The following is a 97,482-nucleotide window of genomic DNA, read 5'->3' as shown; positions in this document are numbered from 1 at the left end:
GGCATCCCACCGGAACCGGACCACCCAATGATCTACACCAAGGTCATCGGCCGCCGACCGGCGCGAGTACCCCACTCGTCATTCACACCAGACCCGCGACCTGCGATTTCACGATGCACACCGCTCAATGGCGCGTAGAGGGTGAGCAACAGGTGCCCGGAATCAGGCCTCGGGTCACTGTGAGACCGAGCCCGCCCAGCCGCCGGATGTCTACGCCTGGTCAACCAACGAATCCTGCCATCGTCAGCTGAACCTGTTGTTGGCGAGGGTTCCCGGGCCGGCTGGCAGGACGGCAGCGCGCAGGCGTCTCGATGTACTGCCGGCGGACCCGGACGTACCGCCACGACAAAGCCGCCAGCTGGTGTGAGCCCGTGGCGTCACCCCCGGGGGTGCCCCGCACGGCCTCCGGTCTCGGCATGTGCCATTGGGTCGTGAATCGAACGCCATGGCTGCCCGGCTTTCCGCCGCCGCGTTTCCACCTGGGTGCGCGTCAGCGGTTTTCGACCAGCGGCTCGCCCCTCGCCCAGAAGCAGCGGGCGCTGACAACGGGACCGAACCACCGTGGGCATCGGTACGTAAGTTCACATGGCAAGGCAGAAATGAACCAAGGCGGAGGGCCACATGACATGCCGATCGCGGCACTGATCGACGTCGCACAGTACCCGCTGGATTTGCTGGGAATCCTCGCCTTCTCCCTGTCGGGCGCCATCCTCGCTGTGCGCAAGGACTTCGACATCTTCGGCACAAGCCTGTTGGCCGCGGCGTCGGGCCTGGGGGGCGGGCTGTTCCGCGACCTCGTCCTGGGCGTGCCTCCCATCGCCTTCACCGATCTGGGATTCTGGCTCACCCCCCTGGTCACTGCGGTGGCGGTGTTCTTCTGGAAGGGCGTGCAGCGCAACGAAAAGGCGTGCGCCATTTCGGATGCAGCCGCGTTGGGGCTGTTCAGTGTCACCGGCACCATGAAGGCGCTCTCTCACGGCTTCGACGTCGCGTCATCCGCAACTCTGGGCATCGGTACGGCGGTCGGCGGCGGAATTCTGGCCGGCCCTGGCCAGCAGCCCGGGGTGACGGTACGTCACCCCGGTGACGAGCAGGCCGAGTCGGGTCGTCGAGGTGTGGGCCGCGAGATGGCCGAGGGTGGTGTAGCCCTCCAGCATGGGATCCGTCGCGGTGAGGCCGTACGCCTCCATCTGGAAGTAGTGGTCCATGACGGAGAGCCGGCTGATGCCGGCCTCCTCCGCGGCCGCGCCCGCCGCGGCCAGCTCGGGTCCGAGGGCGGTCGGGCCGTCGGGGTGGTCGAAGCGGGTGATGTGTACGCCCAGTCGCATGAGTGCTCCGGTTCAGTCGGCGTGGTAGCGGAGTCCGTCGAGGAGCAGATCGAGCATGCGGCCCGCGCGGTCGCGCAACCCCTTGTCGGTGGTGATCAGCAGGATGCCGCCGAGGCTGAAGCCGACGTCGAGAGGGTCGACGTCGGAGCGCAGGACACCCGCCTGGGCCCCGGCCTTCAGCAGCGTGCTGATGGCCGTGCTGATCCGGTCCAGGCTCTCGGCGAACGGGTCCGAGTCACCGGAGGCGATGACGGCCTTCAACGCGTCCGCCATGCCCTGCTTGGTGGCCAGATAGTCGATGAACCGGTCCATCCACACCCGCATCGCCTGGTCGGGCGGGTACTGAGCCAGCAGTTCCTCGGCGCTGTCGCAGACCCGCGCGACCTCGTTGCGGTAGGCGGCCTCGATCAGTGCCTCCCGGGTGGGGAAGTGCCGGTACAGCGTGCCGATGCCCACACCGGCCTCTTTGGCGATGGCCTCGAGCGACGCGTCCGTGCCCCGCTCGGAGAAGGCGCGTACGGCGACGTCGAGCAGGCGTTGCCGGTTGCGCCGCGCGTCGGCACGCAGTCCGCGTGTGTTGCCGGTCACAGCATTCCTTCCTCCTGGACAATCGGAGGCTCCTCCGCTTAATGTTCAAGCAAAGCGGAGGAGCCTCCGATTTTTGATCGTAGCAAACCGGGAGCACGTGCCGACATGACCACGAACACACGCATCACCACCCCCTTCCACGCCGGATCCACCGCCGCCGAGGTGATCGCGGGCGTGGATCTCACCGGCCGCCGGGCCGTCGTCACCGGAGCCACCTCCGGCATCGGCGTGGAGACCGCCCGGGCGCTCGCGGGGGCCGGATCGGAGGTCGTCCTCGCCGTGCGGAACGCGGCCGCCGGCCGGCGTACCGCGGAGGACATCAAGGCCACCACCGGCTCCGAAGGCGTGACGGTCGCCTCCCTGGATCTGACCGATCGGGCGTCCATGGAGGCGTTCGTGACCGCGTGGGAAGGGCCGCTGCACATCCTCGTCAACAACGCGGGCGTGATGGCGACTCCAGAGACCCGGACGCCACAGGGCTGGGAGCTGCAGTTCGCCACCAATCACCTGGGGCACTTCGCCCTCGCCACCGGGCTGCACGGCGCTCTCGCGGCGGCCGGCGGTGCGCGCGTGGTGTCGGTGAGCTCCAGCGGACACCTCTTCTCACCCGTCGTCTTCGACGACCTCCACTTCACCGAGCGGCCGTACGACCCGTGGCTCGCCTACGGGCAGTCCAAGACGGCCAACGTGCTGTTCGCGGTCGAGGCCGGCCGACGCTGGTCCGACGACGGGATCGCGGTCAACGCGCTGATGCCCGGCGGGATCCGGACCAACCTGATGCGTCATATCGGGGACGCCGAGATGGCGCAGTTCGGGGCCCACCTCCAGGCCCTGATCGGCGAGGGAACGCAGCCGCCCGAGCTGTCCCTCAAGACGGTGGAGCAGGGGGCCGCGACCTCGGTGCTGCTGGCCGCGTCGACCGTGGTCGACGGCGTCACCGGCCGGTACTTCGAGGACTGCGACGAGGCCGAACCGCACCGGCCCGGCACCAACACCGGGGTCGCCGCGCACGCCGTGGACCCGGAGGCGGCCGCGCTCCTGTGGCAGGTCTCCGAGTTGCTCCTGGCCTGACCTCCCATTCCATCAACTCCCTTTTCCCACTGGAAGGTTCTCGTGTCCCAGACCTGGTTCGTCACCGGCTCGTCCCGCGGCTTCGGCCGCTGCGGGGCCGATCAAGAAGGTAAGGGGGAAGCGGGGACCTGACACGAATGCGGTCAGCTCACTGGATCGACTCGGTCGCCGGTCCAGCCCCGGTGACGGTCCCACCGGCCTCTGCGGCCGGGGAAGGCGCACTGCTCGTACGAAGTCCGAGGACGGCACAAGGCTGAGCAGTGACAGTGCCGCTATGTAGCCGGCGATCGGCGGCCTCGGCCTCGTCGGCATGACGGAACGCGTCACCGCCCTGGGCGGCACCCTGCACGCCGGGCCCCGGGTCGGCCACGGCTGGGAGGTCCGCGCGGTCGTAGTCGCGTGCCAGCGGCTCGCTGCCCACGGCCTGGCCCGGTCCAGGGCTCAGCCCGGATGCTGTGGCTCCTCGCTGAGGCCGCCGGGTTCGGCCGCCGTACGGGGGTGGTCCGGGGTTCGCTCCGGGATGGTCGTGGTGTCGGGGTGGGGGACGGTCGCGGGGGTGTCGGGAGGTCCGGGCTGCCGGAGCTTCTTGCGGAGGCTGAGGAGGGGTACGGCGACCGCGAAGACGACGACGAAGGCGAGCAGCGTGGCGGAGACGGGGCGGCCCAGGAAGCCGGTCACGTCGCCGTCGAACATCCGCATCGAGCGCCGGAAGTCTGTCTCCAGCAGGTTGCCGAGCACGAAGGCGAGGACGAGCGGGCCGGGCGGCAAACCGACCTTCTTCATCAGGTAGCCGACGACGCCGAGCACGACCACGGCGAGCATGTCGAACATGCTGGACCGGATCGTGTAGACGCCGATCATGGTGATGAGCACGGTCAGCGGCGCCAGGATGCTGGCCCGGACGCGCAGCACGCGGACGAACAGCCCGATCAGCGGCATGCTGAGGATGATCAGGAACAGGTTCCCGATGTACATGGAGTCGATGACGCCCCAGAACACCTCGGGATGTTCGTCGATCATCTGCGGGCCCGGGGTCACGCCCGCCAGCAGCAGGGCGCCGAACATGACGGCCATGGTCGCGTTGGCCGGGATGCCGAGAGTGAGCAGTGGGATGAACGAGGAGGTGGCGGCGGTGTTGTTGGCCGCCTCCGGGCCCGCGACCCCCTCGATCGCGCCCTTGCCGAACCGCTCGGGTGTCCTGGAGGAGCGCTTCTCGACCGTGTACGCGACCATCGAGGCCATCGTGGCGCCGCCGCCGGGAAGGATGCCGAGGAAGAAGCCCACCACTGTCCCCCGGGCGATCGCCCACCTCGACTGCAGGAACTCCGCCCGGCTGGGCCGGGCCCGGCCGACGCGGGGCTTCGGCGCGGCGCCTTGGCGAAGGCCTTCGAGGCTGTGCAGGATCTCGCCGATGCCGAACAGGCCCATGGCGAGGATGACGAAGTCGAGCCCGTCGGCGAGTTGGTCGCTGCCGAACGTGTAGCGAGCGCTGCCCAGGAGCGGGTCGCGGCCCACAGTGGCGAGCAGCAACCCGATGCTGCCCGCAAGGAGGCTGCGGCGCAGGGACCCGGTACTCAGGGTGGAGATCATCAGGATGCCGAGCAGCGCGAGCGCGGCGTACTCCGGCGGGCCGAAGGCCAGAGCCCAGCCCGCCACCAACGGGGCCGCCACGGTCAGTCCGACGATGCCTACGGTGCCGCCGATGAAGGAGCCGATCGCGGCGATGCCGAGCGCGGATCCGGCCCGGCCCGTGCGGGCCATCTCGTAGCCGTCGATGGCGGTCACCACCGTCGAGGCCTCTCCGGGCAGGCGGAGCAGCACCGAGGTGACCGTGCCGCCGTACTGGGCGCCGTAGAAGATGCCGGCGAGCAGGATGATCGCCGAGGCCGGTTCGAGGGTGTACGTGACCGGCAGCAGGATGGCGATGGTGGCGGCCGGGCCGAGGCCGGGCAGCACGCCGACCAGCATGCCGAGGGTCACCCCGATCAGGCAGTACAGCAGGTTCTGCGGCTCGAAGACCACTCCGAAGCCGTCCAGAGCGGGAGCGAGGAAGTCCATCGGGTTCTCACAGGTGTTGAGGGATCAGAACGCGACGAGATGAGGCAGAGAGACGCCCAGCGCGACGATGAAGAGCAGATACGACGCCGCACACGCGGCCAGCGCCACGGCCAGGCTGAGCCGCCAGCTGTCCCTGCCGAAGCCGCGCATCCACAGCACCAGCAGAAGCACCGTCATGACCTCGAAGCCCACCCGCTCGATGAGCAGGGTGTACGCGACCAGCGACAGGGCACCCAGGACCGCCACGGCGGTTTGCCTGCCGAACGGCTCCTGCTCGGTGTCCGCGCCCGGATTGAGGAGCAGCGAGGCGGACAGCGTCACCATGGCGAGGCTCACGATCAGGGGCCACAGCCCGGGGCCGGGATCGGCGGGCGAACCCAGCCCCATCGATACGGCCGCCAGGGCGGCGAGGGCGCCGATGCCGAGCGGCACCAGCGCCCCCAGCCGTGCCTGGGTCCTCATGCCTCAGCCCTCGCTCTTCAGGTCCAGACCGAACTCGTCGATGAGCTCGCCGTAGCGCTTCTTGGCGGTTTCGACCTGCTGGACGACAGCGTCCGGCGAGGCCTCCCAGCGGCCGATGTAGTTGTTCTCCAGGAACTTGCCGTACTCCGGGTCCTTGAAGGCCTTCTTCAGCGCCTCTCGCAGCTCGGAGACGACGTTGTCCGGCAGTCCTGCCGGGCCGGCGACCCAGCGGCGCTGGTCCACGACGACGTCGTGGCCGGACTCGACAGCGGTGGGCACGTCGGGCAGGAAGTCGATGCGCTCCTTGGCGAAAACCGCCAGTGGACGCAGCTTTTCGGACTTGAGATGGGGAGCGGCCTCGGCCACGTGGACGGCGCCGACGTCCACCTGGCTTCCGAGCAGCGCGGTCACAGTGGGCGCGCCGCCGTCGAACGGGATGCCGCCGGCTTTGACGCCGGCGTCGCCGAAGAGGAGCGCCTGGGCCAGCTCGCTTCCGGTGCCGGCGCCTGTGGTGCCGTACTTGACCGACTTCTTCGCGAGCAGGTCGTCGAGGGTCTCGGTGTCCGACTTCGCCGGGACGACGAGGACGTAGTCCTCCACGGTCAGCCCGGAGATGACGTGCATGTCGGACATCTTGATGGGGTCATCGTCGACGACGGTGTGCGGACCGATCGACATGAGCGACTGGAAGAGCATGACCAGGCTGTAGCCGTCGGGCTCGCGGCCGAGGACCTCCTTGCCGCCCACGGCGCCGTTGGCGCCGGGCTTGTTCTCCACCACAACGGACTGTCCCAGGGGGTCCTCCATCGCCTTGGCTGCGGCGCGCGATATCAGGTCGGTGCTCCCGCCCGGGTCGTTAGGCGCGGTCCACTCCACGGTCTTGGTCGGATAGTTCTCGGCGGCTTCTCCGCTTCCCCCGCCGCCCTGGACCCCTCCGCAAGAGGTCAGGGTGAGAAGCGCAGCGGCGCAGACAGCCGCGCCGGCGAGGTGCCGGCCCTGGCGCAGTCGGGCCTGGAACATCATTGTTCTCCTTCATGGGTGGGGTTCTGGCCAGCCGGGGTCACCACCGCGGGAGCGGTGGCTGCGCCCAGTCGGGGTGCTCGCGCCGCATGGCCGCGACGTCGTCGCGGTCGTGGCACTGCGGCGTCCGGTTGAACCGTTCGTGCAGGCGGGCTGGTCGTGCAGGCGGGCTGGCACCAGGGCGTGGACGGCGGCGATTTCCTCGTCGGGGTGGTCGCGGCTGCCGTAGGTCTCACCGATGCCGACGCCGCTGCCGGACGTCTCTGTCTCGACGATGCTGCCGGGTGTGTACGGCTGATACGCACCAAGGAAGTTGAACAGCGGCGGGTCACTGATGAGGACGGGGGTGACGGTCACCTTGACGATGCGAGGCGCGCTGCTGAGCACGACGGTCCCTCACTTCCTCACCTGTCCGTTGCGAGCGCCAGGCCGGTGTGCAGGAGGGCCTCGAGCTGCCCCAGGTGGTCAGGGGCCGGTTCCGTCAGGGGCGCGCGGACCGGGCCGACCGGGGCTCCGCGGAGCCGGGCCGCCGCCTTGACCAGGGACACCGCATAGCCCGTGCCCTGGTCGCGCAGTTCGACGAGGGGCAGGTAGAACTCCCTCAGCAGGTGTTCCATTCTTGGGTGGTCTCCGGCCCGGTGCGCCGCGTAGAAGGCACCCGCGATCTCGGGTGCGAAGGAGTGGACCGCCGAGGAGTAGGCGGGGATGCCGATGCTCGCGTACGCCCGTACCTGCATCTCGGCGGTGGCCACGCCGTTGAAGAACAGCCAGTCGCCGGGCGCCACCAGCCGCAGCCGCTGCATCTGGTCGAGGTCGCCGTGCCCGTCCTTGAGGCCGACGACGCCGTCCACCGTGGCCAGTTCCCTGGCCGCGGCTGTGCTCAGCTTGACCTGCCCGCGCTGGTAGACGATCAGGGGAAGGGGCGAGCCGCTCGCCACCGCGCGGACATGGTCCACGTATCCGCACTGCGGGGCGGAGATCAGGTAGTGCGGCATGAGCAGCCCGGCGTCCGCGCCGGCCCCCTCCGCGAGCCGGGCGAACTGCAGCCCGAGCGACCAGCCGTACCCGACGCCGGCCACCACCGGGACCTGTCCCGCCACGACCTCGACGGCGGTGCGTACGACGGCGTGGTACTCCTCTGCGGACAGTGAGAAGAACTCACCGGTTCCGCAGGCGACGAAGACGGCACCCGGGCCGGCGGCTAGCTGCGCGGCCAGGTGGGTGCGGAAGCCGTCGAGGTCGAGGCCGCCTTCGGCGTCGAAGGATGTCAGCGGGAAGGACAGGACACCCTGCGCCATCCCTTTGCGCAGCCGATCCGCCGTCTCGCGGTCACGCTCGATATCCCGAGTCGTCTCCATGCGCACCTGTCTTCATATGTAGACAGCCGTCTCGTGATGGAGAGCATGGCTACATGGCTGATAACCGTCAAGCATCGGTGCAAGAATTCTTCGAGTGCGTTCGGAAGGGGTGGCGATGAGTGAGCCTGAGGCGGTCAGCGGCGTACGGGGTGTGAAGTCGGCAGCCCGTACGGTCGACTTGCTTGAGCTCCTGGCCGCGCGGCAGAACCGGCCCGCCCGGCTGCGAGAACTCAGCGAGGCCCTCGGCGCCCCGCGCAGCAGCGTCTACGCTCTGCTGCGGACCCTGACGGAACGCGGCTGGGTCCGCACCGATCCCTCCGGCACGCTCTACAGCGTCGGCATCCGCGCCCTCCTCGCGGGGACGACCTACCTGGACGCGGACCCTTATCTGCGCATCGTCCAGCCGCTGATCAACGATCTGAGCGCCAAGCTCGACGAGACCATCCACTACGGGCGACTGGACCGCACGGACATCGTCTATCTGGCGACGCACGAATCCAGCCAGTACCTCCGCCCCTTCAGCCGGGTCGGCCGCCGGCTCCCGGCCTTCAGCACGGCGCTGGGCAAGGCGCTGCTCGCCGAGCGGCTGGACACCGACCTGGCCGACCATGTTCCCGACACGCTGAAGCCCCTCACACCGAACACCCACGCCGACCACGACGCTCTGATCAAGGACCTGCGGGCCACCGCCGAGCGCGGATACGCCATCGACAACGAGGAGAACTTCGTCGGCGTCGTCTGCTACGGATTCTCACTCCGGTTCACCACGCCCCCGATCGACGCGATCAGCTGCTCGATCCCCATCGACCGGCTCAACCCCGCGAGAACCGAGGAACTCATCGAGGCCATGCGGCTCACCCGGCTGTCGATCGAGCGGATGGCGCCGATCGAGCACACGATGCCGTAGGGCGTTCGCCCGACGCGACAGCCACGAGTCGCCCCCATCGACATCGCCGTCACCCCCAGCTCGAAACGTGGCCGCTTCGATCCATCCGGACCGCCTCTGACCAGCAGGATCGCCCCTCTGGATGACCATCGGGAGGGTGATCATTCGAGAGCGGCGCGGCGCCTGACGTCATGGTGGAGTCGCTCCAGCGGCACGGGGCGTTCCGCCGGGCCGCCCTGCGCAACAACCAGGTGCGCGACCCGCGTCCCCTGCTCGCCCTGTTCGTCAACGGCGAGCCCCTGACCCGCGACCACGGCTACCCGGCGCGGATCATCGTCCCCGCGGCGCCCGGCGTGCTCAACACCAAGTGGGTGGCACGGATGACGTTTGGAGAACTGTGATGCGCCGGCTTGTGGTGCGCCCGCGTGTGGGCAGCCCGTTTCAACTCCTGCTTCTCGCCTGTTCGTTCGCGCTGGCAGGGTAGCGGCCGCCCGATTGATGCCCAGCCTCTGATGGTTGCTGTCCGCGAAGACCGCCATCGTGCGGTCGGCGACGCCAGCAGCTCCACAGCGTGCTGGTGCGCGAGGCAGTGGGTGAAGTCGTCGTGGCGTACAAGGCGCGGATCACATGCGATCCCGGGGCTTCTTCCAGCGCCGAGCTGAGGATGCCGAAGCGGCGCAGCTCCTCGTGCGGGCGGGGGTCAGTTCGGGCACGGTTCAGTTCTTACGTGTCCATGACGCGCGACGTGAACAGCTGCCAAGCGCCGACCACTCAGATGAGGCTGCGGCATCCGGGCTGCGAGTGATACGCGTCGCCACCGGGCCAGGAACCACGTTGTCAGATCGGGAGTTCTCATGCGAGCAGATCACAGGCGCGGCCGGAGTCGCCGCAACGCCATCTTGGCGGTCACGGCGCTGCTGGCAGGGGGCGGTGGCCTCGTAGCCGTGAACTACGCCGCCAACGCGTCCGACGTCACCGCCACCGCTCCTACGACGCGGTCAGCCCAGACGATCAGCTGTCCGGATGTGAAGGGCAAGCTGCCGGCCGTCCCCCAGCAGGCACAGGCCGAGGTGGACCGGAACCTGCAGTTGCTGGACCGCCAGAGCGCGGAGGCCAACCAGCGCCTGGTCGACACCCGTGGGCAAGGGGGTCCCAACTTTGCACAGAACGCGATCCTCGGCCCTCTGACAGACAAAAGGAAGGCGACCATCGACCGGATCGCCATCGCCATCGGGCGGTCGGCCGCCAGGCCCACAGGACTGGACGCTCTCGCCGCCTGCAACCTCGGCCTCGATACACCCGGGACCCAGACATCCGGGGCCGGGGCCGCGAGCCAGAGCCCCGGCGGCGCCCAGGGCGAGGGAGGCGACTCCGGACAGCAAGGAGACGGCTCCGGTGCCGCAGGCCAGAGCAACGACGGGCCCACCGCGGCCGACTTCGTGGACATCACCAAGGTGGCCGCGAACGTGCGCAAGGTCAGCAGGCAGGCCGACGCCTCGACCGGAGCCTTCACCTCCCGATGCGGAGCCAACAAGGAGGGACAGCACAACTCGGATAACGACATCGTGGCTCCCGGTGTCAGCAACGGCGCCCACCACGTCCACGACTACGTGGGCAACCGGAAGGTGGACTTCACCTCGACCAACGAGTCCCTGAGCGCCCAGGGCACCTCCTGCACCAACGGCGACCAGTCCGCGTACTACTGGCCCGTCCTGCGGGACATCACCCGTCAGGGGCCCGACGCCAACGCCCTCGGCGGCGGCGCGGAGGGCAACAAGGGAGCCATCCTGGTGCCCAACACCGTCACGATCACCTACAAGGGCAGCCCCACCGGCAAGGTCATGGCGATGCCACGCTTCCTGCGGATCATCACCGGTGACGCCAAGGCGTTCACCAACGGGACCAAGAACGCCAACGCGCACTGGAGCTGCACCGGCTTCGAGAACAAGGTCCAGCTCACCGACAAGTACCCGATCTGCCCCACCGGCAGCAAGGTGGTGCGCAGCTTCGCCTTCCAGAGCTGCTGGGACGGCAGGAACATCGACAGCACCGACCACCGCAGCCACGTCGCCTTCGCCGACGCAGGCGGCAACTGCGCCAGCGGCTTCAAGGCCATCCCGCAGCTGACGATGAGGCTCACCTACAGGACCCCTGCGGCACCGAACTTCGCCGTCGACGGCTTCCAGGGACAGCAGCACAACGCCATCACCGACCACAACGACTTCATCAACGTGATGACCGACCGGCTCATGAAGCAGGCAGTCTCCTGCATCAACTCAGGGCGCCGCTGCGGCTGACCCGACCGACCGGGCGGCCACTCCCCCGGCCCCAGGGCCTCAAGCTTGGCCGGAGACGCCATCCGTCCACATGGCTCATGAAGGTCCTCTGCTCCGGCCTCGCCGCAAGATCGGCGAGGCCGGTGTCGCGTCGGAGGGGAATCACCCCGGCGGACGGTCTCCAGCGTTCCACGTCACCACGCAAGATCTTACGAAGCCCTTACACAACCGTCTCACGTGACGTAACGCGCCTACGATCACAGCGTGTTGACCATCCGAAACATCACCCTCGTCACTGTCGCGCCCCTTGTGCTGGCTGCGGCGGGCGCCGCGCACCCGCATGGTCTGTCCAAGGCGACGGCCACGGACTGGACACAGTTGCACATCGCGCTGCTGCCGGTCTTCCCACTGCTTACGCTCGGCCTCCTCGTCCCTCTGTGGCACCGCCCCCGACCAGATCTCGCGGGCTTCGCCACGGTGGTGGCCTGGGCGAGTGCGTTCACGTACGCGGCCTTCTATACCGGTCTCGACGCGGTGGCCGGTATCGCGGCGGGAACCGCGGTCGAGCACGCTGCCGGGACAGCGGACATAGGGCCGATCAAGTACCCGCTCTACGACACGGGTGAGTCGCTCGGGGAGGTCGGTGCCTACGCCCTCATCGTCGCTGTCGTGGCCACGGCGGTCGCGCTCTTCCCGAACCACGGCGTGCGCGTTGTTCCCGGCACGGTGGTTCTCCTGGTGGCCGGCTGGTCCTTCACTGACAGCCACATCTTCTGGCCCCGCGGCGTATGGACCATGCTCGGTTTCGCACTGGGCTTCGCTCTGCTCGCCGCCGGGACCAGAAGGAGCGAATCCGTTCCGCGCCACGCCTGAGCGGGACGGGACTTCCTTTCCCGCCCAGCCGCCTCTTCCTGCTGAGTTGCCCGGCAGGTCCGCTCGGGTACGGTCGCTACCGCCTCCGAGCGAAAGAGAAGCTCATATGAGGTTCCTCGGCGAGGGTGCCGGCCTTCCCGGCCGCCCCGCCCGATCGGGGTGCGCGGCTTGCGTGAATCGTTCGATCAAAACGTGCCAACGGCCGACGCAGCCCACCGGGCGGGTCCGGCGTTCGGAGACGGACCCGCGAGGAGTTGTATGTGATCCCGTGTTTTGTGGGGTGTGACCATGGCGCGGCGGAAGCCGTGGGAGGTCAGTGACGAGTTGTGGGCGGTGATCGAGCCGCTGTTGCCGAAGCATGAACGGCGCTTTCGGCATCCGGGGCGCAAGCGGATCGATGACCGCAAGACGCTGCAGGGGGTGCTGTTCGTCCTGTACACCGGCATCCAGTGGGAGTACCTGCCGCAGGAGTTGGGGTTCGGTTCCGGTCCTACCTGCTGGCGGCGGCTGGCCGAGTGGCAGGAGGCCGGGGTGTGGGAGGAGCTTCAGCGGGTGCTGCTGGACCGGTTGCGGGCGGCGGACCGCCTGGACTTCTCCCGCGCCACCGTGGATGCCTCGCATGTGCAGGCCAAGCGGGGGCGAAGCAGCCCAAAAGTGGGTCCGAGTCCGGTTGACCGTGCGCGGCCGGGCTCGAAGCATCACGTGCTGACCGAGGCGCACGGCATTCCGTTGCGGGTGTCATTGACGGGTGGACACCGTAACGATGTCACTCAGCTCCTGCCGCTGGTCGACGGCCTGCCGCCGGTGCGGGGCAAGCGCGGACGGCCTCGACGCAAGCCTGCGGTGTTGTATGCCGACCGCGGCTACGACCACGACGTCTACCGTCGACGGCTGCGCGAGCGCGGCATCGTTCCGAAGATCGCCCGCCGTGGTCAGCCCCATGGTTCGGGCCTGGGCAAGGTCAGGTGGGTCGCCGAGTCCGCCATCGCCTGGCTCCACGGCCCCCGTCGGCTACGGACCCGCTGGGAAACCCGAGACGACATGCACGACGCCCCACCAACGGCGGCAACAACGGGAACGGACGACAGTGGCCGTAGGGTGGCTGCCTACGGTTTCCATCCCGGGCCTCAACGGCGGCTTCGTCGTGCTGGAGACGGCGGAACACCGCCAGTTCGGTCTGACGGCGAACGGGTGGACGGGGTCGTCGGGCTCAACACCGTCAAGGCGCTCCACAAGAAGATGGGTCGGGTGTCGGACGGCATCTGGGGGATACCACGCACCATCTGCAACAGACGCTGAAGGCCGGCACGTTCTCAGTACGGCGGGGCCTCGGCCGGTGTCCGGCCGGGGCCCTGTTGCCTTAGGTCGGACAGGGCCGACTGGAACGCGGCGAAGGCCTCATTCGTCGGGTTCAGGGCCTCGCCGACCACACGGCGCAGTTGCTCGGCCAGGACGGTGTCCGGCAGATCGTCCAGGAGTTCCATGGGCAGCTCCGCGACATCCACCAGAACCGAGACGAACTCGGAACCGCTCGCGTCCTTCTGCACGTACGGTGCCCTTCTCTGCCGTGCGTGCCCGTGCACGCGTGATCCCCGGGTGCCGCCCGGTCATCGGCGGCGGGCCGAGCCTATAGGATTCCGCGGCCCCGGGACGGCCGAGTTTGCCGGACGATGTCTGAGCCCCGAACGGCATGGGTATGAAGGCGCCGCGTACGTATTCCAGGCGTGGGGACGTCCCGGCGGGTGCACGTCGACGGCGGCCGGATACGGGGTGGTGGGGGTGCTCTTGGAGCAGGAGTTCTATTTCTTTCTCAGCTATGCCCGGCGGGACGACCGTCAAGACGCCTTTGTGGAACAGTTCTACGCGGATCTGCTGGCCGAACTCCAGGGCAAGGGGGCAGCCTGCGAGGGCCAGCTGTCCTTTCGCGACTCGGCGCGGATCCGACTCGGCGCGGACTGGGAGAAGGCGATCGGCGACGCGGTCGGGAGCTGCCGTTCCCTGGTGGCACTGTGTTCGCCGGGCTATGTGAACAGCGCCTACTGCGGCAAGGAATGGGCGGTCTTCCAGGACCGACTGCGGCGGTACCGCATCGAGACCGACGCCGACGCGCCCGCGCTGATACCGGTGCGGTGGCTTCCGATACGCGGCGCGCTGCCCCCTGAGATGAGCCGGTACCAGTACACCGAGCGGGGGATGGACCCGAAGATGCGGGAGGAGTACGCGGAGCGGGGACTGATGCACATCATGCGCACCGACCCGGCAGGTCCGACCTATCGGGCGGTGGTGTCGACGGTCGCCGACGCGGTGCGGCGGGCAGCCGAGCGCTACGGGCTGCCCACGGTCAGACCCGATCTGAAGACCGTACGCAGCGCCTTCCAGGGATACGAGGTGGGCGAACCCCTCGATCGCACCACGGGGCGCGTCCGGGTGTTCGTCGCGGCCGGGACCGCCGCCGCGCCGCCCGCGGGCCGCCGGGACCACCAGTACTACGGGCGTTCCCCCTACGACTGGACGCCGTACCATCCGCCCGTCCACCCGACCGCGGCGCTGCGCGCCCAGCAGGTGATCGGCGACTCGCGGTGCATCACACACTTCGACGAGGTCGGCCACGACCTCGTCAGCAAGCTCGACGAAGGGGTACGCAACCGCGAGACCAGCGTGCTTCTGGTCGACGCGTGGGCGGCGCGCGGGGAGCCGTACCGGGCCGCACTCGCCGCCTTCGACAGGCAGAACCACCCGGTCACGGGTGTGCTCGTGCCGTGCCACGACACGGACGAGGAATCTCACGCCGACACTCTGTGGCACGACCTCAGCCAGGTCTTCCAGCGCAACTGGATGCGCCGCAACGACGCCTGGGACCCGCTCTTCAGGGTCCAGGTCGACGAGCGGCACTTCGACGACCAGTTGGCGGTGATGGTCGTCGTGGCACAGAACCGGCTGGCGGAGACGGCCGAACCCGTTCTGTTGCCCGCGGGGCCGGCCGCGCCGCCGTTGCCGAGTCTGGGCGTACCGGCGCAGCCTCCGACGGGCCGCGACGGACCGGCCGACCCGCCCGGCAGTCCCCCCAGCGAAAGATCGGACGATGACGGCTGAGACCGGGATACAACACGAGGGCAAGATCGTCACCTTCTACTCGTACAAGGGTGGAACGGGACGGACCATGGCGCTGGTCAACGTCGGCTGGATCCTGGCCAGCAAGGGGCTGCGGGTGCTGCTGGTCGACTGGGACCTCGAAGCTCCGGGAATGCACCGCTACCTCCGGCCGCTCCTCGTCGTCGACTCCGAACTGCGGTCCACGGACGGCCTGATCAACATGGTGCAGGCCTACGTCGGGCGGGTCATGGGCTCGGGCCGTCCGGAGCAGCCGCCCGGCGAGCCGGGCGCGGCGCCCGCCGTGATGGGCGAGGAGGAGTTGCGTGCCTGTGCCGACCTGGGTCCCTACACCACCGGTCTCAGGCTGAGCCTGCCGCCCGGAGGACGGCTCGACTTCCTTCCGGCCGGACGCCAGTCCGCCGCCTACTCGGCCGCCGTCACCAGCTTCAACTGGCACGCCTTCTACGAGCGTCTGGGCGGCGGTTCCTTCCTCCAGGTGCTGCGCCGGCGGATGGTGGAGGCGTACGACTACGTGCTCATCGACAGCCGCACCGGGGTCAGCGACATCTCCGGGATCTGCACCATCCTGCTGCCCGACATCGTGGTGGACGGCTTCGTTCTGAACCACCAGAGCATCGAGGGCGGTATCGCGGCCGCGAACTCGGTGGCCGCCTCCGCACCGCGCCCGATCCGTGTCCTGCCGGTGCCCATGCGGGTCGAGGACGCCGAGCAGGAACTGCTGGACCAGGGGCGCGACTCCGCACGCGCCGGCTTCGCGCCGTTCCTGTCCTGGCTGGGAGAGGAACACCACGCCCGGTACTGGGGCGAGGTGGAGATCCCTTACAAGCCGTACTACGCCTACGCGGAGATACCGGCGACCGTGAAGGACCGGTTACTCCAGAAGGGCTCGCTGCTGACCGCGTTCGAACGGCTCACAGCGTGGATCACCGACGAAGAGGTGCGGGCCCTGGAACCGCAACCGGCAGAGGAACGCAAGCAGTTGGTGGCGGAGTACCTCCGCGATCCGCGTGCCGTGCCGCCCCGGCTGTACATCAGTTACGCGCCGATCGACCGCATGTGGGCCGAATGGGCCTCCGCACATCTGGAGACGGCCGGCTACCAGGTGTCCCTGCACAGCGCCGCCGAACCCGTGACCGGTGCGCCGCCGGAGGCGACGTCCGTACTGGAGCGGCGTGGACGACTGCTCGCCCTGCTGTCCCCCGAGTACATGGTGCAGCCACGGGCCCTGAACATCGTGACCCGACTGGGCGGCGTCGAGGCGGGTGGCGGGCCGGCCCTGCTGCTGGTGCGCGTGCGGGAGACGGAGGCCGCCTCGGACGGGCCCTTCGGCGACTGGTTCAGCCTCGACCTCACCCGCAGATCGCCCGACGAGGCCGCCTTACACCTGTTGCAGTCCGTCGGTTCACCTTCGGGTCGGCGGCCGGCGGCCGGTGATACTCCGGCCCTGGGCACGGCTACGCCCCCCTACCCCGGCGACTCGCCGGCCGTGCAGCGCGTCCCGTCGCGCAACGTCTCCTTCACCGGCCGGGGGGCACTCCTGGACCGGCTCCGCGACGGTTTCACCACGGGGCCCACCGCCAGGCCCCAGGTGCTCTACGGGCTGGGCGGGATGGGCAAGACGCAGGTCGCCCAGGAGTACGCGCACCGCTTCAAGTCCGCCTACGACGCGGTCTGGTGGGTGACCGCGGCGCAGCCCGGCCTGATCCGTTCGGCACTCGCCGAGCTGGCCCCCGACCTGGGCCTGGAGCGGGGCCAGGACGTGTCCGGTACGGCCGACGCGGTGCTGCGGGCGCTGCGGCGCGGAGAGCCGTACGGCCGCTGGCTGCTGGTCTACGACAATGCCGGGCGCCCGGAGGAGCTGGCGGAGCTCATTCCCGCCGGGCCGCCCGGCGGGCATGTGCTGCTGACGTCACGTGACCGGGCCTGGGTGAACAACGCGGGCCTGGTCGAGGTAGAGGTGTTCCAGCGCCACGAGAGCGTGGATCTGTTGCGCCGGCTCAACCCCGGCCTGGCGGAGGGTGACGCCGAGAAGGTCGCCGAGGAACTGGGCGACCTGCCGCTGGCCGTGGGCCAGGCCGCCGTCTGGCTGAGCGAGAGCAGCATGCCGGTGGCGACCTACCTCAGCCTGCTCGGCGAGCGGCTCACCGAGGTCCTGCGCGACACACGGCTGCCCGACCGGGACTATCCGCAGTCGGCCGTGGCAACCTGGCGCCTCGCGCTGGACGAACTGCGCCAGGTGAACCTGGCGGCGGCCGAGATGCTGGAGATCTGCTCCTTCTTCGGCGCCGATCCCATCCCCCTGCGCCTGCTGTACAGCAGGGCCGTCACCCAGGCGCTGACGCTCCAGGAGGGCGAGCCGCGCGACGAGATGGCCATCGCACAGGTGGTGCGTGCCATCAACAGGTTCGGGCTGGCCAAGAGCGACCAGGGCAGCGAGACACTCACCGTCCACCGGCTGGTGCAGGCGGTCATTCGCGACCAGGTGCCCCAACCGCGCAAGGCGAGGCTGCGCGGCGTGGTGCACGCGGCCCTGGCCGACGCCAAGCCGGGTGACCCGGACGAGACGTCCGGCTGGAACCGCTACGACCAACTGCTGCCGCACCTGGCGCCGTCCCGTGCCGTCAGGAACCCCGATGCCCAGGTGCGGGCGTGGATCACCGATTCGGTCCGCTACCTGTGGAAGCGGAGTCTGCACGGCGCCGCGCACGATCTGGCCCAGGACACGCTGGAGCGCTGGGAGGCCCTGGGTATCGGCCACGCGGACGACGCCCAGGACGCCCAGACGCTCATCCTGCGCATCCAGTTCGGCAACGTCCTGCGCTCCCTGGGCCGGCTGCGGGAGGCGTACGAGTCCGATCTCGACACGTACGAGCGGCTGCGTCGCAGCAAGGGGGACGAGTACGCCCACACGCTGGCCGCGGCCGGCAACGTGGCCGCCGACCTGCGTGAGCTGGGCCGTTACCTGGAGGCGCGGGAGCTGGACCGGCAGACGCTGCGGGCGGCGCAGCGCACGCTGGGCGACGACCACAAGCGCACCCTGATGTATCTCAACAACCTGGCCCTGTCCGAGTATCTGGCAGGGGACCGCCGCGCGGCCCTGAAACTGCACCGCCGCGCCTGGCAGCAGCAGAGCGGAACCCACGGTGCGAACAGTCTCAACGCGCTGTCCTCGGCCAGCAACTACGCCCGTGACCTGCGGGAGACCGGGCGGCTGCGGGAAGCCCTGGAGTTGCTGGAGAGCACGGTGCCGCGCTACCAGGAGACGCTCGGCGAGAGCCACATCGAAACCCTGCGCGTGCGCAAGAACCTGGCGGTGGCACTGCGCAGGAACGGAGAGTACGAGCGGGCCAGGGAGATCGACGAGGACATTCGCAGCCGATACGTGGCGGACCAGGGCCCGGACCACCAGGACACCCTTGCCGCCGCCTCCAACCTGGCCAGTGACCTGGCGGCGCTCGGCGAACCGGCTCAGGCCCTGGAACTCGCCGAGCGCGTGATGAACCGCTACCGCGACTACCTGGGCGAGATGCATCCGGTCACGCTGGCCTGCGCCAACAACGTGTCGGTCTATCTGCGTCTCGTGGGCCGCACGGACGAGGCCCACGAGCTGGTGGACCGGGCGCTGGAGGGGCTCCGCGAGGTCCTGGGGGAGACTCATCTCTACACGCTCGCCTGCACGATCAACCACGCCAACGACCTCGTCGTGGCCGGCGGCCTGGAACGCGCCGTGGCGCAGGAGCGGTTCGTGCTCGATCAGCTGACCGAGGTGCTGGGCCCGAAGCACTACGACACCATCGGCGTCACCTCCAACCTCTCGCTCAGCCTCCGTGCCGCGGGCCGGACCGAGGAGGCCAACCGGCTGGTCGAGGAGGCGCTGCAGAACGCCGTGAGAACCCTCGGGGAGGGCCATCCCACCACCAAGGCGGTGCGGTCGGGGCAGCGGCTCGACTCCGACATCGAGCCGCCGACCACCTGACCGCCCGGCCCCGTCCGCCGTTCCCCTCAGGGCATTTGGCGGACAGCGGCGGGTTGTACGATGCCGCTTCACCACCGTCGCACCCGAGCGATCGAGGCCCATGCACGCCAGCCGGTCCACGCCTTACGAGCCGTGCGGTCCGCGAGAGCGGCCGCCTCACGCGACGCTGCCCTTCCGCCAGTTTCTGCTGAAGATCCACAGTCGCTGTGATCTGGCCTGCGCCTACTGCTACATGTACGAGGCCGCCGACCAGAGCTGGCGCGAGCGACCGCGCCGTATGGAGCTGGAGACCGTCCGTCGCACGGCCCGGCTGATCGCCGAACACGCCCGGCGGCACGAGCTGGCGACGGTGCACGTCGTGCTGCACGGCGGTGAACCACTCCTGGTCGGCGCGGAGCATCTGGACGCCACGCTGCGTGTGCTCGCCGACTGCCTGGCACCGGTCGCCGAACTGCGTGTGACCTTGCAGACCAACGGGGTACGGCTGGCCGAGGACCCGGCCCTGCTGCCCGTGCTCGACCGGTACGGGGTCCGGCTCGGCATCAGTCTGGACGGGCCGGCAGCCGTCCACGACCGCCATCGGCGGCGGCCGGACGGGCGCGGCAGTCACGCCGCTGTCGCGCGTTCGCTGCGGCTGCTCACGAAAGGACCGTACCGGCGGCTGTTCGCGGGGCTGTTGTGCGTGGTGGACACGGACGCCGATCCCGTGGACACGTACGAAGCCCTGCTCGCGTTCGCCCCGCCCCGGCTCGATCTGCTGCTGCCGCACGGTACCTGGGGCACTCCGCCACCCGGCCTGGAGGACCGCACCTCTCCCCCGGCCGCGCCACCGGTCCTGGCCGCGCCGGCCCGGTCCGTCCCGTACGGCGGCTGGCTGCGCGCCGTCTTCGACCGCTGGTACGACGCTCCCCGCCGGGAGACCGGCATCCGGCTCTTCGAGGAGATCATGGCGCTCCTGCTGGGTGGCACCTCACGCAGCGAGGCCGTCGGGCTGACCCCGGTCGACCTGGTCGTCGTCGAGACCGACGGGGCGATCGACCAGGCGGACTCGCTCAAGGTCTCCTATCCGGGAGCCCCGGCGACCGGGCTCGACGTGTTCCACAACACCTTCGCCGACGCCGCCGCACACCCTGCCTTCCAGGCCCGTCAGCGAGGGCTGGCCGGGCTCGGTCCGGTGTGCCGTTCCTGCCCGCGCGCCCGCGTCTGCGGAGGGGGTCTGTACGCCCACCGGTACGACCCCTCGGCCGGTCCCGTCTTCTCGGCACCGTCGGTCTACTGCGCCGATCTCGCGCTGCTCGTGGACCACATCGCCGGTCGGCTGCGGCGGGACGTCGCCGAACTGGTCGCGGCACGGCGGGAAACGGTCCGGTGAACGGCGGGGCGAGAGCGGGCACGGGACATGAACAAGTGCCCGGCGCCGGACGGTACTTCATCCCACCTCACACCGTCGCCGCGCTGGCGCGCGCCCGCGGCGGCGCCCAGGCCGTGACGCTGCTGCGCTCCGGTCAGCTCAGCAAACGGAAGCTGCTGGTGCGGGCGCTGCACCAGGCGGCGGTGCGCCGGGACCCGGCCGGTGCCGGGCTCGACGCCGTGTACCCCCGGCTGCTCGACCTCAGTCACCGGGACCCCGAGGCCTGGCGGGCCGTCATGCTCCACCCCTACCTGGACGAGGGGCTGGCACGGGCCCTGGTGGTGCTGGAGCGCGGCGAGGAGATCGAGGCGGAGTGGCTCGCCTGGTGGGAGCGGCTCGTGGCCGGTTCGCCCGGAGAGGACTGGCCGGTGGTGCGGGCGGAGTGCGACGGGCAGGTCCTGCAGCTGCGGCTCGCCGACAGCGGGCCCTTCCGGGACGCTCATGGGCACACCCTCGACGGGCCCCTCACCGGGGAGCGGACCCGCCACTGGGAGAAGGCCCTGTCCGCCGCCTGGGAGGTGCTCGTGCAGCGGCACCCCTGGCATGTCCGTGCGATGGCGGCCTGCCTGACCACGCTGGTGCCGCTGCGGCCCGGATCCGACGGGGCCGCGGTCAGCTCGGCCGCCCGGCGAGGCTACGGCGCCGTCGCAGCCTCGCTCCAGGACGACCCCTCCCTCCTGGCGCTGACCCTCGTGCACGAGTTCCTGCACGTCCAACTCGGCGCCCTGCTGGACCTGTTGCCTCTGCACGGCCCGCCGACCGGCGTGCGCCACCACGCCCCCTGGCGTCCGGACCCACGGCCGGCCGGGGCGCTGTTGCAGGGGGCGTACGCGCATCTCGGCGTGACCGACTTCTGGCGAGCCGAACTCACCGTCGGCGGGAAGCGCGCCCGGCGCGAATACACCACCTGGCGTGGGCACACCGACGACGCCGCGGGAACACTGCTGGCCAGCGGGGAACTGCTGCCCGCGGGTGTGCGGTTCGTGACGGAGATGCGGGACGCCGTGCGCCGCCCGCCGGTCGCGTCCGGCGGCTCCGGGACACCGCGAACCAAGGGCGCTCTCGCCGCCGAGCTGCGCGCCCTCGGGCTGCGAGCGGGGGACACAGTTCTGGTGCATGCCTCCCTGCGCGCGCTGGGGCCGGTGACGGGCGGCGCGGAGACGGTCGTGGACGCGCTGCGGGACGTGCTCGGCCCGGCCGGCACGCTGGTGGCGTACACCCAGACACCGGACAACTCCGATCCGGCCCGCTGGCACCTCACCCGCGGGTACGCCGTGCCGGAGGAACACTGGGCCGGGCTGCGGGCCCGGCTGCCCGCGTTCAACCCGTCATGTACTCCCAGTTTCGGCGTGGGGGTCCTGCCGGAGACGGTGCGGATCCGGCCCGGTGCGCTGCGCAGCGCCCATCCGCAGAGCTCCTTCACGGCTCTGGGGCCCCGGGCCCGGTATGTCACCGAGGAACACGCGCCCGACTGTCACCTGGGACAGCGGTCGCCGCTGGCCCGGCTGGAGCGGCTCGGTGCGCGGGTGCTGCTGCTGGGCGTGGGGTACGACGTGTGCACGGCTTTCCATCTCGCGGAGTACCGGGTTCCCGGGCGGCCGCGGCTGCCGTACGCGTGCGTGGTCGCCGACGGGCAGGGCCGGCGGGCCTGGTACCACTACAGCGACATCCTCCTCGACGCCTCGCCGTTCGCCGAACTGGGCCGGGCCTACGAGGCCACCGGGGCGGTGGCCCAGGGACGCGTCGGCGATGCGGAGTGCCGCCTGCTCGACCTGGCCCCGGCCGTGGCCCACGCGACCGAGCGACTCAGTGCCCACGCCTGACGCCCGGGCGTGGGGCCACGGTCGTCCTCCTGCCGAGGTCCGTGCCGGGCGCGCTGGTTCAGCAGCCGGCCGCCCAGATGTGGGAGTGCGCGTGGACGGTGGGACCGGCCGAGCCCTCGCCGACCGCCTGGCGCGCATGACCGGCGGCAGCCCCGGGCCGGCCGCTCCACGTTCGCCTCAGGCGCCCGCGGTTTGCCCGCCTACAGCGGGGAGTTCCCTCCGCCATACCGGCGGGCCCGCGAGGCCCACCCGCCCGGTGCCGACTCAACCCTGCCGGTGGGAGGCGGCCACCGCCAGGACCAGGGCGGCGCTGGGCGCGCACCGCAAGCGGCCGCGAAGAGCCTCCCGGGCGGCGTCGGCCAGCGGCACATGGTGTACCCGCAGGTCCACTTCGGCCGGTTCAGGGGCCGCCGGCCCGGAGGTCAGGTGCTCGGCGCGCCACAGGTGGACCCGCGCGGAGGTCGTGCCGGGCAGCGGAAAGAGGTCTCCCTGGCTGGTCCAGGCGCCGCCCAGGTAACCGGTCTCCTCGGTCAGCTCACGGCGCGCGGCCGCCTGCGGACTTTCGTCGTCCGGATCGACTGCGCCGCCGGGCAGTTGCCACAGGGGTCCCACGAGGTAGTGGTACTGCTCGACCACGAGAAGATGGCCGTCGACCAGCGCCGCGACGCGCACCTGATCCGGCATTTCGACCCAGTCGTAAGGGCCTTGCCCACCGTCGGGGCGTGTCACTGCATCACGCCGCACTCCAAACCGGGAGGTGGAGAGCAAGCGCTCCTCGCTATGGCATGTCCACGGCCCTCGCTGCTCCATGGCCGTACCGTACGGCACGCCGTCCTGGCCCTACCCGCCTACTCACGGGCGTGGGGCAGCAGAGGAGTGCCGTCGGCGCCGGGCCGGGTTGCTGCTGCACCGAGCATGGCCTCCGCGTCCCGGACACCGGCCAGACGGGCGAACGCCAGCACGTACTGCTGGGAGTGGTCCTGTACCTCTCGCAGATCCGCACGGCATTCGGAGACTTGAGGCCACTCCGACTCGGATCGGCCGGGGTGGGCGTCCTCGAAGTCACGCAGACGGGGGTGCCATTTCGAGAGGAAAGGACGAAGTTCCGCGTTGAGGAAGTTCACCGCCAGTGCCTCCACGGTGAGACCGGCCCTCACGTGCGTCGAGGGACGGCTGGCCTTCAACGTCTCGCGAGTGGTCGCGAACAGCCCGTACAGCGACGTCATGGATTCCCTGAGCAGCCCCTCGTCATCCTGGAGCCGCCGAACGGACACTCGTGTCACCGACTCGATGAAAAGCTGCCACGCAACCTGTCGCGCGTCATTGTTCACGACGAAGGTCAGTTCGCTCAACTGCGGCACGCTTACGCGGACTTCAGTCAAACGTGCCGAGCGACGGTAGACGTCGAGACCGACGGCCACGAGCGCCCCGGCGAGCCCTCCGGTCACGGCGAACAGATAGGTGCCTCCCGTACGGCTGATCGCGTACACACAGATGCCGACCGCCGCACCAGAAAGCATCGAAAGGGCAATGCGCCATAACTGCCCAGCAGTCATACTCGTCCCGTTCCTCCCCCTAGCTGCCTTCCGTCCGTATCGGCCCTGGCCGTACGCATCCCGGAGTGCATGTGAGCATTGCAGCACACCAACCACTCACAGCCGAGCGGCATCTGGCGCCATCGCACCCTGCATGGTCGCGCACGTTCCGCAGCACCGACACTGCCCGGGCGCCCGCCGCGCCGCCCACGAAGCGCCATTGCGCTCCACTCCCTCACGAAGCGACGCGGGTGTGGACGGCGAGCCCCCTCGGAGTCCCACAGTCGGCACCACCGTTGCCCGCCAGTGGCGCCGAGCAGGCCCTTCCCGTCTGCTGACGCAGGTGGCTGGTGTATCGCGCCCCGGGCGAGGGACGACAACCCGGGCTCCCGGGCCCGCCATAGAGTCCCGGGTCCGAACCGCCAGGTCCGACAGCCCCCTCGGCGACGGCAGGCCCGCACATGCGGTCGGCCGAGCGCACCCAGCGAGAGCCCACACTCGGCAGGACCCTGCCTGAAGGTCAGGCCACGATTGCCACGGCGGGGGTGTCGGTCGGAGAGAATGCCTGAACGACGGCGTCGACGCCTTCCGGACCGGCAGGGGCCGGGTATGCGCCCTTCGCCCACCTCACCGGCCCAACGCCGCCCTGTACCGCCGTGTCGCGAATGGCGGAAACTTCACTGTCCGTTACCGCTTGCGCGGGCTTCTCGGGCCTCCGTTGTTCGGCAAGCCAGCCAGGACGGCGGCTGTTGACCATCACATCCTTCCGCGACCACAGATACGCAGTCCCTCGCGAAGCATCCCCTGGGCAGGGGGCAGCCGCATGTGGAACCGATCAGCACAGTCCCGTCGCTCGTCGCGCGACGTGGCGGTCGGTGATCGCGCAGGTGTCGGCTCCGGGCGTGCCGAGGTGCACTCCGGCCCGCCCGGAGTCCCCGCCGGTCGGCGGTTGTCCCGCGCGTCAGACGACCATCCACTGCTGGTTCGCGCCGGCGGTGCAGGTCGACCGGTCCAGTGCCGCGCCGTTGGCGGTGGACGCCCCGGCGACCTGGAGGCACCTGCCGCTGCCCACGTTGGTGAAGGTGACGTAGCCGCCGATCACCGCTTTCCTCGTCCACAGCTGGTGCGAGGCCCCGGTGCACGTCGACTGGACGGCCACCGCTCCGTCGGCCGTGGACGCGCCAGAAATCTGCCGGCATTTGCCCGCAGGCGCCGCACCACCCCGCGGCCTCCACCGAGGAAAGCCATCACCTCAGCCCGGCGCCTGCCGACGGAGTGGTTGGACGGGCTGCATCGCGACCCCGATGAGAGGGCTCACCGACGCACACCCCGCGTCGAGGCGACTACCCGTACGCCCGGTGGACCACCACCGTCAGATCACGAGCCGCTGCACGTCCGTCAGGCCGCGCTCTCCGGTGCGGTGTTCCGCCGGCAGGATGTAGGTGCGCAGGCCGCAGGCGGCCGCGCCGCCGTCGCGGACGGGGTTGTCGCCGACCATGAGGGTGGCGCGGGGGTCGGCGCCGAGGTCGGCGCAGGCTTTGAGGAACAGTTGCGGGTCGGGCTTTTCGCGGCCCTGCTCGTAGGAGATGACGCAGGTGTCGATCAAGGCGTCCAGCCCGTGGTGGGCGAGGTGGGTGCGCAGGTCCCAGGCGAAGTCGCTGACGATGCCGACGCGCAGTCCGCGCTCGCGCAGGGCGCGCAGGACCGGTTCGGTGTCGGGGTAGGGGAACCAGGCGTCCGGGGCGGTGAGTTCCCGGTAGGCCGGCTCCTGCGCGTCGCGCAGGAAGTCCACCTGCTGCCACCAGCCCCACATCGCGCGGCGGTGCTGCTCGGAGGAGAGGTCCCGGCCTTCCTGGAGGGCCACGACGGGGGGCAGCCGGAAGGCGGCGCGCAACTGGTCGGAGATCTCGGCCACCGCGCCGGGCTTGTCCAGCACGGCGAGGCGGCCGCTGGCGGCGCCGACCCGTCGCAGCCACGTCTCCAGGTCGATCATCTGGAAGATGGTGTTGCTGAAGTCGAAGAGGACGGCCTGAACCGGGGGCACGGGCGCGGCCATGTCGGCGTCGCTGGGGCGGTAGGCGCTCGGTGTTTCGAACAGGGTGTGTATCACGGGGAGGGCTCTTCGGGTTCGACCGTCCCGGCCTCGACAGTCTCGACGTTGGCTCCGAGGGCGCGTATGGCCTCGAGTTCCGTGTCGGGGGTGGCGGAGTCGGTGATGACGGTGTGGTAGTCGGCCGCGGTGCCGTAGGCGTACGTGGCGGTTTTGCCGAACTTCGAGTGGTCCGCCAGGAGCAGCGCCTGTTCGGCGGAGGCGAGCATGGCCAGCTTGACCTCGACGTAGTCGTTCAGCGGGTGGAACAGCCGGCCTTCCAGGACGGCGGTGGCGGACATCAGGGCGAGGTCGGCTCGGATCCGGGACAGGGCGCGGGTGACGGTGGGACCGGTGCAGGAGTTGAAGTCGCCGCGGTAGTGGCCGCCGAGCAGGGTGACGCTCACGCCGGACGCGGAGCCGAGGCGTTGCGCGAGGCCGACGGAGTTGGTCACCACGTGGAGCTGGTCAACCCGGAGCAGTGCGGGAACCAGGGGGAACAGGGTGGTCGAGTCGTCCATGAGTACCGTGCTGCCCGGCCTGATCCGGTCGGCGGCGGCCGCGCACAGCGCGTTCTTGGCCGCGAGGGCGCTGTTCTCACGGAAGCGGGTGGCCGTCTCCATGGTGAGGGCGGGGAAGGCGACGGCCCGGCCGCGCTCCTTGCGCAGCAGATGCCGTCCGGCGAGGTCGTCCAGGTCCCGGTGCATCGTCATCAGGCTGACGTCGAAGTGCCGGGCGAGGTCGTCGATGCGGGTCTCGCCGTGTTCGGCGACATAGCGCAGTACGGCCTGGCGCCGATCCTCGACGGCGGCCTGCGACAGTCGCGCACGGGCGGTCACAGCGCCCCTCCTTCCCGATCGTTCCGGTCTCGCAGTTTCCCACACGGGCCGACGGGAGCCGGGGCCGGTCAGGGCCCCGGACCTCGGGTCAGCGGTGCGGCGACGGCTGCGACGTACGCCGTACACGCCGGAGCGGCGTGTCACGGACCGTCCACCGTGACCAGCACCTTGACCTGCTCGGGGTCGACTGACGCGGCGAAGGCCTTGGCGGCGTCCTCCAGCGGGTAGGTGGCGGTGACGATCTCGGCGGTGTCGACGGCGCCAGAGGCGATCAGGGACAGGGCGGTGCGGTAGTCCTCACGGGTGTACATCAGGGTGCCCTCGATGCGGATCTCCCGGTCCTGGACCAGGTCGAGGCGGACGGGGGTGGGCCCGGCGGCTCCAACGCCGACGACGATGATCGTGCCGCCCTTTGCCACCAGGTCGATCGCCTGCGCCATGGACCGCTCGCGGGCCACGCAGTCGAAGACCACGTCGACCGGACCGCCGAGCGCCGCGTGGGCCTGCTCGGCCAGGTCGGTGGTGTCGGCGGGCAGGGCCGCGTCGGCTCCAAGGCGCAGGGCGCGGGCCCGCTTGCCCGGCAGCAGGTCGGTGACGGCGATCTTCGCGGCGCCCGCGTGCCGGGCGGCGAGAAGGGTGAGCAGTCCGATGGGGCCGGCGCCGAGGACGACGACCGTGCGGCCGGTGAGGTTCCCGGTCTTCGCCACGGCGTGCACCGGGGTGGACAGGGGCTCGACGAGGGCGGCCTCGATGTCGGTCATGCCGTCGGGGACGCGGTGGACGCGGTCGGCCGCGATGGTGAACAGGTCGGTCATGGCGCCGGGTGTCTGGCAGCCGAAGACCTTCAGTTCCTGGCAGATGTTGTAGCGGCCGGAGCGGCATTGGGGGCAGCGGCCGCAGTACAGGTTGGGCTCGATGAACACCCGGTCGCCGGGCGCGAAATCCTCGGCTCCTTTCCCCGCTGCGGCGACGACGCCTACGGCCTCGTGACCGGGGCGGTAGGGCAGGTCGATGAAGGGATGGTGGCCGGCCGCCGCATGGGTGTCGGAGCCGCACACGCCGACGACGGTGGTGCGCACCAGGAGTTCGTCGTCCCCGGGTACGGGGGCGGGCACGTGCTCGATGGTGATGTCGTCGAGGGAGCGGACGAGAACGCGGCGAATCTGCTCGGTCATGGGGGGGGTCCGTTCGGTTCGGGCGTTCACGCGGGGGCGAGGCCGGGCTGGCACTCGAAGCAGTACAGCGACGGGTCCACGGCGACCTGGTCGCCGATCGCGAGTTCGGTGACCTCGCTGCCGAGGTCGACGACCTCCCCGGCGAACTCGTGGCCGGGAATGACGGGCAGCTTCGGGGCGAACTCCCCCTGGAGGATGTGCAGGTCGGTGCCGCACAGTCCGGTGTCCGCAACCTCGACGACGACCTCTCGCGGGCCGGGAGCGGGGGCGTCGACCGTGGCGATCTCGACGCTGCCCGGCTGGGTGATGACGGCTGCCTTCACTTGACGGCTCCCAGGGAAAGGCCGCGGACGAGTTTGTCCTGGGCGGCGAAACCGGCGATGAGGACCGGCAGGGAGACCAGCACGGCCGCGGCGCACAGCCGGGCCAGGAAGAGGCCCTCGTTGGTGATGAAGCCGACGAGGAACACCGGTGCGGTGGACGCCTGGGTGGCGGTGAGGTTGACGGCGAACATGAACTCGTTCCAGCTGAAGATGAAGCAGATCAGCGAGGTGGCGGCGAGTCCGGGCATGGCGACCGGTGCGACGACCCGCCACAGCACGGTGAGCAGGCCCGCGCCGTCCATCTCGGCCGCTTCCAGGATCTCCTTGGGGACCTCGGCGAGGAACGAGCGCATCATCCACACCGCGATCGGGAGGTTCATGGCGGTGTAGAGGACGACCAGGGTCCATACGTTGTCCAGCATCCCGGCGTCTTTGACGATCAGGTAGACCGGCAGGAGGGCCGCGATCGCGGGCAGGAACTTGGTGGAGAGGAAGAAGAACATCACGTCGGTCCACTTCTCAACCGGCTTGATGGACAGCGCGTAGGCCGTCGGCACCGCCAGGGCGAGGACCAGGATCGTGGAAAGGATGCTGGCCATGGCCGAGTTGAGGAGGAAGGGGGTGATGTCCCGGCTGAACAGCAGCTCGTACTGGTCGAGGGTGACGGCGGCGAAGGGGGTGGGCGGATTGGTGGCCGCGTCGGCCTCCTGATGGAAGGAGGTGAGGACCATCCAGGCCACCGGCGCGAAGAACGCCAGCGTGGCGAGCCAGGCGACGAAGGTCCACAGCGGTGACAGGCGTGGGGAGTTGGGGTCGTCCTTGCCACGGAGGAGCTTTTTGAACCTGGCCCCTGGGGCGGCGACTGCGGCGTGGGTCATCGGGATGTCTCCTCGCGGAACAGCGACGCGATGGTGCGCAGCGCGAAGGTCGCGATGACGAACGCGCCGAGTACGACGATCACGCCGGCGGCGGCCGCCTCGCCGTACTCGTACTTGCGGAACATGGTCAGGTAGATCTCGTAGGGCAGGTTGGTGGTCTGGGAGCCGGGGCCGCCCTGGGTGATGGTGAAGACCGCGTCGAAGGTCTGCACTACGTAGATCGTGCCGAGCAGGACGCCCAGCTCGAGGTACTGGCGCAGGTGCGGCAGGGTGATGTGGCGGAAGGTCTGCAGCGCGGAGGCGCCGTCCATGCGGGCCGCCTCCAGGACGTCACCGGGCTGCGCCTGCAGGCCGGCCAGGAGGATCAGCATCATGAACGGGGTCCACTGCCACACCAGCGACACCACGACGGCCGGCATGGGGTAGGAGGAGATCCAGTCGACGGTGGGGCCGTTGTCCGCGCCGAACAACCGGTATACGGCGTTGAGGGTGCCGTTGAGCAGGCCGTAGTCGGGGTTGTAGATGGCGTGCTTCCACAGCAGCGCGGCGGCGACCGGCATGACGAGGAACGGGGCGATGAGCAGGGTGCGCGCCAGGCCGCGGCCGAGGAAGCGGCGGTCGAGCAGCATCGCCAGACCGAGTCCGAGGATCACGCTGATGATCACCACCGACGCGGTGAGCACGACGGTGTTGAGCACGGCCGTGCGCAGCCGCTCGTCGGTGAAGACGAACGAGAAGTTGGACAGACCGACGAAGTGCCTCTCGCCCGGCTTGAGGATGTTCCACTGGAAGGTGGAGATGATCAACGTGGCCACGAAGGGCAGCTGCGTGACGATGATGGTGAAAATCAGCGCGGGAAGCAGCGGGATGCGGCGCTTCCACTTGGCCGCCGCGCCCGAGGACTTCCGGGTACGGACGGGTGGGGGTGCTGTCTTGGGGGGTGCGGTGAGCGTGGTCATGAATGATTCCTCTGCCGGTGAGGGCCGGGGTCGGGGAAGCGGCGCCCGGCCGACGCAGGGGCCGGCCGGGCGCTGAAGGTCACTTGTAGTTCTTCGCGACTTCCTCGGCCAGCTTCTGGCCGTCGTTGAGCGCCTTGTCCACGCTGGTCTTGCCGGCGATGGCGGCGGAGATCTCCTGGGTCACCTTGGTCCCGAGGTCCTGGAAATCGGGGATGGCCACGTACTGGATGCCCACGGTCGGCCTGGGCTGGACGCCCGGGTTGGTGGGGTCGGCCTCCTGTATGGAGTTCAGGGTGATGTCACCGAAGGCCGCGGCGGCCTTCTTGTACTCGGGGATCTTGTAGGTGCTGGCCCGCTTGCCGGCCGGGACACGCGCCCAGCCGAGCTCCTCGCCGACGAGGTTCTCGTACTTCTTGCTGGAGGCCCACAGCATGAACTGCGAGGCGGCGTCGGCCTTCTTCGTGGTCTTGGGCATGGCCCACGACCAAGCCCACAGCCAGCCGCTGCTGTCCGTCTTGACGGTCGGTGCGTAGGCGTAGCCGACGTTGCCGGCGATCTTGCTGGAGGCGGGGTCCTCCAGCGATCCGGCCGCGCTGGTCGCGTCGTACCACATCGCGACCTTCTTCTGGCTCAGCGCGTTCAGGCACTCGGTGAACCCGGCCTGCGGGGCGCCCGCCTCACCGTGCTCGCGCACCAGGTCGACGTAGAACTTCGTGGCCTCCTTGAAGCCTCCGCTGTTGACCTGTGCCTTCCAGTCCTTGGTGAACCAGGTGCCGCCGAAGGTGTTGACCATGGACGTCAGCGGCGCACCGAGCTCGCCCCAGCCGGCCAGACCGCGCAGGCAGATGCCCTTCATACCGGGCTCAGCGCCGTCGACCTTGGCGGCGATGTCGGCGATCTGCTGCCAGGTCGGCCGTTCGGGCACCGTGATGCCCTTCGCCTTCATGACGTCCTTGTTGTACATGAGCATGGAGGACTCGCCGTAGAACGGCAGGGCGTAGAGCTTGCCGTCGGAGCCGGTGAGCGACTGGACCATCGGCTTGAGCAGGTCGGCCTTGTCGAAGCCCTTGTCCTTGTCGGCGTAGGAGCCGAGATCGTGCAGCCAGCCGTTCTTCTCCCAGATGGGCACCTCGTATGCGCCGATGGTGGCGACGTCGTACTGGCCGGCCTGGGTGGCGATGTCCTGGGTGACTTTGTCGCGCAGCTCGTTCTCGGGAAGAATCGTGAAGTTGACCTTGATCCCGGTGTCCTTGGTGAAGTTGTCCTTGGTCAGCTTCGCGATGTCCTCCATCTGCGGGTTGCCGACCATCAGCACGTTGATGCTCTTCCCTCCGTCCGAGGACCCGCCGGCTCCGGCTCCGGAACAGGCGGTGGCGAGCAGGGCGGTGGCGGCGGCGCCGGCTATGAGGGCGTATCTGGTCGATGCCATGTGACGGGGGACCTCTCGTGCGGGTTCGCTGGGACCTCGACTGAGGCGCGGCGGGTCGAGCAGGGGTGTGGATGCGTCCTTGGGGAGTCAGGCGCGTCTCGATGGCCGAATTATTAGCAGGAGACTGCGCAATTGTTAACACATCTTGCGAGAAAATCTCATCGGACTTATCGTCAAGCGTTCTCTGAGGGGCTACGGCAGTCCACCGAACAGTCCAGCTCCCAGCCCTCGACCTTGCCGCCGCCGTCCCCGAGGAACCCACATGAGCGTCAGACCGGAACCCGCAGACGAGCCTGCCGTCGTCGTCGCCGGAGACGCGCTGGTGGACCTCACCCCCACCCGCACGGCCGACGGCGCCGCGGCCCACCAGCCGCGCCCGGGCGAATCCTGCCTCAACGTCGCCGCCGCTCTCGGCCGACTCGGAGTCCCTACGGCACTGCTCGCGCATCTCCGACGACCACTTCGGCGATCTCCTGCGCGCGCACCTCGCGGCATCCGGCACCCGGCTCACCCATGCGCTGCCTGCGTCCGACCCCACCACTCTCGCCGCCGTGCATCTGCGCGAGGACGGGTCGGCCGCCTACTCCTTCCACGCGAACGGCACCGCCGACCGCGGCCTGCGCCCTGAACACCTCGCCGCTCTCCCGGACGGCGGCGCGCTGCCCGCGGGGACGGCTCTGCACCTCGGGTCGCTGGGTCTGCTGCTCGAACCCCTGGCCTCCACGCTCGACGGACTGATTCGCCGGGAGGCGGGCCGGCGGCTGGTGTCCGTCGACCCGAACGTGCGGCCGAGCCTGGTCACCGACAGCGCCGCCTATCTCCGGCGGTTCGCCGCTGGGTGGCCCTCGCCGACGTGGTGAAGGCGAACGACGAGGATCTGGCCTGGCTCCACCCCGGTGAGTCGTACGAGGCGGTGGCCGAACGCTGGCTCGCGTCCGGGGCGGGACTCGTCCTGATCACGTTCGGCTCCCGGGGCGCCTGGGCCGTCGGCCGCGACGCCCGCGTCCATGTGCCGGCCCCGGCGGTCCGGGTCGTCGACACGGCCGGAGCGGGCGATGCCTTCACCGCGGGAGTGCTCGCCCATCTGCACCACACCGGCCGGCTCAGCCGCGAAGGCGTCGACCACCTCGGCGCCGTCGAGCTTGCCCGGCTGCTGTCGTACGCCGTGGAGATCGCGGCCGACACCTGCACCCGCGCCGGAGCCCAGCCGCCGTACCGCTGCGACGGCGTGCCGACCCCCGTGTAGCGGCAGTGGCCGTGCCTGGATGCCTGTCGCTCCCTCATGTCGCCGGCTCGTCCGGCACTCACTCCGGAGTCTCGGGCGCGTCCAAACGGGCCCAGACCGGTCCGAGAGCCTCCAGCGCCTCCCGGTACACCGCATACGCCTCGTCGAGTACGGCGACCCGGTCGGGGTCGGGTTCATGTCGTCTGAGCACGGCGGCTCCGGCGCGCGGGTCCGTCACGCCGTCGAGCAGTCCGACGGCGGTGGCCGCGAGCAGGGCCGCTCCCCGGGCGGCACTCTCCTGCACGTCGGTCACCTCGACCGGCCGCCGCAGGGCGTCGGCGAACATCTGGCTCCATACCTCGCTGCGCGCGGCGCCGCCGGTCAGCCGGGCCGACCCGCTGATCGGCAGCTTCGAGCAGAGCGCGTCGACGTGCCAACGGTGATTGAGGACGACGCCTTCCATCAGTGCCCGCAGCAGATGGCCGCGGCCGTGCCAGCCGCGCAGTCCGAGGAACGTGCCGGACGTGGGATGCGGGTGCGGGGAGCCGTAGACGAACGGGTGGAACAGCACCTCCGACGGACCGTCCAGGTGGGCCTCGACCTCGCGACCGATCACCTCGTGGACGCCGTCCCGCTGGTCGGCCGGCGCACCTGTCACCCGCAGGAACCACTCCAGGTTCGCCCCCGAGGCGGGTGAGGTGGACATGGTCATCCACTGGCCCGGGCGGACGAAGTGCCGGACCTGCCAGCGTGGATCGACGACGGGGCGCTTGCCGACCACCTGGTTGATGCTGAACGACCCGGCGATCAGGCACAGTTTGCCCGGCGTCGTGCCGCCGATCCCGAGCGCGGCGGCGTCGACGTCATGGGCGCCCGTCACGACGGGGGTGCCCGCGGTCAGCCCGGTGAGCGCGGCAGCCTCGCGGGTGACGGTTCCGCTCACCGCGTCGCACGCCAGGACGGGCGGCAGCAGACCTGCGAGGGCGCCGAGGCCGTACAGGTCGAGCAGTTCCGGCGCGTAGCCGCCCCGCCGCATGTCGGTGAACGAGGCACTGGCGTCCGTGGGATCGGTGGCCGCCACGCCCGTCAGCCGCAGGCGCAGCCAGTCCTTGCAGGACAACAGCCAACGCGCCCGCTGAAGCACCCCTGGTTCGTGGCGGGCGAGCCAGGCCAGCAGGGCGGCCGGGGAACCCGCGAAGGGCACCGTGCCCGACAACTCCAGGGCACGGGACCAGACCGGAGTGCCCCGCCACTCCTCCAGCACGGGTTCGGCGCGCGTGTCCATCGCCACGATCGCGGCGCGCACCGGCCGGCCGAGCTCGTCGACGACGTACAGTCCGTCGCCGTGCCCGGCCACCCCCACCGCGGCGACAGTCCGCCCCGCGTCCGGACCGGCCTCGGCGAGACAGGCGGCGATAGCCTGGTGCGCCGTCCGCCACACGTCGTCCATGTCCCGCTCGACCCAGTACGGGCGAGGGGTGGACAGCGGCAGCGTGCCGCTGCCCCGCGCCACCGGCCGACCGGTGGCGTCGAACAGAACGGCCTTGGTCACGTTGTGTCCCGCGTCGACACCGAGCACCAGTTCACGCGCCACCGCTCACACCCACCCCAGATCCCAAGAGTTGTCCACCGTGGTCGCACCGGCCGGTCGCGGCGAGTTCGGCGACGACCGTAGCCTTACGGCCGGACTCCGGTACGGCCACGCCGCGTGCTGTTCCGCCTTGCTTCCCGACCGGTCGAGGCTGCGGACCGGCCAGGAGCGGCGGACCGCACACCTATGCCAGGGCATCGACGCCGTACCCGGCAGGGATGAAACGATCACCGACGACGAGAACCCGCCATGCGGTCTCCTCGCGTGCCGAAGCCACACCGCTCACGAAGCCGATCGTCCCACGCAACAGGACGGCGGGCCCGGACCGCCGCCTGTTCAGCGACAGACGGGCCCGCAGACGTGGACGCTCCGGCGGGGGCGGCCCGGCGGTGCAGCCAGCTCTCCTGCCGGATCCGCCCCTCACCGCTCTGATCGACGAACTCCGGACACGGAGCCCGGTCTTCCGTGACGTGTGGGCTCACCACGAGGGACGTACGCACCACACCGGATTGCAGGAGTTGCATCATCCCGTCATGGGAGACCTCACCCTTGCCTTCGAGGTCCTTGATGTGCAGGCCGACCAAGGACTCTCGATCATCGTCTACAGCGCAGGGTCGGATACGTCGGCGGCCATCAAGCTGGCTCACTTGAGCAGGTGGGCCGCCGGAACCGGCGAGACCTCCACGAGTAACGCGGAGGCCGTGAGGACCTGAGCCGTCGACGGCTGACAGTCAGTCGGCCAGCTCCACCCTCGCGGTGGAGCCATCCTCCTGGTCGGCGATCGCGTCCATGTCTCCGTCGAACTGACCGATCCTCAGGATGCCGTCGTGGTAGCCCACGTCGCCGTAGTAGAAGACGAGGTCGCCCCCCGGAGCGTAGTAGCCGATGTCCCGCGGGCTGGGGTCCTCTCCCTCGGGCATGCCTTCCGTGGAAAGTTCCTCAGGCAACGGCCCCGTCTTCTCCATGTTCAGGTGGTCGCTGAACTCCACGGTGACCGGGAGCTTTTCGATCAGGTCCCGAGCGGAGGCGTTGTCAAAGAGCCGACCCGTCAGCACCGTCTCGCCCATCGTGATACGGATCGGCGTCCCGTCGCTCGACGACTGGTCAGGGCTCGGCGAGGAGGAGACCGTGGCGGACGCTGAATCGCTGGACGACGAGGAACTCTCAGGCGTGGTGCTCTGTGCAGCCGTCCCGTCCGAATCGCTGCTGCAGGCTGTCAGGGCGAACACGAAGGTCATGGCCAGCGAGAGCCCCAGGCCCCGACGCGCTCGACGCGACGGCCCGAGTCGCGACGGCCCGGGTACGGAAGAACTGGTTCTGGTCATGTCGTCGAGGCTAACCGCGAGGCCACCGCAGGTGGGAAGCCCTGTCGGTGCCCCCCAGTCAGGGCGGGCACCGACACGACGCATGCGGAACTCGGCCGTGCGGGCAGCATGTGAGTCATCGGCACCACCGACGCAGTCACTACTTGGTTTCGACGCGTCCGACCGGTTCGGGTCCGGTTGCCAGCGCCTCGCACGCCGTCTGCCACGCGGTGTCGCCGCGTTGGAGCCGGCTGTGGAGGTAGGCCGCGGTGAGCTGCGCGACCGCCGCGACCAGGCCGGGGTTCTCGTCGGTGGTCTCGGCGGCGTCGTACCCGGCCACCCCACCGAGTCCGTGTTCCGCGCCGAACAGGGTGAGCAGGGTCTTGGGGCCGGGGGCGAGGGTGTAGGGGTCGGTGTGCCAGGCCGGGCCCATGTCTGTGAAGTGCCGGGAGTCGTCCTTGTCGCCCGCGATGACCAGCGCGGGTGTGGTCATCGCGGAGAAGTCCGTGGTCCGGAAGAATGGCGTCTTCTCGGCCATGAACCCGGTCAGGACCTTGCCGCCTCTGCCGGGCGCGGCGAGCAGCACGCCCGCCTTGATGCGAGGCTCGATGAGGTTCGCCTCCTGCCCGGTGTCGGGGTCGGTGATCCGGGCGCCCAGCAGCTGGCTCGCGGTGAAGCCGCCGAGGGAGTGTCCGGCGACGGCGACCTTGTTGTGGTCGATCCGGCTGGCGAGCAGCGGCACGGCCTTCTCGATCACGTCGAGCCGGTCGAGGATGTACGTCATGTCCTCGGTCCGCGAGCGCCAGAAGAAGGGGGCGCCCGGGACATCGGCCAGCACGTGGCCCAGGGTCCTGGAGTTGAGGTGGGTGGGCTGGATGACGACGAATCCGAGGGCCGCCCAGAGGTTGGCGATCGGTCCGTAGCCGTTCAGGGAGGAGAGGTTGTTCGAGGGGCCGTGGCCGTGGGAGAGGAGGATCACCGGCAGGCCGGTCCCGGTCGCGGGTGCCGTGACGCGCACCTGGAGGACGACGGGCCGTCCAGGCACGGACAGGACCACCGGGCTGTACGACAGGACCGGAGCGGGCGGGCCGACGGTGGACGCGTTCATGAGGGCTGGTTCCTTTCTGCTGCGTGTGCCGCCGCCCGGCCGAGGCCGGGCGGCGAGAGGCGAGTGGTCGGGCGCTTACTTGCTCTGCAGCGTGCCGAGCGGGCTGGGGTCCTCCTCCAGTGCGATGGCCGCCGCCTTCCAGGCGGTGGCCTCGCCGTACAGGGCGCTGCGCAGGTAGGCCGTGGTGAGCTGCTGGATCAGGGCAACGCGTGCGGGGCTGGCATCGGTCGTCTCGGCGACCTCAAGTCCTGGGATGCCACCGAGGGAGTGCTCGGCGTCGAACAGAGTGAGCAGGCTCTTGCTGCCGGGGCTGTAGGTGTAGGGGTCGGTGAACCAGTCCGGTCCGCGGGTGGACAGGTGGGACTGGTCCTTGTCCCCGGCGACGATGAGGGCCGGAGTGGTCATGGTGTCGAAGGACGGCTTCATGAAGGGGAAGTGCTCGGCGGCGAACGGGACCAGGTCGTCGCCCAAGCCGGTCAGGGCCAGCAGCACGCCCGCCTTGACCCGGGGGTCGGACATGTCCTCACCCGGCTTTCCGTCGGAGTCGAGGACACGCGCGCCCAGCAGAGTGCTCGCCGACTGGGCTCCCCAGGAGTGGCCGGCCACGGCGACGCGGTCACGGTCCAGGCGCCCGGTCAGGCCCGGCACGGAGGCTTCCAGGGCGTCGAGTCCGTCCAGGACGCGGGTGAGGTCCTCGATGCGCAGGCGCCAGATCCGCGGGGTACGGGGGTCCTCGGCGGGGATGCCCAGGGTCCTGGAGTCGAGGTGGGTGGGCTGAATGACCACGAAGCCGTGGGCGGCCCAGAAGTCGGCCAGCGGGGTGTAGCCGTCCATCGACAAGCCGAAGCCGTGCGAGAAGACGATGACGGGCAGGCCGGTCCCGGTCGCGGGGGCGGACACGCGGACCTGGAGGTCGTCACCACGGCCAGGGGCGGACAGGACGACCGGCCGCGCGGACACCACCGTGGTGGGTGCGCCCTGGACGTTCGCGGTCTTGGATTCGGACATGGAGGTGCCTTCCGTTCGGTGCGTGCGCACTCTTGGGATCGGTGGGCCCGGCAGGCGGCGCCGCGGGCATGGGCCGGATGGTGAGCGTTTCTCATGCGGAGCCACATCGACGCCGGGTGGCGACGAGGACGTGGCTGTTCCGGTCCCGGGTGGAGCGTGCTGAGGACAGGGGTTGGCCGCAGGACTACCGGCCTGTCATCACAAACTAAGCGGAACCTTGTTCCGAATACGATACGGAACATCGATCCGTTTTGCAAGATCGGCCATCGAGGGAGTGTTGCCCGTGAACGACGGCGGCCGGAGCCCGGGAAGCTCAGCCAGGTCCAACGCCAGGACGCCCGGCGCAACAGCAGGCGCTGCTGGACGCGACCGCCGCGGCCTTCGTGACCTCCACGGCCTTCGTGACCTCCGCGGTCTTCGTGACCTGGGGTGTGGAGGCGCCGGTACGCGACATCTCGGCCAAGGCCGGCGTCGGGGTAGCCACGATCTACCGCCACTTCGCCACCCGGGCGGACCTCGTCATCGCCGTCTACCGCCAACGGATCGACGCCTGCGCCGAAGCCGGCCCCACCCTGCTGGCGGCCCGCCCCACTCCCCATGCCGCCCTGGGGCGAAGGGTCCTCTTCGTCGACTTCCTCGTACCAAACACGGCCTCGCAGCCGCGATGCAGGGCGACAGCACCAGCTTCGAGGCGCTCCACGCCTACTTCCTCGAACACCTCCTGCCGGTGTGCACCCAGCTCCTCGAAGCTGCCGCTGCCTCCGGCGAGATCCGCTCCGGCCTCGACACCAACCACCTCATGCGCGGCATCCGAAACCGCTCCCGCATGACCCACTCAGCCCTGACGAAGGCATAGAGGCACCCCCGCTGATCCAGATTGAGCCTCCGACACAGGCGTCACGTGGCAGTGCGGTCGGGAGGAACGAACAGGGTGTTGGTCGCTTTTGCCACGTCAATGAATGCGGCCAGTACTGGGCTGTCGTTCTCACGTGTCCAGATGAGTCCCATCTCGACGTCGAGCGGCTCGTCCTGGAGTGCGCGGTAGGTGACCCCGGTTTTCTGGATGCGGCGCACCGAAGCGGGAATGAGCGCGACGCCCACCCCGCTGGCGACAAGCCCCGCGATGGTCTGGACAAGAGCTGCCTCCTGCACGACTCGAGGCACGAAGCCGCCGCGACGGCACTGCTCCAGGATGATTTCGCGAAGGCCTTGGCCGCTGTGTCCGCCGACGAGTACAAAAGGCTCGTCGGCGAGGTCACCGACCTGGACCTTCCGTCGGGCGGCGAGACGGTGGCCGGGCGGGAGCGCTGCCACCAGGGGTTCACGTGAGATGGCCGCGGACATGAGGTTCCGATCGCCGAACGGATGCGCGTCGGCGCAGGGGAGATAGAAACAGCCGCAGTCCAACGATCCGTCACGAAGGTCTCGCACCTGCTGCTCGGGCGTCAGCTCATGCAGGTCGAGCCGTACGTCGCTGTGCTGCGCTCTGAAATCACGAAGGATGGGTGGAAGATTCTCGGTGGTCGCGGACGGAACGAATCCCAAAGCCAGCCTGCCCCATTCGCCTTTGGCGGCTCTTCTGGCGTCCTCAACGTTACTGCGAAGCTGATTGAGAAGCTCCTGCGTGCTCTCCTGGAAGGCGCGGCCCGCCGCCGTGAGCTTCACCTTGCGTGTGGTGCGCTCGAAGAGGACCACGTCCAGCTCCTCCTCGAGCTGACGGATCTGAACACTCAGCGGCGGCTGAGTCATGTGGAGCCGGTCCGCCGCGCTGCTGAAGTTCAGCTCCTCGGCGACCACCAGGAAGTACCGCAGCTGCCGCAGCTCCACCGCTTACGGCCCTCCCTCGTCAGTTCAGGCCCATGGCGCCCTATGGATCTATTCGCCAAATATATAGATGCAGAGCCTAATGAGTATTGGACAGGATGAATAGCGACTACGACCATGTAACCGCGGCCTTCACGCCGCCAGGTGGTCACGCTCCGCGCGGCGCGCGCTGGCATGGAAGGTTGGTGAGTCCACGATGAACGCGTCTTCGCTCTTCAGTGAGGGCAGGTCCGCCGAGATCGTCGCCGAGAGCTTCGGCGCGGACACCGATCCGAGACTGCGGAAGGTCCTGAGCGCCCTCGTCCGGCACCTGCACGACTTCGTCAAGGAGGTCGAACTCACCAACGAGGAGTGGGAAGCGGCGATCGCCCTCCTCACCGAGACCGGTCAGGCCTGCACCGACGTACGGCAGGAGTTCATCCTGCTGTCGGACGTGCTGGGCGTTTCGATGCTGGTCGAGACGGTCAACAACCGTTCCCTGGAGCTGGCCACCGAGTCCACCGTGCTCGGCCCCTTCCACATGGTCGAGTCACCCCCCAGGAAACAGGGCGACCTCATCGCGCTGGACGGCAAGGGCGAACAGTGCCTGGTCACCGGACGCGTCACGGACGAGGCGGGAACCCCCCTCGCGAACGCCGAAGTAGACGTCTGGCAGGCGAACGCCGAGGGTTTCTACGACGTGCAGCAGCCCGGCGTCCAACCCGATCGCAACCTTCGCGGCCTTTTCACCACGGACGAGAACGGCGAGTTCTGGTTCCGTTCCATCGTTCCCCGCTTCTACCCGGTCCCCGTGGACGGGCCCGTCGGCCGTCTGCTCGAGGCCACCCACCGGCACCCGAACCGGCCCGCGCATGTGCACTTCCTGGTGAGCGCCCAAGGGCACCGGCCGTTGATCACTCATCTGTTCGTCAAGGACTGCCCGTACATCGGCTCCGATGTCGTTTTCGGCGTCAAGGAAAGTCTCCTGCGCGACTTCGCCCGGGTCGACGACCCCGCCCGCGCGGCCGAACTCGGTTTCGACAACCCGTACCGCGCCGTCCACTTCGACATCACCCTCCTCAGCGCTACCGGCCAAGGGACCGACCGATGAATCAGGCACGAACCTTCGCGTACCAGGCGCCGCCGACGCGTGTGGTGATGGGCCCCGGCGTAGTCGGCCGGCTGGCCGACGAGATCGACCGAGCGGGACTCAAGCGCGTCCTCGTCCTGTGCTCCCCTCAACAGGAGGAGCTCGGCCACACGGCCGCGCGTCTGATCGGCGACCGCGCAGCCGGAGTGCACCCCCATGCCCGCATGCACGTCCCCGTCGAGTCCGCCGCACGGGCCGGCGAACGCGCGGCGGAGCTGGGGGCCGACGGCTGTGTCGCGATCGGCGGCGGTTCGGCGATCGGTCTCGGCAAGGCGATCGCCCTGGAACACGGGCTCAAGATCATCGCGGTGCCGACGACGTACGCCGGTTCGGAGATGACCTCCGTGTGGGGGATCACCGAGAACGGCCGCAAGCACACCGGCAAAGACCCCCGGGTGCTGCCGGTCAGCGTGTTGTACGACCCCGAACTCACCCTGAGCCTCCCGCCTGGCGCCTCCGCGACCAGCGGCATGAACGCCATCGCGCACGCCGTCGAAGCCCTCTACGCGCCGGACGCCTCGCCGATCATCAGCCTGATGGCCGAGGAGGGAGCGCGCGCCCTCGCCACGACGCTTCCCGCTGTGGTGGCGGACGGCGCCGACGTCCAGGCGCGCGCCGAGGCCCAGTACGGTGCCTGGCTGTGCGGTGCCTGCCTCGGCGCCACCACGATGTCGCTGCACCACAAGCTGTGCCACACGCTCGGCGGCACCCTCGACCTGCCGCACGCCGACACCCACACCGTCGTCCTGCCGCACGCCCTCGCGTACAACCAGCCGAGCGCACCTGAGGCGGTCGCCGCGCTCGGGCGCGCGCTGGGCGACGCCGACCCGGCGGTGGCGTTGTGGGAACTCGCCCGAAACCTGGACGCCCCGGGCTCGCTGCGCGAACTGGGCATGAAGGAAGAAGCGATCGACCAGATCGTCGAGCTGGCGCTGGCCAACCCGTACGCCAATCCGCGCGAGGTCACCTCCGAGGGCCTCACCCGGCTGCTGCGTCGCGCCTGGGCCGGCGAACCGCCGATCGCCTGATCCGTTCGCTCCATTCAGCACATCGAAGGCGAGAACACTCAGCGGTACCCTGCGAATGCGTACGTGGGGGCGTGCAGATCAGCACAGTCCGCAGATCAGTTCAACGGTCTTTTTCTGGAACCTCACCGGACTTACCGAATCCAAGACCGTCACCAGTTTGCCCAGAATTGGGGAGAATTCCCATGACTACCGACGCCACCACCGACGCCACTATCGCCAGCCTTGTCAAGCGGATCGAGGTGCTGGAGGCCGAGGCCGAGATCCGCCGTCTCCAGACTCGCTACATGTTCCTGTGTGACACCCCGATCCCCGAGTTCGGCGTCCGCGACGACGGGCACCGCATCGACCTGATCATGGAACTGTATTCCGAGGACGCTGTCTGGGAGGGCGTCGGTGAGTACTACGACGGCCAGTTCGGCCGCGCCGAGGGAGCGGCCGCGATCCGTGAGCACTTCGAGGCGTTCTGGGGCCAGAAGCAGGACCCGGCGTTGCTGTTGAACGCCCACTACCTGACCTCGGAGCAGATCCACGTCGACGGCGACGAGGCGACCGGCCAGTGGATCCACATCCAACCGTGGCTCTTCTCCGACGGCAAGTCACTACTGCGCTCGAGCCGGCTGAACAACGCGTTCCGCAGGGTCGACGGCACCTGGAAGATCACGCGCACCCGGACCGAGAATGTGTTCGTCGCGCCGCTGCTCGCGGGCTGGGCGAGCGACTACCCATCGACCTCGGTGCTGATGGGGCCGTGACCTTGCTCCCCGGTGATTGAGTCCTGGTGGTCCCAGGCCTCGGTGGAGTGGGCGCCCACGCACGGCCTGCTTGGAGCCGGATGTCTTGCAGAGCTTTCAGAAACGATTCCATAATCAAATGGAAACTGGGCAGAGGCTCGGAACCCGGCACCTCCCTAAAATTAGGGAGGTGCCGTTTTGCCGCCCCGTGGGGATGGCTCTCATTGAGTTCTCCCACCTAGCATTCGGCCATGAATTCCGGAGATGAGCAGGTCAGGCCCGTTCCTCTGCTGCGGGCCGAAGGGCTCTCGAAGCGGTTCGGAACCGCTGTCGTGCTACGGGACGCCCACGTGGAATTTCATGCCGGTACAGTGACCGCGCTTACCGGGGAGAACGGTTCGGGGAAGTCGACGGTCGCCCGGATTCTCGGCGGGATGCTTGCTCCCGACGCGGGACGCATATTGGTGGACGGAAAACCTGCACGCATTCCTGACGCGAAGGCCGCGCTCTCTCACGGGATCGCGCTGATCAGCCAGGAACTGACCCTGGCCGCCGACCTGACTGTCGCGGAGAACGTCTTCCTGGGCCGGCTGCCGGTGTCCGGCAGGGTCGCGGTCTCGTGGCGCAGGCTGCGGTCCGCGGTCACCGAGCTGCTGGAAACGTACGGGATGGCGATCGACCCCCGTGCGCGGGTGGGTGACCTGCCCATCGAACTCCAGCAGCAGGTCGAGATCGCGCGGGCGCTGGCCACCGACCCCCGGGTGCTCATCCTGGACGAGGCCACCAGCTCCCTGTCGGAGAAGGCCGCCGACCGGCTGCTCGAACTCGTCGAGCAGCGCCGCGCTCTTGGCACCGCGGTCGTGATGATCACACACCGGATGAACGAGATCTACCGGGCCGCCACCTCTGCCGCTGTGCTGCGGGACGGCCGGATCATGGCCACCGTCCCGATCCCGCGAACGCCGGAGGAGGACCTCGTCCGCCTCATGGTGGGCCGTGAACTGGGCGACTACTACGGGCGGCGCGTCCACGAGCTGGACGCCGCGGACACGGTGCTGAGCGCTGCCGGCCTGTCGGCGCGGGCACAGGGACTGCGGTCGGTCGACCTGTCGGTACGGGCCGGCGAGATCGTCGGCGTGGCCGGGCTTTCGGGCTCCGGCAAGGAGATCCTGGGCCACGCCCTGGCGGGCGCCGTCTCCGCCGAGGGCCGGGTGCGGGTGGCCGGGCGTGCAATCAGGCTCGGCCGCCCCGGGGCCGTACTCCGTGGCGGTCTGGGGTTCGTACCGGAGGACCGGAAGGCCAAAGGCCTGCTCCCGGAGCGGTCGGTCACCGAGAACCTCTCCTTGGCCTGGCCCCAGCGCATCTTCCGGTACGGGATCCGCAGGCCGCGGGCGGAGAGCGGCCGGGTGGCCGACGCGGTGCGCCGATACGGCATCCGGACCGCCTCCCCGCACCTTCCGGTCCGGTTCCTGTCCGGAGGCAATCAGCAGAAGATCACCATCGGCCGACTGTTCGACCTGAACCTTCCTGTCTACGTCCTGAGTGAGCCGACCCGGGGTATCGACGTCGGCTCCAGGAGCGCGATCTACACCCTGTTGCGGGAACAGACCGCCCGGGGCGCCGGGGTGCTGTTCATCTCGTCGGAGCTGAACGAGCTGTGCGGAGTCTGCGACCGGGTGCTGGTGATGTACCGGGGGGACGTCGTCGCGGAGTTCACCGGCGCCGACATCAACGAGGAGACCATCAACCGCGCCATGGTCACCGGCAGGCCGCAGCTCGAAGCCGCCTGACACGCCCGCCCGGCCCGCAGCCGCGGGGCGCCCCGACCACATTCCCGCGCATCAGAGCGATCCGCTGCCCTCACCCGACAGGAACGTCATGACAGCTCTCCATCAGCAGGTCGATCCCTCCAGCGCCGCGCCCGGTGGTGAGCGGGCCCGCCGTCAACTGCCACCGCTGCCGCGCCTGGGCGAGACAGGCGGGGTCGTCGTCGCCCTGGTCGTCCTGATGGCCGTCTCCTCCATCGCCCAGCCGGCCTTCTTCACCTGGTCCAACATGATGAACATCGTCGGGGCCAACAGCGTCGCCATGTCGCTGGCGATCGGCTCCACCTTCGTCATCATCGCCGGAGGCATCGACCTGTCCGTCGTCTCCATGACCGCCGCGGCGGGCATGGGATTCGGGCTGCTGCTGTCCTCCGGGGCGCCGACGGTGGTCTGCGTGCTGGGAGCCCTGGCCCTCGGAGCCGCACTCGGTGTCGTGAACGGGCTGCTGATCTCCCGGCTGGGGATCTCCTTCCTGGTGGTCACCCTGGGCATGGCGTCCATCGCGGCGAGCCTGGCGCTGGTGGTGAAAAACGGCTCTACCGTCGACGTCTTCACCAAGCCCGCCTTCGGCCCGGTGCACACGTTCGCAACCGGCGACGTGGGATCGGTGCCCTTCATCCTGATCTTCGACGTACTGCTCGTCCTGGTGACCGCCGGAGTGCTGCGCCACACCCGCTTCGGCCGCTCGGTGTTCGCGGTCGGCTCGAACGCGGAGGCCGCGCGCCTCAACGGCATCAACGTCAAGAACACCACCGCGGCCGTCTACGCGCTGGCCGGGCTCGCCGCCGGGATCGGCAGCGTCGTCCAGGTCGGCCGGCTCACCGGAGCCTCCCCGCAGATCGACCCCTCGCTGCTCAACGGCGTACTCGCCGCGGTACTGATCGGCGGAACCTCCTTCAGCGGCGGCAAGGGCAGCATCTGGGGAACCGTGCTGGGAGTGCTCTTCCTCGGCGTGGTGCAGAACATCATGACCCTGGCCGACATCTCCAGCTTCTGGCGGCAAGCGGTCAACGGCCTCCTGCTCATCCTCGCGGTCGGACTGAGCGCGGCGCGCTGGAGGAGCCTGCGCCGACGGCCCGCGGCCGAGACAGCGGCCGCCCTCACCGGGGACCCGCGATGACCACGCCGGCCGGCCCCGACGCCGATCACTGGTCCTCGTCCGGGTCGCCTGACGCCATGTCACCGCCGTCCACTCCTGACCGCAGACCACCCACCCCCCGCCAACCCTCATCAGATCGGACATACACCATGCACAGCAGATTCTCTCGCCTCGCCCTCAGCGGCCTGGCGATCGGCGCCATGGCCGTGGCCACCGGCTGCGGAAGTGATAGCTCCACATCGGCCGGCAGCGGGTCGGGCAGCGGTCTGACCGTCGGGTTCGCTTCCCCGGTGATGGCCCAGGAAGGCCAGCAGGACATTTCCAAGGGCTTCAAGTCCGGTGCGACCAGCCTCGGCTGGAAGGCCAAGACCTACGATGCGAACCTGTCGGCCGACACTCAGGTCTCGAACGTCCAGACCATGATCGACCAGCACGTCGGCGCGCTCTCCGCCTGGGCGCTGGACGAAAACGCCATTGCGGGCTCCTACGCCGCCGCCAAGAGCGCCGACATCCCGGTGGTCGGCGTCAACTCCGCAGGAGCGAAGGGAACATCAAGTGTCTGGTGGGAGGTCTACAGCTGCGAGAAGGGCGGGATCCTCGACCAGCTCGCCGACATGTTCGCCAAGGCCAAGCCGAACGGGAAGATCGCGGTGATGGGCTTTCCGGTCAAGTCGATCGTGGGGATGACCGACTGCTTCACGGCCGCGGCGAAGCGGGCCGGGCTGACCATCGTCTCCAAGCAGGACAACACCCAGAACACCAGCAGCGCCGCCTCCTCGCTGGCCCAGGACCTGCTGTCGGCGCACCCGGACATCGACGGCTTCTGGAGCTTCAACGATTCCACGGCGCTCGGCGTCTCCTCGGCCGTCATCGCCGCCGGCAAGAAGGTGCACACGGCCGACAATCCGAACGGGATCGTGGTCACCGGGTCGAACGGCGACTCCTCGGCGATCGCGGCGCTCCGCAACGGCACCATCACCGCCACGATCGACACCGACCCGTACTGCACCGGGGTGGCGGCGGTCGCCGCCATGCAGGACGCCATCAAGGGCGAGGCCGCATCCAAGTACGTCGTCAAGAACGGGCTCATCACGAGCGCGACGGTCAAGGACTTCGTGGCGCCCAAGGACCGCTCCTGCACGCCCACCGAACTGCCGCTGGTCAAGTGAGCCCGGTCGCCCACCCCATGACGACCCCCTGAAGGAGGTTCCACCCCATGTGCGGACCGCCATGTCCCGGGTGCACGGTGCCGACCACCGTGCATGGCGGCGACCCGCTGGTCCTGGTGCACGAACACCGGATCGCGCGAGCGACCTGGGACGAGCGTGGAGGTGACTGCGGTGGCGGCAGACCCGAGCCGCGTGAGACCGGCGGACGGGCAGCTGCTGGGCAGCGTCGTCTACATCGTCGACGACGACCAGGAACTGTGCAGGTCACTGGCCTGGCTGCTGGAGTCCGTAAAAATCAGGTCCCTGTGCTTCACCGATGTGAGGACGTTCCTCGACTCCTACGACCACGGCCAGCCCGCCTGCATGGTGCTGGATGTGCGCATGCCCCAAGTGGGCGGCTTCCAGCTCCAGGAGATCCTGAACCGGGCCGGATCAGCCATCCCGGTCATCTTCGTCTCCGCCCACGGCGACATCAGAATGTCGGTGCGGGCACTGCAGAACGGCGCCGTGGACTTCCTGGAGAAACCCTACGATCCGCAGCACATGCTCGATGTCGTCCAGCAGGCGCTGCGGACCGCGCAGGACCGGTTCGCCCGCGCGGCCAGGCAGCAGGCGCTCCAGACGCGCCTGGGCAGCCTCAGCCCGCGTGAGCGGGAGATCCTTCGCCTGGTGATCGACGGCATACCCAGCAAGAACATCGCGACCCGGCTGGGGATCAGCACGAAGACCGTCGATGTGCACCGCACCCACATCCGCGAGAAGACCCGCGCCGAGAGCATGGCAACCCTCGTCCGGGACGTGCTGCAAACGGGCCTGTCCCACTGCTGCTGGAGCGGACCGTCGACGAGCTCAACGACGCACCCGGCCGCGCCGGTTCCGGCGGGGCCCGCTCAGCGGACCACATCGTCTCGGCCGGGAAAGGGATTCCGGAATGCATGGAATTCTCCTCACTAACCAACCCGTCGTCAGGTCCGGGATACCCTTTGGTATCCCCGAGTTTTACCCCATGCCGCGGTATAAGGAATTCCCTAATAGTGCTCGGGTGACCCCCGTTCCTAGGATTTCCCGTGTCAAGATGTCCCCCCTTGACGAGGAGTGAATGATGGGAACCAGCTTCAGTGTCATGGTCACCGGCGCATTGCCGATGGCCACCTACGGCCCGCTCGCCAAGCAGGTCGAGGACGCCGGATTCGACCAACTGCACATCGCGGACGACCTCGTCTTCCGTCCGGCCTGGCCGATCCTCACCGCCGCCGCCCTCAGCACCTCGCGCATCCGGCTCGGCCCGTTCATCGTCACGCCTCAGGTCGCCCACCCCGTCTACCACGCCGCGAACCTCGCGGCGCTCGACGAACTGTCCGGCGGACGCATGGTGGCGGGCATCGGTCGGGGTGGCTTCAACCCGCTCATCGGCGCGGTCGCCCCGTCGAAGCCGATGACGTGGATGCGCGAGGCGCACGCGTTGATGACGCGGATGCTGACCATGGACCGCACCCCGTTCGAGGGGCAGTACTTCAAGGCCACCGAGGACCTCTACTTCCAGTTCGAGGTGGAGCGGCATGTCCCGCTGTACGTCGGGACCTGGTCCCCGCAGACGGCCCGGCTCGCCGGGACCATCGCGCCGGGGATGAAGGCTGACTGCGTCGCGAGCCCCGAGTACGTCGCCCGGCTCAAGAGCCAGTTCGCCGACGGGCGGGCCGGCGCGGGGAAGTCCATGGAGGGCACCGAGTTCATCGTCGGTCCCCTGTGCGCGATCTCCACCGATCCTGGCCGTGCCGAGGACTCCATCCGCGGGATGCTGGCCCTGCTCCAGCCGTTCCTCGCGCCGATGATTCGTGAGGTGGGCATCGGCGAGGACGAAGTGGAGGCCGCGTACACCGCCTTCACCAAGGGTGATGTGGCTGAGGCGAAGGCCCTCGTGACGCGCCGGGCCATCGACGCGTTCAGCCTTACCGGCACACCCGACCAGGTCGTCCGGCGGATCGGCGACCTGATCGACGCGGGCGCCGACAACATCGCGTTCGGACCGCCCCATGGCGACGATCCGGTGGAGTGCATCCGCCTGATCGGCGAGCAGATCCTGCCCCGTTTCACCAGCCGCGCCGCACGGAAGGTCATCATTTGACTTCCTCCCCCCTCGTGAACGAGAGGGGATTCCTACGGCTCGCGCCGTGGGGTTTTCTGCTTCGTCGCCGACTGCCCGCCCGGAGAACTCCGTTGAGGTCTTACACCAGCTCCACAGACAGACACCGCCAGCCCGGCGGCCAGAAGGTTGTTCGCCGCGTTCACGTCCCGATCATGGACCGCACCACAGCCGCACACCCACCTGCGGACGCTGAGCGGCATCTTGTCCTGCAGACTGCCGCAGACGGAACACAGCCTGGAGGAGGGGAAGAACCGGTCCACCACGATCACTTGACGCCCGTACCAGGCAGCCTTGTACTCCAGCATGCAGCGGAACTCGCCCCAGCCCGCGTCCGACATGGCCCGGGCCAGCGTGCGGTTCTTGACCATGGTGCGCACGGTCAGGTCCTCGATCACGAGCGTTTGGTTGTCACGCACGAGACCAGTGGTCAGCTTGTGGAGCATGTCGCGGCGCCGGTCGGCAATCCTGGCATGGACCTTGGCGACCTTGCGCCGGGCTTTGGCCCGGTTGGTTCCCTCGCCCTGGGCTGGGCGGGACAGCTCCCGCTGGGCCCTGGCGAGCCGGGTGCGGTCGCGGCGCTCGTGCCGGGGGTTGGCGATCTTCTCACCGGTGGACAGGGTCAGCAGGTGGCTGAGGCCGACATCGATTCCGATGGCGCGGTCGGTGGCGGGAAGCGGTGTGACATGGGGGTCCTGGCACAGCAGCGAGACGTACCAGCGTCCGGCCGCGTCCTGGGACACGGTCACCGTGGACGGCTCCGTACCGTCGGGCAGCGGCCGGGACCACACGATGTCCAGCGGGTCCGCCATCTTCGCCAGGGTCAGCCGGCCGTTCCGGAAGCGGAACCCGCTGGTGGTGTACTCCGCCGACTTGCGCGATGTCTTGCGCGACTTGAAACGCGGGTACTTCGCCCGTCTGGCGAAGAAGTGGGTGAACGCGGTCTGTAAGTGCCGCAGCGTCTGCTGCAGCGGCACCGACGACACGTCGTTCAGGAAGGCCAGCTCCTCGGTCTTCTTCCATGCCGTCAGCATCGCCGAGGTCTGGTGGTAGTTGACCCGTTCCTGCCGCGCCCACGCCTGCGTGCGGGCGGCGAGCGCCAGGTTGTAGACCTTGCGCACACACCCGAACGTGCGCGACAGCTCCGCCGCCTGCGCATCACTGGGACAGAAGCGGTACTTGAACGCCCGCTTCACATGATTCGCGGCCACGCGCACAAACCAGCCAGACCGCAAGGAGAGATCAAACCTGCGGGTCAGGGCACTGCGATCCGCCCTCGCGGCGCATCCCAGCTCCTTGCCCTGCTCCGCAGGGATTTCGTTTCCTCCCCCGGCTGAAGCCGGGAGTATCCACGAAAGGACTCCGATGACCGAGGCCACCGACACCCTGCTCCGTCGTCTCGAACGCGCCTGGAACGACCAGGACATCGAGACGATCGCCAGTCTGTTCACCGACGACTGCGTCTACGAGGACTTCGCCGAGGAGGCGTATGTCACGGGGCCGGATGGGGTCCGCCAGTTCGCGGCGGCCGTCTACTCCACCATGCCCGACTTCTCGCTCACGCTGCGCCGGATCGGTACCGGCCCGACCCACGGGGTGAGCGAGTGGACGATCACCGCGACCTGGCGCGGTGAGTTCGAAGGGGTGGACCGGACGGGCACCCGCGTCGAGTTCTCCGGACTGTCCATGTTCGAGTTCGCGGACGGCCGGATCAGACGGAACTCGGACTGCTGGGACTACACGGTCCTGGCGAAGCAGATGCGTGTCCTCCCCGAGCGGCTGCGCGCGGTCCTCTGAGCCGAGAGGTCGTCGGTCGCGGTCTGCTCAGCGGACCGCGACCGACGACCTCTCGGCGAGGTGAGCGCCGGCGCCCACCCGCACTTCTCGACCGGCACCCGCGCCACCACTCCCCCGCAGCGGGATTCCCGCCGTCTCTCTCCCTCCGGGGTCTGGGCGCTCTCTCCTCGGCCACGGCCTGAGACCGATGTCCGACCTCGACGCCCGATCGCCCGATCGCCCGCCGCTCAACGGCGCGGCGGCTCGGCGCGGGCGGTCCTGCCGAAGAGGACCCGGGTGAGCTGTACCCGGCTACTGATCTCCAGCTTGGTGTAAATGCTCTTCATGTGCTGGCGCACCGTGTAGACGCTCAGCGTCAGCTGGTCGGCGATCTCGCGGTCGGACAACCCCGCAGCGACCATGCGCGCCACATCCGACTCCCTGTTCGACAGGGAAGGACGTCCCTGGTTCACATAGCGCGGCTCGGCCGACTCCAGGGACAGCTCCATGACCTCGGCGCCCGGTCGGCCGGGCACCGACCGGACGGTGCAGTTGAGCACGTCGTTCGCCCCGTCACGCTTCCTGACCAGATAGGAACGGCGCGATTCGGCGACCGACGGCTCGGTGTCCCGCAGAATGCGGTACAGGATGTCACCGCCCTCCCTGAGGTTGTCCAGCAGTGCCGCGGCAGGCGGAGTCACGGTGGGTTCGGTGGAGTCGGGGCTGGTGTAGGCGACCGCGGCGGAGCTGTTCTCCAGGGCGAGGTTGACGACGTCCAGCTGTTCTTGGAGCCGCTGCCGGCCGCGCAGCGCGGTCACCGCACCGCCGACGACCCCGGCCATGGCCGCCATGAAGTGCAGGTCCGTTTCGGTGACGGGAGTGTTCGCCCGGTCGGAGGAGAAGTCGAGGGTGCCGATGATCGAACCCCGGACGACGATCGGCGCCTTGAGGACATGCAGCATGTTCTCCAAGCGGTCAACCAGCCGGTATATGTCGGTCTGCCGCCACTGGTGGAGGGATCGGCCCGCGAGGTTGTAGGCGGGTGACGCGGTCGCCATGACCTGCCGGAGTTCATCGTCGACGGGCCGGCCCAGCCGTTCGTACGCGGCCAGGAAGCGGTTGCTCACATTGTGCGAGGTGTACCACGACGGGCTGGTGGTGCCGTCGACGAACAGGTACACCGCCCCCATCGGGAAGTCGATGACACGCCGGGCCAGGGCGAAGTACGCCTGCCCCAACTGTTCCAGGTCCTCGACATCGGCCAGCACCGCGGCCAACTCCGCCAGACTGGCGTAGCGCTGTCCCTCACTGCGGACACAGGGCGCGGATCGCGCTCTGCCTTCGTTCTGCTGTTTCTCCATCCGAGGGTGCCCCATCTCCACGGGCGACCGCCGGCCGCACCAACAACCGGACCTGCGCCAGCCGCGTTTTTCGAGAAATCGAGAATCGGAATATTCGGGTCTGGCGCCGGTGCCGACCGCTTACCCCAAGGGGAAGTTCCAAAGGCCACACGTCGTCGGGGCCAGGGCGCCACGCAGGCGGGGATGTCCACAGGTGGAACATAGCCCCCCATTACCCGATATCACCAGGGATGACCTACCTGCGGTGGCCCGTGCGCACAGCGCCTTCCGCGCCTGCGGCGTCGCGCCCGCCGTCGCCTGCCGCGGCGCCCGACTTGGTCCACTGTGCCGGCCGTTGTAAGTATCTGGAGTGCCGGGCCAACCCGGCTGTCTTCGACTTCATACGGGAAAAGCCCTTCCCGACGTACGGTTTTCCCTATCTGTCTTCCCTGTCTCCCCCGCCGAATGCCCGCTCGCCGGGCGGCTCAGGGCCGTGCCGCGCGCCGGATTTCCTGGGCGGTCCGGCCGAACTCCGCCTTGAGGGTGCGGCTGAGGTGCGTGGCGTCGAGGATCCCCCAACGGGCCGCGATCTCGCGGGTCGCGCGGTTCGCCAGCGAGGGGTTGGACAGGTCACGGCAGATGCGATGCAGCCGCTCATGTCTGATCCATGCCGCCAGGGACATCTCCCGCCGGTTCAGCAACTTCTGCAGATAGCGCACCGAAATACCGTGCTGCCGAGCGACGAAGCCCACGGACAGGGCGGGGTCGGCGAGATTGGCCAGGCAGTAGGCGAGGATGCGATCGGCAAGGTCTGAATCGGCCTCGGTGTGGGAGGGCGAGGCGTCGGTGAAAGCCGAGATGATCAGCGAGACCAGCGCGTCCGCGAGGTGCATACCGGCGGCCGGGGAGACCTCTTCGATGCCGGCTCCGAGCCCGGCGATGCAGGCCGCCACGACGGGACCGACTCCCGGACCGGCCGGCAGAGGGGACGCACTGCGCCGCCCGATCAGCTCGGCGTTCAGCCCGAGCCGCGCGCGCGGTATCCCGATGACGAAGGTCTCGAAGTCGTCCCAGTGCCTGAGGTCGTAGGGGCGAGTGGTGTCGTAGGCCACGAGATCGCCGGGGTGCAGAGAGCCTCGCCGGCCGTCCTGTTCGATCCCCGCCCGCCCACGCCGGTGCAGCGCGATCTTCAGCAGCTCGCGATCGGTGGAGCCGATGGTGCGTACGTCCCGGTGGACGCGGCACGGTGTGGCCGCGATGCGGGATATCACGACCCCGTCGATGGTGACTGCCGCGAAGCTGGCATGGAGTCCACCCTCGCTCGGAATGCGGATGCGCACCGGCACGAATGATTGGGACGAGGCAGCCTCGAACTGCTCGATTCCCTCGAGGTCATTGCGTCTCATGCTGCCCTCACTGTGGGGCGTTGAGCCAAGGGTGAGAAACATACCCCAGGACCCCCCTCGCGCATATGGCCCGTTTGTTACGGTCATGCGCCGGTCCGACAGGCGGTGCCTGATGCGGAAATCCGGCGAATGCTCGTTCGCGTGATGGCATCCCATTCGCAGTTCCGATACGCAACTTCACCGCCAGAAGCGAAGCTTCGGGAGGCGCGGAGATACAAGGGGATCGGAACTCATGGAACAGGGTGCACGGGATGGCCTCGACACCGGTGATCCTCATGGGGTTGGCCTCCCGCTCCGGACAGGTGCCAACGGTGTCGTTTCGCGGGCGAGCGCTTCGAGTCGCTCCCCTAGCGCGAAGAGCTGGTCCACGCGGTGGGGGTGGCCGATCAGTTGCAGGCCGAGCGGCATGCCCCCGTCGTCGGTATGTCCGGGCACCGTGAGCACCGGCAGGCCGAGCAGTTGCCAGGGGCGGCTGAGTACGGGGGTGCCGGTGGCGGCGAGTCCGTGCGGTGCGGGGCCGAGGGCCGCCGGGCCCAGGATCGCGTCGGCGTCCGTCAGCGTCGCGAGGACATCGGCGCGGGCCCGCGTGGCCGCGGACAGGGCCGCCCGGTAGTCGTCGTCGGTGATCCGGCGCCCCAGGGCGAGCAGTTCGTCGAGCGCCGTGCTCAGCCGGTCGGGCTGCCGGGCCTCCTCGGCCCGGGCGCGGGCGCTCTCGTACGCCATGACGGTGGTGTGCGCCGCCACGAGGCCGGGGGTGCGCGCGGCCCAGTCCAGGTCCTCGGTCGCGGCGCCCTGTGCGCGGGCCCCTTCGGCCGCTCGCGCCAAGGCCGCGCGCATCGGCTCCTCGACGTCCCCGAGTTCGCCCGCCGTCCACACCAGCAGCCTGGGGCGGCCGGACGTGGCCGGGAAGGCGGGAGGACGCGGTCCTTGGGACAGTACGCCGTGGACGAGGCGGAGGTCGGCGACCGTAGCGGTGATCAGGCCGACCGAGTCGAGGCTGTGGCTCAGGCCGGTGATTCCCGTGGTCGGCCATGAACCGACGGGCGCCACGAATCCCGCGACACCGCAGAACGCCGCCGGGCGGGTGAGCGAGCCGGCGGTCTGGCTGCCGAGCGCGAGGGGCACCACGCCCGCCGCGACGGCGGCTGCCGAACCGCTCGACGAACCGCCGGGGGTACGTGTCAGGTCGTGGGGATTGCGCGTGGGGCCCGGGGCGAAGTACGCGAACTCCGTGGTCACCGTCTTGCCGAGCGGAATCGCTCCCGCCCGCCGGAGCCGGGCGACCACCCACGCGTCGGCCCCGGCGATCCGGCCCCGGCGCAGCGGCGACCCGCACTCGGTCGGTGTGCCACGTACGTCGATGATGTCCTTGACCCCGAACGGGACACCGCGCAGCGGCAGTCCGTCCGCCGGACGGTCGTCCTGTTCTCGGGCCGTGCTCAGGGCGCCGGCCCGGTCGACCCGGACCCAGGCCCTGAGGTCCGGCTCTGTCGCGTCCAGGCGCGCCAGCGCCGCGGTGACGGCCCCGCTCGGACGGATCCGGCCGCTGCTGATCTCCCCCACCGTCCGGGCCGGCGGAACCGGGTAGGCCTCACTCATCGTCACTCGGCTCACGTCCCGTCTCGAGGCGGTGGAACCGCCGGTTGAAGTAGACCAGGCTGTCGCCGTGCCGGACGTGGACCCGTTCGACCTCCACGAACATCACGCTGTGCGAGCCCATGGGCTTCCGGTCACGGACCGTGCCGACGATGTTGACCAGCGCGTCGCGCAGGACGGGGAGTTGTTCGGCCGGGTCCCATATGTCCCAGGCGAATCGCTCGGGCATGGGGACCTTGGTGGCGCCGGAGAAGTGCAGGGCCAGTTCCTCGTGGTGACCGCCGAGCACGTTGACGCACACCCGGCGGTTGCCGCTGATCACGTCGTGCGTCGCGCTGCCTCGGTTGACGCAGACCAGGACCGTGGGCGGTGCGTCGGTGACGGAGCAGACGGCGCTCACCGTCATCCCGTACCGCCCTCCGGGGCCGTCGGTCGTGAGGATGTTGACGGCAGCCGGCAGGTGAGCCATCGCCTCGCGGAATTCTGTCCGGTCGGGTCCGGCGATTGTCGTCACCATTCTCGTCTCCTCAATTGCCCGCGTCCGCTCTTCTCACCTTTCGCTCAACACTAGGGAGCAAGCGAGGGGGCGGTAACTGCGGGCGGCTTGACTCTTTCTGAAGAAAAGGGCCGGGGTGTAGGTGTTTTCCTCAGCGATTTCCTCGGCGCAGCGGCTCCCGGCCTCATCAGAATTCGATGACGAGGAGTCAGAACTCGATGACAAGGCGTCGGCCACGCGCGCGGGAGACGCAGGTGGCGATCTGGTCGTTCGCCGCCTTCTCCTTCCGGGTGAGGCAGTTGTCGCGGTGGTCGGGCTCCCCCTCGAGAACGGGCAGGACGCACGTTCCGCAGATCCCCTCCCGGCAGGAGGTGTCGACCTCGAAGCCGTTCTCCGCCAGGACGTCCACGATGCTGCGGTCCGCCGGGACGGTGAACACCTCTCCGGTGTCCAGTTCCAGCTCGAATTCCGCGCCGGGCTTGCCGGCGGGATCGGGGGGCTGGAAGTGCTCGATGTGCACCTGGTCCTCGGGCAGGGAGCGGGCCGCGGTGGCGGTGACGCGCTGCATGAACTCCTTCGGGCCGCAGGTGTAGACGTGGGTGCCGGGGTCCAGGTTCGGCAGGATCGCGTCGAGCGCCTTCTGCTGCCCGGGGCGTGGCACGCCGAAGTGGAATCGCACCCGGGCGGCGAAGCCGGACAGCTCCAACTGGTCCGCGAAGGCCGCCCGCCGACGTGCGGAGGCGAAGTAGTGCAGCCGGAAGTTCCTTCCCTCCCGATGCAGTTGGTGGGCCATGGCGAGCAGCGGTGTCACGCCGATGCCGGCGCCCACCAGCACGTGCTCCCCGGCGCCGGTTGCGAGGCCGAACATCTTGCGCGGTTCGCTGATGCGCAGTTCGCTGCCCACCCGTACGTCGTCGTGCATGGCGTCCGAGCCGCCGCGCGAGGGGGTCTCGCGCTTGACCGCCACGAGGAACGAGCCGGTCTCGTGCGGCGGCCCGCACAGCGAGTACTGCCGGGTGATCCCGGTCGGGCCCGTCACGTCGATGTGCGCACCGGCCGGGTACGGGCCGAGCGGTACGCCGTCGGACCGGACCAGGCGGAAGGACCTGATCGTGTCGGTCTCGTCGGCGATGCAGGTGACGCGGACCGTGATCATCGTACGTACAGCCCTCCGTTCACGTCCCAGCAGGCGCCGGTCACCGAACCGGCGTGCTCGGCGGCCAGCAGCGCGACCGTGTCGGCGACGAACGAGGGCGAGACCAGTTCGCCGACGGGGATGTTCTTCTTCAGTGCCGCCGCCGTCTTGGGCCCGATGAGGTCGTACGTGACCGGGAGGTCGAGCGGCCCCGGAGACACCGCGTTCACGGTCACTCCGCGCGGAGCCAGTTCGCGTGCGAACACCTTGGTCAGGGTCAGGACCCCGCCCTTGGCCGCCGCGTAGTGCCCGCCGGTCGCCGTGCCGCCGTTCTGCCCGGCGAGCGAGGCCATGTTGACGATGCGGCCGTGGCCGCGGTCCGCGAAGCAGGCCCCGAAGACCTGGCTGCCGAGGAAGACACCGTCGAGGTTGGTCCGCACCACCGAGGAGAAGCTCTCCGGCGAGATGTCCATCAGGGACTCGACCTGCGACTGCCCGGCGTTGTTGACCAGCACGTGCACCGCTCCCCAGCGGTCGGTGACCTCGTCGCGGACCCGCTCGAAGCCGGACTTCTCCCGTACGTCGAGGGTCAGGCCGATGGCGGTCCCCTGTCCCGGGTCGAGCGCGGCCGCGGCTTTCTCGGCGCCCTCACCGTCGAGGTCGGCGAGGGCGACCCGGTAGCCCTGCGCGTGCAGCCGGGCGGCGATGACCTGTCCGATGCCCCTCGCCGCACCGGTGATCACGGCGACCCGGCTCCCGGCGGCGCTCACAGCAGGAACCCCGTCGCGCTGACCGCTTCCTGCGCGTTGAGGAGCCGTATCACCTTGCGGGCGATCCGTGGCTCACCGCCGTCGAAGACGACCCGGTGGGTGAGGTCCGCTCCGAGCACGAAGGTCTCCTCGCGCTTGTACCCGACCAGCACCTGTGCGGAGTTCAGCTCGACGGCCTCCTCCTCGGACCGTACGACCACGAAGTTGGACACGGTCCGTACGGTCCGGGCCGCCGACACGGCGGAGATCGAGTAGCCGGAGACCAGCCGTTCGATGCGCATCCGTCGCATGCGGTCGTCGTCGTAGACCATGTTGAGGCTCGCTTCGAAGTCCTCGGTCTGCGGGTCGATGGGGATGACATAGCGGCCGTGGGGGGCCCAGAGGCGGTCCCACTCCTCGTACCGCTTGCCGTCGAGGAGCCGCGCCTCGCGCCACACCAGTTGGACGGCGGCGCTCACCCGGGCATCGGTGAGGCCCAACAGCGCCTGCTCAGTGAGCATCGGTCATCATCCTCTTCCACATCGCGTACGCCTCGCGCATGCCCGTCTCGTCGGTCGCGTGGGAGACCCGGTCGCCGTTGTCCGCCTTGTTCTCGCGCTCCATGCCCCGGTTGACCAGGATCGGCATGTCGGGCCCGCCGGCGACGCCGCGCTGTACGCGGTCCCAGGCCTCGGAGTCGTCGGGGCTGCCGAAGCCGAACGGCCCCTGGAAGTGCTCGTGGATGCGCAGCCGTTCCCGGTTCACGATCTCCGGACCGCCGTCCATGCCCAGGGCCATGTGCCGGATCTCGGTCTCCGCCACGGAGACCGGCCGCAGGACGCGGAAGAACGACATCGACATCGCGACGTTCGGGAAGAGGTTGAGGTTGAACCCGGAGCCGTGCAGGGACCGGACGATGCGACGGACTTCGGCCGGACCGAACTCGCGGGACAGTTCCTCGACGAGGTGTCTGAACCGGGCCTGGAGCTGCTCGGTGCCGTCGTCCTCGTCCAGATCGACGTGTTCGGGAACCATGACCATGACGCTGTGGCCGTTGCCCAGGGAGTGGGTGACCGCCTTCTCGTCGGTCATGAAGGACAGCATGCTCGCCGTCTCGGCGTCCACCGACGCCATCCAGGAGCGGTGCACGATCGGGAAGTGGTAGCCGTCAGTGGTGTTCTCCAGCTGGATCTTCCAGTTGCCCTTGAACCGGAACCTGTGCTCCCCCTGAACCTTGATCGGATAGCCGGCGCCCTGCTTCATGAAGCGGTCGATCCACAGCCGCGCCCCGCCGAGGAAGTCCTCCAAGGGCTCGATGTCCTCGTTGAAACTGGCGAAGATCATGCCCGCGTAGACGCCCACCTTGAGGCGCTGGAGCCCGAAGTCCTTCTTCTCCAGCACGTCCTCGTAGCCGTCGGGATAGGGGATGCCGCGCAGCTTGCCATCGAGCGCGTACGACCAGGCGTGGTACGGGCACGTGAAGCCGTTTCCGTTGCCGCGCGGCGTCTCGCACAGGCTCGCGCCGCGGTGCCGGCACCGGTTGACCACGACGTTGATCCCGCCGCGGCGGTCCCGGGTGACGATCACGGGCTGGCGGCCGACGTACGCCGTCCGGAAGTCGCCCGCCTTGGAGATCTCGCTCTCGTGGGCGACCCACACCCAGGTCCGGTGGAAGATGCGGTCCATCTCCAGCTCGAACAGCGCCGGATCGGCGTAGAGCGCGGCCGACACCCGGTCTTCCCGGACGAGCTCCGCCGCCAAGTCGCCGGGGTTCACTGAATGCTCGCCGGAATGGTCAGCGGGCGGCCGATGCGTGCCTCGATCGTGGCGTAGCGCCAGAGCAGGTGTTCGCCGACCGGCGTGGTACGGAACAGATCGCAGGCGGCGGCCACCGTCTTCTGGTCCGCGACGTCGGCCAGGATGTAGCAGGTCCACGGCCAGGACGCGGACGGTCCGATCATGTGCTGGTCGTCGTCGATGTTGCCGAGGACGTTGACGCCGGGCATGGCGGCGATCCCTTCCATCATTCCTGAGAACGCCTTCCAGACCGGACCGCCGTGGCCTGCGGGCAGATCGAAGAAGTTCTGGTTGACGCCGATGCAGAACAGGACCCGCAGGGGAGCGGGAGTTGTCTCAGGCATGTCGATCCTTTCAACGTGTATTGCGGGGCCGGACGGGAGCTACCCGGAGCCGGCGGAGTCGCACGAAGCCGGACTGGAGTCACACGAAACCGGGGAAGGGCTTGGCGCCCATCAGGACCGCCCCGGCGCCGTCGTACATCCCCTCGGTCAGGAACGCGTGCTGCGGGACGACCGAGGCGTCACGCAGGTAGCGCTGCATGGGGTGGTCCGCGTTGATGGCCGCGGTACCGGAGAGGGTGTAGGCGTCGCGGACGACGTCGAAACCCACCCTTGCCGCCTGGGTCGCGGCCAGACGCAGGACGCCGGCCTGCTCGGCGGTGGCGGGCGCGCCCTGGGCCACCGCCTGGTAGACCTCCTCGGTCACCTCGTAGAAGAAGGAGCGGACCGACCGCAGTGCGGCCTCCGCCTTGGCGACGGCGATCCGGTAGTAGGCGCGGTCGGCGAGCTTGGGCGCGCCGGTCAGTCCGGCCCGGCCGGCGCCGACACGGATGGTGTGATTCAGGGCGGCGCGGGCGATGCCGAGGTTGACGACGGCCAGCACCTGCGCGGCGTAGGCGATGGTCGGGTAGCGGTACAGCGGCTCGTCCACCACGGATCCGCCGCCCCGGACGAAGGTCCACTCCTCGGGGACGACCACGCCGTCCACCTTCAGATCGTGGCTGCCGGTGCCCTCCATGCCGATGACATCCCAGTTCTCCACGATCTCGACCTGCTCGGGGCGCAGGACGGCGGTACGCGGCTTGCCGGACGACGCGTCGCCCACGCCGATGCCCACGCCGAGGAGGTCGGCGCCCTTGCAGCCGCTTGCGAACCGCCAGTGGCCACTCACCCGGAAGCCGCCGTCCACCTGCTCGGCCGGCTGCAGCGGAAACAGTCCTCCGGCGAAGGCCAGGTCGGGCCCGTCGGCGTACACCTCGGCCTGGGTCTCGAGGGGCAGGCCGGCCAGATAGACGCCCGACGACCCGAAGCTCGCGACCCAGCCGGCCGATCCGTCCACCTCGGAGATCCGCTCGATCAGGCGCAGGAACTCCGCGGGCGGCAAGGCATCGCCGCCGAATTGCTTCGGCGTCGCGGCACGGTAGAGACCGACCTGTTTGAATTCCTCGATCATGTCGCGCGGAACGTGACGCTTCTCGGTGAATTCGGTGCGGCGGTCCGCGACGTGCGCGAGGACGTCCGCGAAGGTCGGCGCCGTCGGCCTGGCCGGGCCACGTTCCACTGATGGTTCGAGAGCGCGCGTCATCAACGGTTCCCTAAAGGTGGTTTCGAGGTTCGGCACAGGGCCAACCACTGTGCAACGACGGTATTTTTGATCGGCGGCCCTCACAATCGGGTGTGGCCGCCCCTGCTTTGAGCAATTCCTTCATCCGACTGAGGATTTCTTTACGTCCGCCTGTACCGAGCGTCCGCTACCCTTCCGCGCCGTCGCCTGCCGTCGGGAGGGCGAAGGAGAAGACCGCTCCGCGGGGGGTGTGCTCAGCGGCCTCGATGCGACCGCGGTGACGGGTGACGATGCGGTGACTCAACGCCAGACCGATACCGTTTCCGTTCTCCTTCGACGTGAAGACACCGTCGAAGACCTTGCCGCCGGGCACCGCGGAAAGCCCCTGCCCGTAGTCGCGGACGGCCAACTCCGCGTGCCCGTCCGAGAGCCTGGTGGCCAGCTCCACTCGCCGCTGTTCCACCGGCCAACGGGCCATCTCGTCGATCGCGTTGAAGGCGAGATTCATCACGACCTGTCCGATGAGGACCTTCTCGCAGCGCACCGGGAGCGGATCGGCCGTCAGATCGAGTGCGAGGGCGACGGAATGCTGCTGGGCTCGCAGGTCGATGAAGTAGAGGCAGTCCCTGACGATGGCGTTGAGATCGATCAGCTGCTCGGACTGTTCGAGCCGTACGACGTACTGCCTGAGGCTCTTGAGGATCTGACTCGACCGCTCGATCTGGCGTTTGGCGTTCTCCAACCCCCAGGCCACCTGCTCGATCTCGGCGAGGCCCAAGTCGCCGAGCCTGCTCCTGGCACCCTCGACGAAGTTGTACGCGGCGGCGAGGGGTTGGCTGACCTCGTGGGCGATGGCCATCGCCATGTCACCCATGGCGTTGTACCTGGCCAGGTGATTGACGTACTGGGTGTCCCTGCGGTGCTCCTCCTCCGCGCGCACCCGGTCGGAGATGTCATGGAACAGCAGAAGGTGCCCGCGCAGGTCGCTCTCGATCTCGATGTACTGGCACGTGCCCGCGTACCAGCGGTGGTCGGCGCCGGGTGCGGCCAGCCGGTACCGCGAATCCTGCGGAGGCGCGCCTTTGGACGTCTTCTCGATGCTCTCGCTCAGCACCGCCCGGGACTCGGGACCGCAGAACCAGGCGAAGTCCGATCCGGTCAGCGTGGCGACGTCCACGTCCAGCAGCTTGGCGGCGGACTCGCTGGCGAAGACCACCACACCGTCGTCGTCGAGGACGACGATGCCCTCCGCGAGATTGCGCAGAAACGCCCGCAGCCGGCCCTCGGTCCGGAACAGGTCGCGCTGGGTGGCCTTCTCCTCGGCGATGTCGCGGAACTGCACCATCACGATCGGCCGGGACGGCAGTTCCACCCGGATCGCGATGGCCTCGGTGAGAATCTCCTCGCCGCTCTTCGACCGATAGCACCACTCGGTGGCGCTCACTCCGTGGTCGACCGCCCGCCGCAGCCAGCGATGCCCGAGTTCACGGCTGTACTGCTGTGCGTTCTTGGACATGTCCGGCGCCTTGAGCGGCTTCAGCTCGTCGACCGTCCACTCCAGCAGGTCGCAAGCGGCCTTGTTCGCCCAGAGGATCTCGTACGTCCTGGCGTCGTGCAGCAGCACGCAGTACTTCAGCGCCTGGACGAGTTCCCGGTAGTCGGCCAGTTCGAGGTCGTCCACCCCGCGTCTCCGTATCACTGGGACAGCGGTCCAAGATCTGCCTGGAGCACGTCCCGGACGAGCGTCGCCATGCTCTCGGCACCGGCCTTCTCCCGTATGCGGGTGCGGTGCACATCGACGGTCTTCGTGCTGATCCCCAGCCGGGTCGCGATGGTTTTACTGGGTACGCCGTCGATCACCATACGAAGGATCTCCCGCTCACGCGGGCTGAGGCTGCCCAGGCGCGTCTGGAGCGCCTGCTGCCTGGCCGCGCGGGCGAACCGGTCCTGCGCGGTCCGCAGCGCCTGCTGGACGACATCGAGCATGTGCTGCGGATCGTAGGGTTTCTCCAGGAAGTCCACGGCGCCGTTCTGCAGTGCCCGCACCGACATTCTGATGTCGCCGTGGGCGGAGACGAAGATGACCGGGATGGCTGATCCGGCCCGGTTCAGGATCTCCTGGAGCTGGAAGCCGCCCACTTGGGGCATGCGCACATCCAGCACCATGCAGGCCGGCTGCTGCGGGTCGTAGGACTCCAGGAAGGCCGTCACATCGGTGAAGCACAGGGACCTGATTTTCACGGACTCCAGCAGCCAGGCCAGTGACCTGCACAGTTCCTGGTCGTCGTCGACGATGTAGACGACGCTGCCCAGCAGCTGCCCGTCCGCCGCTCTCGGGGACGTGTGTTGGGCCCGCATCGCCGTCACCTCCGGCTCACTCTTCCCACGTGGCTTGCGCGGTCCAGTAGCTGCTGCCGTCGGCGCGGATCCCGTGCTGCCACTCGCTGGTCCGGCGCAGTGCCGGTTCGACGCGGGCGGTCGCGCGGTCCGCGGCGTCCGGACCGTCCTCCTCGACCTGCCAGTGGACCCAGTTGATCTCCTTGCCCGCCTCGTCGTGGACGAAGAGGTCGACGTGATGCCATCCGTAGTCGTGGAGGTCGGCATAGCAGGTCAGGAAGGTGGTGCGCCCGCCCGAGTCGGTCATCGTTCTCCCTCGTGCACACACGCGATCACCCCGCCGGCGGAGAGCTGAAGAGAAGAGGAGTGATTCCTCGAATGCCGGAGGGATCTCTCACCAGACGCTAAGTGTCCGAGGACTCCTGGACAACCCGGGTATCTCTGCGGCCACCCGGGGAAATCCCTTCCCGGCGTAAAGGATTCCCCTACGGCCCTCACTCCCGCGCCGCACGGCGGATCTCCTGCGCGGTCCGGCCGAACTCCGCCTTGAGGGCGCGGCTGAGGTGCGTGGGATCGAGGATTCCCCAGCGGGCGGCGATCTCGGCCGCCGTACGGTTGGCCAGCGCGGAGTTGGAGAGGTCCTGGTGGATGCGGTGCAGGCGCTCCCGCCTGATCCAGGCCGCGAGGGACATGTCCCGCTGGTTGAGCAGCTTCTGCAGGTAGCGCACCGAGATGCCGTGCCGCCGGGCGACGGAGCCCACCGACAGCGCGGGGTCCGCCAGATTGGCCAGGCAGTAGGCGAGGATCCGGTCGCCGAGGTCCGAAGTGGTCCCGGTCTCCGAGGGCACGGCGTCGGTGAAGGCCGAGATGATCAGTGAGATCAGCGCGTCCGCGAGGTGCATGGCGGCGGCCGGCGAGACCTCCTCGAGGTTTCCGCCGAGCCCCGTGATGCAGGACGACGCGACCTGTCCGACTCCCGAGCCCGCCGGCAGCGGAGCGGCGGACCGCCGGGCGATCAGCTGGGCGTTGAGCCCGAGCCGGGAACGCGGTATCCCGATGACGAAGGTCTCGAAGTCGTCCCAGTACCGCAGCTCATAGGGCCGCGTGGTGTCGTAGGCCACGAGATCGCCGGGCTGCAGCGAGCCCCGTCGGTCATTCTGTTCGACGTCTGCCCGCCCGCGCCGGTGCAGGGCTATTTTCATCAACTCGCGGTCGGCGGAACCGATTTGGCGTACGTCCCTGCGGACTTTGCACGGTGTGCTGATGATCCGGGATATCACGACCCCGTCGACCACCACGCCCCCGAGGCTGGCACGCAGCGCGCCCTCTGCCGGAACACCGATGCGCAGAGGCACGAAGGATTGTGACGCGGCGGCCTCGAACTGCTCGACGCCCTGATAGTCGTTGCGTCTCATGGTTGCCCTCACTCATCGGGCTTTGTACCGAGAAGGGGAAGATAGCCCAGGATCCGCGTCACGCCCATTACTTTCTTGTCACCGCATCGTCAAACGTCATTCGGCCATCGATGCGCGATCCGGCCGCCTCCCGATGCGCGAACTGGCGAATACCGGTGCGCGTGATGGCGCCCCAGCCGCCGCCCCGCTGCCTAACGTCACCGCCAGGCACAACGCTGGGGAGGCGAAACAACATGGCGACAACAGAAACCACGGACCACGACTATGTGGTCGTCGGCGCGGGTTCGGCGGGCAGCGTCATCGCCCGGAGGCTGCTCGACCAGGGGCACAGCGTGCACGTCCTGGAGGCCGGGCCCGCCGACGACGACCCCATGATCAGCACCCCCCAGGCATGGCCGGGACTGCTGGGCAGCGACATGGACTGGGCGGTGCCCACCAGCCCGCAGCAGCACGCCAACGGCCGCTCGATCGTCTGGCCACGCGGCAAGGTGCTGGGCGGCAGCAGCTCCATCAACGGGATGATCTACATCCGAGGGCACCGCAGCGACTACGACTCCTGGGCCTACAACGGATGCCCCGGCTGGGACTGGGACAGCGTGCTGCCGCTGTTCAAGCGCTCCGAGGACCACGTCGACGGTGCGAGCGCATGGCACGGTGCGGGCGGCCCGATGCCGGTCACCCGTATCGCCGACCCACATCCCACCGCGATCTCCTTCGTCGAAGCGGCCGCCGCTCTCGGCATCCCGCAGACCGACGACTTCAACGGTGAGCAGATGTCCGGCGTCGGCTTCAACCACCTCACCGCCCGGGACGGCAGGCGGATGAGCGCGTGGCAGAGCTTCATGGCTCCGGTGGCCGGCCACCCCAACCTGACCGTCACCACCGGCGCCCACGCGCACCGGGTCCTGTTCGACGGAGAGCGGGCGGTCGGTGTCGAGTACGCGGTGGACGGAACCGTGCACCAGGCGCGGGCGACCGCCGAGGTCGTGCTGAGCGCCGGAGTCATCGGATCCGCCCATCTGCTCCTGCTCAGCGGCATCGGACCGGCCGCGCAGCTCAGGAAGTTCGGCATCGAGGTCAGGAACGACCTCCCGGGCGTGGGCGAGAACCTCCACGACCACGCGGTCGTCTTCAACGTCTACGAGGCGACCAGGCCGCTGCCCCCCGGCAAGGCGAACCTGCTGGAGGCCCAACTCTTCGCCAGCACCGACTCCTCGCGTCCCGGCCCGGACCTCCAGCCGCTGTTCTTCCACGTGGTGTACCCGGCGGAGAGCTACCCGGTCCCGGAGCACGGCTACACCATCACGCCCGGCATTGTCCGGCCGTTGTCCCGCGGCACCCTCCGCCTGGCCTCGGCCGACCCCGAGGCGACACCGCTGGTCGACCCCAACATGCTGGCCGAGCGCTACGACCTCGAAGCGCTCGTCGACGCCGTGGAGATGTGCCGCGAGATCGGCGCGTCCTCCGCCTTCGACGAATGGCGCAAGGCTGAGATGGCCCCGGGCCCCGAGGCCCGTACCCGCGACGACCTGCGCGCCTACGTACGTCGCGCGGTCAGCACGTACCAACACCAGGTCGGCACCTGTCGCATGGGGCTCGACTCCCTGTCCGTGGTGGACCCGAGCCTGCGCGTGCACGGCGTCGTGGGGCTCCGGGTGGCGGACGCGTCGATCATGCCGGCGGTCCCGTCGGGCAACACCAACGCACCGTCGATCATGATCGGCGAGAAGGCGTCCGATCTCATCCTCGCCGACCGGTGACGAGGGCTCGACCAGCGGCCACGACTCGACCGGTGACCATGACTCAGCCGGTGACCACGACTCGACCGGTGACACAGCTCAACCGGTGACGAGCACTTCAGCCCCTGCACGAGAAACACCGGAGGACCAGCCATGGACATGGACGTACCATCGAGTCTGCTGATCGGCGGGAAGTGGGTTCCGGCCGCGGACGGCGCCGAGTTCAAGACCTACGACCCGGCGACGGGAATGCCGCTCGGTACGATCGCCGAAGCCGGAACGTCCGACGTCGACGCCGCGGTCGACGCGGCACGCACCGCCTTCGAGGACACCGCCTGGCGCACCATGCCGCCGGCGGCACGGGCCAGGCTGCTCTGGGCGGTGGCCGACCTCATCGAGAAGCACGCCGACGAGCTCGCCGAGCTGGAGACCCGCGACCAGGGCCAGCCGCTCGGCATCGCCAAGGGGCTCAACGTGCCGCTGGCCGCCGAGATGTTCCGGTACTACGCGGGCTGGTGTACCAAGATCGAGGGCTCGGTCTCCGCAGTGTCGATCCCGGGCACGATGCACTACACACGGCGTGAGCCGCTGGGCGTGTGCGCGCTGATCACACCGTGGAACCTGCCGCTGGCGATCGCGGCATGGAAGATGGCGCCCGCGCTGGCCTGCGGCAACACGGTCATCGTCAAGCCGGCCGAGCAGACGCCGCTGACCACGGTGTTCCTGGCACGGCTGTGCCTGGAGGCCGGGATTCCGCCCGGGGTGGTCAACTGCCTGACCGGCGGCCCGGAGGCCGGCCGGGCACTGACCGAGCACGACGGCGTGGACAAGGTGTCCTTCACCGGGTCGACCGAGGTCGGCAAGCTGATCGTGGCCGCCGCCGCGGGCAACCTCAAGCGGCTCAGCCTCGAACTGGGCGGCAAGGCGCCCAGCATCATCGCCCGGGACGCGGACATCGACGCCGCCGTGGCCGGCAACCTGCAGGGCGGGCTGCTCAACAGCGGCCAGGTCTGCGCCGCCTACACCCGCTTCTACGTGGACGCCCGCCGGGTCGACGAGTTCACCGAGAAGATCGCCGCCGCAGCGGCCGGCCTGCCCCTCGGACCCGGCCTGTCCCCGGACACGGTGATGGGCCCGCTGGTCTCGCAGGAGCAGGTCGAACGGGTAGCCCACTACGTGGGGCTCGGTGTCGAACAGGGCGCCGAGCTGGTGACCGGCGGCGCACGCCCCGACGGCGACCTCGCCGGGGGCTACTTCTTCCAGCCGACCGTCTTCAGCGGGGTCACCGACGACATGGCGATCGCACGGGAGGAGATCTTCGGTCCCGTGCTGTCGATCCTCTCCTACGAGGACCCCGAGGAGCTCGCGCCCCGGGCGAACGACACCGAGTACGGTCTGGCCGCGTGCGTGTGGACCAAGGACCTGACCACCGCGCACAACCTGGCCGCCACGATCCGGGCGGGCACCGTGTACGTCAACATGCTGCCGTTCCTGGACCCGGCCGCACCCTGGGGCGGCTTCGGCGCCAGCGGCTGGGGCCGCGAGATGAGCGCGTCCGCGATCGACGAGTTCACCGAGACGAAGGGCGTGTGGATCAACCTCTCCTGAGCCGGGGGGATCATGGGGAGGTACAGCACGGCGCGACCGACGCTTCCGGCAACGCGGGCTCCGGCTGAGCCTGATCCCTGCGTGGAGCGCTCAGCCAAGACAACGGTGGAAGTCGAGGTGGCGCCGTGCGGCGGTGTCCCAGGTGTGGCGGGCGGCGAGTTCCCGGCCGGTCGTCTGCCGGGCCGGGCCGCGCTGCGTGAGAGCTTGGTCGAGTCCGGCGGCCAGCTCCTCCGGACTGGCGCCGAACCGGGCGGCGGGCCCGAAGACCTCGCGCAGGACGGGCAGGTCGCGAACGGCCAGCGGGACCCTGGCGGCCGACGCCTCCATCGCTGCCAGCCCGAGCCCTCCCTTGAGGGAAGGCGAAGACGTCGGTGGCCACGACGAGCACCGGGAGTTCGTCATCGGGGACCGGTCCGGGGACGACCTGTTCGATGGCGAGTTCGGACGCCCGGGCCTCCCGGCGGGCACGCTGGCCGCGGCAGTCGAAGAGGGTTTCACCGCGCGCGATCACGCAGATCAGCGCGGGTGCGCCTGGGGAATTAGGCCGAGCCGCTCTGAGGACACTCCGAGCACCGGGCGGGGAGATCCAGGGCTCTGTCCGCAGTTCCGGTTCCGTGAAGCTGATGGCTGGGTGAGGGTCCGGGCCCGGAGGAGTTCGAACGAGGCTCGCCCGTACAAAGCCTGCTTGAGTGTTTTCACCCGGTGTACATGCCTGACTGTGGATCGCGTGTGGCTAAGCCTGGTGGCTGACCGGCTGAAAGCGGTGCACATCCGTGACTGAGGTACACAACCCGCGGTGCTGATCTCGGGTGGCGGGTAGCGGCCGGCGGGCCGGCTCGCCTTCGACTACGCGCACCGAGGGCTCACCAAGCCCTGACCTCCGTCGCGCCCGCACTCAACGGTCGGCGAGAACGCTCAACCTTCCCTGCGAGACACGACCCTCCCGACCCCGGCACCCCGTCGCCTTCAGCACACCAGAACTAGCTTTCGGCAAATCTCTTGTACTCACTCAAAATCTTGTGCATTCTTCAAGCGTGACTTCATTGGAAACGTTGAACGACATCGATGCCATCCGCTGGCCGCGGCCGCACTCCCCCGAGGACGACCAGGCTTCTCCGGTCGAGCTCCGCGCCGAGATGGACGCCGCGCACACCTCCCGCATGGCCTTCATGCAGAGGCTTCGAGCCACGGCGGCAGACCACGGCCCGGACTACGATCCGCTCCTCGTCGCTCTTGAGGACCTCGTCGCGATCAAGAAAGCCGCCGATGAACAGATCCGGCTGCTCCTGGCATACGGCCGGGTCTACGTCACTCCGCGCCCCCACACCCTGGAAACCCTCGGTCAGGCCGCCGGCCTCACCCCCTCAGGCGTCAGCCGCGCCTTCGGCGCCAAGGAGATCCTCGCCGTCGGGAACCTAACCGGCCAGCGCCCCGCCGCAGTCGAGATCAACGATCACCACCCCGATCTCTTCCCCGGTGACGACAGCCGACGGCGGTGCACCTGGGGAGGCAGCAAGAACCGCCCCTGCACCGACGAGCCCAAGTACGCCGTCACCGACAAGTCCGGCACCAAGTGGGCCTGCTGTGACAGCCACCTGCCCGGCTATCTCCGCTCCCGCCCTCGCGGCTCTGAGCCGAACGGGCGCCCCACGTAGGCCCCGCACTGCCGAAGCTGCCGCCAAGTAGCGTTGTGTAGTCGAGCCTCTGCAGCGATCCGGTCAGCGGACCAGGTGAGCAAGCGACGACACTTCCGTACACGGCTGTCGGCTTCGGGCGGTGTCCTCCGCTCGCGCAAGGCGGATGAACTCGCTGTGGACGCGTCAGGTTGAGCACGGTGGTCGGGGTGGCGACGTGGTCCAGCCAGCAGGCGCATGTCCAGCACCACCAAGGTCGCCGTTGTCACCGGCGCCTCCTCCGGAATCGGAGCCGAGACACCGCGCTGCGTCTACGGGAAGCGGGCTACACCGTCTACGGCGCCGCCCGGCGCGTCGGGCGGATGACCCCACTGCGGGACGCGGGAGTAAACGTCCTCAGCCTCGACGTCACCGACGAGAACTCCATCCGCACGGCGGTCGACAGCATCATCCACCAGTCGGGGCGCATCGATGTCCTGGTCAATAACGCCGGGTAAGGCTCCTACGGCTCCCTTGAGGACGTCCCCCTGGGGGGCGCGCGCCCAGATCGAGGTCAACGTCTTCGGCTTGGCCCACCTCACCCAGATCCTGCTGCCGCACACGCGCACCCAGCGCAGCGGCACCATCGTCAACATCAGTTCCATGGGCGGCAAGCTCGTCACGCCCCAGGGCGGCTGGTACCACGCCAAGCAAGTACGCCGTCGAGGCGCTCAGCGACGCCCTGCGCATGGAGACACGGCAGTTCGGTACAACGTCGTGGTCGTCGAACCCGGATCGATCCGCACCGAATGGGGTGCCATCGCCGCCGAGAAGCTCAAGGAAACCTCCAGCAAGGGCGCGTACTCGACCCTGGCCGAAGGGGTCGCCAAGCCGCTCGCCGCGAGTTCGCAGCCCGACGCGCGCATGACCTCGGCGCCGTCGGTCTCGGCAGGACCATCGTCAAGATCGCCAAGGAGCGCCGCCCGCGCACCCGCTACCGGGTCGGTTTCGGGGTCCCCACAATGTTCCTACGCTGGCTGCTGCCGGACCGCGCCTTCGACTTCGTCATCCGCGGTGCCTTCGGCGTCTGATCCAATCTGGTTCCAGGAGAGATCGGTCCTCTGCGCCCCCGCGCCCACACGGGTGCGGCAGGTGGTCACGACGGCCGGAGGAAGGCTGCTCTTCAGCGGGGTCTCCCGGCTGAACAGCAGCATCCACCGCCATGAGCTACAGGAGGATCCACTGACGGCCGTACACCAACTTTGATCCCCAGCCACGAAGTCGAAGCCCGACGCAATTGCCGAGCGTCTGCCGTACAAAACTGCCGCCGAAGCAGCGCAATGCGGTTGGCACCCGAACTGGTCGTGGAAGCCGGCGTCGACGTCGCCCGCGACGCCTCCGGCCGATGGCGCCACCCCGCACGTCTGCACCGCACCCGCCCCGACCTCTCCCCCACCGACATCGCCCCCCTGTAGCGCGCCGCTTCTCATCAGGCCGTCAGTGAAAGCGGGGGCCGAGGGCTGGCTGCTACGGGGGGCGGCATCCGGTGACGTCCCCGCCCAGGTCGTCGGGCAGGGCGATGCGAGCGGTGACGCGTTTACCGACCGGCTCCCGCTGGACCTCGGAACGAGGCAACGGCAGGCATTGCGAGACGGAACAGCCGCCGAGCCGGTGCGCTCACTGTCCGAACGCTCGGTCGTAGAGACTCCGCAGCTTCGGGGTTGCCTCGGCGTCGCCGTAGCACACCGGGACCTTGCCGTCCTTGGCGTAGACGAGGTAGGTCTGGCCCACGGCGAACTCCTGGCCGAGGTACTCCAGTTGTCCTTCGTGGGTGTTGTCGAGCTGGACGGTGGAGGCGTCTTCGCCGCGGTACCAGTGGTCCACTCGGAGAGTGATCTGGCCGCCGTCGATGGAGGTCGCGGTGCCCTCGAAGGCGGTCGTGTACTGGCGCAGGGTGTTGACGTCGAGCTCGGCGCACGCTACGTCAAGGCCGCCGCCTGTGTCCTGCTGAACGGTCAGGACCAGCGGGGCGGCCGCGGCCGGAGGAGTATCGCGGGTCGCCGTGACTCCCCAGGTGATGCCGGCTCCCACCGTGAGCACAGCGGCGGCTGCTGCGGCCAGCAGCAGGGGGCGGCGGGGGCGGTCCGATGTACTGGGCAGAGCGCGGACTGTGGTGTCGGCGGTCATGGTGGCCTCCAGAAGACGGTTGATGTCGGGCTGGGGAGCATCAGAGGTCCGCGCCGGGTCGATGGCCCTCAGCCGGGCCAGCAGTTCTTCGTCGTTCACCGGTTGCTCCTTCCTTCACCCATCTCATGTCCGGCCTTGTCGTCATTCTTTCGGTCAAGCAGAGCGGCGAGTTTCTTCTTTCCCCTGTGCAGGCGGATGCTGACGGCGTTGGCGGTCAGTCCGGTCACTTCCGCGATCTCACGCGGTGCCAGCCCCTCCCATGCCCAGAGCAGCACCACCTCACGGTCCAGGGCGCCGAGTGTGCCGAGTGCGGCCTGCAGTTCGGGGTGGTCGGCTTCCCCGGGCTGTGGCGGCGGTGCGGTACGGGTCAGCCGCTCCACGAGCCGGAGCCGGCGCCCGTCCGCCCGGCGAGCATTGGACAGGCAGCCGCGTGCGACGCCGTAACACCAGGGCAGCACGCCGTCGAGGTCGGTCACGGGGCCCTTCCCGAGCCCCGGCACGTCCTCGAGGCGGCGCCAGAGCACGAGCATCGTCTCCGCGAGAATGTCGTCTACCGCGTCGGCGTCCGCCCGGCGCAGCAGATACCGGTGCAGCGGCTTTGCCACCGCGCGCGCCAGCGATTCGAAGCGGGCTTCTCGGGCCCGGGCAAGTTCCTGCTCCAGCATGGATTCCACACCCCCACCTGTCCGGCCGGGGCCTGTTCCTTTCATCGCACGCACTGTACTTACCCCGAGCCCGAGGGAGGTCCGTCGCGCCGGCCGAGGCGACGGCCCCATCCCGGCTGTCTCGGCCTGCCCGGTCCGGCGCGGGCAGGTCGGCCACGACCCTTCGCGCGCGGCCGGGCGCCCCGCTCCGTCGCCTGCGGCTCGGTCGCCGGCAGGTGAGAACAACCGGTGCGGCTCAGCGGGTCCGATAGCGCGCGTAGATCAGCCCGCTGTCGAAGGCCCGCTCCTCGACCAGCTCGAGGTCGAGGCGCAGGCCGTCCGGGAAGAACCGCTTGCCGCCGCCGACCACGCTCGTGGTGATGAACAGGTGGTACTCGTCCACCAGGCCGGCCGCGATCGCCTGGGCGGCGAGGTTCGGGCCGTCGACAGTGAGGTCGTGATCAGCCTCGGCCTTGAGCTTGCGCACCGCGTCCGGGTCGAAGGTCCGCTCGATCCTGGTCTTCGCGCTGGACACCGACTCAAGCGTCGTGGAGTAGACGATCTTCTCCGCGGCCTGCCAGTCGCGGGCGTACTGCAGGATGTGCGGCGGCTGGTCGGGCTCGGTGTGCGCGGTCTCCCAGTAGACCATCGTCTCGTACATCCGTCGGCCGTAGAGGTACGTGCCGACGGGGCGGAAGAGGTCGTTGACGAAGGTATGCACCTCCTGGTCTTCGGCCCCGGTGCCGAGGTCGCCCTCCGCCGCCTCGGCGTAGCCGTCGAGCGAGGTGATCATCGAGTAGATGAGCTTGGCCATGCGTCTCCTTCGGGTACGAGCGCGTCGGTCTGCCAGCGGTTCTGCAGACTGTGACCTCCGCGCGACCCGGAACTCATCGATCGGCTGGCCGGCCGGTTCCGTCAACCGTCAGATCCCGGACGAAACGCACCTCGTCGGCGGGTTGCCCGCGCAGTTCCGCGCCCTGGCCGCCCGCTACGCGAAGCGAGTGGCCTACCACCGGTCGGAGACCATGCCCACCCGCGCTGCGGCGTACTGGCCGCGCCCGTCGTACTCGTCGTACTCGAGGATCCGGTCGTCGGCGGCAAATGCGGCGGCCGCTGCCTCAGCCGCCTATGAATTGCTTACATATTTGGATTATGAGTGAGATGCCCTCCCGGCTGTGCTCCGCCTGCGGAACCGTGCAGGACAAGATGCCGCTCAGCGTCCGCGCCTGGGCGTGCGCGTGCGCGTGCGGTGCGGTCCATGACCGGGACGTGAACGCGGCGAACACCCTTCTGGCCGCCATGCCGGCGGTGTCTGTCTGTGGAGCTGGTGTAAGACCTCAACGGAGCTCTCCGGGCGGGCAGTCGGCGACGAAGCGGAAAACCCCACGGCGCGAGCCGTAGGAATCCCCTCTCGTTCACGAGGGGGAGGAAGTCAGGTGCAAGCTCTGCGACGATGCGCGGCAGAGTCGGTCCGTGTGAGCCCGTTGTGCTTGACGGACAGCCAGCTGAGGTTGGGCGAGCCGGCTCACCCCGAGGAGCCGTGGATCAGGGTTCGGTAGCAGCGGCCCGAACGGTGACCGCGTCCCATATCAGCGGTGTGTCGTCGAAGACCACTGCGATCTTGATCTTCTTTCCGCCCGCGATCGTCGCCGGAAGGGTCACGCTGCCCTTCTGGTCCTCGTCGAAGGAGACCGGACCGAGATCGGTGGCCTCCCCGTCGGCTGCGAACGCGTAGACGCGGCCCGTCGTGTTCGCGTGCAGGGCCGTGCCCGCGGGGTCCGAGGCGGCGGTGTTCAGCGACAGGGTGGCGTTCCTCCCGACGCTGCTCGCGGTCAGACGCTTCGACCGCCTGTCCTTCGTCAGGTCCGCGGAGGTCGGCGCCTGCTGGACGAGCTGCCACTCCTGGGAGCCGTCCGTGACCGCGTTCTGCAGGGTCAGCGGCGCCTCGGCGGATGCGCCGGTCAGGTACACGTTGGTGTTCTTGGCCGCCTGGAGCTTGTAGTAGCCGTCGACGGTCTTGCTGATGCTCCAGACGCCCGTAGGGCTGTTGTCGACCCACTGGCCGATCCTCTGGCCGACCGTCGCGTTCCCGGTCCAAATGCCTGCCATGCGGCCACCCGACTTGTTCAGCAGCGTCGTGCCGCCCTTCGGCGCGTTCACCACGTGCCAGTACTGGGTGTCCTTGTTCGCCACCGAGCCGGCGTCCTCCAGGCGGACGTCGGGAACGTCCCCGTTGCCGATGTTGGCGTCGTTGGTCTTGCCGCCGGTGCCGATGACCTGCCCGGTCTTGCGGTTCACGAGCTGGTAGTAGGCGCCCTCCGAGCGGCCTTGGTCGACCTCGGAGTACCGGATCGTCGAGGTGCCCTGGTGGTTGAGGACCGAGATACGGCCGGTGCCCTCGACGTACTGCAGATTGCGGGTGTAGGAGGCCGGTGCATTCGTCTGGTACTCCTTCCACACGCCGTCGCTGCGTCCGCTCTCGTTGACCCAGACGTTGCCGCTTCCGGCGGCGTTGTACACCAGGCGCCCGTCGGGGAGGTTGATGACGACCGGGCTGCCGTTCACCGCGAGCCGACGGGAACCGGTGTCGACCGGCAGTGAGGTGACGGGGTTGTCCGTGGAGCCGCGGTAGAACTTCAGCGGGTCGTCGGCGATCACGTATCGGGTGTTGGTTCCGCCGCCCCAGTACTCGTACGGGAGGAGCCACTTGCCGTCCGTCGTCGGGACGACGGTCGTCATGCCCGGCCGGCCGCCGCCGATCTGCGTCTTGCCGCCTCCCATGTCCTGGGTCAGGCCGGCGACGTCGACGACGGGCTCGCTCCACTGCGTGCTGCGGCCGTTCCAGGTCTTGTGGACGAGGATCTGGCCGTGCGAGTCCCGGGCGGTGTCGTTGTCCGGGTCCAGTTTCGGCACTCCGGTGACCGGGTCGAAGCCGAGGTAGTCGTTCTCGTCGGAGTAGTAGCAGACGAGTTGGCCGTCGTGGACCATCAGGTACGGCTCCCAGAGGGGATCGACCTGCTTGTACGTGTTCGCGTTGGCGACGTTCTTGCCGACCGCGCCCGCGCTGCCGCCCTGCCAGCCGCCTGTCGCGATGACGTTGAGGACTTTCCAGCTCTCGCCGTCGTCGGTGCTGGAGTACAGGGCGAGCGCTATGTCGCTGCGGTCTCCGTCGTTGGACGGGGTCCAGTTCGGGTCGGCCGCCTTGTGCTCGAGGTAGTAGTGGTCGTCGCCCGTCACTACGCTTGCGAGGAGCAGCGTGCCCTTCTTCAGTTTGCCGACGTCCTGCGGAAGCGTGTAGAGAAAGGGGGCTCCCCAGTTGCTCTTGTACTTCGCGTACTGGGGGTCGCTGGAGAGGTACGCCGGAGCCTTGACCTCCGACAGCGGCTGCCACGACGTTCCGTAGTCGTCGCTCTTGTGGACCGGTATCGTCTCTCGGTCGGCGCTTCCCGTCTCCGGTACGACCGTGGCCTTCTCGTATGCCGCGACGAGGCGTCCGCCCGGCAGCTGCGCCGACTTGACGTAGATCGCGCAGTTGCCCCGGCCCTTCAGGCACGGTTCATCGCCGAGCTGGTACAGGATCCCGCCCGTCGGGTTGTACGCCTGCGCGCTGCTCATGGTCAGGCCCAGCATCGCTGAACCCGCGACGAAGGTTCCCAGCGCCTTGCCAAGTCTTCTTGTCTGCATTGCCTCTCCTTTGAGGGATGAGCAGGGGTGATGCTCAGTTCTTCGGCGACCGGCGCGGTGACGGCCGTTCGGGGCGCGGTTCAGGCGAGGTCGCCGTCGGTCGGGCCGCCTGCCCGTCCGGTGACGAACATCCGCATGTCCCGTGCGCCGAGCTCCAGTTCGGCGGCCCACGGGGCCCGCGCTGTCGTCCGGGCCGGCGGATCAGCTCCACGGGGCGGCGACACGGACGGGCTGCCGGCTCCGGTTGTGGACGCCGTGGACGCGGCGCCGAACAGGACGCGGGCGGGCAGTTCCGCCATGAGGCAACCTCCGGGAGAGTTGGGGGGCGTTACTGCTTGACGCTTCCGGTGGCCAGGCCGCTCTGCCAGTAGCGCTGGAGCATGAGGAAGGCGATGACGAGCGGCACGATGGAGATCATGGAGCCGGTCACGACGAGCGGGAGCATGTCGCTGCTGGCGCCGGCTCCGCCGTTCTGCGCCTGGGCGGCCCAGGAGGCGAGGCCGACGGTGATGGGGTACAGGTTCGGGTCGTTGAGCATGATCAGTGGCAGGAAGTAGTTGTTCCAGGTCGTCACGAGCGTGAAGAGCAGGACGGTGACCAGGCCGGGGCCCAGCAGCCTGAGGCCGATCCGGAAGAAGATCCGTGCCTCCCCCGCCCCGTCGATGCGGGCGGCCTCCAGGAGGCTGTCCGGGATGGCGTCGGCCGCGTAGACGCGCATGAGGTAGAGGCCGAAGGGGTTGACGAGGGAGGGCAGGATGATCGCCCAGGGGGTGTTGACCAGGCCGACCTCGGCGAACAGCAGATAGGTCGGGATCGCCAGCGCGGTGGCTGGGACCATGATGGCGCCGAGTACGAGGTTGAAGGCGGCCCGGTCGCCGCGGAAGCGGAACTTGGCGAAGCCGTAGCCGGCGGCAGCCGCGATCATCGCCGCGCCGACCGCGCTGAGGCCGGCGTACACGGCGGTGTTGAGCAGCCAGTTGACGAAGACGCCGTCGTCCTGGGTGAAGGTCCGACTGATGTTCTCCAGCAGCTGTGGCGCACGGGAGAACCACAGGCCGAAGCTGTTGAACAGGTCCTGGGTGCTCTTGGTCGAGGCGACCATCAGCCAGAACAGCGGGAGGAGGAAGTACGCCAGGGCCGCCAGCATGGCGATCGTCAGCGGGGTGCTGCGGCGGGGGGCTGCGGACGGGCGCCGCTTCGGTGCGGTGGGGGCCGGGCCGGCGGCCGGTGCGGTCGTGGCCTTCGGCATGGTGGTCGTCACTTTTCCCTCCCTCGGTTCGCGGTGAGCAGCACGGCGTAGGAGGCGATGACGATGACCAGGCCCAGGAGGAAGGACACCGTGGCCGCGTAGTTGACCTGCTGGCCGGTGAAGGCGAGGGAGTAGGCGTAGAGGTTGGCGGTGTAGGAGCTGCTGATGACATCGGGGGCGATCTTCATCAGCAGGCTCGGTTCGTTGAACAGCTGGAAGCTGCCGATCACCGAGAACAGCAGCGTGAGCAGAAGAGCGGGCCGCAACGCGGGGAGCTTGATCGACCAGGCGATGCGCCAGGCTCCTGCGCCGTCCATCGCGGCAGCCTCGTACAAGTCGTGCGGGACGGTCCGCAGCGCCGCATACAGGATGATCATGTTGTAGCCGACGAACTCCCAGGTCACGATGTTCGCCAGGCTGCCCAGCATCCAGCTCTCGCTGAGGAAGGTCGGGGCCGGCAGGTCGAGATTGCGGCTCAGCTGGGCGAACGGGCCGAAGTCGGGGCCGTACAGGTAGCCCCACATGAGCGCGGCGACCACGCTCGGGACCGCGTACGGCACGAAGATGCCAAGCCGGATCACACGCGCGAGGCGCAGCAGGCCGCTGTCGAGCGCGAGGGCGAAGAGCAGGGCCAGCGGCAGCATCAGCGGCACCTGGATGACGAAGAACAGGGCCACGCGTCCGACGCCGTGGAGGAGTTGCGGGTCCTTGAGGGCGGTGACGTAGTTGTCCAGGCCGACGAAACTGGTGCCGCCGATGAGCTGTTCCTGGAAGAGGCTGAGGTAGGCGGCGTAGCCGAGCGGGGCGAGGAAGAGGAGGAGGAAGAGGATCAGGAACGGGGCTACGAACAGGGGTCCCGCCGAGACGGACCGGCGACGTGGCGGCGGTCCGTCTCGGCGCGACTTCCTGGCATAGGCCGTGGTCGTGGCAGCCATCAGGTCCCCTCGACGGTGAAGCCCTGCTTCTTGGCGTACGTCGTGAGCCGGGACTGCCAGGTGTCGAGCGCGGCGACGGTGTCGGACTTGGCGGCGAGGGACTTGCCGACGGTCTCGGTCCAGTCGGTCGCCGCCTGGTCGAGGAACGGCGGCCACTGGAACTCGGGCGAGACCGTTTCGCTGATATCGGCGAAGATCTGGTTGACCTTCTGGCCGCCGTAGAATTCGGGCGCGCTGCCGGTGACGCTCGCGTCCGCGAGCAGGGCCTTGGTCGCCGGGAAGAAGAACTGCTTGGTGGCGAACATCTTGGCGCTCGCCGGGTCGGCGTTGAGGAACTGCGCGAACTGGGCCGCCGCGATCTTGTTCTTGGTGGCCGCGGTGACCGCGGTCGTGGAGCCGCCCCAGTTGCCGGAGACCGGCTTGGCGGCGTCCCACTGCGGCAGCGGCGCCGCCCGCCACTTGCCCGAGGTGGACTTGGCCGAACCGGACAGGAAGGACGGGCCCCAGGCCGCGGTGAGCCAGGTGGCGTACTTGCCCTTGTTGAACCCGGCGTACCAGGGGTCGGCGAAGTCCGGGTCGGTGCTGATGACGCCTTCCTTCGCGAGCCCGCCCCAGTACTCGGCGAGCTTCTTGGACACGGCGTCGTCGACGCTGATGGAGAGACTGCTCTCGCCCGAGGTCGCATACGGCTTGGCGCCCGCCTGCCACAACAGGCCGTGCCAGGCGGCGGGTTCGTTCGCCGCGAGGTTGGTCAGATAGACGTCCGGGTCGGCCTTGTGGAGCTTGCGTGCGGCGTCCGCGAACTCGTCCCAGGTCTCGGGCACTTGGATGCCGTGCTTGTTGAAGATGTCCTTGCGGTAGAGCATCCCCATGGGTCCGGTGTCCTGGGGGATCGCCCAGACCTCGCCGTCGGGGCCGCTGACCTGTCCCCACGTCCAGTCGACGAACAGGTCCTTCAGCGCCGAGGCGCCGTACGGGGCGAGATTCAGCAGGCTGTTGGTGATCGTGAAGGTGGGGATCGCCTGGAACTCGATCTGGACCAGGTCCGGTGCGCCGGTCCCGGCCTTCAGCGCCGTACGCAGCTTGGTGTAGTGGGCGACGCCTTGGCCGGCGTTGACGGCCTTGACCTTGATCGCGGGGTACTTCTTCTCGAAGAGCGCGATCTCCTGCTGGATGTCCGGGACCCAGGTCCAGAACGTCAGCTCGGTCGGCGTCTTCATCGCCTTGTCGATATCGGCCTGGCTCACCGGCTCGGAGGAGGAAGAGCCGGAGTCGCTGTCACCGCTGCACGCAGCGAGTGCGGCGCCGAGGGACACCGCACCGGTAGCGGCGAGGAACCGCCGGCGGCTCATGGAGGACGTGGGAACGAAGGATCGGGGCATGGTGAACTCCCGCCAAAGGGCAGACGTTGGGAAGACGATGGGCAGAGGGACGGAGCGCCTGGCGAGGGCGCTGCGTATGAGTGGGGAGGGGAAGGATGCGAGGGGGGAGGTGTGAGAAGGGGTGAGGCGCGGACCGTAGCTACCAGGGCATCGGGGTCGCCGTGTTCGGGTCTGCGTCACGCGGGTGCGGCCGGCACGTGCGTCACGTGCCGTACTGCGGAAGTCCACGGTGGTGGAAGGTGGTTGAGGTGCGGCGAGCGCGGCAGGCTCACCGCCCGGCCACGAGCGGGGTGCCGCTCGGGCCGATGAGCGCGGATCAGTCGGTGGTGGGCGGTCCGCCCCCGGCCGGAGGTGCGTGTGCCGAGCCGCTCGAGCCGGAGACCGTGCGCCGCCCGCGTATCGGGGCCTTCCGGGCCGGCGGAGGTGCGGTCGAGCCGCGGACGACGAGTTCGACCGGCGGATCACTCGCCGGAGGCAGGTCGGTCTCCGGCTCCTCGATGGCGTGCACGAGCAGCCTGATTCCTTCCCGTGCCGCGGCGTCGAAGGGCTGACGCACGGTGGTCAGGGCTGGAGTGACGTAGGCGAAGACGGGATTGCCGTCGAAACCTACGACGCTGATGTCTTCCGGCACACTGCGCCCGGCTTCGCGCAGGGCGTGGATCATGCCGATGGCCATGTCGTCGCCCGCCACGAACACGGCGGTCACGGAGCTGTCCGCAGCCAGCTCGCGGCCTGCCGCATAGCCAGAGGTGGGTAACCAGTCCCCCTCGATCACCGGCGGTTCGTGCGCACCCCGTGCCGACAGCGCCGCCCGCCAGCCCTCGACTCGGTCCTTCGAGGCGTACCACCGCCCAGGACCCGCGAGGTGATGAACCGTCGTGTGTCCCAGGTCCAGCAGGTGATCGGTGGCCGCCCGCGCCAGTTCATAGGCGCCTACACCCACCGTCAGCGTCCGGGCAGAAATGAACGCCGGCGGTGCACCCAGGAAGAGGACCGGCACATCGACTCTGACGGGAACCTCGCCTTCCACAATGGGTTCGGAAACGATGATGCCGTCCACGCCCTGCTCCAGGAGGGAGTCCACGGCGCCGGCGATATCGTCCGGTTCGCCGTCCAGTGTGCTGACCATACGCAGTGCGTAACCGGCGTCCCGTACGGCCTTCTCGATACCCACGAGGAGCATGGCGGTTCCGTATCCGGCCGTCCCCAGGGCGACGACGCCGATGGAGCGGTTCCGCCCGGAGGCCAACGCCCGTGCCGCGTGGTTCAGCCGGTAGCCGAGGTCCCCGGCGGCTTCGAGGACCCGTCGGCGGACCTCGTCGGAGACGTACGGCTCGTCGTTGAGGACCCGCGACACGGTCTTGCGCGAGACCCCGGCCACACGGGCCACGTCCTCGCTGCGCGGCGCGGATGAACCTGCGCTCCGCCTCACCACTCGTGCCATGAAGTCTCCCGACGGCGTAGGCCTGCATCAGCCGAAGTCAGCTGTATGACCGCGCGGTCAGTGACCGCGCGGTCATATCTACGCAGCCGGAGGGGTACGCGTCAATAGCGCGCACAGCGCCACTTCCCTCCTGCGGGACCTTTCTCCGGGGGCCTCGCTTCCAGTCGGTCGTTCGCCGGGACCCGTATACGAACTGCACCAGGACGACTGCCCGGAAGCCGGGGCCGCGTCCCAGGGACTCCCCATGGTCGGCCCCCGCGGCAACAAGTGACGCATCGGAGGTGCGGACGCACTGGTCAGAAGCGGTTTGCGCCGCGGGCAGGGCGTCGCCCGGCACCTGACTCCCCGCTTCTCCGCCAGGGCGCGAGGCTGAAGGAATCGTGCGCACACCCTTGACGCGCGATCTCGGACTGCGTAAACAATGACCGCGCGGTCATACAGTGGTCCTCGAAGGATTCCCGCGTTCGACCAGAGGAGACACCGTGACACGAGTGGCAGGAGGGGGCGGGAGCACCTCTGCGCCCCGCAGTGCCGATGTCGCCCAACTGGCCGGCGTGTCACGCAAGACCGTGTCGAGGGTCCTCAACAACGAGCCCTACGTCTCCGACGACGTACGGCGACGCGTCATCGAAGCCGCCGAGGAACTCGGCTACCGGCTGAACAACGCGGCCCGGGCACTTGCTTCCGGACGAACACGTTCCATCGGCGTGGTCGCTCTGGGGACGGCCGGGTACGGAACCGCCTCACTGCTTGTGGCCATTGAGAAAGCCGTGCGGGATTCCGGTTACGCACTCCGAGTGGTCAACACGCTGGACGGCGAACCGGATGATATCGCCCGCGCCGTGGGCTCCCTCCTGGAGCAGGGCGTGGACGGCATCATCGTCTCCGAGCCCGTCATCGAAGGAGAGGTGTCCGTCCGCGTCGACGTGCCGGTCCTCTTCCTCGGCGCACCATCTGTCTTCGGTGGCCCTCGAGCGGTGACCGCGGGGGTTGGCGCCGATCTGCTGGCGCGGGCCGCCACGGACCACCTGCTCGATCTGGGACACCAGACCGTCCACCACCTCGCCGGACCGCTGCGCTGGTACGCCGCCAGAGACCGTGTCGAGGGATGGCGAGCAGCACTGGCGGCACGCGACAGGCACCAGCCGCCCCTCGTCGAAGGCGACTGGTCGGCCGACTCCGGTTACCAAGCGGGCCGCAAACTGGCCGCCGACCCCGAGGTGACCGCGGTCTTCGTCTCGGGCGACGACATGGCGGTCGGCTTGATCCACGCCCTGACAGAAGCCGGTCGACGCGTGCCCCACGACGTGAGCGTCATCGGCTTCGACGGCAACCCCGTCTTCGCCCACGTCACCCCACCCCTGACCACCGTGCGCCAGCCATTCGACGCCGCGGCCGGAGACGGAATCAGGCGTCTCGTCCACGCCATCGAAAAGCCCGGCACCCAAATGCCACCGGCGAGCGACCCACCGGTCGAACTCGTCGTCCGAGCCTCGACTGCACCCCCACCGTCCTCCCCCAGCTAGACGGCGCACTCCATCGTCACGTTCTGCCCATCGCAACGGTCACACGTCTGATCGCAGCTACCCAATCGCCCTCAGCCCCCTCTACACAGGCAATCAAGGACCCGCCCCCAACCGATGTCCATGCCTGCGCTGAGAGGTCGTTTTCCTCTAATGCTCAATGCCGTCATGTCCCGATTCGGGTTGTTCTAGGCGCCGGCGCCGCGCCAGCTCGGGGCAGGACCGGCCCCCGACACCGCGCTGGCCCAAGTCGCCGAGGCCGGATTGCGCGGCCCGGAGCAGCCGGTCTGGCTGGAACGGCTGGAGACCGAGCACGGCAACATCCGCGCGGCGCTGGAATGGTGCATCGAGCGGAACGACGCTTCGAGGGCACTGCGGATGGCCGGCGCCCTGTACCAGTTCTGGGACCTGCGCGGTCATTACGCCCAGGGGCGCGGCTGGCTCGCCCGTGCGCTGGCCCTGTCCGCGCCGACGCCGATGCCGAACCGGGATGAGGGCCGGGATGGGGAGGGGGGAACGACCACGGGAGCCGCCGGAGCCGCCGGAGCCGCGGTGCCAGACACGGACACGGACAGGGCCCATGCGCTGCTCGCCGCCGCGTGTCTGGCCGTGGGCCAGGGCGACCTCCCGATGGTCGTCACGGCGTGCCGACAGGCCATGGCGCTGTGCGAACGAGCCGGTGACCTGCGTGGCATGGCGCATGCCCGTGCGAACCTGGGACTCGCGGCCCTGTACTCCGACGCCCTGGAGCGGGCCGAGGAGCACCTGGCCGAGGCTGGACGGTGCGCGCGACTCGCCGATGACCGGTGGCTGGAGGGATGGTCCCTGACCTTCCGAACGATGACCGCCATCACCGCCGGCGACCGGAGCGGGGCGGCCGAATTCAGCGTCAGAGCCGAATCGGCGCACCGTGAACTGGCGGATCCCAAAGGGCTCGCATGGGCCGCGTTGCTGCGCGGCGCTGTGCGGTGGGACGGTGACGATTCAGCGGGCGCGACGGCGGCGCTGCGCGAGGCGCTGCACACGTTCCGGAAGATCAGCGGCGGCTGGGGACTTTCTCTCACCATGCTGCTCTCGGCCCGGATGACCGGGGAGCATGGTGATCACCTCCGATCGACGACGCTGCTGTCAGCCGCGGAGAGCCTGCGTACCTCGATCGGAGCCGCACTGTTGCCGTTCGCCACCACCTGGCGCGACCGAAGCACGGCACGGGCGCGCGACGCCCTGGGCGCCGAACGGTTCGAAGCGGCCTGGCGGGCAGCCTCGGCTCTGGACCCGCTCGAGGTGATGTACGAGGCGCTCGCGGATGCCGACATGGTGGGGCGTACCGTCCCCATGGGCTGATCACCAGCACCGGAAGGTCATGGACAAGGGCGCCGGAAGGTCCCATCCATAGCGTCGATCACGTACGACATCGACAGCAATGGACGGAGCCACATGTCACCCTCACTCACCGGCAAGGTCGCACTGGTCACCGGCGGTTCACGCGGAATCGGCGCGGCCACCGCACGGGCCCTCGCGGACGAGGGCGCCGACGTCGCCATCAGCTACGTCTCCTCCGCCGAGCGGGCGGAGGCGGTGGTCGCCGAGCTGCTGGCCAAGGGCGTCAAGGCGGTGGCGTTCCACGCCGATCAGGCCGATCTCTCGAGGGCCGTCCAATTGGTGTACGACGTGGTCGACCACTTCGGCCACCTCGACATCCTCGTCAACAACGCGGGAACCGCGATCGTCGAAAACATCGACAAGCCCGGCCGGGACCAGGCAGCGATCGACCACCTGTACCGCGTGAACTTCCTCAGCGTCGTGGCCGCCATCCAGGCCGCGTCACAGGTGATGACCGACGGAGGCCGCATCATCACCATGGGTCCGTCGCCGGCACCCGTGTCGGCTTCTGCGGCTACACGGACTACACCGCCAGCAAGGCCGGTGTCGCCGGCTACACCCGCGGCGCCGCCCGCGACCTGGCTGCCCGGGGCATCACGGTCAACGTGGTGCAGGCCGGAGTGACCGTCAGCGACATCAACCCCGGCGGCGGGGAGGAGGTCGCCCGCATCATCAGTCCGATCGCGCTCGGCCGCGCCGGGACGCCGGAGGAGATCGCGGCGGGTGTGGTCTTCCTCGCCAGTCCGGGCGCGTCGTTCGTGACCGGAAGCCTGTTCCAGATCGACGGCGGAACCACAGCCTGAGCACGTACCCATGGCGGAAGCGCGCGCAAGCAGGTGATCCGGGCTGACGTCCCGGCTCCCGGCGCCGAGGGTACCGCTGACGGCGGGCTGCGATCGTCCGGTTCTGGCTGGAGCGGCAGCCCGAAGCGTTCGGTGTCTATCGTTCGAATGGGGACTGATGACATCGTTGCCCCCTCCGGCTCGGCGCTGCTGCGACTCACCGAGCCGGAGGGGGAGGATGTCACCCGGTGGTGGCCGCCGCCTGGGACCACGCACGGGCCACAGGCCCCTGCGAGCGGGCGAGCACATGGCCATCGGGCGCTTTCACGTGGACCCGCAGGCGTATCAGCGGCCCTCGCCTTCCAACAACCTGGCCCAGTGGGGTGTGACGGGGGAGGTCGCCGATCCGGAGTCCACGCCTGCCGACGTCGCACGTCTCGCCCGCGACCCAGAAGCCGAGGTGCGCCGCCGCGCGGCCGAGGACACCCGGCTGTCACCGGCCGACGCGGTGCGGCTGCTGAACGACCCAGCGGCCTACGTCCGCGGGACCGCGATACGCGGTCTGCGGCTGCCGGCCCGCGTCCTTGCCGGGCTGCTGCACGACCGCGACACGGCATGCGCGGCGGTCACCGATCCGGGGATCCCGGTCCCCGTCCCGCATCGCATCCTGGCCGCGGCAGCCGTGGCGAAACGGCCGCCGGACTGCCGGTATCAGCCTGCGGAGCTCCGGTAAGACCAGGACAAGTCCCCACCAGAGCGCTGCCGGACTCGTCCAGCGGCTGCTGCAATGCGGTTTTACAGTCCCACCGTTTGCGGGGTGGGGGCTCATGTGCACACCCGACCGAGCCGGGTTCCCCGTCAGTGCGTGGAGCGCCAGTTCGGCGCTTGCGTCAATTGTGCGGAGTATTCCCATAGTTTGCGCGCCAGTTCCGCATCACGGGCCTGGGCGTTGCGGGGTTCCTCGTGCTTGAAGCGATGGAAGTAGCGGCCGTTGACGCTGCGCGGATCATGTGTGGTGGCCAGGTGCAGCAGTGGCTCCGCGCCCTTCTCGGGAGTGATCGCCGGACTCAGCCAGGAGTGGGTGAGGAAGGAGGCCAGCCGGTTGTCCCGGAAGGCGTTGCTGGCGGTCATTCCTGGGTGGAAGGCTGTGGTGGTCACCGTCGTGCCTTCCATGCGGCGGGCCAACTCCTGTGTGAACAGCAGCGTGGCGAGTTTGGTCATGCTGTACACGCGCATCATTCGGTAGCGCCCGCGGGTGCTGTTCAGGTCGTCCAGATCGATCCGGCCGCCCCGGTAGACGTTGCTGCCGGTTTGGATGATGCGAGCGTCGGGTGACTGCTTCAGGTGGTCCCAGAGCAAGGTGGTGAGCAGAAAGGGCGCCAGGTGGCCAATCTGAAAGGTCCGCTCGTGCCCGTCCGGGGTCAAGCCGTGCGAGGAGAACAGCGCGCCTGCATTGTTGGCCAGGACATCGATGCGGGGGTAGCGTTCGAGCAGTTCGGCCGCGAGACGGCGGACGTCGTCGAGCCGGCTGAAGTCGGCGAGGTGGGCGTGCCCACCCGCGCTCCGTGCCACCGCCGCCGTTGCGGGCGCTGAGCGGCCCACAACCGCCACGGTCGCTCCCAGGGCGGCGAAGCGGTGGGCTGCCGCAGCTCCGATCCCCGAACTCGCGCCGGTGACGATGACCGTTGCACCGCTCAGGTTCCGTGCCGGCCGCTCAGCCATTGCGCCGCCGCCCAAGGACGTTGATGCCGTAGTCGCGCAGAGAAAGGGCCGGGCACTGCAGCGTGCTCACGGCCGTGTCAGTTTCGGTGAAGGACATGGCGTAACGGTGGATCGCCTCCACCGTTCTTCCCAGGGTCCAGCTGATCCTGGGACTGACAGGACCAGGCTGGCGCCACCCCCGCAACCGTAGGCTCAAGCTCATGACAAGCCGGAAAGGCAATGCCCTGGGCGACTATCTGCGCGCCCGCCGAGAGCTGCTGCGTCCCGAGGACGTCAGCCTGCCAACGACAGCGGGCAGGCGCCGTGTCCCCGGTCTGCGGCGCGAAGAACTGGCCCTGCTCGCCGGCATCAGCGCCGACTACTACCTGCGCCTCGAACAGGGCAGAGACCGGCGCCCCTCTCCGCAGGTCCTGGACGCCATCGCCCATGCGCTCGGGCTTGACGAGGCGGCACGGGCCCATCTGCACCGCCTGGCCACACAGGCGCAGACCCGCCGCCGCGGCGCCCGGCGCAGCCCCGAGCGCGTGCCCCCGGGCGTCCTGCGGCTCCTCGAATCCGCGATCGACACCCCCGCCTACGTTGTGGGCCGGCTGATGGACGTGCTCGCCGCCAACGACCTGGCGCAGGCACTCTCACCGGTGTACGCGCCCGGCACCAACATGGTGCGATCCATGTTCCTCGAACCCGGGCACGCCCAGATGCACGGACAGGACAAACACGCACTGGCGGGCCTGGTCGCCTGCCTGTGCCTCCGAGCGGGCCCCGACGTCGACAATCCCCGGCTGGCGGAACTCGTCGGAGAGCTGTCGGTACGCAGCGAAGCGTTCCGTCGTCTGTGGGCCCGGCAGGACGTGCGCTCGCCTGCCCGTGGCTCGCTGAACATAGAACACCCGCAGGTAGGACCGCTGGAACTGCACTTCGAGAAGTTCCTCGTGCCCGACGCACCGGATCAGCAACTTGTCATCTTCAGCGCAGAGCCCGGCAGCCGCTCGGGCGAAGCCCTCGCTCTGCTGGCTGCGCTGCCCAAGCGCCGGACCCCCAGCGACGCTCCACCCCCCGAACGGCGCCAAGAGACACACTCCTGAGGGCCCGCCGATTCCCCATCCGCGGACGAACCACATCGGAAAGCGGGAGCAATGATCTTCATGCTCGGTCAACGACGTTCCCGAACTCTGGTTCGCGAACCGCGCCGATGGTGGAGCAGGGAACCCGGGGAGGGATGGCGGCTCTCCAGATCGCCCTCACGTCACGCGTGTCTGCCGGTGGCCCGGCGGTGCGCCGAGCTGCCCTCGCGATAGAAGACGTATCCACCATGGTGAAGGGTGTCGCCCTGGAACTCTCCGTCGGCGGTGAAGCCCGTGTCGTCTACATACTCAATGCGCTTTCCTTTCACCCAGTAACGGCCGGTGTAGGCACTTTCGCGCTCACCCCGGGCTTCGTCGTAGCGACCGTTGGGGAGCAGTTCCTGCCGGATCTGACCGTCTGCGGTGACCCACATCCCGACGTAAGTACCGAATTCACCTGAGCTTCCGATCTCACCGCGCGCGGGCGAGTGGCCCGACGCTGCCGGCCCGGCAGCGGACTGCTCGCCGGGCACCTGCTGACAGGCCACTGCCGCGACCACGCTCACAACTGATGCGATGATCCTTGGATTGCCGCTGCTCTGACGCATGGACTGATACTGACCTGCGAGCGCCGTGGAGCGAGAGGCCGTGCTGCTCCCAGGAGTCGTACACCCACCCAGTCGGATGGCACGGTTCCCCTCAAACGGCCCTGCGGGTCCCGAAGGACCTGCACCTGCGATACCTGCCTGTTCGCTCACAGCAAGCTTCCGTGTCGGCCGGACACGTCCTCGCCGGCGTGAGCTTGATCCTTAACCTCGGGCCCGGTCGAGTGGTCACTCTTTGGAGTGATCGCAGGGTATGAGGGCGGCCTTCCTCGTGATCCTGAACTCTGCGACGAGATCCAGGGGTTCACAAGGAAGGCCGTGGGGATGAGTGCGCTGCAACGGGCCGGCGAACGGCATGAGTTCGCTGCGTGTCACGCTTTCGGACGGCCTTCTACGGGTGTCTGTCCGCGCGAGCGGATGCGTTCTTCGAACTGACCGACGCGCTGCTGTGCGCGGACGGCCCGACGCGGACGCCGGTGGAGTTGTCGCTGCTCGCCGAGCACCAGCGCGGATACGGCTCGCTGTACGGTGCGTTGAACCATGGCCGCCAGATCACAGGTTGTACAGGAAGTACCAGCCCCAGCCGAGGTCGTTGTAGCATCCGTCGCTCACTGTATAGCCGCGCCGTTGCATGATCTTGCGCTGATCCATACACCTGTCGTAGGACGGGTAAAGGGGACTCCTGTTCGCGGCGCTGACATTCTCGTCGGCCGCGCGCCAGTGCATGTCACTCTGCGCCGCGCTGGCGGGAACCCCCAGCGACATCGCGGCGACCACGGGCACGGCCAGCAGCGCCAGCCGTTGCAGATGAATCATCGTGTCCCTTCCGGTCGGGAACCCGCCGGTGTCGCGGGCCGTTGGCTCACGGTCTGGCGTGAATGTGGACAGGAACCTTGCGAGAACCTTGCTTCACTGGTCGGCGGGGTGAGCCGAGCGACCGACGCGAGCGACCAACGGGGAAGCACATGACGGAATTTCTGCTGCTGGGCCCGGTCGAGTTACGGGGTGCGGACGGCGCGGTGGTGGATCCTGGGCCGGCCAAACAGCGCACGGTCCTGGCCGTGTTGCTGGCGGACGCGGGCCGCTGGGTGGCGTCGGACACGCTGATCGACCGGGTCTGGGGGGAGGACGTGCCCGCACAGGTGCGTCCCTCGCTCTACGCGCACATCGCCCGGATCCGTCGGCTGCTGGCGAACGCCGACGCATCCGCGCGGCTACGGCGCGGTCCCGGCGGGTATCTGCTCGACGTACCGCCGGGCCAGGTCGATGTGCACCGGTTCCGGCAGCTGGTCGAACAGGCACGCGGCGAGGGCCGTACGGACGCAGAGCGGGTCCGGATGTTGCGTGCGGCGCTCGGATTGTGGCGCGGTGAGCCGCTGGCGGGGCTGACCGGCGGATGGGCGGAGTGCACCCGGCACAGCTGGCGGGAGCGGCGGATCGAGGCGGTGCTGGCCTGGGCCGAGGCCGAGTCCCCCACCGGCGAGCATGCCGAGGTGATCGGGGTGCTGACCGCCCTGGCAGCCGAACATCCGCTGGTCGAACCACTCACCGTGGCACTGATGCGGGCACTGCGGGCCGCAGGGCGTGGCCCGGAGGCCCTGGCCTGCTACACCGTCCTGCGTAAGCGGCTGGCCGAGGAGTTGGGCACGGACCCGGGTGCCGTGGCGCAACAGGTGCACCAGGAGATCCTGCGGGGCGAAGCCGCGCCGCCCGCAACGCGCGGTACACCACGTGTCGAGGCGGGGACCGGCCAGGTCGTCCCGGCGCAATTGCCGCCCGAGACACGGGGGTTCACCGGCCGGGTGGAGGAGCTGGCCCGGCTGGACGGGATCCTGGCCGCCGCTGCCGAGCGGCCGGCCGCGGTGGTGGTCTCGGCTGTGTCGGGGCCGGCGGGGGTGGGCAAGACGGCGCTGTCGGTGCACTGGGCGCACCGGGTGGCCGACCGGTTCCCGGACGGCCAGTTGTATGTGAACCTGCGCGGCTTCGCTCCCGGCGGCGCGGAGGTGACACCCGATCAGGCGGTGCGGGGTTTCCTCGACGCGCTGGGCGTGCCGGCGCAGCGCGTCCCGGTGGACCTTCAGGCGCGGGTGGGCCTGTATCGCAGTCTGCTGGCCCGGCGGCGTGTGCTGGTGGTGCTGGACAACGCCCGCGACGCCGACCAGGTCCGCCCCCTGCTGCCCGGCTCTCCCACCTGCCTGGCCGTGATCACCAGCCGCGACCGGCTCACCGGTCTGGTCGCCACCGAGGGAGCCCAACCCATGCCCCTGGACCTTCTCTCCCCGGCCGAGGCCCACGACCTGCTGACCCGCCGGCTGGGCGAGCACCGGGTGGCGGCTGAACCGGACGCCGTTCAGGAGATCGTCGCCCGGTGCGCCCGGCTCCCTCTGGCCCTGGCCCTCACCGCCGCCCGCGCCGCCACCCGGCCCGCTCTCCCCCTGGCCCGGCTGGCCGGCGAGCTGGCCGACGCCCACGGCAGCCTGACGGCGTTCACCAGCGACGGCGACCCGATGACGGACGTACGCGCGGTGTTCTCCTGGTCCCATCGCGCCCTGGGCCCGGGTGCGGCCCGGCTGTTCGCGCTGCTGGGCCTGCATCCTGGCCCCGACATCTCCGCTGCGGCAGCCGCGAGCCTCGCCGGCCTCGACCCTCACCGGGTACGGGCCCCGCTGGCCGAACTGGCCCGCGCGCACCTGATCACCGAACACTCCCCCGGCCGATACACCTTCCATGATCTGCTGCGCGCCTACGCCTCCGAACAGGCACAGGCCCTCGGCCCAGACACCGGGCGGCAGGCAGGGCGTCGACTGCTCGACCACTATCTGTCCACCGCCCACCACGCCGACCACCTGCTCGACCCGTACCGCGCCCCCATCACTCCCACTCCCCCCGGCCCTGGTGTGAGCCCCGAGCAGATCACCGACCACGCAGAGGCTCTCGCCTGGTTCACCGCCGAGCACCCCGTCCTGCTCGCCGCCCTGCGCCAGGCCGCAGAGACCGGCCTGGACACGCACGCCTGGCGGCTGGCCCGGTCCATGGCCACCTACCTCCAACGGCGTTGCCACTGGCACGACCTCCTAACCAGCCAGCGCACCGGGCTGCTCACCGCGCGACGGCTGTCCGAGGAGGCCGGGCAGCCAGGGCAGGCCCACACCCACCTCGGCCTCGCGTTCGCGCACATCCGGCTGCTTCGCTTCGAGGACGCCCACCACCATCTCGGCCAGGCGCTCGATCTGTTCGGCCGTATCGGCGACCGCGTCGGTCAGGGCCACACGCGCACCACGATCGTCATGGCGTACTCCCTGGAGAACCGCTACGACACGGAAGACCATCTCCTGCGGGCCCTTGAGGACTTCCGGGCCGCCGGCCATCAGGTCGGGCAGGCCAAGATCCTCAACAGCCTCGGCTGGTATCACGCCACCCGCGGCGACCAGCAGGCCCTCACCTACTGTCATCAGGCCTTGAACCTGCTCAAGGACACCGCGGACCACACGGTCACGGCAGCCACCTGGGACACGTACGGCTACGCCCACCACCAGCTCGGCCAACGCGACCAGGCCGCCGACTGCTATCACCACGCCCTGGAGCTGTACCGGGTGCTCGGCGACCCCTTCGGCGAAGCCGAGACCCTCACGCGCCTCGGCGACACGCACCACGCGGCCGACGAGACCGACACGGCCCGCGACGCCTGGCGGCGTGCCCTGGGCATTCTCGACGACCTCGACCACCCCGGTGCCGAGGGGATACGGAACCGACTTCGTCGTCAGAGTGCCGAGCTCACCGAGGGCTAACCAGGGACGGTCGCCCGGTCCACGCCAAACCACCCGTCACGCCGGCACTGTGGCCGGCCGCGCGTCCGGCCACAACAGGAGGTGACGCTCGGTCATGTCTGCAGGCACAGCGAAGGCCTCGACGAAAGAAAGAGCGTGGCCGACAGGGCGGTGACGGCGTCTTCCACCGCGTCGGGCAGCTGGTGGACCTGGTCGGCGGTCAGCCGCCCGTCGGCGAGCAGTTCGCCGCTTGCGGATCACTCAGTCGTGGACTTTCCGCAGGTAGGCGACGAGTTTGCGCAGCGACCAACGGGTGAACGGCTGGCCGAGCCTGACCGGGCAGGTGGTGGCCGTCGCGATGACGAAGTCCTCATCGCCAAAGCCGAGTCGGCGGGGACGGCCTCCGCCCCATCGGGCTCCAGGCAGGCCAGGCCCTTCTCATTGAGCCTCCGCCTACTTGAAGTCGCAGGTCAAAAGGCTGGTGTGACGGTCTTCCGGGGTGCTCACGCGGGTCGTGGGCGGCAGTCTGCGGAGTAGATCGTCTGTCAGCGGTTGGCTTCGAAGTTCGTCAGAACGAGTAGGGCTCACCGTCTACACGTACCGGGCCCCGCCTGCTTTCCTCAGGCTGAGCCCGGTCTTGTTCCGGTCTGTCAGTGCCTGGCCGGCCGCTGGCGGATGCCCTTCTCACGCCTGGCCCGGCTCTTGATGTGAGCCGGGAAGTCGGGGCCCCGGAGAGGTGGCGTCCCTTGTCGCCCTCACTGCCCCGTGTAGCCCAGGGCAGGCGGGACCGCAGGTGAGGCAGCCTGGGGGCGGCCCACAGCCCGGCGGCGCCGAGCAGGATGAGCAGACGCCGAACAACCGCCTCGGTGTCTCCGCTTCGGAGCACGCCTTTTCCCCGTCGCCGGGCCGCCAGTCCTCGTTTTCAGCAGCCGTGAACGCGATCCCGCACTCAAGTCTGACCATCGACACGAGGCGGTCCTGCCCGCCGGTGTCGTCAGCTCCGAAGAGGCCACCCGGCAGGATCATGGCCTGGTCGCTCGTGTCCCATGCCACGAGCCACCTCATGGGGATCCCCGAAATGGCTCTGCCCGCGGTTCCAGTTCCGTGGACGAGCTGTCGTCGTCAAATAGCGGCGCACTCTAGCACGTTGGTGCGCCTGCTTGCGTAATTTCGCCCCGGATGCGGCCAGTGCCCGAATCCGATGGAATCCTGTGCTTACACGCCGTGGAGGATTGTCCGTTGTGAGGGGGGCGCGGATGCGTGTGTGCCCGGCTGTCGTGATCAGGGGCGGTACCGCTACAGCGATTGCCATGGTGGTGGTCCTAGGCTTCGGAGCCGCGGGGTGCGGCTCTTCGGGCAGGCCACCTGGCGGAAATTTACCTGGCGGAGTGCCGACGCCGGGAGTGACTTCGTCCGCAGTGACGGTCCCCAGTCAGAACGACGGCCGAGGATCTGCCGGCGGCGAGAACGGTGGCGGATCTACCGGCGGCCAAGATGGCGGGAGCGAATCCGTCGGCAGCCAGGACAACGGCGGTGCGGCGGCTGGAGACCCGGGTATTCCCTCCGTGGAGCCGCCGCCGACGTATACCGAGCCAACCGATGGGCCCGGCGCCGGTGTCACCGGGAGCCCGCCGACAGACCCCACGCCCTCATGCAGCCCGACACCAGCTCCCGGCGAGACCTGTTCGGAGTCTCCCACCACGCCGGAGAACAACGTGTCACCCGAGGCGAGCTGACGGGATGGGCGTATCCGCATCCCAGGGCCCGGCCCCGGCAGATCCCCCCGCTTCGCCGAGCCTCCCCGCTCGCCCGGCCTCGCGCCGCCGCGCGCTCCGCCGTGGGTCTGCACCCCATCGCCTCCGCAGCCTCCCGAACAGACACGCTCCACCCCCGCCCGCCCCACAGACCAACAGCGGCAGCCGTCTGGAACTCGTCAACTCAGCTGTGGGAGCAACATCGTTCGTGGGCGGCCTGATGCTCTACGCGGGCTACATCTACACCAACGCCTACTTCGGATACTTCCACCTGGACAGCCTCGCCATGGGCTTCAGCACCTTCGAGCTGGTGATGCGCAGCCTGCGGCTCGCCGCCATGCCCGCTCTCGAAGTGATGGCCCTGGCACTCCTGGTACCGGCCATTCCCCGGCTGTTGATCGCCCTGCACCTCCCCGAGCGCCACCTCCGCCGAAGCCACGAACTCGGACGCGCGATAGCGCGGGCTTACCTCGGGTTCGTCGCCGCGGGAGTCGTCCTGATGCTGCTGTGGCGCTGGATCCAGCCCTTCGCCTGGTCAGCGCCCTTGCTCGTGGCGGCGGGGCTGCTCCTTGGCCAGACCCGCGCCGCCGCTGCCGCCGACGAGTCACACAGATCGTCATGGGAGCGTGCCGTGTCCCTTTTAGTCGCAGGTCTCTTCCTGATCTGGGTGGTGGCGCTGGTAGCTGGGCAGCTCGGCCGTCAGGACGCGCGCCGTGACGCCGACCAGTTGGTGCGCCGCGTGGCCGTGGTCGTGCTGAGCACCGACCCGTTGAGCATCGCTCCGCCGGGACCGAACGTAGAGGATCTGGGACGTGGCGCGCACTACCGGTATCGCTACAGCGGACTGCGGTTGCTGATCGAACGTGATCACCGGTACTACCTGCTGCGGCTGGGATGGCAGAAGTCCACGGATCCCACCTACGTCATCGAGGATGACAACACCGTCCGCATCGAACTCAGGCCCGGAACCCAGCCGCGAGCCCTTGATCATGTGATGAGAAAACCTGCGATCACAGCCTAGGGCACCCCTAGGACAACAGTGACGAACCATGCTGTAACGGCGGTCATCCTCTGGTCCAGGTCGAATTCGCGCTCGGCCTGCTGCTGAGCCTTCGTCTGGATCTGGAGTACTGGTACTCCAGCAGCGTTTCGCTACCTGGCCAGTTCACAGACGTCGTGCGAAGTGTAGTTGACTGATGGTGTGTCAGGGACGGCTTGCACAACCACCCCTCCAACGAGTGGAGTCGGGACTTGGCCGGGCTCCGACGCGGACAGCTTTCCGGCATGACCGACGAACATGTGGAGACGGCCTGGGACCGAGAACTCAACGACCTTTTCCTTTGTATCGGCCACCGGTTCGGCCGTGCCGACCTGCGGCGCCGGATGCGGGACTATAGTCCCCGACCTGGTGGTCACCCGTCCCGCCACCCATTTGGTCGCAGTCCGGCCGGAGGATTTGGCCCCGCACCGCTTCATCGGGCTCGTCCGGCGCGGTCACGCGGCGCTTGCGGCGGGCCGGTCGGCACAGGCACTTCGACCTGCTGCACGAGGCCCTCGACCTGTGGCGCGGAGAGTCTCTGCCGCACCTCTGGCCGTGCGGGACGACGTACTGAAGAAACGGACGGCCGCCTTCGTCACATGCCGACCTCGGCATCGGCCTCGGCGTCGACGGCGCCTGTCTCGTCTCTCGCAGTGCCTGCTACAGCGAGTCGGTGACGCGACGGGCTCCGTGATCCGGTGCCTCCAGGGCGAGCCGCACACCGTCCTGGGCGGATACACCCTGGGACCATGCCGTCTCGTATTCCTGAGTGCCCAGGGCCTGGCGGACCTGGTGCTCGGTGGTGACGTGGGCGTCGTGGAACGGGCGCAGTCCGATGAGAGCGACTCCTGTGTCCTGCCGCAGGCGATGGGCAGCGCCCAGAAGCCGTGCCGACGCTGCGTGGTGACCGGTGGCTGCCATGGCCCAAGCCAGCGTCTCGACACCCCAGACCGGGCCCCAGCTGTCGCCGATGGCCCATTGCCGGCCCAGCGCTTCGCGCAGGTGGGCCGGGGAACGGTCTGGCGTGCCATGTCGAAGCTCGAACAGTCCGGTGCACCACTGGGCCCAGGTGCGGGCCCACTCGGCACCGCTCTCCGCGGCCTCCACGACATACGCGTCGAGGGCCGCGCGGGCTGAGGCACGGTCGCCGAGGAACGCCTCGGCCATGGCCCAGAGCATCGTGGCCATATGAGCGTCACCCCACTGGCCCGCCGCGCGGAACTGGTCCCGCGCCTCGGTCAGAAGAGCGGCGGAGCACGGGTCGCCCCGGACGAGCATGGCGTGAGCGCCTTCGATGAAGGTCACCGGCGGAGCCACCGCACCGTCGGGGAGTTCGCTCGCCATGGTCCGGCATTCGATCAAAAACGCCTCAGCGGAGGGGTTGTCCCCCTGGCACAGTGCGATCCATGCCTTCATCGCCAGGCCGCCCGCGATCAGGGACTGCGGCGCATCGGTGTTCCGGCCGAGGAGGCGCTCCAGCCAGTGCCGCCCCTCGCCCAACGTACTGTTGAAGAACCAGCACCGGGTGCGAGCGAGATTGACGGCGATCTCGAGACCCGCGTCCACGCAGTCACGGCGCGTGGTGCAGAAGTCCAGCGCGGTCCGGAAGTTGGGAAGTTCGGTCCGTAGCCGGATCAGCCAGTCGGCTTCCCTCGGTCCGCACCACTCGCCGCCGGCGCGCACGGCCATCATCCGGTAGCAGTCGCTGTGCCGGAGGCGGAGCTTTGTTGCGCCGTCCTGTTCGCGGAGCCGTTGCTGACCGTACTGGCGGATGGTTTCGAGCAGGCTGTACCGGGCGCGGTCGCCCGAACTGTTCACCGCCACGATCGACTTGTCCACCAGCCCGGCCAGCAGGTTCAGCACATCCTCACGGGCGATGCCCTCTCCCCCGCACACCGCCTCGGCTGCCTCCAGATCGAAGCCGCCGGAGAACACCGACAGACGGCTCCAGAGCAACTGCTCCTGCTGTGTGCACAGGTCGTAGCTCCAGTCGACCACACCGCGCAGGGTGTGCCGGTAGCGGGTGGAGGGGTGACCGTACGGTACGGACAGCAAACGGAACCTGTCGTCGAGGCGTTCCAGGATCTCGTCGACCGTCATCGTATTCAGCCGTACCGCCGCCAGTTCGATCGCGAGCGGAATCCCGTCCAGCCGTCGGCACAACTGGGCGATCGCACCACGGTTGCGGGAGGCGATCCGGAACGCCGGGGCAGCGGCGACGGCACGGTCCATGAACAGCCGGACGGCCTCGGAGTGTTCCGCTGTGCCATCCTCGACAAAAAGCGCACCGTCAGCCCTCTGGATCAGCAAGGGGGAGTCTGCGTCGGGGACGGTGAGTGAGGGCACCGTCAGGACGTGTTCGCCCGGAATCCCCAGTCGCTGTCTGCTGGTGGCCAGTACGCGCAGTCCGGGGGCCGCCCGTGCCATCCTCAGGACCAGGGTCGCGACGTCATCGACCAGATGCTCGCAGTTGTCGAGGACGACCAGGAGCCGCCGGTCGCGCAGATGATCCAGGATGGTGTCCACGGCGGGCCGAGCGGAATGGTCACGCAGCCCGAGGGCTTCGGCGACGGCCCGGCCGAGAAGTTCGGGATCGGTCAGGGGCGCGAGGTCCGCGAGCCGGACGCCGTCCGCGAACGCCGGTTCCAGTTCCGCCGCCGCCCGCAGCGCGAGCCGGGTCTTGCCGACGCCACCGACTCCGGTGAGGGTGACCACCCGGGCGGGTGCCAGCAGGGCGCGCACCTCGGCCAGTTGTGATTCGCGGCCGATGAACGTGGTCATTTCGATCGGCAGGTTCCCCGCTCCACGAGGACGCGCGGCCGCCTCCTTGTCAAGTGCTTCACTCAGGTCCGGTGCGGCGGCCAGCAGCCGCTGGTGCAGTCTCCTGAGCTCTGTCCCCGGGGTGACCCCCAGTTCGTCGGCCAGCAGTCGGGCGACCTCCCGGTAGCACTCCAGCGCTTCTCCCTGCCTCTCGCAGCGGGCGAGCGCCAGCATCCGCTGGGCCCAGAAGCGTTCGCGCAGCGGGTGGGCCCCGATGAGTGCGCGCAGTTCCGGCAGAACGTCGGCGGCCCGGCCCAGCACGAGGTCGG

Annotated in this window: 81 protein-coding genes and 11 pseudogenes (1 of these 92 only partly in view); 39 read left to right on the top strand and 53 right to left on the bottom strand. The window is 69.2% G+C overall.

Annotation, left to right across the window (positions count from 1 at the left end; translation table 11 throughout):
• Positions 1–311: 311 nt before the first annotated feature.
• A pseudogene (locus ACTWQR_RS19035) lies at positions 312–980 on the top strand (trimeric intracellular cation channel family protein); the annotation flags it as partial.
• Positions 981–1,046: 66 nt separating this feature from the next.
• Here ACTWQR_RS19035 and ACTWQR_RS19030 read toward each other — a convergent pair.
• Positions 1,047–1,328: pseudogene (locus ACTWQR_RS19030) on the bottom strand (LLM class flavin-dependent oxidoreductase); the annotation flags it as partial.
• Positions 1,329–1,340: 12 nt separating this feature from the next.
• Positions 1,341–1,916 carry a TetR/AcrR family transcriptional regulator gene (locus ACTWQR_RS19025; protein ID WP_443228283.1) on the bottom strand — a complete coding sequence of 192 codons (576 nt, stop codon included), beginning with the start codon at positions 1,914–1,916 and terminating at the stop codon, positions 1,341–1,343.
• A 105-nt stretch (positions 1,917–2,021) separates the two neighbouring features.
• Here ACTWQR_RS19025 and ACTWQR_RS19020 point away from each other — a divergent pair, with 105 nt between their 5' ends.
• Positions 2,022–2,987 carry an SDR family NAD(P)-dependent oxidoreductase gene (locus ACTWQR_RS19020; RefSeq protein ID WP_443228282.1) on the top strand — a complete coding sequence of 322 codons (966 nt, stop codon included), beginning with the start codon at positions 2,022–2,024 and terminating at the stop codon, positions 2,985–2,987.
• A 441-nt stretch (positions 2,988–3,428) separates the two neighbouring features.
• Here the strand turns inward: ACTWQR_RS19020 and ACTWQR_RS19015 are convergent, their stop codons facing one another.
• From ACTWQR_RS19015 to ACTWQR_RS18995, 5 genes are read right to left on the bottom strand one after another with little or no spacing between them, the layout of a single operon-like run.
• Positions 3,429–5,045: a tripartite tricarboxylate transporter permease gene (locus tag ACTWQR_RS19015; protein ID WP_443228281.1), complete on the bottom strand. Its 1,617-nt coding sequence runs from the start codon at positions 5,043–5,045 to the stop codon at positions 3,429–3,431.
• Between the two features lie 24 nt (positions 5,046–5,069).
• Positions 5,070–5,507 (bottom strand): tripartite tricarboxylate transporter TctB family protein, encoded by a 438-nt coding sequence (locus tag ACTWQR_RS19010; protein ID WP_443228280.1) that lies wholly within the window; start codon positions 5,505–5,507, stop codon positions 5,070–5,072.
• A gap of 3 nt (positions 5,508–5,510) precedes the next feature.
• Complete coding sequence (locus ACTWQR_RS19005) at positions 5,511–6,530, bottom strand: Bug family tripartite tricarboxylate transporter substrate binding protein (RefSeq protein ID WP_443228279.1); 1,020 nt, start codon at positions 6,528–6,530, stop codon at positions 5,511–5,513.
• A gap of 9 nt (positions 6,531–6,539) precedes the next feature.
• The gene (locus ACTWQR_RS19000; protein ID WP_443228278.1) at positions 6,540–6,914 is read right to left on the bottom strand and encodes a hypothetical protein; all 375 of its coding nucleotides are present in this window, start codon (positions 6,912–6,914) and stop codon (positions 6,540–6,542) included.
• 17 nt (positions 6,915–6,931) lie between these two features.
• Complete coding sequence (locus tag ACTWQR_RS18995) at positions 6,932–7,885, bottom strand: 5-dehydro-4-deoxyglucarate dehydratase (RefSeq protein WP_443228277.1); 954 nt, start codon at positions 7,883–7,885, stop codon at positions 6,932–6,934.
• Between the two features lie 115 nt (positions 7,886–8,000).
• Between ACTWQR_RS18995 and ACTWQR_RS18990 the strand changes: the two genes are divergently transcribed.
• The 5 genes and pseudogenes from ACTWQR_RS18990 to ACTWQR_RS18970 all read left to right on the top strand — a co-directional run.
• The gene (locus tag ACTWQR_RS18990) at positions 8,001–8,792 is read left to right on the top strand and encodes an IclR family transcriptional regulator (protein ID WP_443228276.1); all 792 of its coding nucleotides are present in this window, start codon (positions 8,001–8,003) and stop codon (positions 8,790–8,792) included.
• Between the two features lie 152 nt (positions 8,793–8,944).
• Positions 8,945–9,172: pseudogene (locus ACTWQR_RS18985) on the top strand (molybdopterin-dependent oxidoreductase); the annotation flags it as partial.
• Between the two features lie 453 nt (positions 9,173–9,625).
• Entirely contained in the window at positions 9,626–11,068 is a 1,443-nt protein-coding gene (locus tag ACTWQR_RS18980) for a DUF1996 domain-containing protein (protein ID WP_443228275.1), read from the top strand.
• Positions 11,069–11,311: 243 nt separating this feature from the next.
• Positions 11,312–11,920: a hypothetical protein gene (locus ACTWQR_RS18975; RefSeq protein WP_443228274.1), complete on the top strand. Its 609-nt coding sequence runs from the start codon at positions 11,312–11,314 to the stop codon at positions 11,918–11,920.
• Positions 11,921–12,208: 288 nt separating this feature from the next.
• A pseudogene (locus ACTWQR_RS18970) lies at positions 12,209–12,973 on the top strand (IS5 family transposase); the annotation flags it as partial.
• Between the two features lie 260 nt (positions 12,974–13,233).
• On the opposite strand, the gene fxsA reads toward ACTWQR_RS18970, so the two are convergent.
• Positions 13,234–13,467 (bottom strand): FxSxx-COOH cyclophane-containing RiPP peptide, encoded by a 234-nt coding sequence (gene fxsA, locus ACTWQR_RS18965; RefSeq protein ID WP_443228273.1) that lies wholly within the window; start codon positions 13,465–13,467, stop codon positions 13,234–13,236.
• Between the two features lie 232 nt (positions 13,468–13,699).
• Here fxsA and fsxC point away from each other — a divergent pair, with 232 nt between their 5' ends.
• From fsxC to ACTWQR_RS18945, 4 genes are all read left to right on the top strand, one after another.
• The gene (gene fsxC, locus ACTWQR_RS18960; RefSeq protein WP_443228272.1) at positions 13,700–15,013 is read left to right on the top strand and encodes an FxsC protein; all 1,314 of its coding nucleotides are present in this window, start codon (positions 13,700–13,702) and stop codon (positions 15,011–15,013) included.
• On the top strand, positions 15,003–19,010 hold the full coding sequence (fxsT, locus tag ACTWQR_RS18955; protein WP_443228271.1) for an FxSxx-COOH system tetratricopeptide repeat protein: 4,008 nt from the start codon (positions 15,003–15,005) through the stop codon (positions 19,008–19,010). The genes fsxC and fxsT overlap by 11 nt, the downstream gene beginning before the upstream one ends.
• Positions 19,011–19,110: 100 nt before the next feature.
• Entirely contained in the window at positions 19,111–20,382 is a 1,272-nt protein-coding gene (locus ACTWQR_RS18950; RefSeq protein ID WP_443228270.1) for an FxsB family cyclophane-forming radical SAM/SPASM peptide maturase, read from the top strand.
• Between the two features lie 35 nt (positions 20,383–20,417).
• Complete coding sequence (locus ACTWQR_RS18945) at positions 20,418–22,244, top strand: AAC(3) family N-acetyltransferase (RefSeq protein ID WP_443228269.1); 1,827 nt, start codon at positions 20,418–20,420, stop codon at positions 22,242–22,244.
• Between the two features lie 264 nt (positions 22,245–22,508).
• Here ACTWQR_RS18945 and ACTWQR_RS18940 read toward each other — a convergent pair whose 3' ends face one another.
• The 10 genes and pseudogenes from ACTWQR_RS18940 to ACTWQR_RS18895 all read right to left on the bottom strand — a co-directional run bounded on the left by ACTWQR_RS18940 (position 22,509) and on the right by ACTWQR_RS18895 (position 31,471).
• The gene (locus ACTWQR_RS18940; RefSeq protein ID WP_443228268.1) at positions 22,509–22,928 is read right to left on the bottom strand and encodes an NUDIX domain-containing protein; all 420 of its coding nucleotides are present in this window, start codon (positions 22,926–22,928) and stop codon (positions 22,509–22,511) included.
• 164 nt (positions 22,929–23,092) lie between these two features.
• On the bottom strand, positions 23,093–23,764 hold the full coding sequence (locus ACTWQR_RS18935; RefSeq protein ID WP_443228267.1) for a hypothetical protein: 672 nt from the start codon (positions 23,762–23,764) through the stop codon (positions 23,093–23,095).
• Between the two features lie 976 nt (positions 23,765–24,740).
• Positions 24,741–24,974: pseudogene (locus ACTWQR_RS18930) on the bottom strand (RICIN domain-containing protein); the annotation flags it as partial.
• A gap of 177 nt (positions 24,975–25,151) precedes the next feature.
• Positions 25,152–25,889: an HAD family hydrolase gene (locus ACTWQR_RS18925; RefSeq protein ID WP_443228266.1), complete on the bottom strand. Its 738-nt coding sequence runs from the start codon at positions 25,887–25,889 to the stop codon at positions 25,152–25,154.
• A complete protein-coding gene (locus tag ACTWQR_RS18920) occupies positions 25,886–26,707 on the bottom strand; it encodes a DeoR/GlpR family DNA-binding transcription regulator (RefSeq protein WP_443228265.1) in 822 nt (273 codons plus the stop codon). The genes ACTWQR_RS18925 and ACTWQR_RS18920 overlap by 4 nt, the downstream gene beginning before the upstream one ends.
• Positions 26,708–26,847: 140 nt before the next feature.
• Positions 26,848–27,882, bottom strand: coding sequence for a zinc-dependent alcohol dehydrogenase (locus ACTWQR_RS18915; protein WP_443228264.1), 1,035 nt, complete (start codon positions 27,880–27,882; stop codon positions 26,848–26,850).
• A gap of 47 nt (positions 27,883–27,929) precedes the next feature.
• Positions 27,930–28,205 (bottom strand): annotated as a pseudogene (locus ACTWQR_RS18910) (alcohol dehydrogenase catalytic domain-containing protein); the annotation flags it as partial.
• Positions 28,202–29,083, bottom strand: coding sequence for a carbohydrate ABC transporter permease (locus tag ACTWQR_RS18905; protein ID WP_443228263.1), 882 nt, complete (start codon positions 29,081–29,083; stop codon positions 28,202–28,204). The gene ACTWQR_RS18905 and the pseudogene ACTWQR_RS18910, both read right to left, overlap by 4 nt.
• Positions 29,080–30,042 carry a carbohydrate ABC transporter permease gene (locus ACTWQR_RS18900; RefSeq protein WP_443228262.1) on the bottom strand — a complete coding sequence of 321 codons (963 nt, stop codon included), beginning with the start codon at positions 30,040–30,042 and terminating at the stop codon, positions 29,080–29,082. The genes ACTWQR_RS18905 and ACTWQR_RS18900 overlap by 4 nt, the downstream gene beginning before the upstream one ends.
• Before the next feature lie 79 nt (positions 30,043–30,121).
• A complete protein-coding gene (locus tag ACTWQR_RS18895; RefSeq protein WP_443228261.1) occupies positions 30,122–31,471 on the bottom strand; it encodes an ABC transporter substrate-binding protein in 1,350 nt (449 codons plus the stop codon).
• Positions 31,472–32,022: 551 nt separating this feature from the next.
• Between ACTWQR_RS18895 and ACTWQR_RS18890 the strand changes: the two genes are divergently transcribed.
• On the top strand, positions 32,023–32,331 hold the full coding sequence (locus ACTWQR_RS18890) for a hypothetical protein (protein ID WP_443228260.1): 309 nt from the start codon (positions 32,023–32,025) through the stop codon (positions 32,329–32,331).
• Positions 32,310–32,717, top strand: a complete 408-nt coding sequence (locus tag ACTWQR_RS18885) for a PfkB family carbohydrate kinase (protein WP_443228259.1) — start codon at positions 32,310–32,312, stop codon at positions 32,715–32,717. The genes ACTWQR_RS18890 and ACTWQR_RS18885 overlap by 22 nt, the downstream gene beginning before the upstream one ends.
• 58 nt (positions 32,718–32,775) lie before the next feature.
• Here ACTWQR_RS18885 and ACTWQR_RS18880 read toward each other — a convergent pair whose 3' ends face one another.
• Positions 32,776–34,290: an FGGY-family carbohydrate kinase gene (locus ACTWQR_RS18880; RefSeq protein ID WP_443228258.1), complete on the bottom strand. Its 1,515-nt coding sequence runs from the start codon at positions 34,288–34,290 to the stop codon at positions 32,776–32,778.
• A gap of 215 nt (positions 34,291–34,505) precedes the next feature.
• Here ACTWQR_RS18880 and ACTWQR_RS18875 point away from each other — a divergent pair, with 215 nt between their 5' ends.
• Positions 34,506–35,000 carry an MmyB family transcriptional regulator gene (locus ACTWQR_RS18875; protein ID WP_443228257.1) on the top strand — a complete coding sequence of 165 codons (495 nt, stop codon included), beginning with the start codon at positions 34,506–34,508 and terminating at the stop codon, positions 34,998–35,000.
• A gap of 18 nt (positions 35,001–35,018) precedes the next feature.
• Here the strand turns inward: ACTWQR_RS18875 and ACTWQR_RS18870 are convergent, their stop codons facing one another.
• The 3 genes from ACTWQR_RS18870 to ACTWQR_RS18860 all read right to left on the bottom strand — a co-directional run bounded on the left by ACTWQR_RS18870 (position 35,019) and on the right by ACTWQR_RS18860 (position 37,707).
• A complete protein-coding gene (locus ACTWQR_RS18870; RefSeq protein ID WP_443228256.1) occupies positions 35,019–35,354 on the bottom strand; it encodes a cyclophilin-like fold protein in 336 nt (111 codons plus the stop codon).
• Between the two features lie 397 nt (positions 35,355–35,751).
• Positions 35,752–36,699: an alpha/beta hydrolase family protein gene (locus ACTWQR_RS18865; RefSeq protein ID WP_443228255.1), complete on the bottom strand. Its 948-nt coding sequence runs from the start codon at positions 36,697–36,699 to the stop codon at positions 35,752–35,754.
• A 75-nt stretch (positions 36,700–36,774) separates the two neighbouring features.
• Positions 36,775–37,707 carry an alpha/beta hydrolase family protein gene (locus ACTWQR_RS18860; RefSeq protein WP_443228254.1) on the bottom strand — a complete coding sequence of 311 codons (933 nt, stop codon included), beginning with the start codon at positions 37,705–37,707 and terminating at the stop codon, positions 36,775–36,777.
• 283 nt (positions 37,708–37,990) lie between these two features.
• Between ACTWQR_RS18860 and ACTWQR_RS18855 the strand changes: the two are divergent.
• Positions 37,991–38,524 (top strand): annotated as a pseudogene (locus ACTWQR_RS18855) (TetR/AcrR family transcriptional regulator); the annotation flags it as partial.
• 80 nt (positions 38,525–38,604) lie between these two features.
• Here the strand turns inward: ACTWQR_RS18855 and ACTWQR_RS18850 are convergent.
• A complete protein-coding gene (locus ACTWQR_RS18850; RefSeq protein ID WP_443228253.1) occupies positions 38,605–39,534 on the bottom strand; it encodes a LysR family transcriptional regulator in 930 nt (309 codons plus the stop codon).
• 193 nt (positions 39,535–39,727) lie between these two features.
• Here ACTWQR_RS18850 and ACTWQR_RS18845 point away from each other — a divergent pair, with 193 nt between their 5' ends.
• The 8 genes from ACTWQR_RS18845 (at position 39,728) to ACTWQR_RS18810 (ending at position 48,638) form a co-directional block, all read left to right on the top strand.
• Positions 39,728–40,621: an intradiol ring-cleavage dioxygenase gene (locus ACTWQR_RS18845; protein WP_443228252.1), complete on the top strand. Its 894-nt coding sequence runs from the start codon at positions 39,728–39,730 to the stop codon at positions 40,619–40,621.
• Entirely contained in the window at positions 40,618–41,688 is a 1,071-nt protein-coding gene (locus ACTWQR_RS18840; RefSeq protein WP_443228251.1) for a maleylacetate reductase, read from the top strand. The genes ACTWQR_RS18845 and ACTWQR_RS18840 overlap by 4 nt, the downstream gene beginning before the upstream one ends.
• A 182-nt stretch (positions 41,689–41,870) precedes the next feature.
• A complete protein-coding gene (locus tag ACTWQR_RS18835; RefSeq protein WP_443228250.1) occupies positions 41,871–42,440 on the top strand; it encodes a nuclear transport factor 2 family protein in 570 nt (189 codons plus the stop codon).
• 230 nt (positions 42,441–42,670) lie between these two features.
• Complete coding sequence (locus tag ACTWQR_RS18830; RefSeq protein WP_443228249.1) at positions 42,671–44,209, top strand: sugar ABC transporter ATP-binding protein; 1,539 nt, start codon at positions 42,671–42,673, stop codon at positions 44,207–44,209.
• Between the two features lie 88 nt (positions 44,210–44,297).
• Positions 44,298–45,365, top strand: a complete 1,068-nt coding sequence (locus tag ACTWQR_RS18825; protein WP_443228248.1) for an ABC transporter permease — start codon at positions 44,298–44,300, stop codon at positions 45,363–45,365.
• 128 nt (positions 45,366–45,493) lie between these two features.
• A complete protein-coding gene (locus ACTWQR_RS18820; RefSeq protein ID WP_443228247.1) occupies positions 45,494–46,513 on the top strand; it encodes a sugar ABC transporter substrate-binding protein in 1,020 nt (339 codons plus the stop codon).
• Positions 46,514–46,705: 192 nt separating this feature from the next.
• A complete protein-coding gene (locus ACTWQR_RS18815) occupies positions 46,706–47,467 on the top strand; it encodes a response regulator transcription factor (RefSeq protein ID WP_443228246.1) in 762 nt (253 codons plus the stop codon).
• Between the two features lie 145 nt (positions 47,468–47,612).
• A complete protein-coding gene (locus tag ACTWQR_RS18810; RefSeq protein WP_443228245.1) occupies positions 47,613–48,638 on the top strand; it encodes an LLM class flavin-dependent oxidoreductase in 1,026 nt (341 codons plus the stop codon).
• Between the two features lie 32 nt (positions 48,639–48,670).
• Here the strand turns inward: ACTWQR_RS18810 and ACTWQR_RS18805 are convergent, their stop codons facing one another.
• A complete protein-coding gene (locus ACTWQR_RS18805) occupies positions 48,671–49,867 on the bottom strand; it encodes an RNA-guided endonuclease InsQ/TnpB family protein (protein ID WP_443228244.1) in 1,197 nt (398 codons plus the stop codon).
• 154 nt (positions 49,868–50,021) lie between these two features.
• On the opposite strand from ACTWQR_RS18805, the gene ACTWQR_RS18800 reads away from it, so the two are divergent.
• Complete coding sequence (locus ACTWQR_RS18800) at positions 50,022–50,453, top strand: ester cyclase (protein ID WP_443228243.1); 432 nt, start codon at positions 50,022–50,024, stop codon at positions 50,451–50,453.
• 227 nt (positions 50,454–50,680) lie between these two features.
• On the opposite strand, the gene ACTWQR_RS18795 is transcribed toward ACTWQR_RS18800, so the two are convergent.
• The 14 genes from ACTWQR_RS18795 to ACTWQR_RS18730 all read right to left on the bottom strand — a co-directional run bounded on the left by ACTWQR_RS18795 (position 50,681) and on the right by ACTWQR_RS18730 (position 64,269).
• The gene (locus ACTWQR_RS18795) at positions 50,681–51,793 is read right to left on the bottom strand and encodes a LuxR C-terminal-related transcriptional regulator (protein WP_443228242.1); all 1,113 of its coding nucleotides are present in this window, start codon (positions 51,791–51,793) and stop codon (positions 50,681–50,683) included.
• A gap of 464 nt (positions 51,794–52,257) precedes the next feature.
• Positions 52,258–53,178 carry an AraC-like ligand-binding domain-containing protein gene (locus ACTWQR_RS18790; RefSeq protein ID WP_443228241.1) on the bottom strand — a complete coding sequence of 307 codons (921 nt, stop codon included), beginning with the start codon at positions 53,176–53,178 and terminating at the stop codon, positions 52,258–52,260.
• Between the two features lie 273 nt (positions 53,179–53,451).
• Positions 53,452–54,777: an amidase gene (locus ACTWQR_RS18785; protein ID WP_443228240.1), complete on the bottom strand. Its 1,326-nt coding sequence runs from the start codon at positions 54,775–54,777 to the stop codon at positions 53,452–53,454.
• On the bottom strand, positions 54,770–55,291 hold the full coding sequence (locus ACTWQR_RS18780; protein ID WP_443228239.1) for a flavin reductase: 522 nt from the start codon (positions 55,289–55,291) through the stop codon (positions 54,770–54,772). Before ACTWQR_RS18780 ends, ACTWQR_RS18785 begins: the two co-directional genes overlap by 8 nt.
• Positions 55,292–55,478: 187 nt before the next feature.
• Complete coding sequence (locus ACTWQR_RS18775; RefSeq protein WP_443228238.1) at positions 55,479–56,426, bottom strand: PDR/VanB family oxidoreductase; 948 nt, start codon at positions 56,424–56,426, stop codon at positions 55,479–55,481.
• Positions 56,423–57,175, bottom strand: a complete 753-nt coding sequence (locus tag ACTWQR_RS18770) for an SDR family NAD(P)-dependent oxidoreductase (protein ID WP_443228237.1) — start codon at positions 57,173–57,175, stop codon at positions 56,423–56,425. Before ACTWQR_RS18770 ends, ACTWQR_RS18775 begins: the two co-directional genes overlap by 4 nt.
• A complete protein-coding gene (locus tag ACTWQR_RS18765) occupies positions 57,172–57,675 on the bottom strand; it encodes an aromatic-ring-hydroxylating dioxygenase subunit beta (RefSeq protein ID WP_443228236.1) in 504 nt (167 codons plus the stop codon). The genes ACTWQR_RS18770 and ACTWQR_RS18765 overlap by 4 nt, the downstream gene beginning before the upstream one ends.
• On the bottom strand, positions 57,665–58,930 hold the full coding sequence (locus ACTWQR_RS18760; RefSeq protein WP_443228235.1) for an aromatic ring-hydroxylating oxygenase subunit alpha: 1,266 nt from the start codon (positions 58,928–58,930) through the stop codon (positions 57,665–57,667). Before ACTWQR_RS18760 ends, ACTWQR_RS18765 begins: the two co-directional genes overlap by 11 nt.
• Positions 58,927–59,295, bottom strand: coding sequence for a hypothetical protein (locus tag ACTWQR_RS18755; RefSeq protein ID WP_443228234.1), 369 nt, complete (start codon positions 59,293–59,295; stop codon positions 58,927–58,929). The genes ACTWQR_RS18760 and ACTWQR_RS18755 overlap by 4 nt, the downstream gene beginning before the upstream one ends.
• A 79-nt stretch (positions 59,296–59,374) precedes the next feature.
• Complete coding sequence (locus ACTWQR_RS18750; RefSeq protein WP_443228233.1) at positions 59,375–60,538, bottom strand: acyl-CoA dehydrogenase family protein; 1,164 nt, start codon at positions 60,536–60,538, stop codon at positions 59,375–59,377.
• 166 nt (positions 60,539–60,704) lie between these two features.
• The gene (locus tag ACTWQR_RS18745; protein WP_443228232.1) at positions 60,705–62,198 is read right to left on the bottom strand and encodes a PAS domain-containing sensor histidine kinase; all 1,494 of its coding nucleotides are present in this window, start codon (positions 62,196–62,198) and stop codon (positions 60,705–60,707) included.
• A 14-nt stretch (positions 62,199–62,212) separates the two neighbouring features.
• Positions 62,213–62,875, bottom strand: coding sequence for a response regulator transcription factor (locus tag ACTWQR_RS18740; RefSeq protein WP_443228231.1), 663 nt, complete (start codon positions 62,873–62,875; stop codon positions 62,213–62,215).
• 16 nt (positions 62,876–62,891) lie between these two features.
• The gene (locus ACTWQR_RS18735; RefSeq protein ID WP_443228230.1) at positions 62,892–63,161 is read right to left on the bottom strand and encodes a hypothetical protein; all 270 of its coding nucleotides are present in this window, start codon (positions 63,159–63,161) and stop codon (positions 62,892–62,894) included.
• Positions 63,162–63,348: 187 nt separating this feature from the next.
• Positions 63,349–64,269 (bottom strand): AraC-like ligand-binding domain-containing protein, encoded by a 921-nt coding sequence (locus ACTWQR_RS18730; protein WP_443228229.1) that lies wholly within the window; start codon positions 64,267–64,269, stop codon positions 63,349–63,351.
• 233 nt (positions 64,270–64,502) lie between these two features.
• On the opposite strand from ACTWQR_RS18730, the gene ACTWQR_RS18725 reads away from it, so the two are divergent.
• Together ACTWQR_RS18725 and ACTWQR_RS18720 are read left to right on the top strand one after the other, a co-directional pair.
• Positions 64,503–66,029 carry a GMC family oxidoreductase gene (locus ACTWQR_RS18725; RefSeq protein WP_443228228.1) on the top strand — a complete coding sequence of 509 codons (1,527 nt, stop codon included), beginning with the start codon at positions 64,503–64,505 and terminating at the stop codon, positions 66,027–66,029.
• Between the two features lie 132 nt (positions 66,030–66,161).
• Positions 66,162–67,616 (top strand): aldehyde dehydrogenase family protein, encoded by a 1,455-nt coding sequence (locus ACTWQR_RS18720; protein WP_443228227.1) that lies wholly within the window; start codon positions 66,162–66,164, stop codon positions 67,614–67,616.
• A gap of 90 nt (positions 67,617–67,706) precedes the next feature.
• Here ACTWQR_RS18720 and ACTWQR_RS18715 read toward each other — a convergent pair whose 3' ends face one another.
• Positions 67,707–67,943 (bottom strand): hypothetical protein, encoded by a 237-nt coding sequence (locus ACTWQR_RS18715; RefSeq protein WP_443228226.1) that lies wholly within the window; start codon positions 67,941–67,943, stop codon positions 67,707–67,709.
• Positions 67,944–68,650: 707 nt separating this feature from the next.
• Here ACTWQR_RS18715 and ACTWQR_RS18710 point away from each other — a divergent pair.
• The 4 genes from ACTWQR_RS18710 (at position 68,651) to ACTWQR_RS18695 (ending at position 70,704) form a co-directional block, all read left to right on the top strand.
• On the top strand, positions 68,651–69,271 hold the full coding sequence (locus ACTWQR_RS18710; protein WP_443228225.1) for a hypothetical protein: 621 nt from the start codon (positions 68,651–68,653) through the stop codon (positions 69,269–69,271).
• A 179-nt stretch (positions 69,272–69,450) separates the two neighbouring features.
• A complete protein-coding gene (locus tag ACTWQR_RS18705; protein WP_443228286.1) occupies positions 69,451–69,747 on the top strand; it encodes an SDR family oxidoreductase in 297 nt (98 codons plus the stop codon).
• A gap of 70 nt (positions 69,748–69,817) precedes the next feature.
• Positions 69,818–70,495 carry a hypothetical protein gene (locus ACTWQR_RS18700; protein WP_443228224.1) on the top strand — a complete coding sequence of 226 codons (678 nt, stop codon included), beginning with the start codon at positions 69,818–69,820 and terminating at the stop codon, positions 70,493–70,495.
• A 74-nt stretch (positions 70,496–70,569) separates the two neighbouring features.
• On the top strand, positions 70,570–70,704 hold the full coding sequence (locus ACTWQR_RS18695; RefSeq protein ID WP_443228223.1) for an ATP-dependent DNA ligase: 135 nt from the start codon (positions 70,570–70,572) through the stop codon (positions 70,702–70,704).
• A 202-nt stretch (positions 70,705–70,906) separates the two neighbouring features.
• On the opposite strand, the gene ACTWQR_RS18690 is transcribed toward ACTWQR_RS18695, so the two are convergent.
• The 3 genes from ACTWQR_RS18690 to ACTWQR_RS18680 form a co-directional block, all read right to left on the bottom strand.
• Entirely contained in the window at positions 70,907–71,515 is a 609-nt protein-coding gene (locus ACTWQR_RS18690) for a hypothetical protein (RefSeq protein WP_443228222.1), read from the bottom strand.
• Complete coding sequence (locus ACTWQR_RS18685; RefSeq protein WP_443228221.1) at positions 71,512–72,126, bottom strand: RNA polymerase sigma factor; 615 nt, start codon at positions 72,124–72,126, stop codon at positions 71,512–71,514. The genes ACTWQR_RS18690 and ACTWQR_RS18685 overlap by 4 nt, the downstream gene beginning before the upstream one ends.
• A gap of 190 nt (positions 72,127–72,316) precedes the next feature.
• Positions 72,317–72,874 carry a dihydrofolate reductase family protein gene (locus ACTWQR_RS18680; RefSeq protein ID WP_443228220.1) on the bottom strand — a complete coding sequence of 186 codons (558 nt, stop codon included), beginning with the start codon at positions 72,872–72,874 and terminating at the stop codon, positions 72,317–72,319.
• A 353-nt stretch (positions 72,875–73,227) separates the two neighbouring features.
• Here ACTWQR_RS18680 and ACTWQR_RS18675 point away from each other — a divergent pair.
• Positions 73,228–73,461: pseudogene (locus ACTWQR_RS18675) on the top strand (zinc ribbon domain-containing protein); the annotation flags it as partial.
• A gap of 483 nt (positions 73,462–73,944) precedes the next feature.
• Here the strand turns inward: ACTWQR_RS18675 and ACTWQR_RS18670 are convergent.
• The 6 genes and pseudogenes from ACTWQR_RS18670 to ACTWQR_RS18645 form a co-directional block, all read right to left on the bottom strand.
• Positions 73,945–75,744: pseudogene (locus ACTWQR_RS18670) on the bottom strand (RICIN domain-containing protein); the annotation flags it as partial.
• Positions 75,745–75,824: 80 nt separating this feature from the next.
• Positions 75,825–76,043, bottom strand: coding sequence for a hypothetical protein (locus ACTWQR_RS18665; protein WP_443228219.1), 219 nt, complete (start codon positions 76,041–76,043; stop codon positions 75,825–75,827).
• 29 nt (positions 76,044–76,072) lie between these two features.
• Positions 76,073–77,005 (bottom strand): carbohydrate ABC transporter permease, encoded by a 933-nt coding sequence (locus ACTWQR_RS18660; RefSeq protein ID WP_443228218.1) that lies wholly within the window; start codon positions 77,003–77,005, stop codon positions 76,073–76,075.
• On the bottom strand, positions 77,002–77,928 hold the full coding sequence (locus ACTWQR_RS18655) for a carbohydrate ABC transporter permease (RefSeq protein ID WP_443228217.1): 927 nt from the start codon (positions 77,926–77,928) through the stop codon (positions 77,002–77,004). The genes ACTWQR_RS18660 and ACTWQR_RS18655 overlap by 4 nt, the downstream gene beginning before the upstream one ends.
• Entirely contained in the window at positions 77,928–79,310 is a 1,383-nt protein-coding gene (locus ACTWQR_RS18650; RefSeq protein WP_443228216.1) for an ABC transporter substrate-binding protein, read from the bottom strand. Before ACTWQR_RS18650 ends, ACTWQR_RS18655 begins: the two co-directional genes overlap by 1 nt.
• Positions 79,311–79,626: 316 nt before the next feature.
• The gene (locus tag ACTWQR_RS18645) at positions 79,627–80,754 is read right to left on the bottom strand and encodes a LacI family DNA-binding transcriptional regulator (protein WP_443228215.1); all 1,128 of its coding nucleotides are present in this window, start codon (positions 80,752–80,754) and stop codon (positions 79,627–79,629) included.
• A gap of 482 nt (positions 80,755–81,236) precedes the next feature.
• Between ACTWQR_RS18645 and ACTWQR_RS18640 the strand changes: the two genes are divergently transcribed.
• The 4 genes and pseudogenes from ACTWQR_RS18640 (at position 81,237) to ACTWQR_RS18625 (ending at position 85,175) form a co-directional block, all read left to right on the top strand.
• Positions 81,237–82,280 (top strand): LacI family DNA-binding transcriptional regulator, encoded by a 1,044-nt coding sequence (locus tag ACTWQR_RS18640; protein WP_443228214.1) that lies wholly within the window; start codon positions 81,237–81,239, stop codon positions 82,278–82,280.
• Between the two features lie 261 nt (positions 82,281–82,541).
• Positions 82,542–83,621, top strand: coding sequence for a hypothetical protein (locus ACTWQR_RS18635; protein ID WP_443228213.1), 1,080 nt, complete (start codon positions 82,542–82,544; stop codon positions 83,619–83,621).
• 93 nt (positions 83,622–83,714) lie between these two features.
• A pseudogene (locus ACTWQR_RS18630) lies at positions 83,715–84,463 on the top strand (SDR family NAD(P)-dependent oxidoreductase).
• A gap of 286 nt (positions 84,464–84,749) precedes the next feature.
• Positions 84,750–85,175 (top strand): hypothetical protein, encoded by a 426-nt coding sequence (locus tag ACTWQR_RS18625; protein WP_443228212.1) that lies wholly within the window; start codon positions 84,750–84,752, stop codon positions 85,173–85,175.
• A gap of 125 nt (positions 85,176–85,300) precedes the next feature.
• On the opposite strand, the gene ACTWQR_RS18620 is transcribed toward ACTWQR_RS18625, so the two are convergent.
• Entirely contained in the window at positions 85,301–86,179 is an 879-nt protein-coding gene (locus ACTWQR_RS18620) for an SDR family NAD(P)-dependent oxidoreductase (protein WP_443228211.1), read from the bottom strand.
• A 185-nt stretch (positions 86,180–86,364) separates the two neighbouring features.
• On the opposite strand from ACTWQR_RS18620, the gene ACTWQR_RS18615 reads away from it, so the two are divergent.
• Positions 86,365–87,249 carry a helix-turn-helix transcriptional regulator gene (locus tag ACTWQR_RS18615; RefSeq protein WP_443228210.1) on the top strand — a complete coding sequence of 295 codons (885 nt, stop codon included), beginning with the start codon at positions 86,365–86,367 and terminating at the stop codon, positions 87,247–87,249.
• Between the two features lie 161 nt (positions 87,250–87,410).
• Here ACTWQR_RS18615 and ACTWQR_RS18610 read toward each other — a convergent pair whose 3' ends face one another.
• Positions 87,411–87,662 carry an Atu4866 domain-containing protein gene (locus ACTWQR_RS18610; RefSeq protein ID WP_443228285.1) on the bottom strand — a complete coding sequence of 84 codons (252 nt, stop codon included), beginning with the start codon at positions 87,660–87,662 and terminating at the stop codon, positions 87,411–87,413.
• 539 nt (positions 87,663–88,201) lie between these two features.
• Here ACTWQR_RS18610 and ACTWQR_RS18605 point away from each other — a divergent pair.
• Complete coding sequence (locus tag ACTWQR_RS18605) at positions 88,202–88,468, top strand: transposase (protein WP_443228209.1); 267 nt, start codon at positions 88,202–88,204, stop codon at positions 88,466–88,468.
• Here the strand turns inward: ACTWQR_RS18605 and ACTWQR_RS18600 are convergent.
• Positions 88,386–88,649: a hypothetical protein gene (locus ACTWQR_RS18600; RefSeq protein WP_443228289.1), complete on the bottom strand. Its 264-nt coding sequence runs from the start codon at positions 88,647–88,649 to the stop codon at positions 88,386–88,388. The two genes, ACTWQR_RS18605 and ACTWQR_RS18600, sit on opposite strands and share 83 nt — an antisense overlap.
• Positions 88,650–88,798: 149 nt before the next feature.
• Between ACTWQR_RS18600 and ACTWQR_RS18595 the strand changes: the two genes are divergently transcribed.
• Complete coding sequence (locus ACTWQR_RS18595) at positions 88,799–91,621, top strand: AfsR/SARP family transcriptional regulator (RefSeq protein WP_443228208.1); 2,823 nt, start codon at positions 88,799–88,801, stop codon at positions 91,619–91,621.
• 246 nt (positions 91,622–91,867) lie between these two features.
• Here ACTWQR_RS18595 and ACTWQR_RS18590 read toward each other — a convergent pair.
• Positions 91,868–92,049 (bottom strand): annotated as a pseudogene (locus ACTWQR_RS18590) (helix-turn-helix domain-containing protein); the annotation flags it as partial.
• 1,495 nt (positions 92,050–93,544) lie between these two features.
• Between ACTWQR_RS18590 and ACTWQR_RS18585 the strand changes: the two are divergent.
• Positions 93,545–94,375, top strand: coding sequence for a hypothetical protein (locus ACTWQR_RS18585; RefSeq protein WP_443228207.1), 831 nt, complete (start codon positions 93,545–93,547; stop codon positions 94,373–94,375).
• 678 nt (positions 94,376–95,053) lie between these two features.
• Here the strand turns inward: ACTWQR_RS18585 and ACTWQR_RS18580 are convergent.
• On the bottom strand, positions 95,054–97,482 hold the 3' portion of the coding sequence (locus tag ACTWQR_RS18580) for a BTAD domain-containing putative transcriptional regulator (RefSeq protein ID WP_443228206.1). It continues 511 nt past the right edge of the window; only the last 2,429 of its 2,940 coding nucleotides appear in the window; the start codon falls outside the window, past its right edge; it ends in the stop codon at positions 95,054–95,056.

Source organism: Streptomyces sp. 2A115 (assembly GCF_052245575.1).
Classification (GTDB): Bacteria; Actinomycetota; Actinomycetes; order Streptomycetales; family Streptomycetaceae; genus Streptomyces.
Note: the sequence above shows the minus strand (reverse complement) of the source record. Positions and strands in the feature narration are given on the sequence as shown.

What these genes read in the sequence shown, in the direction of transcription:
- ACTWQR_RS19020 (WP_443228282.1), top strand. Translation starts at nt 2,022, where the DNA reads ATGACCACGAACACACGCATCACCACCCCCTTCCACGCCGGATCCACC.
- ACTWQR_RS19015 (WP_443228281.1), bottom strand. Translation starts at nt 5,045, where the DNA reads ATGGACTTCCTCGCTCCCGCTCTGGACGGCTTCGGAGTGGTCTTCGAG.
- ACTWQR_RS19010 (WP_443228280.1), bottom strand. Translation starts at nt 5,507, where the DNA reads ATGAGGACCCAGGCACGGCTGGGGGCGCTGGTGCCGCTCGGCATCGGC.
- ACTWQR_RS19005 (WP_443228279.1), bottom strand. Translation starts at nt 6,530, where the DNA reads ATGATGTTCCAGGCCCGACTGCGCCAGGGCCGGCACCTCGCCGGCGCG.
- ACTWQR_RS18995 (WP_443228277.1), bottom strand. Translation starts at nt 7,885, where the DNA reads ATGGAGACGACTCGGGATATCGAGCGTGACCGCGAGACGGCGGATCGG.
- ACTWQR_RS18990 (WP_443228276.1), top strand. Translation starts at nt 8,001, where the DNA reads ATGAGTGAGCCTGAGGCGGTCAGCGGCGTACGGGGTGTGAAGTCGGCA.
- ACTWQR_RS18980 (WP_443228275.1), top strand. Translation starts at nt 9,626, where the DNA reads ATGCGAGCAGATCACAGGCGCGGCCGGAGTCGCCGCAACGCCATCTTG.
- fxsT (WP_443228271.1), top strand. Translation starts at nt 15,003, where the DNA reads ATGACGGCTGAGACCGGGATACAACACGAGGGCAAGATCGTCACCTTC.
- ACTWQR_RS18950 (WP_443228270.1), top strand. Translation starts at nt 19,111, where the DNA reads ATGCACGCCAGCCGGTCCACGCCTTACGAGCCGTGCGGTCCGCGAGAG.
- ACTWQR_RS18940 (WP_443228268.1), bottom strand. Translation starts at nt 22,928, where the DNA reads ATGCCGGATCAGGTGCGCGTCGCGGCGCTGGTCGACGGCCATCTTCTC.
- ACTWQR_RS18935 (WP_443228267.1), bottom strand. Translation starts at nt 23,764, where the DNA reads ATGCTTTCTGGTGCGGCGGTCGGCATCTGTGTGTACGCGATCAGCCGT.
- ACTWQR_RS18915 (WP_443228264.1), bottom strand. Translation starts at nt 27,882, where the DNA reads ATGACCGAGCAGATTCGCCGCGTTCTCGTCCGCTCCCTCGACGACATC.
- ACTWQR_RS18905 (WP_443228263.1), bottom strand. Translation starts at nt 29,083, where the DNA reads ATGACCCACGCCGCAGTCGCCGCCCCAGGGGCCAGGTTCAAAAAGCTC.
- ACTWQR_RS18900 (WP_443228262.1), bottom strand. Translation starts at nt 30,042, where the DNA reads ATGACCACGCTCACCGCACCCCCCAAGACAGCACCCCCACCCGTCCGT.
- ACTWQR_RS18895 (WP_443228261.1), bottom strand. Translation starts at nt 31,471, where the DNA reads ATGGCATCGACCAGATACGCCCTCATAGCCGGCGCCGCCGCCACCGCC.
- ACTWQR_RS18875 (WP_443228257.1), top strand. Translation starts at nt 34,506, where the DNA reads ATGAAACGATCACCGACGACGAGAACCCGCCATGCGGTCTCCTCGCGT.
- ACTWQR_RS18870 (WP_443228256.1), bottom strand. Translation starts at nt 35,354, where the DNA reads ATGGGCGAGACGGTGCTGACGGGTCGGCTCTTTGACAACGCCTCCGCT.
- ACTWQR_RS18865 (WP_443228255.1), bottom strand. Translation starts at nt 36,699, where the DNA reads ATGAACGCGTCCACCGTCGGCCCGCCCGCTCCGGTCCTGTCGTACAGC.
- ACTWQR_RS18860 (WP_443228254.1), bottom strand. Translation starts at nt 37,707, where the DNA reads ATGTCCGAATCCAAGACCGCGAACGTCCAGGGCGCACCCACCACGGTG.
- ACTWQR_RS18845 (WP_443228252.1), top strand. Translation starts at nt 39,728, where the DNA reads ATGAACGCGTCTTCGCTCTTCAGTGAGGGCAGGTCCGCCGAGATCGTC.
- ACTWQR_RS18840 (WP_443228251.1), top strand. Translation starts at nt 40,618, where the DNA reads ATGAATCAGGCACGAACCTTCGCGTACCAGGCGCCGCCGACGCGTGTG.
- ACTWQR_RS18835 (WP_443228250.1), top strand. Translation starts at nt 41,871, where the DNA reads ATGACTACCGACGCCACCACCGACGCCACTATCGCCAGCCTTGTCAAG.
- ACTWQR_RS18830 (WP_443228249.1), top strand. Translation starts at nt 42,671, where the DNA reads ATGAATTCCGGAGATGAGCAGGTCAGGCCCGTTCCTCTGCTGCGGGCC.
- ACTWQR_RS18825 (WP_443228248.1), top strand. Translation starts at nt 44,298, where the DNA reads ATGACAGCTCTCCATCAGCAGGTCGATCCCTCCAGCGCCGCGCCCGGT.
- ACTWQR_RS18820 (WP_443228247.1), top strand. Translation starts at nt 45,494, where the DNA reads ATGCACAGCAGATTCTCTCGCCTCGCCCTCAGCGGCCTGGCGATCGGC.
- ACTWQR_RS18810 (WP_443228245.1), top strand. Translation starts at nt 47,613, where the DNA reads ATGATGGGAACCAGCTTCAGTGTCATGGTCACCGGCGCATTGCCGATG.
- ACTWQR_RS18800 (WP_443228243.1), top strand. Translation starts at nt 50,022, where the DNA reads ATGACCGAGGCCACCGACACCCTGCTCCGTCGTCTCGAACGCGCCTGG.
- ACTWQR_RS18795 (WP_443228242.1), bottom strand. Translation starts at nt 51,793, where the DNA reads ATGGAGAAACAGCAGAACGAAGGCAGAGCGCGATCCGCGCCCTGTGTC.
- ACTWQR_RS18790 (WP_443228241.1), bottom strand. Translation starts at nt 53,178, where the DNA reads ATGAGACGCAATGACCTCGAGGGAATCGAGCAGTTCGAGGCTGCCTCG.
- ACTWQR_RS18785 (WP_443228240.1), bottom strand. Translation starts at nt 54,777, where the DNA reads ATGAGTGAGGCCTACCCGGTTCCGCCGGCCCGGACGGTGGGGGAGATC.
- ACTWQR_RS18780 (WP_443228239.1), bottom strand. Translation starts at nt 55,291, where the DNA reads ATGGTGACGACAATCGCCGGACCCGACCGGACAGAATTCCGCGAGGCG.
- ACTWQR_RS18775 (WP_443228238.1), bottom strand. Translation starts at nt 56,426, where the DNA reads ATGATCACGGTCCGCGTCACCTGCATCGCCGACGAGACCGACACGATC.
- ACTWQR_RS18765 (WP_443228236.1), bottom strand. Translation starts at nt 57,675, where the DNA reads ATGCTCACTGAGCAGGCGCTGTTGGGCCTCACCGATGCCCGGGTGAGC.
- ACTWQR_RS18755 (WP_443228234.1), bottom strand. Translation starts at nt 59,295, where the DNA reads ATGCCTGAGACAACTCCCGCTCCCCTGCGGGTCCTGTTCTGCATCGGC.
- ACTWQR_RS18750 (WP_443228233.1), bottom strand. Translation starts at nt 60,538, where the DNA reads ATGACGCGCGCTCTCGAACCATCAGTGGAACGTGGCCCGGCCAGGCCG.
- ACTWQR_RS18740 (WP_443228231.1), bottom strand. Translation starts at nt 62,875, where the DNA reads ATGCGGGCCCAACACACGTCCCCGAGAGCGGCGGACGGGCAGCTGCTG.
- ACTWQR_RS18735 (WP_443228230.1), bottom strand. Translation starts at nt 63,161, where the DNA reads ATGACCGACTCGGGCGGGCGCACCACCTTCCTGACCTGCTATGCCGAC.
- ACTWQR_RS18730 (WP_443228229.1), bottom strand. Translation starts at nt 64,269, where the DNA reads ATGAGACGCAACGACTATCAGGGCGTCGAGCAGTTCGAGGCCGCCGCG.
- ACTWQR_RS18725 (WP_443228228.1), top strand. Translation starts at nt 64,503, where the DNA reads ATGGCGACAACAGAAACCACGGACCACGACTATGTGGTCGTCGGCGCG.
- ACTWQR_RS18720 (WP_443228227.1), top strand. Translation starts at nt 66,162, where the DNA reads ATGGACATGGACGTACCATCGAGTCTGCTGATCGGCGGGAAGTGGGTT.
- ACTWQR_RS18715 (WP_443228226.1), bottom strand. Translation starts at nt 67,943, where the DNA reads ATGGAGGCGTCGGCCGCCAGGGTCCCGCTGGCCGTTCGCGACCTGCCC.
- ACTWQR_RS18695 (WP_443228223.1), top strand. Translation starts at nt 70,570, where the DNA reads ATGCGGTTGGCACCCGAACTGGTCGTGGAAGCCGGCGTCGACGTCGCC.
- ACTWQR_RS18685 (WP_443228221.1), bottom strand. Translation starts at nt 72,126, where the DNA reads ATGAAAGGAACAGGCCCCGGCCGGACAGGTGGGGGTGTGGAATCCATG.
- ACTWQR_RS18680 (WP_443228220.1), bottom strand. Translation starts at nt 72,874, where the DNA reads ATGGCCAAGCTCATCTACTCGATGATCACCTCGCTCGACGGCTACGCC.
- ACTWQR_RS18665 (WP_443228219.1), bottom strand. Translation starts at nt 76,043, where the DNA reads ATGGCGGAACTGCCCGCCCGCGTCCTGTTCGGCGCCGCGTCCACGGCG.
- ACTWQR_RS18655 (WP_443228217.1), bottom strand. Translation starts at nt 77,928, where the DNA reads ATGGCTGCCACGACCACGGCCTATGCCAGGAAGTCGCGCCGAGACGGA.
- ACTWQR_RS18650 (WP_443228216.1), bottom strand. Translation starts at nt 79,310, where the DNA reads ATGCCCCGATCCTTCGTTCCCACGTCCTCCATGAGCCGCCGGCGGTTC.
- ACTWQR_RS18645 (WP_443228215.1), bottom strand. Translation starts at nt 80,754, where the DNA reads ATGGCACGAGTGGTGAGGCGGAGCGCAGGTTCATCCGCGCCGCGCAGC.
- ACTWQR_RS18625 (WP_443228212.1), top strand. Translation starts at nt 84,750, where the DNA reads ATGGCCATCGGGCGCTTTCACGTGGACCCGCAGGCGTATCAGCGGCCC.
- ACTWQR_RS18615 (WP_443228210.1), top strand. Translation starts at nt 86,365, where the DNA reads ATGACAAGCCGGAAAGGCAATGCCCTGGGCGACTATCTGCGCGCCCGC.
- ACTWQR_RS18610 (WP_443228285.1), bottom strand. Translation starts at nt 87,662, where the DNA reads ATGTGGGTCACCGCAGACGGTCAGATCCGGCAGGAACTGCTCCCCAAC.
- ACTWQR_RS18600 (WP_443228289.1), bottom strand. Translation starts at nt 88,649, where the DNA reads ATGATTCATCTGCAACGGCTGGCGCTGCTGGCCGTGCCCGTGGTCGCC.
- ACTWQR_RS18595 (WP_443228208.1), top strand. Translation starts at nt 88,799, where the DNA reads ATGACGGAATTTCTGCTGCTGGGCCCGGTCGAGTTACGGGGTGCGGAC.